At 55.4% G+C, this 115343-nt stretch carries 104 protein-coding genes, 2 tRNA genes, 3 other RNA genes, 1 pseudogene and 1 other annotated feature (2 of these 111 only partly in view); of the genes and pseudogenes, 52 read left to right on the plus strand and 58 right to left on the minus strand.

The features are described from left to right. Positions 1 to 475, minus strand: partial view of a response regulator gene (locus IB212_RS12335; protein ID WP_041909662.1) — the 5' portion only. It extends 230 nt beyond the left edge of the window; only the first 475 of its 705 coding nucleotides appear in the window; its start codon is at positions 473 to 475; the stop codon falls past the left edge of the window. Between the two features lie 271 nt (positions 476 to 746). Between IB212_RS12335 and IB212_RS12340 the strand changes: the two genes are divergently transcribed. The 9 genes from IB212_RS12340 (at position 747) to osmB (ending at position 12477) form a co-directional block, all read left to right on the plus strand. Continuing rightward, complete coding sequence (locus tag IB212_RS12340) at positions 747 to 1133, plus strand: transporter (RefSeq protein ID WP_223239570.1); 387 nt, start codon at positions 747 to 749, stop codon at positions 1131 to 1133. A gap of 136 nt (positions 1134 to 1269) precedes the next feature. Beyond that, positions 1270 to 4365, plus strand: a complete 3096-nt coding sequence (locus tag IB212_RS12345; protein ID WP_041909658.1) for a multidrug efflux RND transporter permease subunit — start codon at positions 1270 to 1272, stop codon at positions 4363 to 4365. Between the two features lie 270 nt (positions 4366 to 4635). Then, a complete protein-coding gene (gene fabI / locus IB212_RS12350; RefSeq protein ID WP_003856831.1) occupies positions 4636 to 5424 on the plus strand; it encodes an enoyl-ACP reductase FabI in 789 nt (262 codons plus the stop codon). A gap of 154 nt (positions 5425 to 5578) precedes the next feature. Then, entirely contained in the window at positions 5579 to 6565 is a 987-nt protein-coding gene (locus tag IB212_RS12355; RefSeq protein ID WP_041909656.1) for an oxidoreductase, read from the plus strand. 88 nt (positions 6566 to 6653) lie between these two features. Then, positions 6654 to 8588 carry an exoribonuclease II gene (locus IB212_RS12360; RefSeq protein WP_041909654.1) on the plus strand — a complete coding sequence of 645 codons (1935 nt, stop codon included), beginning with the start codon at positions 6654 to 6656 and terminating at the stop codon, positions 8586 to 8588. A 320-nt stretch (positions 8589 to 8908) separates the two neighbouring features. Further along, complete coding sequence (gene pdeR / locus IB212_RS12365; RefSeq protein WP_188245576.1) at positions 8909 to 10900, plus strand: cyclic di-GMP phosphodiesterase; 1992 nt, start codon at positions 8909 to 8911, stop codon at positions 10898 to 10900. 118 nt (positions 10901 to 11018) lie between these two features. Next, positions 11019 to 11201 (plus strand): hypothetical protein, encoded by a 183-nt coding sequence (locus tag IB212_RS12370; protein ID WP_041909652.1) that lies wholly within the window; start codon positions 11019 to 11021, stop codon positions 11199 to 11201. A gap of 43 nt (positions 11202 to 11244) precedes the next feature. Continuing rightward, positions 11245 to 11997 carry a DNA-binding transcriptional regulator YciT gene (locus IB212_RS12375; protein WP_041909650.1) on the plus strand — a complete coding sequence of 251 codons (753 nt, stop codon included), beginning with the start codon at positions 11245 to 11247 and terminating at the stop codon, positions 11995 to 11997. A 261-nt stretch (positions 11998 to 12258) separates the two neighbouring features. Further along, positions 12259 to 12477 (plus strand): osmotically-inducible lipoprotein OsmB, encoded by a 219-nt coding sequence (osmB, locus tag IB212_RS12380; RefSeq protein WP_008501216.1) that lies wholly within the window; start codon positions 12259 to 12261, stop codon positions 12475 to 12477. Between the two features lie 104 nt (positions 12478 to 12581). On the opposite strand, the gene yciH is transcribed toward osmB, so the two are convergent. The 5 genes from yciH to pgpB all read right to left on the minus strand — a co-directional run bounded on the left by yciH (position 12582) and on the right by pgpB (position 16231). After that, complete coding sequence (yciH, locus tag IB212_RS12385; RefSeq protein WP_041909648.1) at positions 12582 to 12908, minus strand: stress response translation initiation inhibitor YciH; 327 nt, start codon at positions 12906 to 12908, stop codon at positions 12582 to 12584. Further along, positions 12905 to 13645: an orotidine-5'-phosphate decarboxylase gene (pyrF, locus tag IB212_RS12390; protein ID WP_041909647.1), complete on the minus strand. Its 741-nt coding sequence runs from the start codon at positions 13643 to 13645 to the stop codon at positions 12905 to 12907. The genes yciH and pyrF overlap by 4 nt, the downstream gene beginning before the upstream one ends. A gap of 185 nt (positions 13646 to 13830) precedes the next feature. Then, positions 13831 to 15000, minus strand: coding sequence for a lipopolysaccharide assembly protein LapB (lapB, locus tag IB212_RS12395; RefSeq protein WP_188245575.1), 1170 nt, complete (start codon positions 14998 to 15000; stop codon positions 13831 to 13833). Positions 15001 to 15006: 6 nt separating this feature from the next. Beyond that, positions 15007 to 15315, minus strand: coding sequence for a LapA family protein (locus tag IB212_RS12400; protein WP_028013399.1), 309 nt, complete (start codon positions 15313 to 15315; stop codon positions 15007 to 15009). A 148-nt stretch (positions 15316 to 15463) separates the two neighbouring features. Then, positions 15464 to 16231, minus strand: a complete 768-nt coding sequence (gene pgpB / locus IB212_RS12405; RefSeq protein WP_041909644.1) for a phosphatidylglycerophosphatase B — start codon at positions 16229 to 16231, stop codon at positions 15464 to 15466. Between the two features lie 197 nt (positions 16232 to 16428). Between pgpB and ribA the strand changes: the two genes are divergently transcribed. Further along, positions 16429 to 17019, plus strand: coding sequence for a GTP cyclohydrolase II (gene ribA, locus IB212_RS12410; protein ID WP_041909642.1), 591 nt, complete (start codon positions 16429 to 16431; stop codon positions 17017 to 17019). A 38-nt stretch (positions 17020 to 17057) separates the two neighbouring features. On the opposite strand, the gene acnA is transcribed toward ribA, so the two are convergent. The 6 genes from acnA to topA form a co-directional block, all read right to left on the minus strand. Beyond that, entirely contained in the window at positions 17058 to 19733 is a 2676-nt protein-coding gene (gene acnA, locus IB212_RS12415) for an aconitate hydratase AcnA (RefSeq protein ID WP_041909641.1), read from the minus strand. Positions 19734 to 19895: 162 nt separating this feature from the next. Next, the gene (gene ymiC, locus IB212_RS12420) at positions 19896 to 19994 is read right to left on the minus strand and encodes a small membrane protein YmiC (protein ID WP_032644994.1); all 99 of its coding nucleotides are present in this window, start codon (positions 19992 to 19994) and stop codon (positions 19896 to 19898) included. 137 nt (positions 19995 to 20131) lie between these two features. After that, positions 20132 to 20302 (minus strand): hypothetical protein, encoded by a 171-nt coding sequence (locus IB212_RS12425; RefSeq protein ID WP_032644881.1) that lies wholly within the window; start codon positions 20300 to 20302, stop codon positions 20132 to 20134. Positions 20303 to 20304: 2 nt separating this feature from the next. Further along, entirely contained in the window at positions 20305 to 20445 is a 141-nt protein-coding gene (locus IB212_RS12430; protein ID WP_213743510.1) for a YmiA family putative membrane protein, read from the minus strand. Between the two features lie 338 nt (positions 20446 to 20783). Beyond that, complete coding sequence (gene cysB, locus IB212_RS12435) at positions 20784 to 21758, minus strand: HTH-type transcriptional regulator CysB (RefSeq protein WP_028013403.1); 975 nt, start codon at positions 21756 to 21758, stop codon at positions 20784 to 20786. 187 nt (positions 21759 to 21945) lie between these two features. Next, entirely contained in the window at positions 21946 to 24543 is a 2598-nt protein-coding gene (gene topA, locus IB212_RS12440) for a type I DNA topoisomerase (RefSeq protein ID WP_041909639.1), read from the minus strand. Between the two features lie 399 nt (positions 24544 to 24942). Here topA and IB212_RS12445 point away from each other — a divergent pair, with 399 nt between their 5' ends. Beyond that, positions 24943 to 25194 (plus strand): YciN family protein, encoded by a 252-nt coding sequence (locus tag IB212_RS12445; RefSeq protein ID WP_003856804.1) that lies wholly within the window; start codon positions 24943 to 24945, stop codon positions 25192 to 25194. Between the two features lie 34 nt (positions 25195 to 25228). Here the strand turns inward: IB212_RS12445 and sohB are convergent, their stop codons facing one another. After that, positions 25229 to 26275, minus strand: a complete 1047-nt coding sequence (gene sohB / locus IB212_RS12450; protein ID WP_041909637.1) for a protease SohB — start codon at positions 26273 to 26275, stop codon at positions 25229 to 25231. Between the two features lie 251 nt (positions 26276 to 26526). On the opposite strand from sohB, the gene IB212_RS12455 reads away from it, so the two are divergent. Further along, positions 26527 to 27288 carry a YciK family oxidoreductase gene (locus tag IB212_RS12455; protein WP_028013406.1) on the plus strand — a complete coding sequence of 254 codons (762 nt, stop codon included), beginning with the start codon at positions 26527 to 26529 and terminating at the stop codon, positions 27286 to 27288. Next, complete coding sequence (cobO, locus tag IB212_RS12460; RefSeq protein WP_041909634.1) at positions 27285 to 27875, plus strand: cob(I)yrinic acid a,c-diamide adenosyltransferase; 591 nt, start codon at positions 27285 to 27287, stop codon at positions 27873 to 27875. The genes IB212_RS12455 and cobO overlap by 4 nt, the downstream gene beginning before the upstream one ends. A 35-nt stretch (positions 27876 to 27910) precedes the next feature. Here the strand turns inward: cobO and rluB are convergent, their stop codons facing one another. The 3 genes from rluB to rnm all read right to left on the minus strand — a co-directional run bounded on the left by rluB (position 27911) and on the right by rnm (position 30382). Further along, a complete protein-coding gene (gene rluB / locus IB212_RS12465; RefSeq protein WP_028013408.1) occupies positions 27911 to 28786 on the minus strand; it encodes a 23S rRNA pseudouridine(2605) synthase RluB in 876 nt (291 codons plus the stop codon). Positions 28787 to 28883: 97 nt separating this feature from the next. Further along, positions 28884 to 29504: an L-threonylcarbamoyladenylate synthase gene (locus IB212_RS12470; RefSeq protein WP_003856793.1), complete on the minus strand. Its 621-nt coding sequence runs from the start codon at positions 29502 to 29504 to the stop codon at positions 28884 to 28886. Beyond that, positions 29501 to 30382: an RNase RNM gene (rnm, locus tag IB212_RS12475; protein ID WP_028013409.1), complete on the minus strand. Its 882-nt coding sequence runs from the start codon at positions 30380 to 30382 to the stop codon at positions 29501 to 29503. Before rnm ends, IB212_RS12470 begins: the two co-directional genes overlap by 4 nt. A 139-nt stretch (positions 30383 to 30521) precedes the next feature. Between rnm and trpL the strand changes: the two genes are divergently transcribed. The 7 genes from trpL (at position 30522) to IB212_RS12510 (ending at position 38635) form a co-directional block, all read left to right on the plus strand. Then, a complete protein-coding gene (trpL, locus tag IB212_RS12480; RefSeq protein ID WP_106993556.1) occupies positions 30522 to 30566 on the plus strand; it encodes a trp operon leader peptide in 45 nt (14 codons plus the stop codon). Next, positions 30543 to 30636, plus strand: a sequence feature (Trp leader region). It overlaps the preceding gene by 24 nt. Before the next feature lie 25 nt (positions 30637 to 30661). Further along, positions 30662 to 32224, plus strand: coding sequence for an anthranilate synthase component 1 (locus IB212_RS12485; RefSeq protein WP_041909632.1), 1563 nt, complete (start codon positions 30662 to 30664; stop codon positions 32222 to 32224). Beyond that, positions 32224 to 33819 carry a bifunctional anthranilate synthase glutamate amidotransferase component TrpG/anthranilate phosphoribosyltransferase TrpD gene (gene trpD / locus IB212_RS12490; RefSeq protein WP_028013411.1) on the plus strand — a complete coding sequence of 532 codons (1596 nt, stop codon included), beginning with the start codon at positions 32224 to 32226 and terminating at the stop codon, positions 33817 to 33819. The genes IB212_RS12485 and trpD overlap by 1 nt, the downstream gene beginning before the upstream one ends. A gap of 3 nt (positions 33820 to 33822) precedes the next feature. Beyond that, positions 33823 to 35181: a bifunctional indole-3-glycerol-phosphate synthase TrpC/phosphoribosylanthranilate isomerase TrpF gene (trpCF, locus tag IB212_RS12495; RefSeq protein WP_041909630.1), complete on the plus strand. Its 1359-nt coding sequence runs from the start codon at positions 33823 to 33825 to the stop codon at positions 35179 to 35181. Between the two features lie 10 nt (positions 35182 to 35191). Then, entirely contained in the window at positions 35192 to 36385 is a 1194-nt protein-coding gene (trpB, locus tag IB212_RS12500) for a tryptophan synthase subunit beta (protein ID WP_028013413.1), read from the plus strand. Next, positions 36385 to 37194, plus strand: coding sequence for a tryptophan synthase subunit alpha (gene trpA, locus IB212_RS12505; RefSeq protein WP_041909626.1), 810 nt, complete (start codon positions 36385 to 36387; stop codon positions 37192 to 37194). Before trpB ends, trpA begins: the two co-directional genes overlap by 1 nt. 307 nt (positions 37195 to 37501) lie before the next feature. Continuing rightward, the gene (locus tag IB212_RS12510) at positions 37502 to 38635 is read left to right on the plus strand and encodes an acyltransferase (protein ID WP_041909624.1); all 1134 of its coding nucleotides are present in this window, start codon (positions 37502 to 37504) and stop codon (positions 38633 to 38635) included. Between the two features lie 102 nt (positions 38636 to 38737). Here IB212_RS12510 and IB212_RS12515 read toward each other — a convergent pair whose 3' ends face one another. Then, complete coding sequence (locus IB212_RS12515) at positions 38738 to 38989, minus strand: hypothetical protein (RefSeq protein ID WP_155963350.1); 252 nt, start codon at positions 38987 to 38989, stop codon at positions 38738 to 38740. On the opposite strand from IB212_RS12515, the gene yedE reads away from it, so the two are divergent. From yedE to IB212_RS12530, 3 genes are all read left to right on the plus strand, one after another. Then, positions 38988 to 40199 (plus strand): selenium metabolism membrane protein YedE/FdhT, encoded by a 1212-nt coding sequence (yedE, locus tag IB212_RS12520; protein ID WP_041909622.1) that lies wholly within the window; start codon positions 38988 to 38990, stop codon positions 40197 to 40199. The two genes, IB212_RS12515 and yedE, sit on opposite strands and share 2 nt — an antisense overlap. Continuing rightward, positions 40196 to 40429, plus strand: a complete 234-nt coding sequence (gene yedF, locus IB212_RS12525) for a sulfurtransferase-like selenium metabolism protein YedF (protein ID WP_003856774.1) — start codon at positions 40196 to 40198, stop codon at positions 40427 to 40429. Before yedE ends, yedF begins: the two co-directional genes overlap by 4 nt. Before the next feature lie 126 nt (positions 40430 to 40555). Continuing rightward, positions 40556 to 40894 carry a hypothetical protein gene (locus IB212_RS12530; RefSeq protein WP_071530987.1) on the plus strand — a complete coding sequence of 113 codons (339 nt, stop codon included), beginning with the start codon at positions 40556 to 40558 and terminating at the stop codon, positions 40892 to 40894. Between the two features lie 46 nt (positions 40895 to 40940). Here the strand turns inward: IB212_RS12530 and ompW are convergent, their stop codons facing one another. After that, the gene (ompW, locus tag IB212_RS12535; protein WP_188245574.1) at positions 40941 to 41573 is read right to left on the minus strand and encodes an outer membrane protein OmpW; all 633 of its coding nucleotides are present in this window, start codon (positions 41571 to 41573) and stop codon (positions 40941 to 40943) included. A 281-nt stretch (positions 41574 to 41854) separates the two neighbouring features. Here ompW and IB212_RS12540 point away from each other — a divergent pair, with 281 nt between their 5' ends. The 4 genes from IB212_RS12540 (at position 41855) to yciA (ending at position 44124) form a co-directional block, all read left to right on the plus strand. After that, positions 41855 to 42259, plus strand: coding sequence for a YkgJ family cysteine cluster protein (locus tag IB212_RS12540; protein WP_045630545.1), 405 nt, complete (start codon positions 41855 to 41857; stop codon positions 42257 to 42259). Positions 42260 to 42284: 25 nt separating this feature from the next. Continuing rightward, entirely contained in the window at positions 42285 to 43028 is a 744-nt protein-coding gene (locus IB212_RS12545) for a YciC family protein (RefSeq protein ID WP_045630546.1), read from the plus strand. A gap of 56 nt (positions 43029 to 43084) precedes the next feature. Then, on the plus strand, positions 43085 to 43624 hold the full coding sequence (locus IB212_RS12550) for a septation protein A (protein ID WP_028013419.1): 540 nt from the start codon (positions 43085 to 43087) through the stop codon (positions 43622 to 43624). Between the two features lie 104 nt (positions 43625 to 43728). Further along, complete coding sequence (yciA, locus tag IB212_RS12555; protein ID WP_041909616.1) at positions 43729 to 44124, plus strand: acyl-CoA thioester hydrolase YciA; 396 nt, start codon at positions 43729 to 43731, stop codon at positions 44122 to 44124. A 38-nt stretch (positions 44125 to 44162) separates the two neighbouring features. Here the strand turns inward: yciA and tonB are convergent, their stop codons facing one another. After that, complete coding sequence (gene tonB, locus IB212_RS12560; protein ID WP_188245667.1) at positions 44163 to 44885, minus strand: TonB system transport protein TonB; 723 nt, start codon at positions 44883 to 44885, stop codon at positions 44163 to 44165. A 222-nt stretch (positions 44886 to 45107) separates the two neighbouring features. Between tonB and IB212_RS12565 the strand changes: the two genes are divergently transcribed. After that, the gene (locus IB212_RS12565) at positions 45108 to 45404 is read left to right on the plus strand and encodes a YciI family protein (RefSeq protein ID WP_188245573.1); all 297 of its coding nucleotides are present in this window, start codon (positions 45108 to 45110) and stop codon (positions 45402 to 45404) included. A gap of 34 nt (positions 45405 to 45438) precedes the next feature. Here IB212_RS12565 and leuE read toward each other — a convergent pair whose 3' ends face one another. Both leuE and IB212_RS12575 read right to left on the minus strand, forming a co-directional pair. Further along, positions 45439 to 46074: a leucine efflux protein LeuE gene (leuE, locus tag IB212_RS12570; protein WP_028013423.1), complete on the minus strand. Its 636-nt coding sequence runs from the start codon at positions 46072 to 46074 to the stop codon at positions 45439 to 45441. Between the two features lie 106 nt (positions 46075 to 46180). Beyond that, positions 46181 to 46354, minus strand: a complete 174-nt coding sequence (locus IB212_RS12575; protein ID WP_086379783.1) for a YciY family protein — start codon at positions 46352 to 46354, stop codon at positions 46181 to 46183. A 144-nt stretch (positions 46355 to 46498) separates the two neighbouring features. Between IB212_RS12575 and cls the strand changes: the two genes are divergently transcribed. Both cls and IB212_RS12585 read left to right on the plus strand, forming a co-directional pair. After that, positions 46499 to 47959: a cardiolipin synthase gene (gene cls / locus IB212_RS12580; RefSeq protein ID WP_028013424.1), complete on the plus strand. Its 1461-nt coding sequence runs from the start codon at positions 46499 to 46501 to the stop codon at positions 47957 to 47959. Between the two features lie 33 nt (positions 47960 to 47992). Beyond that, a complete protein-coding gene (locus tag IB212_RS12585; RefSeq protein ID WP_006810881.1) occupies positions 47993 to 48322 on the plus strand; it encodes an HI1450 family dsDNA-mimic protein in 330 nt (109 codons plus the stop codon). 31 nt (positions 48323 to 48353) lie between these two features. Here the strand turns inward: IB212_RS12585 and IB212_RS12590 are convergent, their stop codons facing one another. From IB212_RS12590 to IB212_RS12620, 7 genes are all read right to left on the minus strand, one after another. Beyond that, positions 48354 to 49190 carry an ion transporter gene (locus IB212_RS12590; RefSeq protein WP_041909610.1) on the minus strand — a complete coding sequence of 279 codons (837 nt, stop codon included), beginning with the start codon at positions 49188 to 49190 and terminating at the stop codon, positions 48354 to 48356. 48 nt (positions 49191 to 49238) lie between these two features. Further along, positions 49239 to 50243 (minus strand): murein tripeptide/oligopeptide ABC transporter ATP-binding protein OppF, encoded by a 1005-nt coding sequence (gene oppF / locus IB212_RS12595; protein ID WP_041909608.1) that lies wholly within the window; start codon positions 50241 to 50243, stop codon positions 49239 to 49241. Further along, the gene (locus tag IB212_RS12600; RefSeq protein WP_028013427.1) at positions 50240 to 51253 is read right to left on the minus strand and encodes an ABC transporter ATP-binding protein; all 1014 of its coding nucleotides are present in this window, start codon (positions 51251 to 51253) and stop codon (positions 50240 to 50242) included. The genes oppF and IB212_RS12600 overlap by 4 nt, the downstream gene beginning before the upstream one ends. An 11-nt stretch (positions 51254 to 51264) precedes the next feature. Then, positions 51265 to 52173, minus strand: a complete 909-nt coding sequence (gene oppC / locus IB212_RS12605) for an oligopeptide ABC transporter permease OppC (RefSeq protein ID WP_188245572.1) — start codon at positions 52171 to 52173, stop codon at positions 51265 to 51267. A gap of 14 nt (positions 52174 to 52187) precedes the next feature. After that, positions 52188 to 53108, minus strand: coding sequence for an oligopeptide ABC transporter permease OppB (gene oppB / locus IB212_RS12610; RefSeq protein ID WP_028013429.1), 921 nt, complete (start codon positions 53106 to 53108; stop codon positions 52188 to 52190). Between the two features lie 83 nt (positions 53109 to 53191). Then, positions 53192 to 54823 carry an oligopeptide ABC transporter substrate-binding protein OppA gene (gene oppA, locus IB212_RS12615; RefSeq protein ID WP_028013430.1) on the minus strand — a complete coding sequence of 544 codons (1632 nt, stop codon included), beginning with the start codon at positions 54821 to 54823 and terminating at the stop codon, positions 53192 to 53194. A 771-nt stretch (positions 54824 to 55594) separates the two neighbouring features. After that, complete coding sequence (locus IB212_RS12620) at positions 55595 to 56242, minus strand: YchE family NAAT transporter (protein ID WP_041909604.1); 648 nt, start codon at positions 56240 to 56242, stop codon at positions 55595 to 55597. A gap of 478 nt (positions 56243 to 56720) precedes the next feature. Between IB212_RS12620 and adhE the strand changes: the two genes are divergently transcribed. After that, a complete protein-coding gene (gene adhE, locus IB212_RS12625; protein ID WP_028013432.1) occupies positions 56721 to 59399 on the plus strand; it encodes a bifunctional acetaldehyde-CoA/alcohol dehydrogenase in 2679 nt (892 codons plus the stop codon). A 65-nt stretch (positions 59400 to 59464) separates the two neighbouring features. Here the strand turns inward: adhE and tdk are convergent, their stop codons facing one another. Next, positions 59465 to 60079: a thymidine kinase gene (gene tdk, locus IB212_RS12630; RefSeq protein ID WP_028013433.1), complete on the minus strand. Its 615-nt coding sequence runs from the start codon at positions 60077 to 60079 to the stop codon at positions 59465 to 59467. Positions 60080 to 60627: 548 nt separating this feature from the next. Between tdk and hns the strand changes: the two genes are divergently transcribed. Next, the gene (gene hns / locus IB212_RS12635; protein ID WP_028013434.1) at positions 60628 to 61041 is read left to right on the plus strand and encodes a histone-like nucleoid-structuring protein H-NS; all 414 of its coding nucleotides are present in this window, start codon (positions 60628 to 60630) and stop codon (positions 61039 to 61041) included. Positions 61042 to 61239: 198 nt separating this feature from the next. Here the strand turns inward: hns and galU are convergent, their stop codons facing one another. The 3 genes from galU to rssA form a co-directional block, all read right to left on the minus strand. Beyond that, positions 61240 to 62148, minus strand: coding sequence for a UTP--glucose-1-phosphate uridylyltransferase GalU (gene galU / locus IB212_RS12640; protein WP_028013435.1), 909 nt, complete (start codon positions 62146 to 62148; stop codon positions 61240 to 61242). A gap of 200 nt (positions 62149 to 62348) precedes the next feature. Then, complete coding sequence (rssB, locus tag IB212_RS12645) at positions 62349 to 63362, minus strand: two-component system response regulator RssB (protein WP_028013436.1); 1014 nt, start codon at positions 63360 to 63362, stop codon at positions 62349 to 62351. Positions 63363 to 63452: 90 nt separating this feature from the next. Beyond that, a complete protein-coding gene (gene rssA, locus IB212_RS12650; RefSeq protein ID WP_028013437.1) occupies positions 63453 to 64355 on the minus strand; it encodes a patatin-like phospholipase RssA in 903 nt (300 codons plus the stop codon). Positions 64356 to 64469: 114 nt separating this feature from the next. Between rssA and IB212_RS12655 the strand changes: the two genes are divergently transcribed. From IB212_RS12655 to IB212_RS12685, 7 genes are all read left to right on the plus strand, one after another. Continuing rightward, on the plus strand, positions 64470 to 64928 hold the full coding sequence (locus IB212_RS12655) for a YchJ family protein (protein WP_041909602.1): 459 nt from the start codon (positions 64470 to 64472) through the stop codon (positions 64926 to 64928). A 46-nt stretch (positions 64929 to 64974) separates the two neighbouring features. Next, positions 64975 to 65817 (plus strand): formyltetrahydrofolate deformylase, encoded by an 843-nt coding sequence (purU, locus tag IB212_RS12660; RefSeq protein ID WP_041909600.1) that lies wholly within the window; start codon positions 64975 to 64977, stop codon positions 65815 to 65817. A 158-nt stretch (positions 65818 to 65975) separates the two neighbouring features. Next, positions 65976 to 66060 (plus strand) — tRNA-Tyr (locus IB212_RS12665). A gap of 35 nt (positions 66061 to 66095) precedes the next feature. Further along, positions 66096 to 66180: transfer RNA gene (locus IB212_RS12670), tRNA-Tyr, on the plus strand. Positions 66181 to 66224: 44 nt separating this feature from the next. After that, positions 66225 to 66355: non-coding RNA, RtT sRNA (locus tag IB212_RS12675), on the plus strand. Between the two features lie 44 nt (positions 66356 to 66399). After that, a non-coding RNA gene (locus IB212_RS12680) (RtT sRNA) lies at positions 66400 to 66530 on the plus strand. Between the two features lie 44 nt (positions 66531 to 66574). Then, positions 66575 to 66705: non-coding RNA, RtT sRNA (locus tag IB212_RS12685), on the plus strand. Between the two features lie 84 nt (positions 66706 to 66789). On the opposite strand, the gene IB212_RS12690 is transcribed toward IB212_RS12685, so the two are convergent. After that, complete coding sequence (locus IB212_RS12690; RefSeq protein ID WP_041909598.1) at positions 66790 to 67233, minus strand: Lrp/AsnC family transcriptional regulator; 444 nt, start codon at positions 67231 to 67233, stop codon at positions 66790 to 66792. Between the two features lie 107 nt (positions 67234 to 67340). Between IB212_RS12690 and IB212_RS12695 the strand changes: the two genes are divergently transcribed. Next, positions 67341 to 68237: a DMT family transporter gene (locus IB212_RS12695; protein WP_188246023.1), complete on the plus strand. Its 897-nt coding sequence runs from the start codon at positions 67341 to 67343 to the stop codon at positions 68235 to 68237. Here the strand turns inward: IB212_RS12695 and narI are convergent. From narI to IB212_RS12720, 5 genes are all read right to left on the minus strand, one after another. Beyond that, positions 68234 to 68911: a respiratory nitrate reductase subunit gamma gene (gene narI, locus IB212_RS12700; protein WP_021240339.1), complete on the minus strand. Its 678-nt coding sequence runs from the start codon at positions 68909 to 68911 to the stop codon at positions 68234 to 68236. The genes IB212_RS12695 and narI overlap by 4 nt on opposite strands. Beyond that, positions 68911 to 69621, minus strand: a complete 711-nt coding sequence (gene narJ, locus IB212_RS12705; protein WP_045630577.1) for a nitrate reductase molybdenum cofactor assembly chaperone — start codon at positions 69619 to 69621, stop codon at positions 68911 to 68913. The genes narI and narJ overlap by 1 nt, the downstream gene beginning before the upstream one ends. Further along, positions 69618 to 71153, minus strand: coding sequence for a nitrate reductase subunit beta (narH, locus tag IB212_RS12710; RefSeq protein WP_028013444.1), 1536 nt, complete (start codon positions 71151 to 71153; stop codon positions 69618 to 69620). The genes narJ and narH overlap by 4 nt, the downstream gene beginning before the upstream one ends. Continuing rightward, entirely contained in the window at positions 71150 to 74893 is a 3744-nt protein-coding gene (locus tag IB212_RS12715; protein WP_041909592.1) for a nitrate reductase subunit alpha, read from the minus strand. Before IB212_RS12715 ends, narH begins: the two co-directional genes overlap by 4 nt. A gap of 382 nt (positions 74894 to 75275) precedes the next feature. Further along, the gene (locus tag IB212_RS12720) at positions 75276 to 76673 is read right to left on the minus strand and encodes a NarK family nitrate/nitrite MFS transporter (protein ID WP_047364940.1); all 1398 of its coding nucleotides are present in this window, start codon (positions 76671 to 76673) and stop codon (positions 75276 to 75278) included. Positions 76674 to 76982: 309 nt separating this feature from the next. Here IB212_RS12720 and narX point away from each other — a divergent pair, with 309 nt between their 5' ends. Next, positions 76983 to 78779 (plus strand): nitrate/nitrite two-component system sensor histidine kinase NarX, encoded by a 1797-nt coding sequence (narX, locus tag IB212_RS12725; protein ID WP_188246022.1) that lies wholly within the window; start codon positions 76983 to 76985, stop codon positions 78777 to 78779. Further along, entirely contained in the window at positions 78772 to 79422 is a 651-nt protein-coding gene (narL, locus tag IB212_RS12730; protein ID WP_003856701.1) for a two-component system response regulator NarL, read from the plus strand. The genes narX and narL overlap by 8 nt, the downstream gene beginning before the upstream one ends. Before the next feature lie 3 nt (positions 79423 to 79425). On the opposite strand, the gene IB212_RS12735 is transcribed toward narL, so the two are convergent. The 7 genes from IB212_RS12735 to nasR form a co-directional block, all read right to left on the minus strand. Next, positions 79426 to 80832: a YchO/YchP family invasin gene (locus IB212_RS12735; protein ID WP_041909587.1), complete on the minus strand. Its 1407-nt coding sequence runs from the start codon at positions 80830 to 80832 to the stop codon at positions 79426 to 79428. A 75-nt stretch (positions 80833 to 80907) separates the two neighbouring features. After that, positions 80908 to 83406, minus strand: coding sequence for a nitrate reductase (locus tag IB212_RS12740; RefSeq protein ID WP_041909585.1), 2499 nt, complete (start codon positions 83404 to 83406; stop codon positions 80908 to 80910). Then, on the minus strand, positions 83403 to 87389 hold the full coding sequence (gene nirB / locus IB212_RS12745; RefSeq protein ID WP_188246021.1) for a nitrite reductase large subunit NirB: 3987 nt from the start codon (positions 87387 to 87389) through the stop codon (positions 83403 to 83405). Before nirB ends, IB212_RS12740 begins: the two co-directional genes overlap by 4 nt. A gap of 13 nt (positions 87390 to 87402) precedes the next feature. Further along, positions 87403 to 88191: an ABC transporter ATP-binding protein gene (locus IB212_RS12750; RefSeq protein WP_041909583.1), complete on the minus strand. Its 789-nt coding sequence runs from the start codon at positions 88189 to 88191 to the stop codon at positions 87403 to 87405. A 9-nt stretch (positions 88192 to 88200) separates the two neighbouring features. Next, the gene (gene ntrB / locus IB212_RS12755; RefSeq protein ID WP_028013452.1) at positions 88201 to 89079 is read right to left on the minus strand and encodes a nitrate ABC transporter permease; all 879 of its coding nucleotides are present in this window, start codon (positions 89077 to 89079) and stop codon (positions 88201 to 88203) included. Between the two features lie 2 nt (positions 89080 to 89081). Then, on the minus strand, positions 89082 to 90329 hold the full coding sequence (locus tag IB212_RS12760; protein WP_041909581.1) for a CmpA/NrtA family ABC transporter substrate-binding protein: 1248 nt from the start codon (positions 90327 to 90329) through the stop codon (positions 89082 to 89084). Between the two features lie 227 nt (positions 90330 to 90556). Next, a complete protein-coding gene (nasR, locus tag IB212_RS12765) occupies positions 90557 to 91741 on the minus strand; it encodes a nitrate regulatory protein NasR (RefSeq protein ID WP_041909579.1) in 1185 nt (394 codons plus the stop codon). 73 nt (positions 91742 to 91814) lie between these two features. Here nasR and IB212_RS12770 point away from each other — a divergent pair, with 73 nt between their 5' ends. From IB212_RS12770 to IB212_RS12780, 3 genes are all read left to right on the plus strand, one after another. Beyond that, positions 91815 to 92168 carry a DsrE/DsrF/TusD sulfur relay family protein gene (locus tag IB212_RS12770; RefSeq protein WP_028013455.1) on the plus strand — a complete coding sequence of 118 codons (354 nt, stop codon included), beginning with the start codon at positions 91815 to 91817 and terminating at the stop codon, positions 92166 to 92168. A 106-nt stretch (positions 92169 to 92274) separates the two neighbouring features. After that, complete coding sequence (locus tag IB212_RS12775) at positions 92275 to 94059, plus strand: methyl-accepting chemotaxis protein (RefSeq protein ID WP_041909577.1); 1785 nt, start codon at positions 92275 to 92277, stop codon at positions 94057 to 94059. 194 nt (positions 94060 to 94253) lie between these two features. Then, positions 94254 to 94493, plus strand: coding sequence for a DUF1883 domain-containing protein (locus tag IB212_RS12780; RefSeq protein WP_013096243.1), 240 nt, complete (start codon positions 94254 to 94256; stop codon positions 94491 to 94493). Between the two features lie 29 nt (positions 94494 to 94522). Here the strand turns inward: IB212_RS12780 and IB212_RS12785 are convergent, their stop codons facing one another. Both IB212_RS12785 and chaB read right to left on the minus strand, forming a co-directional pair. Then, entirely contained in the window at positions 94523 to 95218 is a 696-nt protein-coding gene (locus IB212_RS12785) for a gamma-glutamylcyclotransferase (RefSeq protein ID WP_028013457.1), read from the minus strand. A 177-nt stretch (positions 95219 to 95395) separates the two neighbouring features. Further along, a complete protein-coding gene (chaB, locus tag IB212_RS12790; RefSeq protein WP_014884191.1) occupies positions 95396 to 95626 on the minus strand; it encodes a putative cation transport regulator ChaB in 231 nt (76 codons plus the stop codon). A 269-nt stretch (positions 95627 to 95895) separates the two neighbouring features. Here chaB and chaA point away from each other — a divergent pair, with 269 nt between their 5' ends. Beyond that, on the plus strand, positions 95896 to 96996 hold the full coding sequence (gene chaA, locus IB212_RS12795) for a sodium-potassium/proton antiporter ChaA (RefSeq protein ID WP_041909576.1): 1101 nt from the start codon (positions 95896 to 95898) through the stop codon (positions 96994 to 96996). A gap of 74 nt (positions 96997 to 97070) precedes the next feature. Here the strand turns inward: chaA and kdsA are convergent, their stop codons facing one another. From kdsA to hemA, 6 genes and pseudogenes are all read right to left on the minus strand, one after another. Next, on the minus strand, positions 97071 to 97925 hold the full coding sequence (gene kdsA / locus IB212_RS12800; protein ID WP_028013459.1) for a 3-deoxy-8-phosphooctulonate synthase: 855 nt from the start codon (positions 97923 to 97925) through the stop codon (positions 97071 to 97073). A 36-nt stretch (positions 97926 to 97961) separates the two neighbouring features. Further along, positions 97962 to 98771, minus strand: coding sequence for an invasion regulator SirB1 (sirB1, locus tag IB212_RS12805; protein ID WP_028013460.1), 810 nt, complete (start codon positions 98769 to 98771; stop codon positions 97962 to 97964). A gap of 41 nt (positions 98772 to 98812) precedes the next feature. Beyond that, positions 98813 to 98902 (minus strand): annotated as a pseudogene (locus tag IB212_RS12810) (siroheme synthase); the annotation flags it as partial. A 2-nt stretch (positions 98903 to 98904) separates the two neighbouring features. Continuing rightward, a complete protein-coding gene (gene prmC / locus IB212_RS12815; protein ID WP_041909574.1) occupies positions 98905 to 99735 on the minus strand; it encodes a peptide chain release factor N(5)-glutamine methyltransferase in 831 nt (276 codons plus the stop codon). Then, positions 99735 to 100817 carry a peptide chain release factor 1 gene (prfA, locus tag IB212_RS12820; RefSeq protein ID WP_021240360.1) on the minus strand — a complete coding sequence of 361 codons (1083 nt, stop codon included), beginning with the start codon at positions 100815 to 100817 and terminating at the stop codon, positions 99735 to 99737. The genes prmC and prfA overlap by 1 nt, the downstream gene beginning before the upstream one ends. Before the next feature lie 41 nt (positions 100818 to 100858). Beyond that, positions 100859 to 102115, minus strand: coding sequence for a glutamyl-tRNA reductase (gene hemA / locus IB212_RS12825; RefSeq protein ID WP_021240361.1), 1257 nt, complete (start codon positions 102113 to 102115; stop codon positions 100859 to 100861). Between the two features lie 201 nt (positions 102116 to 102316). Here hemA and lolB point away from each other — a divergent pair, with 201 nt between their 5' ends. The 4 genes from lolB to dauA all read left to right on the plus strand — a co-directional run bounded on the left by lolB (position 102317) and on the right by dauA (position 106671). After that, entirely contained in the window at positions 102317 to 102928 is a 612-nt protein-coding gene (lolB, locus tag IB212_RS12830; protein ID WP_041909571.1) for a lipoprotein insertase outer membrane protein LolB, read from the plus strand. Further along, a complete protein-coding gene (gene ispE / locus IB212_RS12835) occupies positions 102925 to 103794 on the plus strand; it encodes a 4-(cytidine 5'-diphospho)-2-C-methyl-D-erythritol kinase (protein WP_041909569.1) in 870 nt (289 codons plus the stop codon). The genes lolB and ispE overlap by 4 nt, the downstream gene beginning before the upstream one ends. 125 nt (positions 103795 to 103919) lie before the next feature. Further along, the gene (gene prs / locus IB212_RS12840) at positions 103920 to 104867 is read left to right on the plus strand and encodes a ribose-phosphate diphosphokinase (protein ID WP_003856663.1); all 948 of its coding nucleotides are present in this window, start codon (positions 103920 to 103922) and stop codon (positions 104865 to 104867) included. A gap of 124 nt (positions 104868 to 104991) precedes the next feature. Continuing rightward, complete coding sequence (dauA, locus tag IB212_RS12845) at positions 104992 to 106671, plus strand: C4-dicarboxylic acid transporter DauA (RefSeq protein ID WP_041909568.1); 1680 nt, start codon at positions 104992 to 104994, stop codon at positions 106669 to 106671. Here the strand turns inward: dauA and IB212_RS12850 are convergent. Together IB212_RS12850 and ychH are read right to left on the minus strand one after the other, a co-directional pair. Continuing rightward, positions 106666 to 107715 (minus strand): MerR family transcriptional regulator, encoded by a 1050-nt coding sequence (locus IB212_RS12850; protein ID WP_041909567.1) that lies wholly within the window; start codon positions 107713 to 107715, stop codon positions 106666 to 106668. The genes dauA and IB212_RS12850 overlap by 6 nt on opposite strands. A 120-nt stretch (positions 107716 to 107835) precedes the next feature. Beyond that, positions 107836 to 108111: a stress-induced protein YchH gene (gene ychH, locus IB212_RS12855; protein WP_028013466.1), complete on the minus strand. Its 276-nt coding sequence runs from the start codon at positions 108109 to 108111 to the stop codon at positions 107836 to 107838. Positions 108112 to 108385: 274 nt separating this feature from the next. Between ychH and pth the strand changes: the two genes are divergently transcribed. Next, positions 108386 to 108970: an aminoacyl-tRNA hydrolase gene (pth, locus tag IB212_RS12860; RefSeq protein ID WP_041909566.1), complete on the plus strand. Its 585-nt coding sequence runs from the start codon at positions 108386 to 108388 to the stop codon at positions 108968 to 108970. A 126-nt stretch (positions 108971 to 109096) separates the two neighbouring features. Then, complete coding sequence (gene ychF, locus IB212_RS12865; protein ID WP_003856650.1) at positions 109097 to 110191, plus strand: redox-regulated ATPase YchF; 1095 nt, start codon at positions 109097 to 109099, stop codon at positions 110189 to 110191. Positions 110192 to 110264: 73 nt separating this feature from the next. On the opposite strand, the gene comJ is transcribed toward ychF, so the two are convergent. The 3 genes from comJ to IB212_RS12880 form a co-directional block, all read right to left on the minus strand. Next, the gene (gene comJ / locus IB212_RS12870) at positions 110265 to 110747 is read right to left on the minus strand and encodes a competence protein ComJ (protein ID WP_041909565.1); all 483 of its coding nucleotides are present in this window, start codon (positions 110745 to 110747) and stop codon (positions 110265 to 110267) included. A 287-nt stretch (positions 110748 to 111034) separates the two neighbouring features. Further along, a complete protein-coding gene (locus IB212_RS12875) occupies positions 111035 to 111400 on the minus strand; it encodes a hypothetical protein (RefSeq protein ID WP_071993716.1) in 366 nt (121 codons plus the stop codon). Between the two features lie 19 nt (positions 111401 to 111419). After that, positions 111420 to 115343, minus strand: partial view of an RHS repeat-associated core domain-containing protein gene (locus IB212_RS12880; RefSeq protein ID WP_041909564.1) — the 3' portion only. Its footprint extends 540 nt past the window's final position; the window shows 3924 of its 4464 coding nt (coding positions 541–4464); its start codon lies off the right edge, out of view; its stop codon occupies positions 111420 to 111422.

Genomic DNA, 115343 nt, shown 5'->3' on the forward strand with positions numbered 1-115343 from the left:
GGGAGACTACCTCTTCGCCCACGGTGACCTCAACGTAGAAATCGTCCGGGTAGACCGTAATAAAAGGCGTCCTGAGAGGCACGGCACCCGCCTGCTGGAGAGCGGGTCTGGTTCTGCGCAGCACGGCTTCAACTCGCGCGACCACTTCAGAAGGATTGAATGGTTTGATGACGTAATCGTCCGCGCCAAGCCTGAGCCCCATCAGCTTATCCACGTCCTGATCGAGTGCGGACACCATAATGACGGGCACAGAACTTTCCTGACGGAGCGTCGTGAGTACGCTCCAGCCATCGCATACGGGCAGATGGATATCCAGCAAGATAAGATCGGGTTTATGGAGCCGATTAAGCGCTATCGCCTGCTCGCCCTGCCGGGCTCTCAGCGTTTTCATCCCAGAACGCTCTAAGTATCTCATCAGTATATCGGCAATTTCGTTTTCATCTTCAACAACAAGGATTAGAGTATTTTTGTTCATTTTATCTCCGCGGGTGAAATCCCTTTGAGCACGCTATCAGATATCTTTAGCACAATAAGACACAGACTCCGGGAAAAAGTGCCGTGGCCGCGAAAATTTCCTGGATTAATTTAAGTGCCCGGCAATTTCTCCATACAGCCTACACATTCAGTCAATAAAGACTCGACAATGTCAGCCCACAATAGTTATTCGGAGTTAAACCGTCTTTCGTTTAACGTGGTAAATACCCCTGTCGCTTAATGGCTTTCTGAATTTGGCTGAGATAATGAACATGGAACTTTCGAAATACTTCTCTCCTAAAAAAATCGGCATATTTTCTCTCTTCCTGCTGCTATCGTGGGGATTACTTTATACCTGGCTGGTATTGATGCATAAAATGGATGAGAAAGTCGCCGCAACGCTACTCTCTTCCCCCATGATCTATGGCTGCATTGCCTTGTCGGTTGTCTCTCTGATAATACAAAACAAAGCAGGCGCGTTCACTGAATTACTTCTCATCGCCTTCTGGCTAATGGTGATTTTTGTTTATCTCATTATTACGTTCACTGTGCTGCTGAACGCTATGCCAGATTTTAACGATTTGGTGTTTTACTATGAGTGTTATTTAATTCTCTTTTTTGGCGGTTCACCGTTGTACCTCATCGTGAGAATGATTTAAACAACCGTGTTGTTTCGCTCCACACTCTCTCCATAAACCGCCCATGTCCGCTAAACAGGCGAGTTGTAGACTCTCCATCACACCATCTTGAACAAAATAACTCACTGAAAGAGTCACGTATCTGGAAGTTAAATTAATGCCTCATTTCTTTATTGAACGTCCCATTTTCGCCTGGGTCGTGGCGCTTTTTATCGTCCTGGCGGGCGCATTGTCTATCCCCCGGCTGCCGGTTGCGCAGTATCCGGCGGTGGCACCGCCTGGGATTATTATTTCTGTCACCTACCCGGGTGCCAGCCCCGATATTATGAATACGTCGGTGGTGTCGTTACTTGAGCGCGAAATATCTGGCGTCGATAATTTGCTTTACTTCGAATCATCCAGTGACACAACCGGTTCTGCGTCTATTACCGTGACGTTTAAGCCCGGCACGGACATCAAGCTGGCGCAGATGGACCTTCAGAACCAGATTAAAATTGTGGAGCCGCGTTTGCCACAGGCGGTCAGGCAAAATGGCATCAACGTCGAGGCGGCCAATTCCGGTTTTTTAATGATGGTGGGGCTGAAGTCCACAACCGGTAAATTTGAGGAAGCCGATTTAAGCGATTACTTTGCCCGGCATGTCAGCGACGAGCTTCGCCGCGTACCTGGAGTAGGGAAAATTCAGCTGTTTGGTGGCGAAAAAGCGCTGCGCATCTGGCTGGACCCGATGAAGCTTCATAGCTACGGACTTTCGGTGAGCGATGTGCTTACCGCCGTTGGCCAGCAAAATGCCCTGGTTTCGCCCGGCAAAACGGGAGATGAACCCGCATCTGAAGGGCAAGGCGTAACCTATCCGATCACCGTGAAGGGGCAACTCACTTCCGTAGAGGCTTTCAGGAATATTACTCTGAAATCAGAGGCATCCGGCGCAAGGCTGAAGCTGTCCGACGTCGCGCGCATTGAGTCCGGCCTGCAAAGCTACGCTTTCGGTATCCGCGAAAATGGCGTTCCCGCAACGGCTGCGGCAGTCCAGCTATCCCCTGGCGCCAATGCGATGAGCACGGCTGCAGGCGTACGCGCACGCATCGACGAACTTTCTCAGGTGTTGCCGGAAGGAATGACGTTTACGGTTCCCTTCGATACCGCGCCTTTTGTGAAGCTCTCCATCATGAAGGTGGTGCAGACATTTGTGGAAGCGATGGTTCTGGTCTTCCTCGTAATGCTGCTGTTTCTGCATAAGATACGCTGTACGCTTATCCCGGCGATTGTTGCCCCCGTCGCACTGCTTGGCACCTTCACGGTGATGCTATTGAGTGGATACTCCATCAATATTCTGACCATGTTCGGCATGGTTCTGGCGATAGGGATTATCGTAGATGACGCTATTGTGGTCGTGGAGAACGTCGAGCGCCTGATGGAAGAAAAACAACTCTCTCCGCGCGACGCGACCCGGGAGGCCATGAATGAAATCACGCCGGCAATTATCGGGATCACGCTGGTGCTTACCGCCGTCTTTATTCCCATGGGTTTCGCCGAAGGATCCGTCGGGATTATTTATCGACAATTTTGTATTTCCATGGCGGTCTCCATACTGTTGTCGGCATTTCTTGCCCTCACGCTTACCCCCGCGCTATGCGCTACGCTACTTAAGCCTCACAGCGCAGCAAAGCACATTGGTGGCAGGTTCGCGGCAGGGTTTAACGCCCGCTTTCATACCCTCACGACGTGGTACGAATCCGGGCTGGGCGCCGTGCTGAGACGCACCGGGCGTATGCTACTGTTGTACGTCGCGCTATGTGCTGCGCTATGTTTGGGGCTTTCTTCGCTGCCCTCGTCCTTTCTTCCGGATGAAGATCAGGGCTATTTTATGTCCTCAATTCAGCTGCCTTCCGATGCCACAATGCAGCGCACCCTGAGAGTGGTTAAAAAATTTGAAGAGGAAATTGCGGCCCGGCCGGATATTGAAAGCAACATTATGATTCTGGGATTTGGGTTTTCAGGCTCGGGACCGAATTCGGCCATGGCCTTCACCACGCTGAAGGACTGGAAAGATCGGCAGGGTACGACCGCACAGAATGAAGCCGACCATATACAGGCCAGCATGGCTAACGTCTCTGATGCCGTCACGATGAGCCTTCTCCCGCCGGCCATTTCGGATATGGGCACCTCCTCGGGCTTCACCTGGTACGTGCAGGACAGGGCGGGACTGGGCTACGAGGCGTTAAAGAGAGCGGCCGATGCGCTGGTTATGAAAGCTAATCAACGTCCTGAACTGAGTGACGTGTATATAGACGGTCTGCCGGAAGGAACAAGCCTGGCCCTTCAGATTGACCGGGAAAAAGCGGAAGCGCTGGGCGTCTCATTTGATGAAATCAACCAGACGCTCTCGGTCACCATGGGGTCGAACTACGTTAATGACTACACGAACAAGGGCCGTGTTCAGCAGGTCATTATTCAGGCCGACGCCCCTTACCGCATGCAGCCTGAGCAGATCCTGAAATTATCGGTAAAAAACCGTATGGGGCAGATGGTGCCAGTATCTACGTTTGCGACGCTTTCCTGGAACGTTGCGCCGCAGCAGTTGACGCGTTATCAGGGATATTCTGCTATCCGCATTACCGGCAGTGCGGCCCCGGGCAAATCCAGCGGCACTGCAATGAAGGCCATGGAGACGTTGTCACGGGATTTACCGCAGGGGATGGCCGGCGAGTGGTCCGGGAGCTCATTGCAGGAGAGAAAATCCGAATCTCAGCTCCCGGGTCTGATCGTTCTGTCGATACTGGTCGTGTTCATGGTGCTCGCCGCCCTGTATGAGAGCTGGTCAATTCCCTTTGCGGTCATGCTGGTCGTTCCCCTGGGGCTTATCGGTGCGGTGGTTGCCGTCTCCGTTGCGGGAATGACGAATGATGTTTTCTTTAAGGTCGGTCTTATCACCCTGATAGGCCTGTCCGCCAAGAACGCCATTCTGATTGTCGAGTTTGCAAGGCAGCTCCACCGGGAAGGACAACCCCTGCTGGCGGCCACAATACAGGCCGCAATCCAGCGTCTGCGTCCTATTCTGATGACATCGTTAGCCTTTACGTTAGGCGTGGTGCCATTAATGCTGGCGCGTGGCGCGAGTGACAGCACGCAGCACGCTATCGGCACCGGGGTGTTTGGCGGCATGATCAGCGGCACGCTTCTCGCGATCTTTTTCGTCCCGGTATTCTTTATTGTCGTTGCGCGTTTCGTTGAAAACGCCAGGAAAGTGTGAATACCGCTGATGGATCGCGGAACCTTGCTGGTTGGATGAGGCGAAGCTGCTGCCGGGTGATATACTGGACGAATGCTGAAATTTTGAGCCCCCGCCAGCCCGCGCCTCACCTTTTGGGGCATTCCTCTTCGGAGATCGACGAGAAATATCGTGACACAAGGGGCCGTGAGTGGGCTATAATTTCGAGCTAATTTCGAATGATTTTGAAATACTGCCTGTAACGCTATGAATTACAAGGCAAAATAAGCAATGAATATAAGGATTAAAGCTATGGGTTTTCTTTCCGGTAAGCGCATTCTGGTGACTGGCGTTGCCAGCAAACTGTCCATCGCATACGGCATCGCACAGGCAATGCATCGCGAAGGCGCTGAGCTGGCGTTCACCTACCAGAACGACAAGCTGAAAGGCCGTGTTGAAGAGTTTGCCGCGCAGCTGGGTTCCAGCATTGTTCTGGAATGTGACGTTGCACAAGACGAAAGCATCGACGGCATGTTTGCTGAACTGGCAAAAGCATGGCCGAAATTCGACGGTTTCGTTCACTCCATCGGCTTCGCTCCTGGCGACCAGCTGGACGGCGACTACGTGAACGCGGTAACCCGTGATGGCTTTAAAATCGCGCACGACATCAGCTCCTACAGCTTCGTTGCAATGGCGAAATCTTGCCGCGCAATGCTGAACCCGGGCGCAGCGCTGCTGACCCTGTCCTACCTGGGCGCAGAGCGTGCTATCCCTAACTACAACGTTATGGGCCTGGCGAAAGCATCTCTGGAAGCCAACGTCCGCTACATGGCGAACGCAATGGGTCCAGAAGGCGTGCGCGTTAACGCCATCTCTGCTGGCCCTATCCGCACCCTGGCGGCGTCCGGCATCAAAGATTTCCGTAAAATGCTGGCACACTGCGAAGCGGTTACCCCGATTCGTCGTACCGTTACCATTGAAGATGTGGGTAACTCTGCTGCATTCCTGTGCTCTGACCTTTCCGCAGGTATCTCCGGCGAAGTGGTTCACGTTGACGGCGGCTTCAACATCGCTGCAATGAACGAGCTGGAAATTAAATAAGCTGTGGCTCTCTTCCCGCACGGGAAGAGAGCTTTCCCCCTCCGCACTCCTCTTCGTTATTCCGTTCTGCTATTTGTTATCACCTAACAATATTTTTCCCTTTATCTGCCTTACGCCAGGATATTGATCGCCATTTTGAGATCAAGGAACGCCCATGGAACAACGCCGTTTTTCCGGCAAAGGCCACTGGTATCACGAAACCCAGTCTAACCACGCGCAGCCGGATGTGCTGCCCCTGGTGCCCGAAGCCGCTAACGTCGACGATCGTTTTTTGCTCGATTTAGCCCTGCCAGATGAGATTGTCGCCGCCTGTACCGGCTGGCTTGCTCCTGCCAGATCCTTATGTCACCAGCTGTTCCCGCTCTCACTTCCCGTAAACCGCCTGCGAACGCTTAGCGCCTACGATCGGTTAAGTACCGCGCTGACGGTGGCGCAGGCCTGCGGCGTTCAGCGGCTGTGCAACCACTACGCCGCCCTCCTCGCCCCGCTGCCGGGCCCTGACTCCTCCCGCGAAAGTAACCGACGGCTGGCGGAAATCACGCAGTACGCCCGCCAGCTCGCCAGCTCACCTGACGTCATTGATGATAAGGCGCGAAACCAGCTTGATGAGGTAGGTCTGTCTATCTATGACGTTGTGGTGATTAACCAGATAATCGGCTTTATCGGTTTTCAGGCGCGCGTGGTCGCCGTCTTTCAGGCGCTGCTCGGCCATCCCGTCCGCTGGCTGCCGGGCCATCATATCCAGCCGCACACCCTGCCAACGTCCTCCGACGCGTGGATCTCGCTTCTGCCAGTGGTCGAGCTTCGCTATGCCAGTGCGCATCAGCTTGAGTCCCTCTCCCGCTGGCAGGCAGAGCCCACGCTTGAGGCGCTGACGCCGGTCCTGTGCCATGAACCGACCTTGCTCGACCTGATGGGGGAGATCCTGATAAACAGCCGGGAAACGATTTCGCTGCCTCCTCCGGCGCTTTCGGCAGCAGCCGAATTGCTGACACGCTCGCCGGACCGCTTCAGCGCCGCACAATTTACCCCGCTCACGGAAGAAGGACTTACTGCCGTTCAGGCGATCAACCTGCTCAGCCAATGCGCGCTGGAGGGCTGGATCAATCGACTAAAAGTCGCGTCCGGCAAAGCGGAATAACCACACTCTTTCCCCAAAGAGCGCTTGCTGTAGCAGTGAGAATCGCGTAAAACTGTCAGCCGCTCAATGGCTACGAAAATAGAACATTATGTTTCAGGACAACCCGCTGCTAGCGCAGCTTAAACAGCAACTGCATTCCCAGACGCCGCGTGCAGAAGGGGTCGTGAAAGCCACGGAAAAGGGCTTTGGCTTCCTTGAAGTTGACGCGCAGAAAAGCTACTTCATTCCGCCACCGCAGATGAAGAAAGTGATGCATGGCGATCGCGTCATGGCCGTCATCCATACCGAGAAGGAACGTGAATCCGCCGAGCCGGAAGAACTGATCGAGCCGTTCCTGACTCGCTTTGTGGGCAAAGTGCAGAGAAAGGACGATCGTCTTTCTGTCGTGCCGGATCACCCCCTGCTGAAAGATGCCATTCCCTGCCGCGCCGCCCGCGGCGTTGAGCATGATTTTAAAGAAGGTGACTGGGCCGTGGCAGAAATGCGCCGTCATCCTCTGAAAGGCGACCGCGGTTTCTATGCTGAACTGACCCAGTTCATCACCTTTGGCGACGACCATTTCGTCCCGTGGTGGGTCACGCTGGCGCGCCATAATCTTGAAAAAGAAGCGCCGAACGGCGTGGCAACTGAGATGCAGGACGAAGGCCTGGCGCGCCGCGATCTTACCGCGCTGGAGTTTGTCACCATCGACAGCGCCAGCACAGAAGATATGGACGATGCGCTCTACGCTGAAGAGAGCGCCGATGGCAAACTTCATTTGACCGTCGCCATTGCCGATCCAACCGCCTGGATTGTGGAAGGCAGCAAGCTGGACGAAACGGCGAAAATCCGCGCGTTCACCAACTACCTGCCGGGCTTTAACATCCCGATGCTGCCGCGCGAACTGTCTGACGACCTCTGCTCGCTGCGCCCAAATGAGGTGCGCCCGGTTCTCGCCTGCCGCATGACCATTGCCGCAGATGGCACGATTGAAGACGATATCGAATTCTTTGCCGCCACCATCGAATCCAAAGCCAAGCTGGCCTATGACAATGTCTCCGACTGGCTGGAAAACACCGGCAGCTGGAAACCTGAATCAGATGCTATCGCAGCACAGATTCGTCTGCTGCACCGCATCTGCCTGAACCGCAGCGAGTGGCGTAAGACTCACGCCCTGGTCTTCAAGGATCGTCCGGATTATCGTTTTGTTCTCGGTGAAAAAGGCGAAGTGCTGGATATCGTGGCCGAGCCGCGACGCATTGCTAACCGCATCGTCGAAGAAGCGATGATTTCCGCCAACATCTGTGCCGCGCGCGTACTGCGCGACAGGCTGGGCTTCGGTATTTACAACGTTCATACCGGATTCGATCCGGCCAATACCGAAGCGCTCGCGGCCCTGCTGAAGAATCACGATGTGCATGTTGATCCGGAAGAAGTGCTGACACTGCCGGGCTTCTGCAAGCTTCGCCGCGAGCTGGACGCTCAGCCGTCTGGTTTCCTGGATAGCCGTATTCGCCGCTTCCAGTCCTTCGCGGAAATCAGCACCGAGCCAGGCCCGCACTTTGGCCTCGGTCTGGAAGCCTACGCCACCTGGACCTCCCCGATCCGTAAGTATGGCGATATGGTTAACCACCGCCTGCTGAAAGCGATTATTAAGGGCGAAACCATTGCCCGTCCTCAGGACGACACGACCCTACAGATGGCCGAGCGTCGCCGTCTGAACCGCATGGCGGAACGTGACGTTGGAGACTGGCTATACGCGCGCTTCCTGCAGGATAAAGCCGGTACCGATACCCGCTTCGCGGCAGAAATTATTGATATCAGCCGCGGGGGAATGCGCGTACGTCTGGTGGATAACGGTGCGGTCGCCTTTATCCCTGCCCCGTTCCTGCACGCCGTTCGTGACGAACTGGTCTGCAGTCAGGAAAGCGGCACCGTGCAAATTAAAGGCGAGACGGTTTACAAAGTCACTGACGTGATTGATGTAACTATCGCTGAAGTTCGCATGGAAACCCGCAGTATTATTGCGCGCCCTGTCGCCTGATAACCTGCTCAATTGTCGGTCATTTCCGTTCAGAAAGGCCGACAATTTTCTCCCTGTCTTTCCCCCCGCAAAAGCATCATTTTTCTTACTTTTTCCGCCCCAGCCCGCCCAAAATAGCCATAATTATCTACAGTTAAAGAGTGCTGCACTGTTCGGGCATGTGGGTTTTATACGCTCAGCATTTTTATCTGCCTGATGCGTTTTATTATAAAAAAGCTGCGAAAAACAATGCCTTCACTGCGGCTTTGCCGCTATTTTCAACGGAAAAGTCGACGACTAATGAATAATTTGTTCGCTAATGCGTCGCGGCGGGAGAAATCATGATCGACGAACTTGAGCAAAATTTGCTGTTTCGTTACATGGGTACTCACAGCCCGTGGTGGCGATTGTCGGCTGACAGCAACGCTCTGCACCTTGCCACCAGCGAAAATGCTGACGTGACTCAGGAGATCGTACTGGATGATGAACAGGCCGCACAGATCCGTCAGCTAACGGTGATGACCACCAGCATTTCCCTGAACCTCTCTCTTTACGGCGAGCAAGTTCCCGTCCATCTTGTCGGACGCAAAATCACCCGAAACGAGTGGGCCGGAACGGCTTCCGCCTGGAACGATACGCCCTCCGTGGCACGCGATCTGGCTCAGGGACTCTCCTTTGCGGAACAGGTTGTTTCTGAAGCGAATTCCGTCATTGTCATTCTCGATCAAAACGGCAATATTCAGCGCTTTAACCGCCTGAGCGAAGAGTATACCGGTCTGAAAGAACATGAAGTCATTGGTCAAAACGTGTTTGAACTGTTCATGAGCCGCAGCGAAGCGGCAGCCTCGAAGCGCAACATTGCGGGTTTCTTTCGCAACGGCAGCTCCTACGAAGTCGAACGCTGGATTAAAACGCGAAAAGGGCAACGCTTGTTTCTGTTCAGAAATAAATTCGTTCACAGCGGCAGCGGTAAAAATGAAATTTTCCTTATCTGCTCCGGGACCGACATTACCGAAGAACGGCGGGCACAGGAGCGCCTGCGCGTGCTGGCCAATACCGATACCATCACCGGCCTGCCCAACCGCAATGCGATCCATGAGCTGATTTCAGACGCCATCAATAGCCGCGGCGACACGCAGGTTGGCGTGGTGTACCTCGACCTCGATAACTTCAAAAAGGTTAACGATGCCTACGGGCATATGTTCGGCGATCAGCTCCTGCAGGCGGTTGCACTTGCCCTTCTGAGTTGTCTGGATGAGGGGCAGGTTTTAGCGCGGCTCGGCGGCGATGAGTTTATCGTTATGGCCACCAATACCTCTCAGGGCTCGCTGGAAGCGATGGCGTCGCGTATTCTGACCCGCCTGCGCCAGCCGTTCAGAATCGGTCTCATTGAGGTTTACACCGGTTGCTCCCTGGGGATCGCCCTCGCGCCGCAGCATGGGAACGATCGGGAAAGCGTGATTCGCAATGCCGACATCGCCATGTACACCGCCAAGGAGAATGGCCGTGGCAAATTCTGCGTCTTCTCCCCCGAGATGAACCAGCGCGTGTTTGAGTACCTGTGGCTGGACACCAACCTGCGTAAAGCGCTGGATAACGATCAGCTCCTGATCCACTACCAGCCGAAAATGACCTGGCGCGGCGAAGTCAGAAGCCTTGAAGCGCTGGTCCGCTGGCAGTCGCCCGAGCGCGGGCTGATCCCCCCTCTGGAATTTATCTCTTATGCCGAGGAGTCCGGTTTGATTGTGCCGCTGGGTCGCTGGGTGATGCTTGATGTGGTTCGCCAGGTGGCAAAATGGCGTGACAAGGGAATTAACCTGCGCGTGGCCGTGAACGTCTCTGCACGTCAGTTGGCCGACCAGACGATTTTCAGCGAGCTAAAGCAGGCGCTTAAGGATCTGCATTTTGAGTACTGCCCTATCGACGTTGAGTTAACCGAAAGCTGTCTTATCGAAAACGAAGAGCTGGCGCTCTCGGTGATCCAGCAATTCAGTCGGCTCGGGGCACAAATTCATCTGGACGATTTCGGTACCGGCTACTCCTCCCTTTCCCAGCTGGCGCGTTTTCCTATTGATGCCATTAAACTCGATCAGGCTTTTGTCAGAGATATTCACAAGCACTCTGTCTCCCAGTCTCTGGTACGCGCCATTGTCGCAGTGGCGCAGGCGTTAAACCTGCAGGTGATTGCCGAAGGGGTGGAGAACGCAAAAGAAGATGCCTTTCTGACCAAAAACGGCGTCAACGAACGGCAGGGTTTTCTTTTCGCTAAGCCGATGCCCGCTGCCGCATTCGAGCGCTGGCTAAAACGATATCAAGCGCGACAACAACGTTAACGTCATACAGAGGTTCACTTTCGTATAGGTAATTTCGTTATGGCGTTTTTTCCCTTCTCTTTTGAACCTATTTTCTGCATCATTGAAATTATTAACTTTTCGCTCCTGGGGAGAGATGATGTCTACTATTGATCCACAAGCTGTAGCACAACGTATTGATACCGTGCTGGATATCCTGGTGGCGGGTGATTATCACTCTGCGATCCGTAATCTCGAGATCCTGAAGTCTGAACTTCTCGCTCAGGATGGCGCTGACAATGCCCCCGAAAACCGACAGCCTAAAGCGCCGTGGGAAGTCTAATCCCACTGTCTCAGACCTCGTTTCGCTTTATTAATTGGATGCTATGAATTCCCGACAACAACTCATTTTGCAGATGGTCATCGATCAGGGGCGCGTAAGCGTCGTTGAGCTGGCTAAAACCACCGGCGTTTCAGAAGTGACCATCCGTCAGGATCTTAATCTGCTGGAAAAACAGAGCTACCTGCGCCGTGCGCATGGCTATGCCGTGCCGCTGGACAGCGACGACGTTGAGACGCGCATGATGAATAACTACGCGCTTAAACGAGAACTGGCAGAATTTGCCGCATCGCTGGTAAACCCTGGCGAGACGGTCTTTATTGAAAACGGCAGCAGCAACGCTCTTCTGGCACGTACGCTTGCCGAACAAAAAGACGTTACCATCATCACCGTCAGCAGCTATATCGCCCATTTGCTCAAAGAGACGCGCTGTGAGGTGATTTTGCTGGGCGGCATTTACCAGAAAAAAAGTGAGAGCATGGTAGGCCCGCTAACCCGGCAGTATGTCCAGCAGGTTCATTTCAGTAAGGCGTTTATCGGTATTGACGGCTGGCAGCCGGAGACAGGCTTCACCGGCCGGGATATGATGCGATCTGACGTTGTGAATGCCGTTCTGGAAAAAGAGTGTGAAGCCATTGTGCTCACCGACAGCTCTAAATTTGGTGCCGTCCATCCTTACACCATGGGTCCAGCCTCACGCTTTAGCCGCGTAATTACCGACGAAAGGTTAAGCGACGAACATCGTAATAAACTGGAAGATGACGGTCTCATTGTCGATATTATTAAAACGCCCGCCTGAGTCCATTTGCGCCCGTATTCCGGGCGCATAGGCCCCCTTCGTCTGAGAGGATTCCTATCCATCCTTTAAGAGTTTTTACCTGTTTAACCTGCCGTAAAGTCGTAAAATTAATGTTAGCGATATAACAGGAAGTGACTATCACCTGCGTGATTACGTAACGCCTGCGCGACCAGCTTTCACGGAAAAAAGAATTGAGTATTCATTTTGACTATACTTAATGTGTACATCTTTCCGTGAATCGATAATTCAGGAGAAAGTATTATGACCTTAACCAGCAAAAAATTAGCCGCCGCTGTTCTGGCAATCACTGTAGCAATGTCCCTGAGCGCGTGCTCTAACTGGTCTAAACGTGACCGTAACACCGCAATTGGCGCCGGTGCTGGTGCGCTCGGTGGTGCAGTATTAACGGATGGTAGTACGCTGGGTACATTAGGCGGCGCTGCTGTCGGTGGTATTATCGGTCACCAGGTTGGCAAATAATTATTCTATCAGCCTTCCCGTTAAGGCGATTTAGCATCGCATTTCAGGTCTGACTAACGCACGTATATAACACGAGCCACGGCATTTGCCGTGGCTTATTTATTTTAGCCGCCTGCCAGTTTAACTTTCATGCCTTTGGCTTCAAGGAGCGATTTAATTAAATCGCGTTTATCACCCTGAATTTCGATAATGCCGTCCTTCACGGAGCCGCCGCAGCCACATTTTTTCTTCAACTCTGCTGCCAGCTTGTTCAGCTCCGCATCATCCAGATCAATCCCGGAGATCAGGCAGACCCCCTTTCCTTTTCGCCCGCTGGTCTGACGCTGGATACGAACAATACCGTCACCTTTCGGACGTTCTGCTTTCGTTTTCGGTTCGTCTATGCGCCCGCTTTCCGTCGAGTAGACCAGCCGACTGTTGGAATCAGTCATTGCGCCCCCTTTTTCAGTGATGCGTTGATAGCCTTAAGCGTCTCTGCCGGGTTCGCAGACTGCGTCACCGGCCGGCCGATAACCATGTAGTCAACGCCTGCTGCCAACGCTTGCTCAGGCGTCATAATGCGTCGCTGATCGCCCACGTCGCTGCCAGCAGGACGAATGCCTGGCGTGACCAGTTTAAAATCTTTGCCCAACTCTGACTTAAAGCGTACCGCTTCCTGCGCGGAGCAAACGACGCCATCGAGACCACAGCTCTGCGTCAGACGCGCGAGACGTTCGGCGTGCCCGGCAGGTGACAACGTCACGCCAAGTTCGCGCAAGTCGCTGTCATCCATGCTGGTCAGCACGGTAACCGCAATCAGTAATGGCGCATCGTTGCCGAACGGTAGGAGTGCTTCGCGAGCGGCTGTCATCATTCTCGCCCCGCCCGACGCGTGGACGTTGACCATCCATACACCCAGTTCCGCAGCGGCGGCAACCGCGTGCGCCGTGGTGTTCGGGATATCATGGAATTTGAGATCGAGGAAAACGTCAAAGCCGCGCTGTTGCAGATCGCGAACGATTTGCGGTCCAAACAGCGTGAACATCTCTTTGCCGACCTTCAGGCGGCAATCGCGAGGGTCAATGCCGTCGACAAAGGCCAGCGCTGCGTCACGCTTATTGTAATCAAGCGCAACAACAACAGGAGAATCCGTAATAACGCGGGAAGTGGAGGAAGTAACAGACGTCATGACCAGCCCTTTTCGTCTATGGGCGCGCAGCGGCGCGGAACAGATAAACGGCCTGCATTCTACCTGCCGTCGCCGCAAATTGACAGAATCCATTTATGCCCCTGCCAGGCCAGCAAGCCGCACGGTGTTGAGAAAGCGGTAAAAGCCATCAGTATGTTGTAACTAAAATGAAGGCTTTTAAAAAATTACTGCCCATCCAGGCCGCGAATTGGCTTGATAGTGGACCAGGCCCGGCAGGATGGGCAGTGCCAGTAGAGCGTATACGCGGTAAAACCACACTTCTGACAACGGTAGCGCGGTTTGCTGCGCACCTGCTCGCCAACCATGTCGCGCAGCACCATCAGACTCTCTTTCGCGCGCCCTTCTTCCGCATCGTTCAGATGGTAGTCCATCAGCTTGTGGAATACGCGCATCGTGGGATGACGCTGCAGCTGACGGGTAATATAAACTTGTGCGGTGTCGCTCCCCTCATACTGCTCAACCACGTCAGAGAGCATCAGCTCAGCGGTCGCGCCGGTATTCTCTTCCACGCAACGGCGCAGAAATGCCACCCACTCTTCCTGCTTGTCCAGCTGCTGATAGCAGGTTTGCAGCATTTCAAGCGTTTCGCTGACCAGCTCTTTGTCCTGGTCAATCACCCGCATCAGGCTTTCAACGGCTTTAGCGTAGTCGCCGCAGGCCATAAAAACGCGCCCCATCATGATAGAGATACGCGCGCTATTGCGGTCTGCGGCGGCGCCTTTCTTGAGCAACGCCATGGCTTTATCCATGTCGTCGTTGCCCATCTGCTGAAGGGCAAGCTCGCAGTAGAAATGCGCAATTTCAACGCGCTGCTTGTCTTTGCCCAGCTTCACCAGACGCTCGGCCGTATCAATGGCTTTCTGCCAGTCGCTGGTGGCCTGGTAAATCTGCAGTAACTGCTGCAACGCGCCGATACGGAAATCCGTTTCATCCACCAGCTGTGTGAACATATCTTCAGCGCGATCGTACAACCCCGCGGCCATATAGTCTCGGCCCAGTTGTTGTACCGCCAGGAGACGTTGTTCGTAGGTCAGGGAGGCGCTTTCCATCAAGGTCTGGTGGATACGGATAGCGCGGTCAACCTCGCCGCGCGAGCGGAACAGGTTACCGAGAGTGAGGTGGGCTTCGACGGTCCCCGTATCCTCTTTCAGCATATCGAGGAACAGGTCTACCGCTTTGTCCTGCTGATTGCTCAGGAGGAAGTTCACCCCCGCAACGTAGTCGCGGGAGAGTCGGTTAGCCTCATCCTGTTTCGTTTGTTGCGCACTTCTGCGGCCCATATACCAGCCATAGGCTGCGGCTACAGGCAAAAGCAGAAACAACAACTCCAGCATAGTCGATTATTCCTTCACGACCGGCACACCTGAACTTTCCGGCATGTCGGACGCAGGCGCAATGTGCTGTTCAAGTCGTTTAATTTTACGTTCAGCGCGCGCAAGAGAAACACGAACTTTCAACCAGAAAAGACCGCAAACCAGCCAGCCGATGGCAAAGCCTGCAGCAAATAAGACCGCCAGCAGGCTGGAGACCCGATACTCACCCTGCGCCAGCAGATAGTTAAACGTCACCTGTTGATCGTTTTGTGCACCCAATGTGACTGAAATGACAAAAATCGCCAATACCAGTAAGAAAATGAGTAAATATTTCACATTACTTCCCGTTATGTGGTTCAAGCGAATAAAGTGTGTTCAACTCACCGCAATCAGCCTTATAAACTACCATTTTAGCGACGGGCGCGAAACGGAAAAAGTAACGCGCACGTCATGGATTTATGGGCAAAATGCACAATATCAACCGTCAGGCGTCGCTTTGCTCCCTTTCGGCGATCTCTTCTTTCTCTTCAGGTGGCGGCGTGAGCGGGCCGCAGAACCGTTCTGCAAGCCAGGTTGCCAGCGTCACCAGCATCCAGGAGATCAGCGTAGCGACCACCAGATCCCGCGGCCAGTGCATTCCCAGCAGCAAGCGGCTGCCCATCACCCCTGTCGCCCAAACCAGTAAAATCGCGATGGTCATAGTGCGACGTCGAGGCCAAAGCAGCCCAACGCCCAGCAACGCCCAGCTGGCTGCAAACATCGTATGGCCGGAAGGAAACGCGAATCCCGTCTCTTTTTGCCAGTGCTTACGCAGGAACTTTGGAATATCTTCCTGTTCTGAAAGCTGTTCTTTCACCAGCGCGCCGCGATCTTTACGCTTTAAATTGTAGAACTCTTCCACCGGAACATGGTGCGCTTTTTCCAGCCAGACGACAAAAGGTCTTGGCTCCTGAACGTGATCCTTCACCCAGGACTTCACGCCCTGTCCAATAACGATCGCGCCACCGAGGATAGCAAAGAGCATCAACGCCGCGCGCAGTCGAAAGCGCAGGCACCACAAGAACCAGCCGCAGAGGAAAACGTGGGTAATAATTCCCCACGGCTGCGTGACCGTCTCCGTTACCCAGTATAACGTTTTCAGCCACGTGGCATTCTGCCCCGGCTGCCACATCCAGCCGGAGACCCACACGGCCAAAGGCATAATCAGTAAAATGGCCGCGCCTGCTGCCGTACGTCTGGCGATTGAAAGCATGTCTTCTCCTTTTTCGCTAAGCCTCACAATCATAACTGAAATTCATTCGATGGGTGGATATGTCGGATCGTGCGTTTAACGTTCATATAGCATGGCGCCCATTAGGCGAACGTGCTGAGCTTGTGGCAAAATGGACAAATACAGAAAGCAAAACAGGCGCAAGGCACGAAACGTGTCAGCCTACTCTGGAGAATCACATGCAGCTTAAACGTGTGGCAGAAGCCAAACTGCCAACCCCATGGGGCGATTTCCTGATGGTGGGGTTTGAAGAACTGGCAACCGGACAGGATCATGTCGCGCTGGTCTACGGCGACATTTCAGGGCAGACGCCGGTGCTGTCCCGCGTCCATTCGGAGTGTCTGACCGGCGACGCGTTGTTCAGCCTGCGCTGTGATTGCGGTTTCCAGCTCGAAGCTGCCCTTACCCATATTGCCGAAGAAGGCCGCGGCGTGCTGCTCTATCACCGTCAGGAAGGTCGTAACATTGGTCTGCTGAATAAAATCCGCGCTTACGCGCTGCAGGACCAGGGCTACGATACGGTGGAAGCCAACCATCAGCTCGGTTTTGCCGCCGATGAACGTGATTTCACCCTCTGCGCCGATATGTTCAAGCTGCTGGGCGTGGACGAGGTTCGCCTGCTGACCAATAATCCCAAAAAGGTGGAAATCCTCACCGAAGCCGGGATCAACATCGTCGAGCGCGTACCGCTGATTGTCGGCCGCAACCCGAAAAATGCCTACTATCTTGATACAAAGGCGGCAAAAATGGGCCATCTTCTGAAAGAGTGAAAGTAAAAAGCCCGGCACAGATGCCGGGCTTTTTTTTATCAATCCAGCATTTTACGAATCACATAATGTAAAATGCCGTCGTTCTGGTAGTAGGTCAGTTCGGTTGCCGTATCAATACGACACCGGCATTCCAGTACCTCGCTTTTCCCGTCTGCTCGCGTAAGCTTCACCGGCACCGTTTTGCCCGGCTGCAGGTTTTTCAGGCCGCTAATATCAATCTGCTCTTCACCCGTCAGGCCCAGCGTTTTGCGCGTGACGCCCTGCGGGAACTCAAGCGGGAGGATCCCCATGCCAATCAGGTTCGAGCGGTGAATACGTTCAAACGACTCGGCGATGACCACGCGAACGCCAAGCAGTCGCGGACCTTTCGCCGCCCAGTCACGACTGGAGCCGGAACCGTACTCTTTCCCGGCGATCACCGCCAGCGGCGTACCTTCCTGCTGATATTTGACGGCTGCGTCATAAATCGACACGACTTCCGTCCCCGGAAGATGGCGCGTCATCCCCCCTTCCACGCCCGGAACCATTTCGTTACGAATGCGGATGTTGGCAAACGTCCCGCGCATCATCACTTCATGGTTACCGCGGCGCGATCCGTAGGAGTTAAAATCGCGGCGCTCCACGCCCCTGCTCTGCAGATAACGGCCCGCCGGGCTGTCGGCTTTGATGCTCCCCGCCGGAGAGATATGGTCAGTGGTGACGGAATCCCCCAGCATCGCCAGTATGCGCGCCCCGTGAATATCCTGAAGCGGTGCAGGCTCGGCCAGCATTTCATCAAAGAACGGCGACAGGCGGATATAGGTGGAATCGTCCTGCCAGTCATAGGTGTCCGAGCCCACAACGTTGATGGCTTTCCATTCCGGCGTGCCTTCAAACACTTCCGCATACTCTTTGCGGAACATCTCGGTGGAGACCTTTTCAACGGCCATCGCAATTTCACGTGAGGACGGCCAGATATCTTTCAGATAGACCGGCTCATTCTTGCGGTCGTGACCAATAGGATCGGTAGCCAGGTTGATATTCATGTTCCCGGCGAGCGCGTAGGCCACCACCAGCGGCGGCGAAGCGAGCCAGTTGGTTTTCACCAGCGGATGAATACGTCCTTCAAAGTTACGGTTACCGGAAAGGACTGCGCCAACCGTCAGATCGCCCTGCTTGATCGCCGTTTCAATAGGTTCAGGCAGCGGGCCGGAGTTACCGATGCAGGTGGTACAGCCATAGCCCACGAGGTTAAAGCCCAGCTCATCAAGATACGGCGTTAGCCTGGCCTGCGCCAGGTAATCCGAGACCACTTTGGAGCCCGGTGCCAGAGAGGCTTTGACCCAGGGCTGTGGTTTCAGCCCCAGCTCAACCGCTTTTTTAGCAAGCAGGCCGGCAGCCATTAATACGCTGGGGTTTGAGGTGTTGGTGCAGGAGGTAATGGCTGCTATAACAACCGCGCCGTCCGGGAGCTGATACTGATGTCCGTTCAGAACATAGTCGATTGGGCGATGGTCCTTCTTCGCCACGTTAACTTCCAGCTCATTGCTTGCGGCAAACGCTTTTGGCACGTCGCTTAACGCTACGCGATCCTGCGGACGCTTCGGACCGGCGAGGCTCGCCTCAACGCTTCCCATGTCAAGCGCAAGCGTGCTGGTAAATACCGGCTCATCCCCCGGATTGCGCCACATGCCCTGCGCTTTGGTATACGCCTCCACCAGCGCCACCTGCTCTTCGCTGCGTCCGCTCAGGCGCATGTACTCCAGGGTGACGTCATCAATGGGGAAAAATCCGCAGGTTGCACCATATTCTGGCGCCATGTTGGCGATGGTCGCGCGGTCAGCCAGCGGCAGCGAATCCAGCCCGTCACCGTAAAATTCAACAAATTTTCCCACCACACCATGCTTACGCAGCATCTGGGTTACGGTGAGCACCAGATCGGTGGCGGTAATGCCTTCAGACAGCTTCCCGGTGAGCTTAAAGCCCACAACATCAGGGATAAGCATGGAGACCGGCTGACCGAGCATGGCGGCTTCCGCTTCGATACCGCCGACACCCCAGCCCAGCACGCCGAGGCCGTTAATCATGGTGGTGTGGGAATCTGTACCCACCAGCGTGTCCGGATAAGCCACCCACTCTTTGTCCTGCAATTCACTCCAGACGGCTTTACCGAGATATTCAAGGTTAACCTGGTGACAAATACCGGTGCCGGGTGGAACCACGCTAAAGCGGCTGAACGCCTGCTGACCCCACTTCAGGAAGACGTAACGCTCGTGATTTCGCTCCATCTCGAGACGCACGTTCTCGCCAAAGGCATCGTCATCACCGAAGTGGTCAACGGTTACGGAGTGGTCAATTACGAGGTCGACGGGTGAAAGCGGGTTCACTTTAGCCGTATCGCCGCCGAGGCGTTTAACCGCCTCACGCATGGCGGCGAGATCCACCACGGCAGGAACGCCGGTGAAGTCCTGCATCAGGACCCTTGCCGGGCGGTAGGCAATTTCTCTGTCGGCATGGGCATTCTTAAGCCACCCTGCCAGCGCCTGAATATCGTCGAGGGTAACGGAGTCACCGTCCTGCCAGCGCAATAGATTTTCCAGCAAAACTTTCAAGGACTTGGGTAAACGCGAAATGTCCCCAAGCGTTCTGGCAGCCAGCGGCAGGCTATAGTAGTGCCAGGTTTTATTTTCTGCCTGTAACGTGTCCTTACTGGCTTCGCGTAGGGTTAACGACATAAGCTCCTCCTTAATTACAGAGATGTCCTGACAATCATCAGGGCCGTAATTAAAGATAACACAAAGATGTCGTAACGTTTTGATAACAACCCAAATTGATAAATTTAGGAATGGTCCAGAGGAGGATAAAACAAAAACCCCGCCGCAGCGAGGTTTTGTGATTTAGTGGACGGCCAGCCAGATGAGCTGACTCCAGAACAGAATCGACAGGGTAAAAACGCCGATCCATGACCAGTATTTTTGAGACATCATGTTATTCATCATAGGGACACCAGGCATTATTTATTAAACATTCCGAGGCAGGTCCTCGTGCTATATTGCTGATGTGTATTTATTAAAGAGTACAAAGGCGCATAGTCATTATTCAGACTAACTGCATCATTACGCAATAAACTAAATTATTGTTTTTTGGGTTCGTCTTCCGCGAACACATCAATAAAAGCCTGCTGCTGCGGCGTCAGTTTCCAGGATGCTGGCACTGCTGTTGCAGGCGCTTTGCGTCCCTTGTGAACAGTGTCATGATGCTGACACATCCGCTTTGCCGTTTCTGTACGTACCGTCACTGCCATATTCAACCCCAATATTTCCAGGCCAGGAGAGCAACCATCACCCAGAACAGGGCGGAAACGAGAAAGACCGCCAGCCAGGCTTTACGCTTGAGCGCAGGATCCCTTTGCGGTTCTTCACTTCCTGAAGGCATTGCTAACCTCATACAATCGATATCGCTTATCATTTAGGACCAAACAATTGGTACAATTAATCATCTGTTGAGATAAATCCTAAAGAAACTTTAGCCGAAAAGCCAGTGAATTTACGCATCAAGAGGCATGAAATATTCAATCTTTTGACCAGAAATAAATATTTGAAAAGAAAAATTTGCGTAGCCGTTAATTAGTTTCTATTTTTGTCGCCAATTCACGACATTAAAACCACACAAATTAAAAGGATAATGACAATATATGGCAGGGGAAGTGCAGATGATGATAATTCTAATTTAGCTTTAAGCCGATATTTCGGTATCTTTCCCTCAGGGAAAGATACCGGGTGTGATTATTTTTCGGGGAGTTTGATATCTTTAAACATCTCTTCGATATCTTCATTTGATCGTAATGCCACGGCGGTATCCACCACGTCACGCGTTAAATGCGGTGCAAAGCGCTGAATAAAATCATACATATAGCTTCGCAGGAAGGTACTGCGGCGGAAGCCAATTTTTGTCGTGCTGTGGCTGAAAATATCATGCGCATCAAGACGCACCAGGTCAGGGTCTGACACCGGGTCGACCGCCATGCTGGCGATCACCCCTACCCCCAGGCCAAGCCGTACATAGGTCTTTATAACGTCGGCGTCGGTGGCGGTAAAGACAATCCGCGGCGTTAACCCGGCCCGGTTGAAGGCGGTATCAAGCTCAGATCGTCCGGTGAAGCCAAACGTGTAAGTGACCAGAGGATATTGCGCCAGCTCTTCGATTGACACCGACCCTTTGCCCGCCAGCGGATGATCCGGGGTCACCACAATGGAGCGGTTCCAGTGATAGCACGGCAGCATGACCAGATCGTCATAGAGATGGAGCGCTTCCGTCGCGATGGCAAAATCTGCATTGCCCTTCGACACCGCCTCCGCAATTTGCGTCGGCGACCCCTGGTGCATATGCAGGGAGACGCGCGGATAACGCTCGATAAAGCCCTTGATAACGCCCGGTAGCGCATAGCGCGCCTGGGTGTGCGTCGTGGCAATATACAGCGAGCCTTTATCCGGCCAGGTATGTTCCCCCGCCACAGACTTAATCGCATCGACTTTGGAAAGGACTTCCCGCGCAATACGGATAATTTCCTGCCCCGCTGGCGTTACCTGGGTAAGGTGCTTACCACTGCGGGCGAAAATCTGAATACCTAATTCATCCTCGAGCATGCGAACCTGCTTGCTGATGCCCGGTTGCGAGGTATATAGCCCCTCGGCGGTGGAAGAGACATTAAGGTTGTGATTCACCACCTCAACGATATAACGAAGCTGCTGTAATTTCATGCCAGACCATCCGATTTAGCGCACACGGTCAATCGCTTAAGACGATTTGATAATAAAAAAAGGGTTAACTATAACCACTATATCACTTATAGCCTGACTGTATAGTACGGAACAAAAAATAATAATAAGGTAATAAAAAAGGGCCGGAAGTCCGGCCCTTTCACGGGTAAGCTACGGTTAAGAAATATTATTTCTTGCCTTCAACCCATTTGCCATCGACAAAGAAGGCGGACCATCCGGTCGCTTTACCCTCTTTCTCTGCCGCAACGTACTGCTGCTTCGTTTTACGGCTAAAACGGACCACCGTCTTATTGCCTTCAGGATCCTGCTGTGGCGCATCGGCCAGATAACGCAGCTTCTCAGGCAGACGATCGCGGAAGCGATGCAGCTCTTCCACCAGCGGGGCGCGCGTTTCACGCGATTTCGGGAAGGTGTTGGCGGCCAGGAAGACACCTGCGGCACCATCACGCAGCACGAAGTACGCGTCGGATTTTTCACACGGCAATTCTGGCAGCGGAACCGGATCTTCCTTCGGCGGAGCAACCTCACCATTGCGCAGAATCTTGCGCGTGTTCTTACACTCGTCGTTGGTGCAGGCCATGTACTTACCGAAACGCCCCATTTTCAGGTGCATCTCAGAACCACACTTCTCGCACTCCACAATCGGACCGTCATAGCCTTTAATGCGGAACTCACCCTCTTCGATCTCATACCCGTCGCACGTTGGGTTGTTACCACACACGTGCAGCTTACGTTTAGGATCGATCAGATAGCTGTCCATCGCCGTGCCGCATTTTTTGCAGCGGCGTTTCGCGCGCAGGGCGTTAGTTTCCGCATCATCACCTTCCAGTACGTTGAGAACTTCGTTCTCCGGCACCAGGTTGATGGTTGTTTTGCAGCGCTCTTTTGGTGGCAGCGCATAGCCTGAACAGCCAAGGAACACGCCCGTTGTCGCAGTACGGATCCCCATCTTACGGCCGCAGGTCGGGCAGTCGATGCTGGTCAGAACCATCTGGTTAGGCAGCATGCCGCCCTCTTCAGGATCTTTCTCCGCTTTCTCAAGCTGGTTGGTAAAGTCGCTGAAGAAGCTATCGAGAACCTTCTTCCACTCCGCCTTGTGACTGGCCACTTCGTCGAGGCTGTCTTCCATCTGCGCGGTGAAGTCGTAGTTCATCAATTCGCGGAAGTTAGCTTCCAGACGGTCAGTGACAATCTCACCCATTTTTTCGGCATAGAAACGGCGGTTCTCTACGCGAACGTAACCGCGGTCCTGAATGGTCGAGATGATTGACGCGTAGGTTGACGGACGACCAATCCCGCGTTTTTCCAGCTCTTTAACCAACGACGCTTCACTAAAGCGAGCAGGCGGCTTGGTGAAGTGCTGGGCCGGAACCAGGTCGACAAGCGACAACTCGTCACCTTTGTTTACCGCAGGCAGCGTACGGTCTTCATCACCTTTACGCAGCGCAGGCATCACTTTCGTCCAGCCGTCGAAACGCAGAATACGACCGCGTGCCTTGAGGCGGAAGTCGCCCGCGCCAACGGTCAGCGTAGTGGAATCATATTTCGCTGGCGTCATCTGACACGCGACAAACTGACGCCAGATCAGCTGATACAGCTTCTGGGCGTCGGCTTCCATATCCTTCAGCGACTCGGCTAAAACAGAGACATCAGAGGGACGAATCGCTTCGTGCGCTTCCTGAGAATTCTCTTTGCTGGCGAACTGGTTGGCGCTTTCCGGCAGGTATTTTTTACCGAAGTTGTCGCTGATGTAGCCGCGCACCATGTTCACCGCGTCCTGGCTCAGGTTGGTGGAGTCAGTACGCATGTAGGTGATGTAACCCGCTTCATACAAGCGCTGGGCCATCATCATGGTTTTCTTCACGCCGTAACCCAGACGGGTGCTCGCCGCCTGTTGCAGTGTGGACGTGATAAACGGCGCGCCAGGCTTGCTGCTGGTCGGCTTATCTTCGCGTTCCAGTACCTGATAGCGCGCTTTTTCCAGCAGCGCCACGGCGGCCATGGTCTGATCGCGGTTTTCAGGACGGAAAGGCTTATCGTTGTGATGGCTTACCTGCAGCGGCAGCGCATCACCGCCCGGGGTGGTGACATTGGCGTCAACTTCCCAGAACTCTTCCGGCACGAAGGCTTTAATTTCGCGTTCACGCTCAACGACAAGACGCACGGCTACAGACTGCACGCGTCCTGCAGACAGGCCGCGGGCAATCTTTTTCCACAGCAGGGGAGAAACCATGTAGCCCACAACGCGGTCCATAAAGCGACGCGCCTGCTGGGCGTTCACACGGTCGATATTCAGCTCGCCCGGCTTCTCAAACGCCTGACGAATCGCATTCTTTGTAATTTCGTTAAACACTACGCGGCTGTAGCGTTTGTCATCCCCGCCGATCACTTCCCGCAGGTGCCACGCAATGGCTTCCCCTTCGCGGTCAAGGTCGGTTGCGAGATAGATGTGGTCTGCTTTTTCAGCAAGCTGCTTCAGCTCGTTAACGACTTTTTCTTTCCCGGGCAGCACTTCATATTGTGCATCCCAGTTGTGCCATGGGTTAACACCCATGCGGTTGACAAGCGCGCTACGTTCATCCTTTTTAGGCTTTTTAGCCCCTTTGGTGGAGGTAGAGTCTGCGCTCTTTTTGCTGGCTGAGCCACTGGTCGGCAAATCGCGGATGTGACCAACGCTGGACTTAACCACGTAGTCATTACCCAGATACTTATTGATCGTTTTGGCTTTTGCCGGGGACTCAACGATGACGAGAGCTTTACCCATATTCACCTTTACCTAATTTAATTCTTCCAGGAATACGCCGCACGTTGATTTCCCTTCCGCTGACGACGAGCCAATGATATTGCGACTGCGTCAGGGGATATCAACCCCTATGTCTTACCGAACGTCAGAATGGCGACATCCAGGTCATTGAGTTTTCGGGTATTTTTCTCACATCTCGTATAATTCGTGACGAATTCCCGGTCGAATGTCAAGCAATTCTGTTGCCAGAATGACGAAAGCGCACACTCTACCTGATAAAATTCGTTACGCAACTTTATTAGCATGCAAAAGCAAATCCCGCCAACCTGCCCTCTGCATCTTATCCCCTCACATTACAGGGAAAATTTGCCCCCAAAGCGCCCCCGGCGTAGACTATTGTCACTGTTTAAGGAGTGGATTATGCAGAATACGACCCAACCCATTGACCGAGCCTCTCTGCTTATCGAAGCAAACAAGCTTATTCGTGACCATGAAGATACGCTGGCAGGCATTGAAGCCACCGGCGTTGAGCAACGTAATGGCGTGCTGGTTTTCAGCGGCGAATACTTCCTTGACGAGCAGGGGTTACCGACCCCGAAAAGCACTGCCGTGTTTAATATGTTTAAATACCTGGCGCATACGCTTTCAGAGAAATATCACCTGGTCGACTAATGCAAAACGCGAGGCATATGCCTCGCGTTTTTGTTTACAGCAGCGGTTTTTGTCCGCGCTGTAGCCAGCGAAGCAGCAGGCGGTCCGCGCTTTCCGCCGCACTGTTGGTAAAGCGGTCCATCAGCCGTTTGCGCTGTGTAAAGCGCACGCCTACCAGTTCCCGACCTTCCATCAGGTTGAGCAGCAGGTCATCACTGGTACCCACTTCATCCACCAGCCCTTTTTCCTGCGCCTGGATGCCGTACCAGTGCTCACCGGTCGCCACCTGTTCAATATCCAGCGTTGGGCGCATGCGATGTACGAAGTCTTTAAAGAGATGGTGAGTTTCATTCAGATCTTCACGGAATTTTTGGCGCCCCTCTTCCGTGTTTTCCCCCAGCAGCGTCAGGGTGCGTTTGTACTGACCCGCCGTGTGAAGTTCGATATCAATCTCTTTATTTTTCAGGAAGCGGTTAAAGTTAGGGATCTGTGCGACCACGCCAATGGAACCTATGATGGAAAACGGCGCCGCAACGATTTTGTCCGCCACGCAGGCCATCATATAGCCGCCGCTCGCCGCGACTTTATCTACCGCCACGGTAAGTGGGATCTGCTTCTCGCGCAGACGCTGCAGCTGTGAAGCGGCCAGCCCGTAACCGTGTACCACCCCGCCCGGGCTCTCAAGACGCACCACCACCTGATCCTGCGGCGTTGCCACGGCCAGAACCGCAGTCACCTCTTCGCGCAGCGAAGCGACTTCATGCGCATCCATGCTGCCTTTAAAATCGAGCACATAGACGCGGGGTTTTGCGTCGCCCTGCGGCGTCGCGAGCTTTGCCTTCGCCTTCGCGGCTTTGGCTTCCTGCTTGTGTTTTTTCTTCTGGGCTTTCAGCCACAGCTTCTGCTGATGGCTATCGAGCAGCGAGAGGGACATCTCTTCCTGCATCTCTTTATACTGCTCGCTCAGGCGGGTGATGCGTAACTCCCCACGCTGACGCTTGCGCTGCGTCAGGTTGACAATCAGAACGGCAACCACGGCAATGGCAATCACCACCGTCGCGATTTTGGCCAAAAACAACCCATATTGAGAAAGTAATTCCACGCGTTCCACCTTGATTTAACCACGAATCTTTCACGGCAGTGTACAACAGCCCTGCCCCTGCGTCTCGCCCGTGACATTACCTCTGCGAGCCGTCTTCAGGAATCCCCGCGCTGCGGTTTAAATATTTGCAAATTGTTAATTTTGCAGCAATGCGTCCTGTAGACTGATTGAATTCTCACGCTAATTCGGGCATAAAGCCGAAAAGTCATTATGAAGGCGTGATTGAGACACCGTGCGCCTGAGGAGTCACCGTGCATTATCAACCGCAAAAAAACCTGCTGCAGAACCGAATCATTCTTGTCACCGGCGCCAGCGATGGTATTGGTCGCGAAGCGGCCCTGACGTACGCTGAATATGGCGCAAGCGTAATTCTGATTGGGCGTAACGAAGAAAAGCTCAAAGGGGTCGCTCAGGAAATTGAGGCCGCAGGCGGGACACCTGCCCCCTGGTACACGCTCGATTTGCTGACCTGCACCCCAGCGCTCTGCCAGGAGCTTGCTCACCGTATCAGTACCCACTACCCACGTCTTGACGGCGTACTGCACAACGCCGGTTTGTTAGGCGAAGTGCGTCCAATGGATGAACAGGATCCTGAAATCTGGCAGCAGGTGATGCAGGTTAACGTTAACGGTACTTTTTTCCTCACGCAGGCCTTGCTTCCTTTATTACTCAAATCCGAGTCTGGATCTCTGGTCTTCACCTCTTCCAGCGTAGGCCGCGAGGGACGTGCAAACTGGGGGGCTTATGCTGTCTCAAAATTCGCGACCGAGGGCATGATGCAGGTGCTGGCGGATGAGTATCAGAGCCGCCATCTGCGCGTAAACTGCATTAATCCGGGGGGTACGCGCACCAGCATGCGCGCCAGCGCGTTCCCGACGGAAGATCCGCTGAAGCTGAAAACCCCGGCAGACATTATGCCGCTCTATCTCTGGCTGATGGGCGACGACAGCCGCCGCAAAACCGGAATGACCTTTGATGCCCAGCCGGGCCGCAAACCGGGAATTTCGCAATGAGTGAAGAACGTCATCAGCAGCGACAGCAGCGTCTGAAGGAACAGGTTGACGCGCGCGTCGCGGCAGCTCAGGAGGAGCGTGGGATCGTCATCGTTTTTACCGGCAATGGTAAAGGCAAAACTACTGCCGCGTTTGGCACCGCTACGCGCGCCGTCGGCCACGGGCAAAAAGTGGGGGTCATCCAGTTTATCAAAGGGGAATGGCCCAACGGTGAGCGTAATTTGCTTGAACCTCACGGCGTTGAGTTTCAGGTGATGGCGACCGGGTTTACGTGGGATACGCAGAACCGGGAAACCGATACCGCAGCCTGTCTGGCCGTCTGGGAGCACGCTAAAAGAATGCTGGCCGATCCCTCGCTGAATATGGTGCTACTGGATGAGATCACCTATATGGTCGCCTACGACTACCTGCCGCTGGAGGAGGTGCTGGATGCACTGAAGAGCCGCCCTGCGCACCAGACGGTTATCGTTACAGGTCGTGGGTGTCATCGTGAGATTATGGAGCTGGCAGATACCGTCAGCGAGCTGCGTCCGGTCAAGCATGCGTTTGATGCAGGCATCAAAGCACAAATTGGCATTGATTACTAAAGAAAAAGCCCGGTGAGTTCACCGGGCTTTTTCAATTAACCGTTGTTATTCCGGCTGCCAGAGCGACGATTGCTGTTCACCTGGCTGTGGCGTTTCACCGCACGACGGATCTGATTCGCCTTCATACGACGACGATCTTTCTCCACCGCCACTTTAGAGGTGGTTTCCGGCGTCAGGCCAACCAGCTCGCGCAGGTAGTTAGTCTGGGTAAGATCCAGCTCGGTATAACCACCGCGCGGCAGACCTTTCGGCAGCAGAATGTCGCCGTAGCGAACGCGGATCAGGCGGCTAACCTGCACGCCTACCGCTTCCCACAGACGACGCACCTCGCGGTTACGGCCTTCGGTCAGGGTCACGTTGTACCACTGGTTAATCCCTTCACCACCGGTAAATTTGATGGTTTTGAACGCCGCAGGGCCGTCTTCCAGCTGCACGCCACGCGACAGATCGCGCAGTTTATTTTCATCGACCTGGCCGAAGACGCGAACGGCGTATTCACGCTCAACTTCACGGCTTGGGTGCATGAGACGGTTTGCCAGTTCACCATCGGTGGTGAACAGCAGCAGACCGCAGGTGTTCACGTCCAGACGCCCCACCGCAATCCAGCGGGCGCCGCGCAGTTTTGGCAGACGGTCAAACACCGTTGGACGACCTTCCGGGTCGTTGCGCGTACACAGCTCGCCTTCCGGCTTGTAATACGCCAGCACGCGGCAGATCTGTTCCGCGGACTCTTTCACGGAGATAAGATGACCGTCAATGCGGATCTTGAGCCCCGGTACGATTTCTACGCGGTCACCCAGCGTGGCGATTTTACCGTCCACACTCACGCGGCCCGCTTCTATAATGGCTTCGATTTCACGGCGTGAGCCGTGGCCGGCACGCGCCAGCACTTTCTGTAACTTCTCGCTCATTGAGCTTCCTCAGGTGTCGCCTTCACAGGCGTCGAATCAGGTCAAAAGCAGAGCCGAGCCCTGCTTTGATGGCCGCGTAGTATATCTGCTTACACCTTTACAAGAAAGGCTTAACATCACCCACGCCTTCACGAATCACTTCAGGCGCGTCTTCGGTCAGATCCACAACGGTAGTCGGCTGCTGGCCGAGATAACCTCCGTGAATAATCAGCTCCACCACCTTCTCCAGACGATCTTTTATCTCCTCCGGATCGGACTCGGTAAACTCGCTTCCCGGCAGCATCAGCGAGGTGGAGAGCATCGGCTCGCCGAGGGTTTCCAGCAGCGCCTGGGCAATCGGGTTCGACGGCACGCGCATGCCGATAGTCTTACGCTTTTCCTGCAGCAGGCGACGCGGCACCTCCTTCGTCCCTTTCAGAATGAAGGTGTAGTTACCCGGCGTGTTGTTCTTGATCAGGCGAAACGCCACGTTGTCGACATACGCATAGGTCGACAGCTCAGAGAGATCGCGGCACATCAGGGTAAAGTTATGGCCGTCCGGCAGCTGACGAATACGGCAAATGCGTTCCATCGCTCCTTTATCTTCAATTTTACAGCCCAGCGCGTAGCCGGAATCGGTCGGGTAGACTATCACGCCGCCTTTGCGGACGATCTCCACGGCTTGGTTAATCAGACGTGGCTGCGGGTTGTCCGGATGGATATAGAAAAACTGACTCATACTTCCCTCTCTTCAATTTGCTGCGGCTGCTCCCAGAGCTGCCAGACCGGCTCAACGCCAGCGGGTAGCCAGAGCTTGCGTCCCAGCTCGATCCACGCGCAGGGCTGGTGGAAATCAGAGCCCTGTGACCCTAGCAGGCCAAACTGGCGGGCGTAAGTCGCGAGCTGCGCGCGCTCGTTGGGCGCCTGCTGACACTGGGCGACTTCCATCGCCTCGCCACCGCATTCGGCAAAGTGCGCCAGCAGCCGTTTCAGCCATTTAGCAGAAAGATTATACCGTCCCGGATGGGCCAGCACGGCCTTACCGCCAGAATGATGAATGACATCAATAGCTTGTTTTATTGTACACCACTGTGGCGGAACGTATCCGGTTTTCCCGCGCGCCAGATACTTTTTAAAGACATCCGCCATGGTCGTCGCTTTGCCCGCTTCAACCAGAAAGCGGGCGAAATGACCGCGGGTGACCGCCCCGCCGTTCGCCAGCTTTTGCGCACCTTCCAGCGCGCCCGGAATATGCGCCTTCTCCAGGCGCTCGCCGATCATCTCCGCGCGCTGGTTGCGGCGCGTTTTTTGTTCTTGCAAAAAGGCAAGAAGTGCCGGATGTTCTATATCAATGTTCAGGCCAACGATATGAATCTCATGGTTTTCCCAGACGGTCGAGATCTCGACGCCGGGCACCAGATTCAGCGCCAGCCCGCTGCGGGCAATCTCGGCGCGCGCTGCCGGAATGGCGTCGGTGGTATCGTGATCGGTTATCGCCAGCGTGCCGACACGCATTTCAACCGCGCGATGAACCAGGGCTTCGGGTGTCAGCAGGCCATCAGAGGCCTGAGTATGGCTATGTAAATCATAAATAATCGCGTAGGTAGTATCGCTCAAAGCACTTCCCATAACAGGTTGGAGACATCCGAAAACGCCATGATACCGACTTAACGTGAAATTCTGAAATCAAGGGTTGACAATACGCCATCGAACCAGTTAACTAGTACGCAAGTTCACACGAGAAAGGTATCTGAAAATGACAGCACATTTCACTCTGCACGGTTGGTGGCGCACTTCCTGATCTTCGGGCAGTGTCACGCGTCTGCGAAATGCAAACAGATACCCGCCCGCTACCCAGCGGGCTTTTTTTTGAACTGAATAAATGAGAATCACAACATGCAAACAGCCAAACCTCATCTCGAACTCTTGACCTGCGAGGCGGTCTATCGCCACAACCCGACCGCGCTGTTTCATCAGGTGTGCGGTGCGCGTCCGGCGACGCTGCTGCTGGAGTCTGCGGATATCGACAGCAAGGACGATCTGAAAAGCCTGCTGCTGGTCGACAGCGCGCTGCGCATTACCGCGTTAGGTGACACCGTCACCATTAAGGCGCTCTCTGATAATGGCGCATCGCTGCTGCCGCTGCTGGATGCGGCTCTGCCCGCGGGCATCGACAATGAACGTCACCCGGACCTGCGAATTCTTCATTTCCCGCCAGTAAGCCAGCTGCTGGACGAAGACGCGCGCCTCTGCTCGCTGTCCGTGTTCGATGCCTTCCGCCTGCTGCAAAATCTTATCACCGTGCCGGAAGATGAGCGCGAAGCAATGTTCTTCGGCGGGCTGTTTGCTTACGACCTGGTCGCCGGTTTTGAAGATTTGCCGGAAACCGAGCAGGGCAACCGCTGTCCGGACTACTGTTTCTACCTGGCCGAAACCCTGCTGGTGATCGACCATCAGAAAAAATATACCCGCATCCAGGCAAGCCTGTTCACGCCGTCTGCGTCTGAGAAAAACCGCCTTGAGCATCGCATCGCTCAGCTCCAGCAGCAGATGACGGAAGCGCCGCCTGCACTGCCGGTACAGCACGTGGAAAAAATGACATGCGACGTTAACCAGACCGACGATCAATACGGGGCCGTGGTTCGCCAGATGCAAAAGGCTATTCGCGCCGGGGAGATTTTCCAGGTTGTGCCGTCCCGCCGTTTCTCGCTGCCCTGCCCGTCACCGCTGGCGGCTTACGACGTGCTGAAGAAGAGCAACCCGAGCCCATATATGTTTTTTATGCAGGACAATGATTTCACGCTGTTCGGCGCCTCGCCGGAAAGCTCGCTGAAGTACGACGCCACCAGCCGCCAGATTGAGATCTACCCGATTGCGGGCACCCGTCCGCGTGGCCGTCGTGCCGATGGCTCGCTGGATCGCGATCTGGACAGCCGCATCGAACTGGAAATGCGAACCGACCACAAGGAGCTCTCCGAACACCTGATGCTGGTTGACCTGGCGCGTAACGACCTGGCGCGCATTTGCACCCCGGGCAGCCGCTACGTGGCAGACCTGACCAAAGTTGACCGTTACTCCTTCGTGATGCACCTGGTCTCCCGCGTGGTGGGTGAACTGCGCAGCGACCTCGACGTGCTGCACGCCTACCGCGCCTGCATGAATATGGGCACCCTGAGCGGCGCGCCGAAGGTGCGCGCCATGCAGCTTATCGCCGAAGCGGAAGGACGTCGGCGCGGGAGCTACGGCGGCGCGGTAGGTTACTTCACCGCACACGGCGACCTTGATACCTGCATCGTGATCCGCTCCGCCTACGTCGAAGACGGTATTGCCACCGTTCAGGCCGGCGCCGGGATTGTTCTTGACTCTGTTCCGCAGTCTGAAGCTGACGAAACCCGCAGTAAAGCACGCGCGGTATTGCGCGCCATCGCTACCGCACACCACGCACAGGAGATTTTCTGATGGCTGACATTCTGCTGCTCGATAATATCGACTCCTTTACCTATAACCTGGCAGATCAGCTGCGTGCGAATGGTCACAACGTCGTTATCTACCGCAACCACGTTCCGGCTCAGACCCTGATTGACCGTCTGGCGACCATGCAAAACCCGGTGCTGATGCTCTCCCCGGGGCCGGGCGCGCCGAGCGAAGCGGGCTGTATGCCCGAACTGCTGACCCGCATGCGCGGCAAGCTGCCGATTATCGGTATCTGCCTTGGTCACCAGGCAATCGTGGAAGCCTACGGCGGTTACGTCGGCCAGGCGGGCGAGATCCTGCACGGTAAAGCCTCCAGCATTGAACATGACGGCCAGGCAATGTTTGCCGGGCTGCCGAATCCGCTCCCGGTCGCGCGCTATCATTCGCTGGTCGGCAGCAACATTCCGGCCGGGCTGACCATTAACGCCTCGTTTGAAGGGATGGTGATGGCGGTACGCCACGATGCGGATCGCGTCTGCGGGATGCAGTTCCACCCGGAATCTATTTTGACCTCCAATGGCGCCCGCCTGCTGGAGCAGACCCTTGACTGGGCGTTGCAGAAGCTGGAGCAGACCAACACCCTGCAGCCGATTCTGGAAAAACTGTATCAGGCCCAGACCCTGAGCCAACAGGAGAGCCACCAGCTTTTTTCCGCCGTGGTGCGCGGCGAGCTGAAGCCTGAGCAGTTGGCGGCGGCGCTGGTGAGCATGAAAGTGCGCGGCGAAAGCCCGCAGGAGATCGCCGGTGCGGCCACCGCGCTGCTGGAAAATGCCGCTCCGTTCCCGCGCCCGGACTATCAGTTTGCGGATATCGTCGGGACCGGTGGCGACGGCAGCAACAGCATCAATATTTCGACCGCCAGTGCCTTTGTCGCCGCAGCGTGTGGACTGAAAGTGGCAAAACACGGTAACCGCAGCGTCTCCAGCCGTTCAGGCTCGTCCGATCTGCTGGCCGCGTTTGGCATCAATCTGGAGATGAATGCCGAGCGTTCGCGTGAAGCGCTGGACGATTTGGGCGTTTGCTTCCTGTTTGCGCCGAAATATCACACCGGTTTCCGCCACGCGATGCCGGTTCGCCAGCAGCTTAAAACCCGCACGCTGTTTAACGTGCTCGGCCCGCTGATCAACCCGGCCCATCCGCCGCTGGCATTAATTGGTGTTTACAGCCCTGAGCTGGTCCTGCCGATTGCCGAGACGCTGCGCGTGCTGGGTTACAAACGCGCCGCCGTGGTGCACAGCGGTGGAATGGATGAAGTTTCGCTGCATGCGCCGACGCTGGTGGCCGAGCTTAACGATGGTGAAGTACTCAGCTATCAGCTTGAGGCGTCTGATTTCGGCTTAACGCCGTACCATCAGGAAGCGCTGGCAGGCGGTACGCCGGAAGAAAACCGTGACATTCTGACGCGCTTACTACAAGGTAAAGGTGAGGCCGCTCATGAGGCCGCCGTGGCTGCCAACGTCGCCATGCTGATGCGTTTGCACGGTGAGGAAGACCTGAAGGCCAATGCTCAAAAAGTTCTGGATGTACTGCGCTCCGGTGCAGCTTACGATCGCGTTACCGCACTTGCGGCAAGAGGGTAAAGAATGCAGACCGTTTTAGCGAAAATCGTTGCCGATAAGGCCATCTGGGTGGAAGCACGCAAAGCAGAGCAGCCGCTTGCCAGTTTCCAGAATGACGTCGTCCCAAGCAGCCGTCGTTTCTATGACGCCCTGCAGGGTGCACGTACCGCCTTTATTCTGGAGTGCAAAAAGGCCTCTCCCTCAAAAGGCGTTATTCGTGACGATTTCGACCCGGCGCGTATCGCCGGTATTTATAAGCATCATGCGTCGGCAATCTCCGTGCTGACGGATGAGAAATATTTCCAGGGCAGCTTCGATTTTCTGCCGATCGTCAGCGGCATCGCACCGCAGCCGATCCTGTGCAAAGACTTTATTATCGACCCGTATCAGATCTGGCTGGCGCGTTTCTACCAGGCCGATGCCTGCCTGCTCATGCTCTCGGTACTTGATGACGAACAGTATCGCCAGCTTGCTGCCGTGGCGCACAGCCTGAAAATGGGCGTGCTGACCGAAGTGAGTAACGAAGAAGAGCTTGAGCGCGCCATCGCGCTGGAAGCCAAAGTGGTCGGCATCAACAACCGCGATCTTCGCGACTTGTCGATTGACCTGAACCGCACCCGCCAGCTGGCGCCGCGTCTGGGTGCGGGCGTCACGGTGATCAGCGAGTCCGGCATTAACAGCTACGCCCAGGTGCGCGAGCTGAGCCACTTCGCCAACGGTTTCCTGATTGGCTCCGCCATGATGGAACATGACGACCTCAATGCGGCGGTGCGTCGCGTGCTGCTGGGTGAAAACAAAGTCTGCGGCCTGACCCGCGAACAGGATGCGCTGGCCGCGTATGAGGCAGGAGCAATATATGGCGGTTTAATCTTCGTCGACACCTCTCCTCGAGCAGTCAATGAGGAACAGGCCCGTAAGGTAATCGCGGCGGCCCCGCTGAGCTATGTTGGCGTGTTCCGCAATGCGGATGTCGCAGACGTTGTGGCAAAAGCCGACGCGTTATCCCTGAGTGCCGTTCAGCTCCATGGCGATGAAGATCAGGCGTATATCAATGCCCTGCGAGACGCGCTTGCACCGCAGGTTCAAATCTGGAAAGCACAAAGCGTGGGCACCACCCTGCCCGCACGTAATCTTCACCACGTTGACAAATACGTGCTCGACAACGGCCAGGGCGGCACCGGACAACGTTTTGACTGGTCGCTGCTGAACGGCGAAAAGCTGGACAACGTCCTGCTGGCGGGCGGACTAAGCCCGGATAACTGTGTGGAAGCCGCGAAAACCGGCTGCGCAGGCCTCGATTTCAATTCAGGCGTAGAGTCGCAACCGGGTATCAAAGATGCCAGCAAGCTGGCCTCGGTGTTTAAAACTCTGCGTGCATATTAAGGAAGAGAAGATGACGACATTACTTAACCCGTATTTTGGTGAATTCGGCGGGATGTACGTTCCGCAAATCCTGATGCCCGCGCTGCGCCAGCTGGAAGAAGCGTTCGTGAGCGCGCAGAAAGATCCGGCGTTTCAGGCGGAGTTTACCGACCTGCTGAAAAACTACGCCGGGCGTCCAACCGCGCTGACCAAATGCCGCAACCTGACCGAAGGCACCAAAACCACGCTGTATCTTAAGCGTGAAGATCTACTGCACGGCGGCGCGCATAAAACTAACCAGGTGCTGGGCCAGGCGCTGCTCGCGAAGCGTATGGGTAAAACCGAAATCATCGCCGAAACCGGCGCGGGCCAGCACGGCGTGGCTTCTGCGCTCGCCAGCGCCCTGCTCGGCCTGAAGTGCCGCATCTATATGGGTGCTAAAGACGTTGAGCGTCAGTCGCCGAACGTGTTCCGTATGCGCCTGATGGGTGCGGAAGTGATCCCGGTGCACAGCGGTTCTGCGACGCTGAAAGATGCCTGTAACGAAGCGCTGCGCGACTGGTCCGGCAGCTACGAAACCGCGCACTATATGCTCGGCACCGCGGCAGGTCCTCACCCGTTCCCGACCATCGTGCGCGAATTCCAGCGCATGATCGGTGAAGAGACCAAAGCGCAGATCCTTGAAAAAGAGGGTCGCCTGCCGGATGCAGTCATTGCCTGCGTCGGCGGCGGGTCTAACGCCATCGGCATGTTTGCCGATTTTATCGACGAAACCCGCGTAGGGCTGATTGGCGTCGAGCCTGCCGGTCATGGGATTGAAACTGGCGAGCACGGCGCGCCGCTGAAGCATGGCCGCGTGGGGATCTACTTCGGCATGAAAGCCCCGATGATGCAGACCGATGAAGGGCAGATTGAAGAGTCTTACTCAATTTCTGCCGGACTGGACTTCCCGTCCGTTGGGCCACAGCACGCGTTCCTGAACAGCACGGGGCGCGCGGACTATGTCTCCATTACCGATGACGAAGCGCTGGAAGCCTTCAAAACGCTGTGCCGCAGCGAAGGGATCATCCCGGCGCTGGAGTCTTCTCACGCGCTGGCGCACGCGCTGAAAATGATGAAAGAGAACCCGGAAAAAGAGCAACTGCTGGTGGTGAACCTTTCCGGTCGCGGTGACAAAGATATCTTCACCGTTCACGATATTTTGAAAGCACGAGGGGAAATCTGATGGAACGCTACGATAACGTATTTGCAGAACTGAAATCCCGCCAGGAAGGCGCGTTCGTCCCCTTCGTTACCCTTGGCGACCCGGGCCCTGAGCAGTCTCTGAAGATTATCGACGCCCTGATTGAAGCCGGCGCCGACGCGCTGGAGCTGGGTATTCCGTTCTCCGATCCGCTGGCGGATGGCCCGACCATCCAGAACGCCACCCTGCGCGCCTTTGCGGCAGGCGTGACCCCAACCCAGTGCTTTGAAATGCTGGCGGCGATCCGCCAGAAGCACCCAACCATTCCAATTGGCCTGCTGATGTACGCCAACCTGGTGTTCAACCGTGGTGTTGATGAGTTCTATGCCGAATGCGCGCGCGTGGGTGTCGACTCGGTCCTGGTAGCAGACGTGCCCGTGGAAGAGTCCGCGCCGTTCCGCCAGGCTGCGATGCGTCACAATGTCGCCCCTATTTTCATCTGCCCGCCTAACGCCGATGATGAACTGCTGCGCCAGATAGCCTCTTACGGGCGCGGGTATACCTATCTGCTTTCGCGCGCGGGCGTGACTGGCGCCGAGAATAAAGCTGCACTGCCGCTGCATCATCTGGTGGAAAAGCTGGCCGAGTACCATGCCGCGCCTCCGCTGCAGGGCTTTGGGATTTCATCTCCCGACCAGGTCACGGCGGCGATTGACGCGAAGGCGGCGGGCGCCATCTCCGGCTCCGCGATTGTGAAGATCATCGAGAAGAACGTGGACAAGCCCGAGCAGATGCTGGCCGAGCTGAAGGCGTTTGTGACTGCCATGAAGGCGGCGACGCGTAAAGCCTGACCCCTCCACCGTCTGGCATCCCTGCCAGACGGTTGCCCTCTTTTTTACACTTCCTTTTGTTTTACAGCGTTCCACTCCAATGAAATAAACGGAACATAAATACTGAATTGCACTTATCAACAGATTAGCGAGAAAAAAGCTGACGACATAGCGTCATGCGGTGCCGCGGGGTATAGAAATCAACCAATTTTCAAGGGATTAAATGTGATACATCATCTCGACGATAATAAGAAGCAATGCTAGAATGGCATCGAGGTCAGGTAAAGCCTTCCAATTATATCTATACAAATATCCGTAAGGTTTGAAGATGGATTTATACTTTTCGATTTACTTAGTTTTCACATGCTTAGCCTTGGCAATTGTGATTTTTAGCCTACCGCTATTCAAATTTATAGATGAAGATACTGAACCGACAAGGTCAAACAGTATAGATGGTATGAGATACGTCCTTGCCTCATTTGTCATATTTCATCATATGGATTGTGCTTATACATTTATTAAAAAAGGCAATTGGGCTCCGACATCAGACTTGTTGCTCTATTTTGGGCGATACGGGGTTGCTTTATTTTTTATGATTACAGCTTTTTTGTTTTGGGGGAAAATCAGAAAAGCAAATGAAGTGGATTGGATTGAATTATATAAAAAACGCCTTTACAGAATTGCACCGCTATCCGTATTTTGCTCCATAGCAGCTCTATCTTTACTTTTCTTATTAACCGAACGAAATGAATTTTCTCTTAGTGTAATAAACAACGCGCTTTCCTGGTTTGATTTGGGACTCTGGAATGACAAACCGCCGGTCACTACTTTCCAGTATCCTTTTATGGCTCTGGCTGGGGTGACGTGGACACTGCGCTGGGAATGGATTTTCTATTTCTCTCTTCCGTTGTTATATATGTTCAAAAAATGGTCCTTTGAATTAACCATTTTTCTTTTTGCCTTCTCCGTATATTTTCTTCCAGGCTTTACGAACGATTCATCTTTGTGGTCTTATTTTTTCATCGGAATGTTATGCCGGGAAATCAAAGACAGAATAGTCATAACAAAAAAACTGGCCAATGCTGCTTTGATTTGCACGATTCTTATAACCCTGTTAGCGCAACCAACACTTTACGGTCCTTCTGAGAAACTATTCCTCTGCGCGATATTCTTTTCAGTAGTTTCAGGCGCGAATCTTTTTGGTTTTTTAATTACCAAAGCAGCCATTCGTCTCGGTGCAATAAGCTACAGTTTATATTTGACGCAAGGGTTGATTTTATTCCCTTTAATCCTTCACTTCAAAACAAACAATGAACCAGAGTTAAATGTTCATACTTTTGTGATCTTAGTCTTATGCTACGCGGCAATATGCTTTCTATCTTCCATTACTTACCACTTTATTGAAAGACCTTTCATAAAGAAAATGAGCATTAGTAGCATAAAGAAAGTATACGAGAAATAATCATCTCCGGCGCGCAGGCGCCGGAGATTAAAGTCATTATTATATGATTCATTGGTTTTATTTTTATGATATACCATAGCAGGTGTTTCTAACCCCTGAGATTTAAGCCCCCCTCTCAGGCGTTAGACTCACTTTGTTACACCACGCCATCCAACGGTTATCTTCTGGAGCAAGCTTGAAAGTAAATGTTGAGAATATACGGTTTACAGTGAGTTGCAAGTTTCGATGACGGAGGTCATAAAAGGTGTAAGTAATTGGAAAATCTCTGTTGAGAACTTTTAGATATTTAGAAAAAGATATATATTCCAGTCCGCTTAATTCACTTACACCTTCTGAGTTCAGAGGCTTATTCATGTCATGGCAATCCTTCAAACAGACTTACCTGGTTAAGTTCTGGTCACCTGTTCCGGCCGTCATCGCGGCAGGCATTCTCTCTACTTATTATTTCGGCATTACCGGCACCTTCTGGGCCGTCACCGGTGAATTCACCCGCTGGGGTGGGCAACTGCTGCAGCTCGCAGGCGTACACACCGAAGAGTGGGGATACTTCAAACTCATTCACCTGGACGGTACCCCGCTTACCCGTATCGACGGGATGATGATCGTCGGCATGTTCGGCGGCTGCTTCGCTGCGGCGCTGTGGGCAAACAACGTTAAGCTGCGCATGCCCAAAAGCCGCGTTCGCATCATGCAGGCGGTAGTCGGGGGTATGATTGCCGGGTTTGGCGCCCGCCTGGCGATGGGCTGTAATCTGGCCGCGTTCTTTACGGGGATTCCGCAGTTCTCCCTTCATGCCTGGTTTTTTGCCGTGGCCACGGCGATTGGCTCTTACTTCGGAGCAAAATTCACCCTTCTGCCGCTGTTCCGCATTCCGGTGAAAATGACAAAAGTCAGCGCGGCGTCCCCGCTAACCCAAAAACCGGAGCAGGCAAAGCGCCGTTTCCGCCTCGGAATGCTGGTCTTTTTCGCCATGGTGGCATGGGCGCTCTGCACCGCCCTGAACCAGCCTAAGCTCGGTCTGGCGATGCTGTTTGGCGTGGGTTTTGGTCTGCTCATTGAACGCGCGCAGATCTGCTTCACCTCCGCGTTTCGCGATATGTGGATCACCGGACGCACGATGATGGCGAAGGCGATTATCGCCGGGATGGCGGTCAGCGCCATCGGCATCTTCAGCTATGTTCAACTGGGCGTCGAACCGAAAATCATGTGGGCCGGTCCTAACGCGGTCATTGGCGGCCTGCTGTTCGGCTTCGGGATCGTGCTGGCTGGCGGATGTGAAACCGGCTGGATGTATCGCGCCGTCGAAGGCCAGGTGCACTACTGGTGGGTGGGGCTGGGTAATGTGATTGGCTCGACGATCCTGGCGTACTACTGGGATGACGTGTCACCCGTCCTGGCCACCCGCTGGGATAAGGTTAATCTGCTGAATACCTTCGGACCTCTCGGCGGCCTGCTCGTCACCTACGCCCTGCTGTTGGTCGCTTTTTTACTGGTCGTCGCACAGGAGAGACGTTTCTTCCGCCGTGCGAGCGTTAAAACAGATACGCAGGAGAATGCAGCATGAAAGAGATCGTGCCTGATTATCGTCTGGATATGGTTGGCGAGCCCTGTCCCTATCCGGCGGTGGCTACGCTTGAAGCGCTGCCGCAGCTTAAGAAAGGTGAAATTCTGGAGGTGGTCAGCGACTGCCCGCAGTCCATCAACAACATACCGCTGGATGCGAAAAACCACGGTTATACGGTGCTGGATATCCAGCAGGATGGTCCAACCATTCGCTATCTGATTCAAAAATGATCGCTAAGGGCCTCGTCAGGGGCCTTTATCGTATTGAATTATAAGACATCTTGATCCACGACAAAAACGTTATTTATGACTTAAGTAAAATCTCATTTCCCTTTTGAAGGAGGTTTTCGCGGTTTGATGTATTTACGAGCTTTACTGGTCTTCGCCTTATTGATTCCCTTCCACGCGCTGTCCCTGAATTTCTCTTCTACTTTCCTGCGTCTTAATTGTCCGCAAAGAGGACTTGTCGAGGTTATTCTGCACGTTTATGACCACACTCAGGAACGGTGGCGCGGCCATTTTGAAACCGGTGCGGGGCATAAACGTGCGGGTGATACCGAAATGATCCCGTTTGCCAACGGCGATATTCTCTTCCATTCCGTATCCAGCGACGCTTTCAGCTATTTATATGATGGGGAAACGATCCTGAGGCACTGCGTAAAGCTCGATGAGCGGCCGGTTTATCCGTCGTTTTGACGTGAGCAAAGCAAACTGGCCACCCTGTGGCCAGTTTGACGGGGGATCAGAAACGATAACCCGCAGAGAACATAAACACCCACGGATCCAGGCGAGTGCTGATACTTTGCTGCTGACCGCCCGCCTTGAAGCGTACGTCCGTATCAATATCCATATACCAGACCGAGGCGTTGATCAGCCAGTCGCGGTTAATCAGATAGTCCAGACCAACCTGCCCAGCCATACCCCACGAGTCTTTCAGGCTGAGATCGGAGAGTCCTGCTTCTTTGCCGGTATCGTTGAATTTCTCATCGAAGAAGGTGGTGTAGTTCACACCCGCGCCAATATATGGACGCACCTTGCTGCTGGCATCGCCAAAGTACCATTGCGCCATCAGCGTTGGCGGTAAATGGTGAACCGTGGCGATATCACCGGTCGTACCAAGACCGACACGGTGACGGAACGGTGTTGCCGCCAGAAGCTCAACCCCAACGTTATCCGTCGCCATCCAGGTGAATGTTAAACCTAACTGGGTGTTGTTACTGACGTTAAAACCGCCCATACCCAGCACGTTATCCGATCCTTCAGTTGGGCGAACCGTAGCCGAACCGGCACGAATAAAGAATTCGCCTGCTTCATGCGCATACGCGCCGCCAGAGAGACTGCTTAATACAAGGGCTGCCACCGCTAATTTTTTCATATCCGCTCCATCGTTGTGGTTTTAATCGCGGATGAGAATATACTCACAAAAGAGTAATAAGTGATCTGCCACAGATCACATTAAAACCAGTAAGTTAACATTCATTGATCTGGGTTAATTTTTTGTGGTGCTTTGAAAAGCAATAAGTTGTTTCTATGTCAATTTTTGGCATTTCACAGTTACAAAATTTTCTCTTTTCCCCCTCTTGCTCTTCCTCTGTCGGCTGGATAATTTATCGCTCTCACAAGTTGATTTGATGCGTTCTTTTTTGCAGGTGTGCCATGAGTGAAGTTAACCCGTGCATGACGTGCGGAGCCTGTTGTGCGTATTTTCGAGTCTCTTTCTACTGGGCTGAAGCCAGCGATGGCGGCGGTACCGTTCCGGTTCATCTTACTGAGCCGTTAACCCCCTTTCTACGCTGCATGAGCGGCACCAATCAAAAGCAGGCCCGCTGTGTCGCGCTGCAGGGTGAGCCCGGGGTTTCGACCCGGTGCGCAATCTATGAGGATCGCCCCAGCCCGTGCCGGGAATTTGCCATGTCGGGGGAAGATGGGCAGGTCAACGAAGCCTGTAATCGCGCCCGCGCGCGCTTTGGATTACCGCCGCTTTACAAAGATATGCTTTTCCATACAAGCCTTGATGCTGCCACAGCAGGTTCATCCGGTGTACAATTGCCGGCTAATTAACACCTGCAATACGCAAGGAGAGTGCATGTCTATCACGGCGAAGTCTGTCTACCGTGACACGGGAAATTTTTTCCGCAATCAGTTCATTACCTTTTTACTGATCGCGTTGCTTTGTGCCTTTATCACTGTGGTGCTGGGTCATGCGTTCTCACCGAGTGAAGAACAGATTGCCAGCCTGAGCCAGGGCGACCATCTTGCAGGAAGCGTTGGGCTATTTGAACTGGTGCAAAACATGACGCCTGAGCAGCAACAAATTCTGCTCCGGGCGTCTGCCGCATCCACGTTTTCTGGCCTGATTGGTAACGCCATTCTGGCGGGCGGCGTTTTGCTGATGATCCAACTGGTGTCGGCGGGCCACCGGGTCAGCGCCTTGCGGGCGATTGGTGCCAGCGCGCCGGTCTTACCTAAGCTGTTTATTCTGATCTTTTTAACCACCATGCTGGTGCAGATGGGAATTATGCTGGTTGTGGTGCCGGGCGTGTTACTGGCTATTGTGCTCGCTTTTGCCCCAGTAATGGTCGTTCAGGATAAAATGGGAATTTTTACCGCGATGCGCAGCAGCATCCGACTCGCATGGGCTAATATGCGTCTGGTGGCTCCCGCAGTCATTGCCTGGCTGCTGGCAAAAACGCTCCTGCTCCTGTTTGCTCCGAATTTTGCGGTATTAACCCCGAACGTTGGCGCGGTGGTCGCGAATACACTGAGCAACCTGATTTCAGCGGTGCTGCTTGTCTATCTGTTCCGCCTGTATATGTTAATTCGTCAGTAACCCTGATGCCGGGTGCATTACAGGGTCCGGCTCAACAAAGAAGATGGAATCACAGAATGAAGCAGTTTCTTGATTTTTTACCGCTGGTGGTCTTTTTCGCGTTTTACAAACTGTATGACATTTATGCTGCCACCACGGCGCTGATTATTGCGACAGCGGTTGTGCTGATCTACAGCTGGGTGCGCTACCGTAAAGTTGAAAAAATGGCGCTGGTAACGTTCGTCCTTGTCGCCGTATTCGGTGGGCTAACCCTCTTCTTCCACAATGATGAATTTATCAAGTGGAAAGTGACGGTGATCTACGCGCTGTTTGCGGGTGCGCTGCTCATCAGCCAGTGGGTGATGAAAAAGCCGCTGATCCAGCGCATGCTCGGCAAAGAGCTGACGCTGCCTCAGGAGGTCTGGTCGCGCCTGAATATCGCCTGGGCGGTGTTCTTTATCCTTTGCGGTCTTGCCAATATCTATATCGCTTTCTGGCTGCCACAGAATATCTGGGTCAACTTTAAGGTCTTCGGCCTGACGGCCCTGACGCTGATATTCACCCTGCTAAGCGGCATTTATATCTATCGCCACATGCCGCAGGACGACAAGCACTGATTGCTGACTGACCAGAACGTGTTCGACAGGCGTTCTGGTCTATTCTCTCCGCTGTGAAATCATAGTAGCATCCCGCCTGAAGTCTTCCGTTATGAGTTAAAACAATGACAACAAATAACGCCCCTCAGGGCGAACTGGTTTTACGCACACTGGCAATGCCCGCTGACACCAATGCCAATGGCGATATTTTTGGCGGCTGGCTGATGTCGCAGATGGATATGGGCGGCGCAATTCTGGCAAAAGAGATTGCTCACGGACGCGTGGTGACCGTGCGGGTGGATGGAATGACCTTCCTGCGTCCGGTTGCGGTAGGTGATGTGGTTTGCTGTTACGCCCGCTGCGTAAAGCGCGGCAATACATCCATCTCCATCAATATTGAAGTCTGGGTGAAGAAAGTCTCTTCTGAACCGATTGGACAGCGCTATAAAGCAACTGAAGCGCTGTTTATTTATGTCGCTGTCGATAGCGACGGTAAACCTCGTCAGCTTCCGCCAGCCTGAGTGGCAGGCAAAGAAAAGCCTCCTTTCGGAGGCTTTTCTTATTCCATCTGCGCCCCGCCATTCAGGCGGAAAACAATGTTCACGATCAGTCCGCTTCCCGGTTTACCGGGTTCGTAGCGCCATCTGCGCATCGCCGACTTCACTTCACGCTCAAACATATTTGAAGGTTGCGCAGACAAGATTTCCACGTTATCCACGCGGCCATCCGCAGTGACGTCAAATTTCACCCGTACGCGACCTTCAATACGCAAGGCCTGAGCTCGCGCCGGATACTGAGGCTGATTACGGCTCAACGCACGTGGGCCCGCTGGTGCGGCAACCGTCGGCTTCGCCGCCGGTGCGCTGTTATTCATGACCGGACGCGAAGGCGCTGCATTCTCGACCGTCTGGGTCGCGCGCGGTTCAACCGGGCGTTCTTCACGTTTCGGACGCTCCTCGACCTTCTTCACCGGTTTTGGCTTCGGCTTAGGTTTTGGCTTCGGTTCAGGTTTGTGGATCACCACCGGTGCCTCCTTCGGTGGCTCCGGTACAGGCTCGGGTTCCGGTTCAGGCTCAGCAACCGGCTGTGGCGGTGGTGGCGCAACCTGCGGCGGTTCGAGATCCGCTGGCGAGACCATGGTTACCGAGATCGGCTGGGCGGGTGCGGGCATTTCAATAACCTGATGAACCGAGGTGTAGAGCAAACCCGCCACGACGGCACCGTGAATCACGACGGACAACAGCGTCGGCCAGGGAAAGCGGCGAGGTAAATCAAGGGTCATCGAAGTCATAATCATCAACGTTAAAAAACCGGACCCTGATTTTAAATGCAAATAGCAATCATATTCAATAAGACACTTTGTTCTGGCGCAATTTAAGCGCAGGAGTGGTCAAAAAAAGGACATCCAGGTCGGGGTATTAACGTTGTTTTTATCTTTACATTGCAGTCAATTGCCCTTTCACATAACGTAACTGACACTTTACAACGCTTAAGGAGCTTCACCGTGCTTTACGTGATTTACTCTGAAGATGTCGCTGATTCCCTCGAAAAACGTCTCTCTGTTCGCCCTGCCCATCTGGCTCGCCTGCAGCTGCTCCAGGACGAAGCCCGTTTGCTGACCGCGGGTCCAATGCCTGCTGTTGACAGCAATGACCCGGGAGCCGCCGGTTTTTCTGGCTCCACGGTTATTGCTGAGTTTGAGTCTCTTGAAGCGGCGCAGGCCTGGGCTGACGCAGACCCATACGTTGCGGCGGGTGTGTATGCAAAAGTGACGGTGCGACCGTATAAGAAAGTCTTCTGATGTAAAAAGGCTCCCGCAGGAGCCTTTCTTCACATCAATGTAGTGACGCTAACCGCGCCGCAAACCCGACAAACAGCAGCCCTATCAGCCCGTTCCCCAGCTTTGCCAGTTTCTTTTTGGTTTTCAGATAACGCGTAACAAACGCCCCAGAGAAGATCAGGAAGCTCATGTACATAAAGCTAATCAGCTCAAGCGTGGTAGCGAGGATCAGGAAAGAAGTCCCGGTATTTTGCGCATTCACGTCGATAAACTGCACAAAGAACGAAACGTAGAACAGAATCGCTTTTGGATTGGTCAGGCTCAGGACGAGGGAGCGTTTCATGATCGTGCTGGCAGGCTCGGTTCCACTCTCTTGAGCGTTATTCTGACGTGTGATCACCGACCAGAGCATTTTTCCGCCCAACCACAGCAGATAGAAAGCCCCGAGATAGCGCACGATATTAAAGAGTACGGGGGTCGTCTGGATCAATGCCGCAACACCCGCCCAGGCCAGGAACATCAATACCGCATCACCAATAAACACACCGGTCGCGGCAAGATACCCTTTTTTCACACCGTGACCGATCCCCGTTTTCAGCACAAACAGGGTGTTTGGCCCGGGAACCAGCACGATAAAAAATGCGCCAACAACATACGTCCAGAAATTCAGTACACCAAACTCCGCAAACACCTCTCCCTCCTTTTGCTAAAAATAACCGGAATATCGCCGCAATAACGATATTCGCAAAATAAGACACAATATAATCAGCGGGCACCTTGCGGTGCCCTCATGGGTTTCAGATATCCTGGACTGCGAACAGCAACGCATTGCGGTGCCGGGTCAATCCACATTTTCTGATGGCGTGGATACGCATATTGCGGCGGGATTGTGCTTCCAGCCAACGAGCCTTGCGACGACTCACCTGTCGCAACATACGCCAGCGCCCTACTTCTGTTCTACTGCGCTTCATGTCTACAACTCTTTCTCAAACAGAGCCGCCATTATAAACCCAACCCGACAGCAAACCAGCGCTTTTACCTGGCGTTTTTATTTGCCAGATGAATCCTGATGCGTACACTCATAACAATACGCTTTCAAAAGGATTTTTTTATCTATGACAACCTTCTACACCGTGGTGAGTTGGCTGGTCATTCTGGGATACTGGCTGTTAATCGCGGGTGTGACGTTACGCATCCTGATGAAGCGCAGAGCCGTACCCTCTGCCATGGCCTGGCTTCTGATCATTTATATCCTCCCACTGGTGGGAATTATTGCCTATCTCTCTTTCGGTGAGCTTCATCTGGGTAAACGCCGTGCCGAGCGGGCGCGCGCAATGTGGCCTTCCACCGCGAAGTGGCTTAACGATCTCAAAGCCTGTAAGCATATCTTTGCCGAGGAGAACAGCAGCGTCGCCTCCTCGCTGTTTAAGCTCTGCGAGCGCCGCCAGGGGATTGGCGGCGTTAAGGGCAATCAGCTCCAGCTTCTGACGTCGTCTGATGATGTCATGCAGGCGTTAATCCGCGATATTCAGCTGGCTCGCCATAATATTGAGATGGTGTTTTATATCTGGCAGCCCGGCGGCATGGCTGACCAGGTCGCTGAATCCCTGATGGCGGCCGCACGCAGGGGGATCCACTGCCGTCTGATGCTGGACTCCGCGGGCAGCGTGGCATTTTTCCGTAGCCCCTGGGCGGGCATGATGCGTAACGCCGGTATCGAGGTGGTTGAGGCGCTGAAGGTGAATCTCCTGCGCGTGTTTCTGCGCCGGATGGACCTTCGCCAGCACCGTAAAATGGTCATGATCGATAACTATATTGCCTACACCGGCAGTATGAACATGGTTGACCCGCGCTTCTTTAAACAGGACTCCGGCGTCGGGCAATGGGTGGATCTGATGGCGCGAATGGAGGGACCGATTGCCACCTCGATGGGGATCGTTTACTCCTGCGACTGGGAGATAGAGACCGGCAAGCGTATCCTGCCGCCACCGCCGGATGGCAATATTATGCCGTTTGAAGAGGCCAGCGGTCATACAATTCATACTATCGCCTCCGGACCAGGCTTCCCGGAGGACTTGATTCACCAGGCGCTGCTGACGGCAACCTACTCCGCGCGTGAATATCTGATCATGACGACGCCCTACTTTGTCCCCAGCGATGATCTGCTGCACGCGATTTGTACCGCAGCGCAGCGCGGCGTCGATGTCAGTATCATTCTGCCACGCAAAAATGACTCTCTTCTGGTGGGCTGGGCCAGCCGTGCCTTCTTTAGCGAACTGCTTGCCGCCGGGGTGAAAATTTACCAGTTTGAAGGCGGTCTCCTGCACACCAAGAGCGTGCTGGTCGACGGCGAATTAAGCCTGGTGGGCACGGTTAACCTTGATATGCGCAGCCTGTGGCTAAACTTTGAAATCACCCTGGTGATTGATGACGCCGGCTTTGGCGGTGACCTGGCGGCGGTTCAGGATGACTATATCTCCCGCTCGCGGCTGCTGGATGCCAGGCTGTGGGTAAAACGTCCGTTATGGCAGCGAATAGCTGAACGACTGTTTTACTTCTTTAGTCCGTTGCTGTAAAACGTGCCCAACGATGTTAAACAGGTAGTCATCATGGAAATGGATCTGAACAATCGCCTGACCGAAGACGAAACGCTCGAGCAGGCCTATGACATTTTTCTCGAACTGGCGGTTGATAACCTCGATCCCGCAGACGTGATCCTCTTTAATCTGCAGTTCGAAGAGCGCGGCGGTGCCGAATTGTTCGACCCTTCAGAGGACTGGGCCGAACATGTAGATTTCGACCTGAACCCTGACTTCTTTGCCGAAGTGGTTATTGGGCTGGCTGATGAAGACGGCGGTGAAATTAACGACATTTTTGCGCGCGTCCTGCTGTGTCGTGAGAAAGACCACAAGCTGTGCCACATACTCTGGCGCGAATAATAAAAAAGGCTGCGATAGCAGCCTTTTTTATTTAATCCGGTAACGCGCTTCCGCAGCGGTTGCAAAACCGCGCGCTGTGTTCATGATCGACCTGGAGGCAGTTCGGACATTTGCGCCGCTGTTTATGGTTCTGAAACGCGCTGCTCATGTGCGTGGTAATAAGCCCCGTCGGAATGGCAATTACCGAATACCCAATCAGAATCAGCACGGATGCCACAATACGTCCCAGCGGCGTATGGGGCGTGATATCGCCATACCCCACGGTCGTAACGGTCACTATCGCCCAGTAGACGGAAGCGTTGAGCGTCGTGAAGCCATATTTCGGCCCTTCGATCAAATACATCAGCGCGCCAAAAACAATCATCACGATGGCAATAAAGGAATAGAACAGAATAAGCTGATGGCGTGCGCTGACGATCGCGCTCCAGAATACGCGCAGCGACGGCATAAAGCGCAGTAACTTCAGAATACGCAAGACCCGAATAACGCGCATCGCTCGCCAGGCGAAAACATAGTTGAGGCTGATCTCCGGCCACAGCCACATCACATAGAGCGGCAGGATCGTCGCTAAATCAATAAAGCCCCAGAAGCTAAAGACGTACTTTGCCGGGTTGGGCCAGCAAACAACACGCAGAATATACTCAGCGGTAAAGACCAGGGTAATAATAAGTTCCAGCCAGACAAACGCATGCCATTCCTCAAATGTCAGGTGATATTGCGTACCCACACCCGATTCAATAAAGATGACCACTACGCTCAATAGCGCAAACAGCGCACACAGACCTTCAAAACGGCGTCCCGATACCGTTTCAGGATCGAATAAAAGATGATAGAGCCGCCGACGGGCTGAAGTGAATAAACGCGACACGGTAACCTCGCAAGAAAATAAGGGCTGACATCATGTCAGCCCTTGCGATTATAGCGGGTCTACTTTCAGGCAGGAAACCGCATGTCGGAAACTGCCCTCCAGCACCGGTCGCGTTTTCGCGCATTCCGGCCCGGCCATCGGGCATCGCGTGCGGAAAACGCAGCCCGACGGCGGATTGATCGGCGAAGGCAATTCCCCTTCCAGAAGCTGAATCGTTTTATTCTTTTCCAGATCCGGATCGGGGATCGGCACCGCCGACATCAGCGCTTTGGTATAAGGGTGCAGCGGGTTATGGTACACCTCGTCATAGGTTCCCAGTTCCACGGCATGGCCCAGGTACATCACCAGCACGCGGTCGGAGATGTGTTTTACCACCGCCAGGTCGTGCGCAATGAAGATCAGCGACAGCCCCATTTCGCGCTGCAATTTCTGAAGCAGGTTAACCACCTGCGCTTGAATCGACACGTCCAGCGCGGAGACCGGCTCATCACAGATAATCAGTTTCGGCTCAAGGATAAGCGCACGCGCAATGCCAATACGCTGACACTGGCCGCCTGAAAATTCATGCGGGTAACGGTTAATGAGGTTAGGCAACAGCCCGACTTTGAGCATCATCGCCTTCACGCGATCGCGGACTTCCTGACGCGGCATCTTTGGATGATAGGTGCGCAGCGGTTCGGCGATAATCTCACCGATGGTCATACGCGGGTTTAATGACGCCAGCGGATCCTGGAAAATCATCTGGATATCGCTGCGCACGTCGCGCCACTCGTCAGGCTTCATGCCCAGCAGATCTTTACCCAGCCAGGCCACTTTGCCGCCGGTGGCTTTCACCAGACCGATAATTGCACGCGCAAAGGTGGATTTACCGCAGCCGGATTCGCCCACCACGCCCAGGGTTTCCCCCTCATACAGACGCAAGGTGACGCCATCTACCGCTTTCAGGGTCTTCGGCGGCTGCCAGAACCACTGCTTGCCGTCTTTGATGTCGAAATGCACCTTGAGGTCGGCGATTTCGAGCAGCACGTTGCGTTTTTCATCTACTGCGTTCATACCAGCTCCTCCTGCGGCTTAAAGCAGGCGCGCAGACGGCCTGGGGCAAATTCTTCCAGCGGCGGCGCGCTGTTACAGATTTCCATCGCGTGCGGGCAGCGCGGCTGGAACGGACAGCCTTTCGGCAGTCGCAGCAGGTTTGGCGGGTTGCCCGGAATGGTGAGCAGGGATTCCCCCTCCGCATCAAGACGCGGTACCGCGTTCAGCAGGCCAATCGAGTACGGATGGGCTGGCTGATAGAACACGTCGCGCGCTTTGCCGTATTCCATGGTGCGCCCGGCGTACATCACCAGCACTTTGTCACAGATACCGGCAACCACGCCCAGATCGTGGGTGATCATGATAATCGCCGTGTTGAACTCACGCTTAAGCTCGTTCAGCAGGGTCATGATTTGCGCCTGCACGGTGACGTCCAGCGCGGTAGTCGGTTCATCGGCAATCAGCAGTTTTGGCCGGCACAGCAGCGCCATGGCAATCATCACGCGCTGACGCATACCGCCAGAGAACTCGTGCGGGAACATGCGCATGCGCTTGCGCGCTTCCGGCATTTTTACCGCATCCAGCATTTTAACGGATTCCTCAAAAGCTTCCGCTTTGCCCAAACCTTTGTGCAGCATCAGGACTTCCATCAGCTGCTCACCGACGCGCATATACGGGTTCAGGGAGGTCATCGGATCCTGGAAAATCATTGAGATCTGTTCGGCGCGAAGCTTGTTCAGCTCGAGCTCCGGCAGGTTAAGAATTTCGCGACCGTTGAATTTCGCCGAACCGCCAATCACGCCGTTAGCGGCCAGCAGGCCCATTAACGCAAATGCCGTCTGGGATTTCCCGGAGCCGGATTCACCCACGATCCCCAGCGTTTCCCCTTTGCTCAGGTTAAAGTTGAGATCGTTGACCGCAGTAACATCGCCGTCCGGGGTTTTAAAGGTCACGCGGAGGTCTTTAACATCCAGCAGAAGATTGCTCTGCTGCTGCGCCTGTGGCGCGGTGGCCGTTTCAATAATTGTCATGACGGCGCTCCTTAACGGTCTTTCGGGTCGAGGGCATCACGCAGGCCATCGCCGATAAAGTTAAAACAAAACAGGGTAACGACCAGGAAACCCGCCGGATAAAGCAGCAGCCACGGTGAAACTTCCATCGAGTTTGCGCCGTCGCTCAGCAGCGCACCCCAGCTGCTCAGTGGCTCCTGCGTGCCCAGCCCCAGGAAGCTGAGGAAGGATTCAAACAGAATCATGCTTGGCACCAGCAGTGAGGCATAGACCACCACCACGCCCAGCACGTTAGGCACGATATGACGAACCACGATATTACTGGTTGATACCCCCCCTACCTGCGCCGCTTCGATAAACTCTTTGCGTTTGAGGCTCAGCGTCTGGCCGCGCACGATACGCGCCATATCCAGCCAGGAAACCATCCCGATGGCCACGAAGATCAACAGGATGTTCTGGCCGAAGAAGGTCACCAGCAAAATCACGAAGAACATAAACGGGAAGGAGTTCAGGATTTCCAGGAGACGCATCATCACCGAGTCTACTTTGCCGCCAAGGTAGCCGAAAAGCGCGCCGTAAAGCGTCCCCACGATCACCGCCACCAGCGCGGCGGCGATACCGACCATCAGAGAAATACGGCCACCAATCGCCACGCGCACCAGCAAATCACGGCCGGATGAATCGGTACCGAAATAGTGGCCGGACTCCATATCAGGCGAACTGGACATCATGCCCCAGTCCGTATCGAAATAGGTAAATTGCGACAGCATCGGCGCCAGGGTGACAAACAGCGCGATGATCACCAGCACAACCAGGCTGGCGACCGCCGCACGGTTATGCATAAAGCGACGGCGCGCGTCCTGCCAGAGGCTACGACCTTCTACTTCCAGTTTTTCACTGAAGTTTTCCAGCGCCTCGCTGTTTTTCTTACTCAACATCATGGCGTGCTCCAGCGTTAGTAACGAATTTTCGGGTCGATAACGGCATACAGCACATCGACAACGGCGTTAAAGAGAATGGTCAGTGCGCCCACGAGGATCGTGAGGCTCAGAACGAGCGAGTAGTCACGGTTAAGCGCCCCGTTTACGAACAGTTGACCAATACCCGGCAGGCCGTAAATTGTTTCGATAACCATTGAACCCGTAATGATGCCGACGAATGCCGGTCCCATATAGGAAAGCACAGGCAGCAGCGCCGGCTTAAGCGCGTGGCGGAAGATGATCCGGCGCATCGGCAGCCCTTTCGCGCGCGCGGTGCGGATGAAGTTTGAGTGCAGCACTTCGATCATTGAACCACGGGTAATACGCGCGATACTGGCGATGTAGGCCAGCGATAATGCCACCATCGGCAAAATCATGAACTTCAATGCCCCGCCGTTCCAGCCGCCCCCGGGCAGCCATTTCAGCGTGATGGCAAATATCATCACCAGCAATGGCGCGACAACGAAGCTGGGTATGACTACCCCGGTCATTGCCACCCCCATTACGGCATAATCCCATTTGGTATTTTGTCTGAGCGCGGCGATAACGCCTGCGGTGACTCCGAGAACGACGGCCAGAATGAATGCTGCAGCACCCAGTTTTGCCGAGACCGGGAAGCTGGAGGCCACCAGATCGTTAACGGAATAGTCTTTATATTTAAATGACGGTCCAAAATCACCGTGCGCCAGCTGCTTCAGATAGTTGAAGTATTGGGTGGTGATGGGATCGTTTAAGTGATACTTCGCTTCGATGTTGGCCATGACTTCTGGCGGCAACGTACGTTCACCGGTAAATGGACTTCCCGGCGCGAGACGCATCATAAAAAAGGAAATCGTAATTAGAATAAATAACGTTGGTATCGCTTCTAAACAGCGACGCAGGATAAATTTCAACATTGCCCGTACCTTCTGGCGTGTGCCTGATGAATGTTACAAAGTAGACACAGTGGGGCAAGCCAGGCTCGCCCCACGTATTGCCATTAATGCTTGATAATATAAAGATTCTTAACGGAAATATTATCCAACGGGTCTTTACCGGTATAACCCCCTACCCATGGTTTCACCAGACGGGCGTTAACGTAGTAGTAAACCGGTACAATTGCAGAGTCTTTATCGAGCTGTTCTTCTGATTTCGCGTACAGCTCTGCACGCTGCGCATCGTCAGACACTTTCAGGGTTTCAGCGATGATCTTGTCAAACGCCGGGCTCTTATAGTGCGCCGTGTTGTTTGAACTGTCGCTGAGCATAGTGTTCAGGAATGATGTCGGTTCGTTATAGTCCGCACACCAGCCCGCACGCGCCACGTCGAAGGTCCCCTGATGACGCGTATCGAGGAAGGTTTTCCACTCCTGGTTTTCCAGCTTAACGTTCACGCCCAGGTTTTTCTTCCAGATAGACGCGACGGCAATCGCCAGTTTTTTATGCAGATCTGAGGTGTTATACAGCAGGTTGAACGTCAGCGGCTTGTCTGCGGTGTATCCTGCTTCAGCCAGCAGTTTTTTCGCTTCTTCGTTACGTTTTTCTTGCGACCATTTGAACCACTCAGGCTCAACCAGTTTCATCCCATCGGTATACGGAGGCGTGTAGCTGTACGCCGGCAGATCGCCCTGGTTTTTCACTTTGTTCACGATGATATCGCGATCCAGTGCCAGCTTCAGCGCAGTACGAACGCGCACGTCGGTGAACGGTGCTTTCTGGTTGTTGATTTCGTAATAATAGGTGCACAGATATGGATCGACGTGAACTTCTTTCGGGATCTCTTTCTTCAGCTTCTGGAACAGTTCAATCGGCATGTTGTTATAGGTCATGTCGATTTCACCGCTGCGGTAGCGGTTAACGTCGGTCACTTCGGAAGAGATTGGCAGGTAGGTGACCTGATTAATCACGGTCTTCGCGTTATCCCAGTACTGCGGGTTACGCTCCAGCACCATACGTTCGTTGACCACCCAGTCTTTCAGCTTATAGGCGCCGTTGGTCACGATATTGGCAGGCTGCGTCCATTTTTCACCAAATTTTTCCACGGCGGATTTTGGTACCGGCGAGACGGATGGGTGAACCAGCAGCTTATAGAAGTACGGAACAGGTTCGCTCAACGTCACTTCAAAGGTATTAGCATCGATCGCCTTCACGCCCAGGTCGGTGACCGGCTTTTTACCGGCGATAATGTCATCGATATTGGCGATGTGGCCATACTGCAGATAGCTCGCATACGGAGAGGCGGTATTTGGATTCGCCAGGCGCTGCCAGCTATATACGAAATCTTCGGCGGTAACCGGTGTACCGTCGGACCATTTGGCATCTTTACGCAGATGGAAGGTCCAGACTTTGAAATCTTTATTTTCCCACTTTTCTGCCACACCCGGTGCCGGGTGGCCGTCTACGTCAGTCACCAGCAGACCTTCGAACAGGTCGCGGTTAACGTTTGACTCAGGAACGCCTTCAATTTTATGCGGATCGAGAGACTGAACTTCCGCACCGTTGTTACGCACCAGCGTCTGTTTTTCCGCCAGTTGAACACCTGCAGGAACGTCCGCAGCCATTGCAGCGTTTCCCGCGATTAGCGCAGTTAAAATCCCCGCCGCTACCAGATTTTTTTTTGTGATGATGGACATTGTGTTGGTACTCCACTCATTATAATTACTGGCTTTCGCCAGCTGTCTAATCCCCTGTTGGGGCCTGTACAGCGCAGGAGTTTTTTTTTGCTGCTGTCAGGTTCTTTTTTTACTGCTTGCTATCACCGACTTTTTTATTACTGACCGCTCGTATGGCCGTCTTGCGTCGATTCTTGCCAGGCCTCCCCTGTTTGAGACCTGTGCTGGATATCTGAGAAGAGGATTATATGAAAATAATTCTCATCTACTTGTTTTAGGCTGCAAAATAGTAGGCCGGAAAGTATCAAATGGCGTAAACACGCGCCAATACATTTTGCAAATTTGTTAAGCAATTCTCTTTTACGGCCCAGGCCGTATCGTCCTGCCCAGCCCTTCCATACGTTGAGCACCCTAAAAAATACTTAAAATTCAAACCAATATGGAAGATTTTCCCTTCTGGCGCGTCGCTGCATTATCATCGCGTAGTTTTGTACGAAAATTTAACAATTGATTATTATTTAGCACATTCATCTAACGAAATGTTGAAATTACTAATATCATTTCGGTTATCCCGCAGCAAGCCCAAGACTATCGTGTGAGTAAAATAACAGTGTGTTCGAAGATTTTCTGTGCAGGCAGGCTTGAGATGAATTCATAACCCTATGAAATATATGAGATGAACATTATTAGTAGAATTTATTATGACAGGTAAGCTTTTCAACTTTATTTATATGATTTGCTGATATTGATACAAAAAAACGGCGCCGAAGCGCCGTTCTTTCGTATGAAATATCAATGTAACAAGCCGGGGAAAATGCTTTTAATACCCGTGACAATGAATTCGATCCCGAGTGCCATTAACAGCAGCCCCATGATACGCGTAATAACGTTGATGCCGGTCTGCCCCAGCAGGCGTACCAGCAACGGCGCCATGCGGAAGACGCCCCAGCAACAGAGCGCGAAAACGGCAATCGCGACAGAAAAACCAATTAAATGCATGAGGCTATGGTAACGCGTGCCCCAAACAATGGTTGAACTGATGGCACCCGGCCCGGCCATGAGGGGCAATGCCAGCGGAACCACGCCGATACTTTCGCGGATGGCGGTTTCTGACTTTTCCTGCTTGTTCTGCTTATCCTCACCCAGCTTACCGCTGATCATAGACATGGCAATGGTCACCACCAGGATCCCACCCGCAATGCGGAAGGAGTCAATCGAGATGCCAAAGAGCTGGAGAATGGCATCACCCAGGAAAAGCGAGGTGAGCAAAATGATTGCCACAGACAGGTTAGCGGTAAGATTGGTTTTGTTCCGGGCCGCCGCCGTCTGGTAACTGGTCATACTAATGAAGACAGGAATGATCCCCACCGGGTTGACCAGGGCAAACAGACCAATAAAAAATTTGAAATACGTTGGAAAATCAAAGAGCGTTTGGATCACGTTTTGCTCCGCTTTTGCGCATGCCCGGGACAGTTACATTGTTAGGAAAAATCGCGCTGAAGATACGCTTTTTATTAGCATACTTCACCAGAAATCTGTGCCAAAACGTTAGCATTTCAGAATGTTAAACATATGTTGAGACAATGATATCGTCACTTCCAATAGTTACTTAATTAATTAACAGTGGAAATATATCCATTAAATAACCCTGCTGAAAGGTATCAGCTTGGTGGAAAATTGACGCAGATCATGATTTCCGTACTCAGAAGTGAGTAATCTTGATTACGCCCCCAGGGAGGTCACCTGACAAAAAGGGATGATGCTAAGGTAAGGCTCTTTTAGTAAATTAGTGTACTGGAGCATAAAGTAACCCTTTGTTTTACTTTATGTAACGCAAGTCGTATTGGCACTGTCTATACTGTCTGACGTATCGAGCGCTGGTTTACTAAAAGAGTTTAAACATTATCAGGAGAGCATTATGGCTGTTACTAATATCGCTGAACTGAACGCCCTCGTCGAGCGCGTAAAAAAAGCCCAGCGTGAATATGCCAATTTCACCCAAGAACAGGTTGATAAAATCTTCCGCGCGGCCGCTCTGGCTGCTGCAGATGCTCGAATCCCTCTCGCTAAAATGGCCGTTGCCGAATCTGGCATGGGTATCGTTGAAGATAAAGTGATCAAAAACCACTTTGCTTCTGAGTATATCTACAACGCCTATAAAGATGAGAAAACCTGTGGCGTTCTGTCTGAAGACGACACCTTCGGGACGATCACCATCGCCGAACCTATCGGCATCATTTGCGGTATTGTTCCAACGACTAACCCTACTTCAACAGCTATCTTCAAATCGCTGATCAGCCTGAAGACCCGTAACGCAATCATCTTCTCTCCACATCCACGTGCGAAAGACGCAACAAATAAAGCAGCAGACATTGTTCTGCAGGCAGCAATTGCTGCGGGCGCACCAAAAGATCTGATTGGCTGGATCGACCAACCTTCTGTTGAACTGTCTAACGCGCTGATGCATCACCCGGACATTAACCTGATTCTGGCGACCGGTGGTCCTGGTATGGTTAAAGCAGCATACAGCTCCGGTAAACCAGCAATCGGTGTAGGCGCAGGTAACACCCCCGTTGTTATCGATGAAACCGCTGACATCAAACGTGCTGTTGCGTCTGTGCTGATGTCTAAAACCTTCGATAACGGCGTTATCTGTGCATCTGAACAGTCTGTAGTTGTTGTTGATTCCGTGTACGACGCAGTACGCGAGCGTTTCGCCAGCCACGGCGGCTACCTGCTGCAGGGCAAAGAGCTGAAAGCGGTTCAGGACATTATCCTGAAAAATGGCGCGCTGAACGCTGCTATCGTAGGTCAGCCAGCCTATAAAATCGCTGAACTCGCAGGCTTTACCGTTCCGGCGACCACCAAGATCCTGATCGGTGAAGTTAAAGTTGTCGACGAAAGCGAGCCGTTTGCTCACGAAAAACTGTCTCCTACGCTTGCTATGTACCGTGCGAAAGATTTCGAAGACGCGGTAGAAAAAGCCGAGAAGCTGGTTGCTATGGGCGGTATCGGTCATACCTCATGTCTGTACACCGACCAGGATAACCAGCCAGAGCGTGTCGCCCACTTCGGTCAGATGATGAAAACTGCCCGTATCCTGATTAACACCCCTGCTTCTCAGGGTGGTATCGGTGACCTGTATAACTTCAAACTCGCACCTTCCCTGACTCTGGGTTGTGGTTCCTGGGGTGGTAACTCCATCTCTGAAAACGTTGGTCCAAAACACCTGATCAACAAGAAAACCGTTGCTAAGCGAGCTGAAAACATGTTGTGGCACAAACTTCCGAAATCTATCTACTTCCGCCGTGGCTCTCTGCCAATCGCGCTGGATGAAGTGATTACTGATGGCCACAAACGTGCGCTCATCGTGACTGACCGTTTCCTGTTCAACAACGGCTACGCTGACCAGATCACCTCTGTGCTGAAAGCGGCTGGCGTCGAAACTGAAGTGTTCTTCGAAGTTGAAGCTGACCCAACCCTGAGCGTTGTACGCAAGGGTGCTGAACTGGCGAACTCCTTCAAACCAGATGTGATTATCGCACTGGGTGGTGGCTCCCCAATGGACGCCGCGAAAATCATGTGGGTTATGTACGAACATCCGGAAACCCACTTCGAAGAGCTGGCGCTGCGCTTTATGGACATCCGTAAACGTATCTACAAGTTCCCGAAAATGGGCGTGAAAGCGAAAATGATCGCCGTCACCACTACTTCCGGTACCGGCTCAGAAGTGACGCCATTCGCGGTAGTAACAGATGACGCAACAGGTCAGAAATACCCGCTGGCTGACTACGCGCTGACGCCAGATATGGCTATCGTTGATGCCAACCTGGTAATGGAAATGCCGAAGTCTCTGTGTGCGTTCGGTGGTCTGGATGCCGTGACTCACGCGCTGGAAGCCTACGTTTCTGTACTGGCGTCTGAGTTCTCTGACGGTCAGGCTCTGCAGGCTCTGAAACTGCTGAAAGAAAACCTGCCAGCGTCCTACAACGAAGGTTCTAAAAACCCTGTAGCACGTGAACGTGTCCACAGTGCAGCAACCATCGCCGGTATCGCGTTTGCGAACGCCTTCCTGGGTGTTTGCCACTCTATGGCGCACAAGCTGGGTTCACAGTTCCACATTCCTCACGGTCTGGCGAACGCCCTGTTGATCAGCAACGTTATCCGCTATAACGCCAACGACAACCCAACCAAGCAGACTGCGTTCAGCCAGTATGACCGTCCGCAAGCGCGCCGTCGTTATGCTGAAATCGCTGACCACCTTGGTCTGAGCGCACCGGGCGACCGTACTGCTGCGAAGATTGAGAAACTGCTGGCATGGCTGGAAAGCCTGAAAGCTGAACTGGGTATTCCTAAATCTATCCGTGAAGCAGGCGTTCAGGAAGCTGACTTCCTCGCTCACGTAGACAAGCTGTCTGAAGATGCCTTCGATGACCAGTGTACTGGTGCTAACCCGCGCTACCCACTGATCTCCGAGCTGAAACAGATTCTGCTGGATACCTACTACGGTCGTGAGTTCAAAGAAGGTGACGTTGCTGCTGTGAAAACAGAAGCTCCGGTCATTAAAGCTGACAAGAAAGCGAAGAAAAGCGCTTAACTGACAGCCTCAGGAAAAAACCCGCCTGTATGGCGGGTTTTTTTATGTCTGAATAACGGCGGATATTATTTTCTGTTGTCGTGCTGGATCGCCGTCAGCGAGCCTACGGACAACGCTTCCTTATAATGCTTACGACAGACCGACACATAGCGTTCATTGCCACCAATCACCACCTGCTCACCGTCCGCATAAGGTTTTCCAGCCTGGTCGAGACGAAGCACCATGCTGGCCTTGCGTCCGCAGAAACAGATAGTTTTTAGTTCAACCAGCTTATCTGACCAGGCAAGCAAATACTGGCTTCCGGCAAACAACTCCCCGCGGAAGTCCGTACGCAGCCCGTAGCACAGAACGGGGATATCGAGCTCATCAACCACTTCAGAGAGCGCGTGCACCTGTTCACGTGTCAGGAACTGGCTCTCATCAACCAGCACGCAGTGAATGGGCTCTGACGCATGCGCAGCGCGGATATCCTCCAGCAGGTCAGTTTGCGGGTTAAACAGCCTGGCTGGCGAAGAGAGGCCGATTCTGGAACTCACCTTCCCTGCACCGAAGCGATCGTCGATTTCAGCGGTATAAACAACGGTACGCATTCCTCGTTCCTGGTAATTGTATGAGGATTGCAGCAGTGCGGTGGATTTCCCGGCATTCATTGCCGAATAGTAGAAATAAAGTTGTGCCATTGGCCGTAAAACCCTAATCAATGTGTAATATTCCCGATGATTCATTGTACCATATTTTGTCTGGTCATCAGCGACACGCCGCACAAACGATGCCGTGCTGAAAGGTGTAAAACGCCGTCTTTTCGCAAAAATAATCCGCTAAAACAGAGAGTAATGACGGTCATGCTGGTGAATTGGTTATATGGTTAACCAAACATAACACTTCTTTTTATAGTGGAATCTGCGTTCATTAAAATTCACTATTTATTAACTATTCCTGCCTTAACACCGTCGCCTGGAACTAATACAAAAGGCTGATATTTATCCGCCGAAACTATAATTCCTGCGGCAAATGTCACAAAAAAAAGATGCAAGCGGCGGGGTTAAGCAGGTTATCGTGATAACAAGCGAGACTGCCAAAGAGGAAATTTAAGTTAGCGTAATTAATAATAGCGGCTTTATTTAGTATTTTTTGAATTCCTTACATTCCTGGCTATTGCACATCTGAATTTATGGCTCTATTATTAGGTCAACAAACCACCCCCCATTATAAGTTTGAGATTACTACAATGAGCGAAGCACTTAAAATTCTGAACAACATCCGTACTCTTCGTGCGCAGGCAAGAGAATGTACCCTTGAAACGCTCGAAGAAATGCTGGAAAAATTAGAAGTTGTAGTTAATGAACGTCGCGAAGAAGAAAGCGCTGCTGCAGCTGAAATCGAAGAGCGTACGCGTAAACTGCAACAATATCGTGAAATGCTGATTGCTGATGGTATCGATCCAAATGAATTGCTGAACAGCATTGCTGCTGCAAAAACCGGTACCAAAGCAAAACGCGCTGCCCGTCCTGCTAAATATAGCTATGTTGATGAGAACGGCGAAACTAAAACCTGGACCGGCCAGGGCCGTACTCCTGCTGTAATCAAGAAAGCTATGGATGAGCAAGGTAAACAGCTGGATGACTTCCTGATCAAGGATTAATCAAGCCGAATTCAGAAAAATCCCGCCTCTGGTGGGATTTTTTTTGCCCGCAATTTATCACTAACATCCACTTACACTCCGTCATAAAGCGTTATTTGGCTATTTAGTTTCGCTTACAAACAGGCTGGTCATGGCGTTTTATGGGCATAAAAAAACCGGTGGGCAGCGCCACACCGGTTTCATAGATTTACGCCTGGATTATTTCTTAATACCCATACTCTCTTTGAGCCAGCCTTTAAATTCTTCACCCAGCGTATTATGGCGAATGCCGTATTCAACGAACGCCTGCATATAACCGAGCTTATTACCGCAGTCATGGCTCTTACCTTTCATGTGGTAAGCCTCAACGGTCTCTTTCTCGATCAGCATATCAATGGCATCCGTCAGCTGGATTTCATCCCCTGCTCCTGGAGGCGTTTTCGCCAGCAGTGGCCAGATTTCAGCACTCAGGACATAGCGACCCACCACTGCCAGATTAGACGGCGCTACGTCGGCTTTAGGCTTCTCTACGACACCAACCATTGGCACGCTTTCGCCTGGCTCAAGGTTCACGCCCTTGCAGTCAACCACACCGTAAGCGGTCACGTCTTCAACTGGCTCAACCATGATCTGGCTGCAGCCCGTTTCGTCGAAGCGGTGGATCATCTCAGCCAGGTTGTCCTGGGAGAGATCGGATTCGTATTCATCCAGAATCACGTCAGGCAGAATAACCGCGACGGGCTCATCACCCACAACCGGGTGTGCACACATAACCGCGTGGCCCAGACCTTTAGCCAGCCCCTGACGAACCTGCATAATGGTGACGTGCGGAGGGCAAATAGACTGAACTTCTTCTAACAGCTGACGCTTAACGCGTTTTTCCAGCATGGCTTCGAGTTCAAAACTTGTATCGAAGTGGTTTTCGATAGAGTTTTTAGATGAATGCGTAACCAGCACAATTTCAGTAATGCCGGCCGCGATACACTCATTAACGACATACTGGATTAATGGCTTATCAACCAGAGGCAGCATCTCTTTAGGGATCGCCTTAGTTGCTGGTAACATCCTGGTCCCCAATCCCGCTACCGGGATGACGGCCTTTCTGACTTTCGAATTTAGGGCAGCCATTCAAATTCTCCTGAGCTGTTCAAGTTTTGAACTTTTATGCAATAAATAACGCGTTGAGTATATCAGCCTCGCCCCGCAGTCCGGGTCTGAAAAGAACGCGTTGCCGATGAATTAGGACAAATACGCATGAATCTGGGCAGCGATAGTAGCACTCCCGAGAAAACACAGGTAAAGCAATCTTAAAATTAAGATCCAATTGCTTATTCCGTGGACAACATTAAGCGAAGCCTTCCCCCGGCACCCCAAATTTGGCACTGCCAGGAAGAACAGCGATGGCTAATTTGATTTAGATACGCCGTTCCCAGTGTTCCAAGCGGCACCCCGTTACTCACCTGAATATGGTGTTCCCCGGTATTCAGTGACGCGTTGAGACCTGCAGAAACGAGGATAAGATTCTTTAAACCGCTATGGTAATAACCAACCAGCAGCGGGAACTGTCCGGGTAAATTGGCCTGACGAAAAAGCTGGTTTACCTGTTTGAGTAAACTGCCTAACTCAGGGAGCCGTTGTCCCTGATGTGATAACTGTTCCTGCAATAATCCATTAAAGAGTGCGCGAAGTAACAATGCAGCTAATACGCCATTATCCCCTGCACGGGTTACGTCCAGAGAATAAAATGCGAGGTCGGAATCAGACAGAGGTGCAATATCCAGCACCAGCCCAGGCTGATCGGCCGCCACCAGCTGGCGATAGTTTACGCGGCAGTGGGAAATAGTTTGCTGAACGGGAGGCTGAAGTTCTTGCAACAATTTCGCCGCCGCTGGCGGATTACTCACCAGCGCGTCCCAGTCCTGAAAAAGGCGTTCCTCTTCCTCAACGCGGGAATTAAACATATTTGGATAAAGGCACGCTAATACCGTCTCACGTAACCGGTTCAGATCTTTGACGGGTTTCAGCAAAATATCCTGAACGCCAAGACGTAATGCTTTGGCAATATCCGCCATATTTTCTGTCGCGGAGATCACCAGAATGGGCATCTGGTCACCCTCGTTGCGCAGATGTTCAACCAGTTTCAGCCCATTCATTCGCGGCATCGCGATGTCGCAAATCATCAGATCGGGCGTAATACCGGTCATTTTTTCCAGCGCGTCGACACCATCTTCAGCCAGTAAAGTGTTTGCTCCCAGCGAGGATAACCACGAATCCAGTAGCGATCGGAAAACGGGCTCGTCTTCAACAATCAAAATGTGTTTTCCGGCCAATGGCTGCGTCATGGTTCCTCCCCTGGCTGACAGTTACTAAATAGTGGCATGCTATCGGCACTATCGCCTGTCAGATTTTGCTGAAGTAGTCAAAAAAGGTGCTTAACGTGCTGTTCGCACAAACGGCAGCAACTCGTCTATTTTCTTTTCGACGGCTAGCGAGCCCGCTGCGATGGCGGCCTCAGCCCGATGGAAATCAAGGGTAGAGATTTGCGGACAGTAAGGCTGAATAAGAATATCCGGAGGATCGCCAGCCATACGGTTACGTTTAAGGCGATTCTCAAGAACCTGAATTGAGGTGGTCATGATCTCCATGGCCGTCGGTGCGGCAACCGAGCGTCGTGCGGCCAGGCGACCAATTCTTCCGCGCAGGCGTTCATGCCAGGCAAGCTTTTCAACGTCGGCATCTTCGCTCTGCAGATTGACCGGCATAAGGTCTTGCTGCATCAGATGAGCGTCGTGCTGCAAATCAACGGCGATGACGATGTCCGCCCCCATGGCGCGCGTCAGAGAGATGGGAACCGGGTTCACGACGCCACCATCGACAAGCCAGTAACCGTTATGGGGCACGGGCGCCATAAGCCCAGGAATACTGCATGAAGCACGCACCGCAAGGTGAATATCCCCTTCGGTCAGCCAGAGTTCACGGCCTGTGCTGAGATTGGTTGCGACGGCGCCGAAAGGCATCCGGCAGTCAGTAAAGTCTTCGAGAGGCATCACCCGGCGGAACTGGTTAAAGACGCGTTCGCCGCGCAACAGCCCACCGCGCTGCCAGGAGAGATCCATCAGACGCAGCACGTCCCAATAGCTGAAGGAGCGCACCCAGGTTTCGAGATCCGGAAGCTTGCCGCACGCGTAGGCGGAGCCGACAAGCGATCCGATTGAACATCCTGCTACGATATCAACGTCAACGCCCATCTTGTTTAAGGCATTAATCACGCCGATATGAGACCATCCCCGGGCTGCACCTGATCCCAGCGCCAGTCCAATTTTAACCTTTCTCATTAGCCCTGTTTGACTTCCCCTGGATTCCTGACATAGCGTCAACGCAACTGCTCAGTTAACATAGTGCTACCCGAGGCGTTTTACGCCCTTATTTTTTGTTCCAGGAAGAGAATCGTGTCTCAACTCTGCCCCTGTGGTAGCGCTCTGGAGTATAGCCTATGTTGCCAGCGATATCTTTCTGGCAATCAGGTTGCACCGGATCCGTCACACCTCATGCGTTCACGGTATACTGCTTTTGTGATCAAAGACGCAGACTACCTGATAAAAACCTGGCACCCGTCCTGCCACGCCGCCGATTTCCGACAGGAGATCGAAGCCGGGTTCGCCAACACCCACTGGCTTGGGCTTACCGTGTTTGAATCTTCACCCGGTAGCCACCACGACGAAGGCTTTGTCAGCTTTGTTGCCCGTTTTACCGAGAACGCCAGGCCTGGCGCCATTATCGAGCGTTCCCGGTTCTTAAAGGAAAGCGGGCAGTGGTATTATATTGACGGTACGCGTCCACAGTTTGGTCGTAACGATACCTGCCCTTGTGGTTCAGGAAAAAAATTCAAAAAGTGTTGCGGGCAGTAACGCCTGACAACCCAGACTTCGCAAATACAAACAGGATTTCCCGGCGATGCAATCATTACAACGTAAAGTTCTGCGCACTATCTGTCCCGATCAAAAAGGGCTGATCGCACGAATTACCAATATTTGCTACAAGCATGAACTGAATATCGTGCAGAACAACGAGTTCGTTGACCACCGTACCGGCCGCTTCTTCATGCGTACCGAACTGGAAGGCATTTTCAACGACACCACCCTGCTGGCCGATCTGGACAGCGCGCTGCCGGACGGTTCCGTGCGTGAGCTGAATCCTGCGGGCCGTCGTCGCATTGTGATTCTGGTGACGAAAGAAGCTCACTGCCTGGGCGATCTGTTGATGAAGGCCAATTACGGTGGCCTGGACGTAGAAATTGCCGCTGTTATTGGCAACCACGAAACTCTGCGCACGCTGGTTGAGCGTTTTGATATTCCGTTTGAGCTGGTGAGCCATGAAGGCCATACCCGTGAAGAGCACGACAACCTAATGGCTGCTGCCATTGAAGTGCATAACCCGGACTACGTGGTGCTGGCGAAATATATGCGCGTGCTGACGCCTTCCTTCGTCGCCCGCTTCCCGAACAAGATTATCAACATTCACCACTCGTTCCTGCCGGCCTTTATTGGCGCGCGGCCTTATCACCAGGCGTACGAGCGCGGCGTGAAGATCATCGGCGCAACCGCGCACTACGTGAATGACAATCTGGACGAAGGTCCAATCATCATGCAGGACGTGATTCACGTGGATCACACCTACACCGCAGAAGATATGATGCGCGCCGGACGTGACGTTGAGAAGAACGTGTTGAGTCGTGCCCTGTATCAGGTGCTGGCGCAGCGTGTCTTTGTCTACGGTAACAGAACCATCATTCTTTAATCTTTCGGAAAATGAATTGATTAGCTTTGCGCCTTTACGGATAAAAAGCAGGCAAACAGCTTCTTTTCCCTAAAGGAATGCTTTACAGGGGCGTCTCATTTGATATGATGCGCCCCGCTTCCAGCAGGAAGCAGGCCAGTAAAAAAGCATTACCCCGTGGTGGGGTTCCCGAGCGGCCAAAGGGAGCAGACTGTAAATCTGCCGTCATCGACTTCGAAGGTTCGAATCCTTCCCCCACCACCATCTCTCAGCACGACCTCAAAATTTGAATTACCCCTGGTGGGGTTCCCGAGCGGCCAAAGGGAGCAGACTGTAAATCTGCCGTCATCGACTTCGAAGGTTCGAATCCTTCCCCCACCACCATCACTTTCAAATGACACTTAACATTCTGCTCGCACCGTGCATCATGTATTTCCGCAAGGGGAAGGATGAGAAGCTTCGACTAAGGTTCGATTCGAGCGCAGCGAGAAAGCGTTGCCGCAGGCAACGACCCGAAGGGCGAGGCGCAACGCGCCGAGTAATCCTTCCCCCACCACCATCACTTTCAAATGACACTTAACATTCTGCTCGCACCGTGCATCATGTATTTCCGCAAGGGGAAGGATGAGAAGCTTCGACTAAGGTTCGATTCGAGCGCAGCGAGAAAGCGTTGCCGCAGGCAACGACCCGAAGGGCGAGGCGCAACGCGCCGAGTAATCCTTCCCCCACCACCATCACTTTCAAATGACACTTAACATTCTGCTCGCACCGTGCATCATGTATTTCCGCAAGGGGAAGGATGAGAAGCTTCGACTAAGGTTCGATTCGAGCGCAGCGAGAAAGCGTTGCCGCAGGCAACGACCCGAAGGGCGAGGCGCAACGCGCCGAGTAATCCTTCCCCCACCACCATCACTTCAAAAAACCCGAACAAAATCGAACCGAGTCCGCCTTCGTAGGCCGGGTAAGGCGCAGCCGCCACCCGACGACAGACGACTACATTGGCGGCAAACGACGCTTCACCGGCGAACTTTTCACAATCGACGTATTACATTGGGCATGCTCCGCCAGCCCGTCCAGCAGCGCATCCAGTTGTTCTATCGATCGCACCACCAGCCTAATCACAAAGCAGTCTTCCCCGGTCACCTTGTCGCTCTCAATACACTCCGGCATCGCCTGTATGTATTTATCCACCTTATGCAACAGCCCCGGCAAAGGCCGCACCCGTACCAGCGCCTGCAGCGTATACCCCAGCGCCGCGAGATTCACACGTGCGCCATACCCCTGAATCACACCGCGCTCTTCCAGCCGCTTCAGACGCTCTGCCGTGCTGGGTGAGGTCAGGCCAATGCGGCCGCTGAGCACCTTCAACGACATGCGCGCATCCTCAACCAGGCAGGCTAAAATTTGCCGATCGATATCATCAATAAGGTATTCCACTCGTTTCACCTAATTTAAAAATGCAGTTAACACCTTCAACCTTATCTCATCCCTGTAAAACCCAACAGCGATTTCCGACAATAGCGTTATTAATCAGGAGGTGAATAATGCGTGATTTACATAAAGGCGTCTGGCAGATGAGTCTGGCGATGTTAATTTCCGGCTCTATCGGCGCGTTTGTTTTGCTCAGCGGTCTGCCGGTGACGGAAGTGGTGTTCTGGCGCTGCCTTATTGGGGCAATAGCGCTTTTCATTTTTATCCGGGTAAGTCAAAAGCCCTTTAGCCCCCTCACCCGCACCACGCTGCTGCTGGCGATTCTCGGCGGTGTGGCATTAGTGGTGAACTGGCTGCTGCTCTTCGCAGCCTATGAGCGGATCTCTATTGGTCTTTCGACCGTGGTCTATAACACCCAGCCGTTTATGCTGGTCCTGATGGGGATGTTTTTAGGCGAGCGCGTCAGCGTGGTGAAATGGGGCTGGCTGTTCCTCGCCTTCGGCGGCGTGGTGATACTGCTCTCCAGCGAGCTGACCGGCACCCACGACACTAAATGGCTGGCGGGTATTGGTCTGGCAATGGCCGCGGCCTTCTTCTACGCGCTGACGGCAATCATTGCGCGCAAACTGAAAACAATCGCACCGCAGCATATTGCCTTTATTCAGGTGCTGACGGGCGTCGTGATGCTTCTGCCGTTTGCCAGCCGGCCGTCATTTTCCGGTGATTTTCCCTGGCCGATCCTGCTGACGCTCGGCATCGTCCATACCGGCATTATGTATCAGCTGCTCTACAGCGCGATTCAGAAGCTACCTACCCCCATTACCGGCTCCCTGTCGTTTATCTATCCGGTGGTGGCGATCGTTGTCGATAACCTGGTGTTCGGACACTCGCTGAACCTGACGCAGCTGGCGGGCGGCGCGTTGATCCTGTTTGCTGCAGCGGGCAACAACCTGGGCTGGGGCGAAAAAAAACCCCGCGAATGCGGGGTTGGTGTCAAGACGCTGAATTAGCGACGGGCACGCACAATCTGGTATTTGCGCGTCAGGTACTCCACCGGCGCGCTCCAGATGTGCACCAGACGGGAGAACGGGAACAGCACAAACAGCGTCATCCCCAGCACAAGGTGAACGCGGAAGATAAACGCCACGCCGTCCAGGTGCTCAGACGCTCCGCCGTGGAAGGTCACGACGGACTGCGCCCACCCCACCAGCTTCATCATTTCACTGCCGTCCATATGCTGCGCAGAGAATGGAATAGTCAGCAGACCCAGCGCACACTGCACCATCAGCAGGGAGAGGATCAGGATGTCCGCTGCAGTGGTGGTTGCACGCACGCGCGGGCTGAACAGACGACGTTTCAGCAGCAGCAGGCCACCCACCAGGGTCATCACACCGCAGGCACCACCGGCGATCATCGCCATCTTCTGCTTCACTTCAATCGGCAGCCACGCTTCGTACATCCAGTGCGGCGTCAGCATCCCAAGGAAGTGACCGGCAAAAATCCCCAAAATACCGATGTGGAACAGGTTAGACGCGACGTGCATCCCTTTGCGGTCCAGCATCTGGCTGGAGGCAGCACGCCAGGTGTACTGGCCGTAGTCATAGCGCAGCCAGCTTCCCACCAGGAACACGGTGCCCGCGATATACGGGTAAATGTCAAAGAAGAACATATTCAGGAAGTGCATTAGTGCCGTCCTCCGTTAGAGATATTCAAATATTGCGGGGCAACCGCGCCGGCAAAACGACGCTGGTGAGCGGAGATTTCAGACTCGCCGCAGTTCTGGTCAGCAAAGAATTTCACCTGCTCTTCTTCCCAGACCGCATCCAGCGCTTGCGGGGTATCGTCCCGGGCTTCATCCGCGATTTTCTCCGCCACTTTTTCACTGTCTACAGAGGCGTTCGCCAGCTTCACCAGCAGATCGAACAGTACGGCATAGCGGCTCTCACGCTGCTGTAGACGCGCGCCGAGCAGCGCAAGAATCGGGGCGATATCCTGCAGACCGCCCAGCGCCTCTTCTTTCGGCAGCTGCGCCAGATACTCCAGGTACAGCGGCAGGTGGTCCGGCAGCTCGCGGCTGTCGAGCTGCAGGCCGTGCTGCTCGTACTGAGCCATCAGGTCCACCATCGCCTGACCGCGGTCGCGGGATTCCCCGTGAACGTGTTCAAACAGCAGTAGCGACGTCGCGCGCCCGCGGTCAAACAGCTGGCTGTAGTCCGCCTGCGCGTCGAGCAGATCGCGTGCCAGCAGATCGCGGAGGAAAACGCCAAGCCGCTGGGCATCCTCTTTATCCAGGTTTTCAGATGACGCGAGTGCATCAAAGAGTTCCTGTTGATGCTGCGCAAGCGCAGCATCCGGGTACTCGAGCAGACGCGAAACAATGATGAGTTCAATCATTGGTGCGGCTCCGTTTTGCTGGTCACATCCATGGCGTCGATGCGGCGGCTGTTGAACAGGTTGAATTTACTGTCTGACCCGTGGCAACCGTCGCCAAAGGTAAAGCCACACCCGCTTTTCTCCGGGAAGGCCTCGCGGGCCAGCTCGCGGTGGCTGCTTGGCACCACGAAACGATCTTCGTAGTTAGCGATTGCCAGATAGCGGTACATCTCCTGCGCCTGCGCTTCGGTCAGGCCGACCTCTTCCAGCGCGCGGGTATCGTTCACGCCGTCAACGGTTTCCGCACGTTTGAAGTGGCGCATCGCCAGCATACGTTTCAGCGCCAGCAGTACCGGCTGGGTATCACCGGCGGTCAGCAGGTTGGCCAGGTACTGAACCGGGATACGCAGGCTTTCCACGTCAGGCAGAATGCCGTTGCTGCCCAGCTCGCCCGCGTCAGCCGCAGACTGAATCGGAGACAGCGGCGGCACGTACCAGACCATCGGCAGGGTGCGGTATTCCGGGTGCAGCGGCAGGGCCAGCTTCCAGTCCATCGCCATTTTGTACACCGGAGACTGCTGCGCGGCGTCGATGACGCTCTGCGGAATGCCGTCTTTCAGCGCCTGCTCAATCACCTTCGGATCGTTCGGATCGAGGAATACGTCCAGTTGACGCTGATAGAGATCTTTCTCATTCTCGGTGCTTGCGGCATTCTCAATCGCGTCCGCGTCGTACAGCAGCACGCCGAGGTAACGAATACGACCTACGCAGCTCTCGGAGCAGACGGTCGGCATACCGGCTTCAATACGCGGGTAGCAGAAGATGCACTTCTCTGACTTACCGCTCTTCCAGTTGAAGTAGATTTTTTTGTACGGGCAGCCGGTGATGCACATGCGCCAGCCGCGGCACTTGTCCTGGTCGATCAGCACGATGCCGTCTTCTTCACGCTTGTAGATGGCACCGCTCGGGCAGGTCGCGACGCACGCCGGGTTCAGGCAGTGTTCGCACAGGCGCGGCAGATACATCATGAAGGTGTTTTCGAACTGGCCGTACATCGCCTTCTGCATGTTCTCGAAGTTCTGGTCTTTGGCGCGCTTTTCGAACTCGCCGCCCAGAATTTCTTCCCAGTTTGGACCGCTGGTAATTTTGTCCATGCGCTGACCAGTGATCAGCGAGCGAGGGCGGGCGATCGGCTGGTGTTTGCTTTCCGGCGCGTTGTGCAGGTTCTGGTAGTCGTAATCAAACGGCTCGTAATAGTCCTCAATGCCCGGCAGGTGCGGGTTAGCGAAGATTTTACCCAGCAACATTGCGCGGTTACCCATGCGCGGCTGCAGCTTGCCGTTGATTTTGCGGATCCAGCCGCCCTTCCACTTCTCCTGGTTTTCCCAGTCGGTCGGGAAGCCGGTGCCCGGCTTACTTTCCACGTTGTTGAACCAGGCGTACTCCATACCTTCGCGGCTGGTCCAGACGTTTTTACAGGTCACTGAACAGGTGTGGCAGCCGATGCACTTATCCAGATTCAGCACCATGCCGACTTGTGAACGAATTTTCATTTTACGCTCTCCTGTACCTGGTCATTACCTTCGCCGTCTAACCAGTTAATATTCTTCATCTTACGTACCACCACGAACTCATCGCGGTTCGATCCTACGGTGCCGTAGTAGTTAAAGCCGTAGGCCAGCTGCGCATAGCCACCGATCATGTGGGTCGGCTTCGGCGTAATACGGGTCACGGAGTTGTGAATACCGCCGCGCTGCTCGGTGATCTCTGAACCCGGCAGGTTCACGATACGTTCCTGCGCGTGGTACATCATGGTCATCCCGGCCGGTACGCGCTGGCTCACCACCGCACGCGCCGTCAGGGCGCCGTTGCTGTTGAACACTTCAATCCAGTCGTTATCTTCGATACCTAAGTCTTTGGCGTCCGCTTCGCTCATCCAGACAATCGGACCACCGCGCGACAGGGTCAGCATCAGCAGGTTGTCGCTGTAGGTGGAGTGGATACCCCACTTCTGGTGCGGCGTCAGGAAGTTCAGCGCCTTCTCAGGGTTACCGTTCGATTTCGCGCCCATAACTGCGGTTACGGAGCGGGTGTCGATTGGCGGACGGTACACCAGCAGGCTTTCACCGAAGTCGCGCATCCACTGGTGGTCCTGATACAGTGACTGACGACCGGAAAGCGTGCGCCATGGGATCAGCTCGTGAACGTTGGTATAACCAGCGTTATAGGACACATGCTCATCTTCCAGACCAGACCAGGTCGGGCTGGAGATAATCTTGCGCGGCTGGGCCTGGATATCGCGGAAGCGGATTTTCTCTTCCTCTTTATTCTTCGCCAGATGCGTGTGGTCGCGACCGGTAAATTCACTCAGGGCCGCCCACGCTTTCACCGCCACGTGGCCGTTGGTTTCCGGTGCCAGGGTCAGGATCATCTCCGCCGCATCAATTGCCGTGTTGAGCATTGGCTGGCCTTTGGCCGGGCCGTCTGCTTTGGTGTAATTGAGCTTGCGCAGCAGGTCCATTTCGCTCTGGGTGTTCCAGGCGATGCCTTTGCCGCCGTTACCGATTTTCTCCATCAGCGGGCCGATGGAGGTAAAGCGCTCGTAGGTTGCCGGGTAATCACGTTCAACCGGAATGATGTGCGGCGCGGTCACGCCCGGGATCAGGTCGCATTCGCCTTTTTTCCAGTCCTTCACGTCAAGCGGCTGCGCCAGTTCGGCAGCGGAGTCGTGCTGGATTGGCAGCGTCACCACGTCGGTCTCTTTGCCCAGGTGACCTACGCAGACTTCGGAGAATTTCTTCGCGATGTCTTTGTAGATATCCCAGTCGCTTTTCGATTCCCACGCCGGGTCAACGGCGGCAGACAGCGGATGAATAAACGGATGCATGTCCGAGGTATTCATGTCGTCTTTTTCGTACCAGGTGGCGGTTGGCAGCACGATATCGGAGTACAGGCAGGTGCTGGACAGACGGAAGTCCAGCGTCACCACCAGATCCAGCTTGCCGTCCAGACCGTTGTCTTTCCACTCCACTTCTTCTGGCTTCACGCCGCCCTGCTTGCCGAGGTCTTTACCCTGAATACCGTTCTCGGTGCCCAGCAGGTATTTCAGCATGTACTCGTGACCTTTACCGGACGAGCCCAGCAGGTTGGAACGCCAGATGAACAGGTTGCGCGGATGGTTTTTGCCGTTCTCAGGCTGTTCTGCCGCGAAGCGGATGGAGCCTTCCTTCAGGGATTTGACGGTGTAATCCACCGGTGACATGCCCGCTTGCTTCGCCTCTTGTGCAATGCGCAGCGGGTTAGTGCCCAGCTGCGGCGCAGACGGCAGCCAGCCCATGCGTTCAGCGCGCACGTTGAAATCAATCAGGTGGCCGCTGTAGCGGGATTTATCCGCCATCGGCGACAGCAGTTCCTGCGCAGTAACCGTCTCGTAGCGCCACTGGCTGGAGTGGTTATAGAAGTAGGAGGTGCTGTTCATGTGACGTGCCGGACGCTGCCAGTCAAGGGCAAACGCCAGCGGCTGCCAGCCGGTCTGCGGACGCAGTTTTTCCTGGCCCACGTAGTGCGCCCAGCCGCCGCCGCTCTGACCGACGCAGCCGCAGAAGATCAGCATGTTGATCAGGCCGCGATAGTTCATATCGAGGTGATACCAGTGGTTCAGACCGGCACCCACGATGATCATCGAGCGACCGTGGGTCTTGTCGGCGTTTTCAGCAAACTCGCGGGCGATACGAACGATCTGCGCGCGCGGTACGCCGGTGATCTGCTCCGCCCAGGCCGGGGTGTAGGCCTTCACGTCGTCATAGCTGGTTGCGCAGTTTTCGTCGTTCAGACCGCGCTCCAGGCCGTAGTTCGCCATGGTCAGGTCATAGACGGTGGTGACCAGCGCGGTAGAACCGTCGGCCAGCTGCAGGCGTTTAACCGGCAGCTTGTGCATCAGCACGTTTTTCAGTTCAACCTTGTTGAAGTGCTCGGAACCTTCACCGCCAAAGTACGGGAAGCCAACCTCGGCGATCTCGTCCTGGCTGCCCAACATGCTGAGGCGCAGCTCCGTCTCTTCACCGGTGGTGCTGTTGCGCTGCTCAAGGTTCCACTTGCCCTTCTCGCCCCAGCGGAAGCCGATAGAGCCGTTTGGCGCCACCAGCTCGCCGTTGCTGTTATAGGCAACGGTTTTCCACTCAGGGTTGTTTTCCTGGCCCAGCGCGTCCACCAGATCGGCGGCGCGCAGCGTGCGGCCCGCGGCATAGTAGCCCTCACGCTCTTCCAGCATCACCAGCATCGGCATGTCGGTGTAGCGACGCACGTAGTCGGTGAAATACTGGCTCGGTTTGTCGAGGTGGAATTCGCGCAGCATGACGTGGCCCATCGCCATCGCCATCGCGGCATCGGTACCCTGTTTCGGTGCCAGCCACAGGTCGCACAGCTTGGCGATTTCCGCGTAGTCCGGGGTGACCGCAACGGTTTTGGTCCCTTTGTAGCGGACTTCGGTAAAGAAGTGCGCGTCCGGGGTACGGGTCTGCGGCACGTTAGAGCCCCAGGCGATAATGTAACTGGAGTTGTACCAGTCGGCGGATTCCGGCACGTCGGTCTGCTCACCCCAGGTCTGCGGAGAGGCAGGCGGCAGGTCACAATACCAGTCGTAGAAGCTCAGGCAGGTCCCGCCGATAAGCGACAGGTAGCGCGCGCCGGAAGCGTAAGAGACCATCGACATCGCCGGGATTGGCGAGAAGCCCGCCACGCGGTCAGGACCGTAGGTTTTTACGGTATAGACGTTGGAGGCGGCAATCAGCTCGTTCACCTCTTTCCAGGAAGAACGAACGAAACCGCCGCGACCGCGCGCCTGCTTGAAGCTTTTCGCTTTGTCGGCATCTTCAATGATAGAGGCCCACGCATCTACCGGGTCGCTGTGCTGCACTTTCGCTTCACGCCACATTTTCATCAGGCGTTTGCGCATCAGCGGATATTTCAGACGGTTGGCGCTGTAGAGATACCAGGAGTAGCTGGCCCCGCGCGGGCAGCCGCGCGGTTCATGGTTCGGCATATCCGGACGGGTGCGCGGATAGTCGGTCTGCTGCATTTCCCATGTCACCAGACCGTTTTTAACGAAAATCTTCCAGCTACATGAGCCAGTGCAGTTTACGCCGTGGGTAGAACGGACGACTTTGTCATGCTGCCAGCGCTGGCGGTAACCGTCTTCCCAGTCCCGGTTGGTATCCAGAACCTGGCCGTGCCCATCGGCAAAAGTTTCACCCTTCTGTTTGAAGTAGCGAAACCGGTCCAAAAATTTGCTCATCGGGTATCTCCTGTATGGAGCCTGTGGCTCTCTAAATCGACATTGCTGATTTGCAGCGAAGGTAACGCCCTGAAAGAGGGGGAGAATTGATAACGATCAAGACGAAGAGGGACTGTAAAAGGAGGGGTTAGACCAAATACCACCAAAGCGGTATACTTTTAAAACGAATAAATAAATGATTTATAAAGATATTTATTATTCGTCGTACAATAACCCCGGCAAAATTTAACATCTCAGGTATTAAGGGGTAGACATACCTGCAAAGCGATGGCGATCACAGTGTTACCTGCAGATGACTGCGGTAAAAGCTTTCAGTATGTTGTAACTATTATTCGGTCGAAAAAAAACGCGGCCCGAAGGCCGCGTTAACGGATAATCACACTTACTTATTTTTCTTGGTATTACGGCCATATACCAGCCAGGTAATCACGACGCAGGCGATATAGAAGACGAGGAAGACTTTCATGGCGCCAGCCGGAGATCCGGTCAGGTCAAGCGAGATGCCGAACGCTTTCGGAATAAAGAAGCCGCCAATTGCGCCAATAGCCGAGATAAAGCCCAGGGCCGCAGCCGTATCCGTCGCCGCTTCACGCATGGCCTGCTCTTCGCTTCCGCCCTGCGCTTTCACGCGATCCATCGTCAGCTTGCGGAAGATAACGGAGATCATCTGGAAGGTAGAAGCACTCCCCAACCCGGCCGTCAGGAACAGCACCATAAACACGCCGAAGAAGGCAAAGAAGTTACCGCCCTGCCCGTCAGAAGGCAGCGTCAGGAACAGCAGCGCGCAGAAGACTGCCATCACAATAAAGTTCACCAGCGTAACGCGAGTCCCGCCCAGACGGTCGGAGATCATGCCGCCCAGCGAACGCGCCAGTGCGCCAATGAACGGACCGAAGAAGGCGAATTGCAGGATCTGCACGTCCGGGAACTGGGTTTTCGACAGCATAGCAAAGCCCGCTGAGAAGCCGATAAACGAACCGAAGGTAGCCAGATACAGCAGCGCCATCACCCAGAGGTGTCCACGCTTCAGCACCGGAAGCTGCTCGCTCAGGGATGCTTTCGACGCGCTCAGATCGTTCATAAAGAACCACGCAGCCAGGGTGAAGACCACCAGGAACGGAACCCAAATCCAGGCCGCGTTCTGCAGGTAGAGGGAAGAACCATCCGCCTGCTCAACGCCGCCGCCACCGAAGGCGGCAAAAATAGAAACAGAGATCGCCAGCGGCGCAATCAGCTGCATCACGCTTACGCCCATGTTGCCCAGACCGCCGTTAATACCCAGCGCGCCGCCCTGCTTCGCTTTCGGGAAGAAGAAGCTGATGTTCGCCATGCTGGAGGCGAAGTTAGCGCCGGCGAAACCGCACAGCAGGGAGATAATCACGAACACGCTGAACGGCGTGGAGGTATCCTGCACCGCGAAGCCTAGCCACACGCAAGGGACGATCATGATGCCAGTACTGAACGCCGTCCAGCGACGGCCACCGAATACCGGGACCATAAACGCGTAAGGGACACGCAGCAGCGCGCCAGACAGCGACGGCAATGCGGTAAGCATAAACAGCTGATCGGTCGTGAACGTAAACCCTACTTTCGGCAGGTTTACCGCGACCGCGCTAAACAACATCCATACGCAAAACGCTAAAAGCAGACACGGAACGGAAATCCACAGATTCCGGCTTGCTACACGATGGCCGCGCTGTTGCCAGAACGCCGGATCCTCTGGACGCCAGTCTGTAATAACGGCACCATTTTCCCTTTCGGGAGCGGATGAGTGACTCATAGACACCTCTGATTCTCGAATGATGCTGCAAACATTAGGGTTTTAGGGCGGCGGTAAGTTGATATAAATCAAAGGAAAAGTGCGGGGATTTGCGGCGCAAAAAAAGGGGTTATCCTTAGTGAGTAGGATAATTCGGTAAAAAAGACGTGGTTTTTCACTGCACTGAAGGTTCCTTGCTACCACCGCTTCTTCACCTATACTCCGTTGGCAATTTAGGGGTAATCCTTTATTGGTATGGGTATACTCCAGGGTATGCACCAGAATAGCGCCATTCCTGCAAGCAGGCCACGTCAGGAGCCCGGCAACTCTATGTTAAAAAGATGTTTATCACCGCTGACTCTCGTCAATCAGCTAGCCCTGATTGTTTTGCTGTCTACCGCCCTTGGCGTGGCCGGCATGGCGATTTCCGGCTGGCTGGTACAAGGGGTACAGGGTAATGCACATGCCATCAACGAGGCAGGTTCTCTACGCATGCAGAGTTATCGTCTGCTGGCGTCGGTCCCCCTGACGCAGGACGATCGGCGCTTAATTGATGAAATGGAGCGCACGGCCTTCAGCCCCGAACTGGAAAACGCCGCCATCCGCGCCGGCCAGCAGTCCCAGCTTAAAGCCCTGCAGGGCTACTGGCACACCCAGCTGGAACCCGGTCTGAAACAGGCGCGCAGCACCGAAACCGTTGCGCAGGACGTAGCGGGTTTCGTCTCCCGCATTGACGCGCTGGTCTCCTCTTTCGACCAAACCACCGAATTACGCATCGACCGGGTGGTAATGGTACACCGTGCCATGGCGCTGTTTATGGGCCTGCTGCTGATCTTCACCATTATCTGGCTCCGGGCGCGGCTGCTGAATCCCTGGAAACAGCTGCTGGCGATGGCGCGCGCCGTAACGAACAGAGATTTTACCCAGCGCACGCACATCAGCGGCCGCAACGAGATGGCCATGCTCGGCCAGGCGCTGAACACCATGTCGGCGGAGCTCTCCGAAAGCTACGCGGTGCTGGAGCAGCGCGTACAGGAAAAAACCGCCGGGCTGGAGCAGAAAAATGAGATCCTCTCCTTCCTGTGGCAAGCCAACCGTCGGCTGCACATGCAAGTGCCGCTATGTGAACGCCTTTCGCCGGTGCTGAACGGCCTGCAAAATCTGACCCTGCTGCATGACCTGGAGCTGCGGGTTTACGATGTGGAAGATGAAGATAATCATCAGGAGTTTACCTGTCAGTCCGACATGTCCTGCGATGATAAAGGCTGCCACCTGTGCCCACGCGGCCTGCCGCTGCAGGCTTCTGGCGGCACTACCCTTAAGTGGCGGCTGACGGACAGCCACACCCAGTACGGTATTCTGCTGGCCACCCTGCCAGCCGGACGCCATCTGAGCCACGACCAGCAGCAGCTGGTGGACACCCTGGTTGAACAGCTAACGGCCACGCTGGCGCTCGACAGGCACCAGGAAAAACAGCAGCAGCTGATCGTCATGGAAGAGCGCGCGACCATCGCGCGCGAGCTCCACGACTCTATCGCCCAGTCGCTCTCCTGTATGAAAATGCAGGTGAGCTGCCTGCAGATGCAGGACGCGGAAATGCCGGAAAGCAACAAACAGCTGCTGAGCCAGATCCGCAACGAGCTGAACACCTCCTGGGTACAGCTGCGCGAGCTGCTGACCACCTTCCGCCTGCAGCTGACCGAGCCGGGGCTGCGCCCGGCGCTGGAATCCAGCTGCCAGGAATTTAGCGCCCGGCTTGGCTTCCCGGTGAAGCTGGATTACCAGCTGCCGCCGCGGTTTGTCCCTTCCCATCAGGCGATTCATCTGCTGCAGATCGCCCGCGAAGCGCTGAGCAACGTGCTCAAACACGCTGAAGCGACAGCGGTTACGGTTACCGTCAGCCAGCACGCTAATCAGGTCAGGCTGACGGTTCATGACAACGGTCGCGGCGTGCCGGAAAATGCCGAACGCACTAACCACTATGGTTTAATTATTATGCGAGACCGCGCCCAAAGCCTGCGCGGTGATTGCCAGGTTCGACGGAGAGAGACGGGTGGCACGGAAGTTGTGGTCACCTTTATTCCCGAAAAACCGCTTACAACTGCTCAAGGAGAAACCCATGACTAATCAGGAACCGGCATCCATCCTGTTGATCGACGACCATCCGATGCTGCGTACTGGCGTAAAACAGCTGGTCAGCATGGCACCCGACATTACCGTGGTGGGCGAAGCCAGCAACGGTGAACAGGGGATTGAGCTGGCCGAATCCCTCGATCCGGATCTGATCCTGCTCGATCTCAACATGCCCGGCATGAACGGTCTGGAAACCCTCGACAAGTTGCGCGAGAAATCCCTTTCCGGTCGCGTGGTGGTCTTTAGCGTCTCCAACCACGAAGAGGATGTGGTCACGGCGCTGAAGCGCGGCGCGGATGGCTATCTGCTGAAGGATATGGAGCCGGAAGACCTGCTCAAGGCGCTGCAGCAGGCCGCCGCAGGCGAGATGGTGCTGAGCGAGGCCCTGACGCCGGTGCTGGCCGCCAGCCTGCGGGCGAACCGCGCCACCTCTGACCGCGACGTCAGCCAGTTAACGCCGCGCGAACGCGATATTCTGAAGCTGATTGCCCAGGGCCTGCCGAACAAAATGATTGCCCGCCGCCTGGATATCACCGAAAGCACGGTTAAAGTGCACGTGAAGCATATGCTCAAGAAAATGAAGCTAAAATCCCGCGTTGAAGCCGCGGTGTGGGTCCATCAGGAACGTATTTTTTAAGCATTACTCATCCGGCAGCAGCTTCCAGCGCGGGTCGTCGTCAGGTAATGCGACCAGCGGCTGCACCACAGCGAGCGTGATCTCATTGGATGAGACGCGCTGGCCCTTCGCATCTTCCACCACCGCCGAGAGATGCCAGCGGTTTGTCGCCCCTTCAGCGTCATTCCAGGCAGGCATGATCACGCTCCAGCCGTCGGTGCTGTCACTTTTCCCCGGGGACGTCAGGCTCAATGCCTGGGTATCACCCTGCCAGTGGATCTGACGAATTCCGTGAGTGCTGCGAACCTGCAGCTTCAGCATGACGGTTTCGCCCCCTTTGAGATCCCACGGCGGGGTTGCCAGCCAGACGGAGAGCGTTTTACGCTGGCGGAACTCCATCACCGGCAGGCTGTTACGCTCCGGCGAGTCATACCGGCTTCCGCGCAGGGATCGCGTGGCCGCGACCTCTCCGGCGGAGAGCTGCTTAACCAGCGGCACGCCGAAGCGATAGTTGAGCTTCAGCCCGAGGTTATTCTGGCTCTCTCCGCTTTCGCCCTGCTTATGCCCGGCGGTCAGCGTCACCAGCGGCACGGGGGTATAGTTAAGCCCGAGATTGACCGCCACCGGGTTGTGATACCCGGTTCCGCTGTTGAAGAGGTCAACGTTGTCGCCAAAATATTGCTCAAAGCTGACGCTGGTGTTCAGGTGATGAAACCACGGCAGCCAGGCTTTGGCGGTCACGTCATATCCCCGCGCCATGCGCTGCTCCTGGACGTCAGAGCTGTCGCGCCAGCCGGCAAAAGGCTGATAATAGTTAGCCGACAGGCGCAGATTTTCTCCCCATACCTCCGCACCCAGCCCGGCACGCTGCAGGTTCTCATCCAGCAGGTTGTCGTAAAAGGTGTTGTAGCCCAGCAGCCATTTTCCTGCCACCCAGCGCTGGCCGATTCCGGCGTTACTGACCAGGCCATCCGTCTGCTGCGTCAGGCCGAGCTGGCTCCAGCTCAGGTAACGGTTGTTATCGTTCCAGGGGATAAACCAGCTCCCGCTGCTGCCGTTGAATTTCCCGTCGTTATCCACCAGCAAATTGACGCTGGCATTCCCCCAGGGCGACAGCCAGGATTCAATCTGCTGGTTCACCTCGCCGCTCACCGCGTCGCGCACCTGACCAAAGGCAAACTGCCGCGCCTGCTCGCCCGTAGTCAGGCCGTTGTCGGTCATACTGGCTTCACCAAAGGCTTTCGCCATTTCGGCGAGATGCTTTTCCCCCTCCCCGGTGGGGGCTGCCATACCGAGATCGGGGAGATTATCCCCGTTATTATCAAAGGGATTTTGTGCCTGCTGGATAAAGGAATTCGACGCACCGTGAACGGCTCCGGCAGTAACAAGGGAGAGTAAAACCAGCGTTCGGAAAGGGGGAGAAACAGTCATCAATGTCGTAAGAATTACCCGGTGCTTACGTAAGAACACCAAGTACCTTAACGTGATTTCTCCCTCTTTGCAGCTTTACGGGGAATTTTCCGGAATTTCCTGAAACATTGTTTTGAGCTCAGGCACGCACGAACCGCAGTTCGTGCCGCACCGTAGCGTCGCCCCCAGCGCGGTAACGGAACCGCAGCCTCCGGCAATCGCCTCCCGTATCGCGTTTTCTCCAACGCTGAAACAGCTGCAGATGATGCGCCCCGGATCTGTAACCTTCCCCACGCCCTGCCCGTTCAGCAGCGCATGGCGCTCAGCGGGTGTCGAGGGCGGTGACTGAAAAGCGGCTTCTATCACCGGGTGCGCCAGATCGGGCAAGGCGGTGCCTTCCCAGAAACCCAGCATCAGATGGCCGTTATGCCAGGCCAGCACGCTGCTGCGTTCCCCGGTTTGCGCAACCTGCAGCTGCCAGCCCCGGCCGCTGGCATAGTCCATGACCCACGACAGCAGCGGCTTATCACCCGCTATCGTCATTCGCGAGGCTTTACGCCACCAGTGAACCGAAGAGGGGATTTCCGGCCATTCCCGGGCATAGAGCTCCCCCTGCCAGGCGGGCTGCCAGGGCATGATTCTGACGGCGGTTTGCTTACTCTCCGGCTGCCCGGAAGCCGGATCGATGCGCCCTTCCACCAGCGCGTTAACCTTTCCCTGGCGGGCAAACTCAGCGTTCCAGTGCATCGGGGCAAACGCTTCGCCTTCCCGTATTCCGTCGCTGATTCGTACTCTGGCCACCATCACGCCGCGCGGCGAGCCGATCCGCGCCAGCTGGCCGTCGCACAGTGAAAACCGAATGGCGTCTGCGGCGCAGACCTCAACAAACGGCTCCGCGATATGCTGCATCAGCCGGGGCACGTATCCCGTACGGGTCATGGTGTGCCACTGGTCGCGGATACGGCCAGTGTTGAGGATCGCCGGGTATAGCGCGGTAGCCGTCGCGCCGTGCGGCAGCGGATCGACAGGCACTACGTTTCGGCGCGATAAATTCCCCTTCGGCCACTGGTACGGCTCAAGCGTCTCCCACGCTTCACGGGTTAACCCCGCCAGTTCCTGAAGGTTCAACGCCCGCGCGCCGTCATTTTCAAACGCCGTCAGCGCCGCATGTTCGCAAAAAATCTCCTGCGGATGTTGCCAGGCAAAGGCCTCGCCGTAGCCCAGCCGTTTTGCAATCTGAGCCACGATCCACCAGTCCGGCTTCGCCTCACCCGGCGCGGGCAGAAACGCGCGCTGGCGCGAAATGCGCCGCTCGGAATTGGTCACCGTGCCGTCCTTCTCCCCCCAGCCCAGCGCCGGAAAACGGATATGGGCGAACCGGCTGGTGTCGGTATCTTTCATCACCTCAGAGACAATCACCAGCGGACAGGCCGCCAGCGCCTGACACACCGCGTGGCTGTCCGGCAGCGATACGGCAGGATTGGTGCCCATGATCCACACCGCCTTCACCTCGCCGCGGGCGATGGCGTCAAACAGTTCCACCGCCATCAGCCCCGGCGTCTGCGCCAGCCGTTCCGTTCCCCAGAAACGCGCCACCCGCGAAAGATCGTCCGGCTCGAAGCTCATATGCGCCGCCAGCTGGTTCGCCAGCCCGCCCACTTCCCGGCCGCCCATGGCGTTTGGCTGTCCGGTCAGCGAAAACGGGCCGCAGCCCGGACGGTTGAACTTCCCGCTGGCAAGATGCACGTTAATGATGGCGCTGCACTTGTCGCTGCCGCTGGAGGACTGGTTGATCCCCATGGTGTAGAGCGTTATCGCGCGAGGCGCGGTAACAAACCAGTCGTAAAAGGTACCAATATCCTCTGCCGGAAGGTCGCAAAACGCCGCCACGCGGGCAATCGGCCACTCATCGGTGCCCTGGATCAGATTGAGCAATCCCACAAACAGCCCGGCGTCGCTGCCGGGTTTAAGCGCCAGATGCAGGTCGGCAATATCGCAGGTAGCGGTTTTACGCGGGTCAATCACCACCACCTTCATCTGCGGGTTGTTGTGCTTTGCCTGCACCAGACGCTGATAGAGCACCGGATGCGTCCAGGCCGCGTTCGAGCCGGCCAGCACCACCAGATCGCTGTTTTCCACATCCTCGTAGCTGCACGGCACCACGTCTTCGCCGAAGGCGCGCCTGTAGCCCACCACCGCCGAGGACATGCAGAGCCGGGAGTTGGTATCGATGTTCGCCGCGCCGATAAACCCTTTCATCAGCTTGTTGGCGGCATAGTAGTCCTCGGTTAACAGCTGGCCGGAGGCGTAAAACGCCACCGCCCGTGGCCCCCATGTGTCGATGATCTCCCGCAGTCGCTCGCCCGCGGCGTTCAGCGCCTGCGACCAGTCCACCTCAAGTCCATCGACAACGGGGTACAGCAATCGCCCCTGCAAGCCCGTCGTCTCCCCCAGGGCCGATCCTTTCACGCACAGGCGGCCAAAGTTTGCAGGGTGGGTGTCGTCCCCCCGAACGCTGACCGCTCCATCCTCCACGCTGGCGATCACGCCGCAGCCGACCCCGCAGTAGGGGCACGTTGTCCTGGTTTCCGTCATGAGGCCTCCGCGCGCATCACCAGCTCTTCGTTGCCGACCCACACCACGCCATTTTCAATTTTGACCGGCCAGGCGCGCACTGCGGGTTCGCCGTTCTCCACCTGACAGCCGTCGCGCAGGCGAATGCGCTGCTTGTAGAGCGGAGAAATAACGACCGGTTCGCCCGCCGCATCGCCGAGGATGCCGCGTGACAGCACATTCGCACTGCTGCCCGGCTCCAGGTCGTCCAGGGCATAAACAGTTTGACCAAAGCGGAACAGCGCGATCGGTTTACGGCCAAGACGCGCGCCAATGCCCGCCTGCTCCGGGATATCGTCAATGCCGCAGATTTCCTGCCAGCGCTTGCGTTCGTCCGATGGCGCGACGTTCACCGCGGTGCGGAACAGCGCCAGGCGGTCAGGATCGTTGAGCGTGGTTTGCCATTCGCACTGGTACGTCTCGACTACCCGGGCCATCTCCTGCTCCAGCTCGTGGGCGATGCCGAGACTGTCGTTGAGGATCACCTCACGCAGATAGTCGAGGCCGCCCTCCAGGTTGTCCATCCAGGTGCTGGTGCGCTGCAGACGATCCGCCGTGCGGATGTAGAACATCAGGAAACGGTCGACGGTGCGGATCAGCGTTTCGTCATCCAGATCGCTCGCGAAGAGATCCGCATGGCGAGGCTTCATCCCGCCGTTGCCGCACAGATAGAGGTTCCAGCCTTTGTCCGTGGCAATCACCCCCACGTCCTTGCTCTGCGCCTCCGCGCACTCGCGGGTGCAGCCGGAAACGGCCATTTTGATTTTGTGCGGGGCGCGCAGGCCCTTGTAGCGGTGCTCCAGCCTGACCGCGAGACCAGTGGAATCCTGCACGCCGTAGCGGCACCAGGTCGACCCGACGCAGGATTTCACCGTGCGCAGGGATTTCCCGTAAGCGTGCCCGGTTTCAAACCCGGCCTCCACCAGCGCCTGCCAGATCTCAGGCAGCTGTTCCAGGGTGGCGCCAAACAGGTCGATACGCTGCCCGCCGGTGATTTTGCTGTACAGACCGTAGCGTTTCGCAATCTGGCCGATGGCGATCAGCCCGTCGGCGGTCACTTCTCCTGCGGGCATGCGCGGCACGATGGAATACGTCCCGTCCTTCTGAATATTGGCGAAGTAGCGGTCGTTGGTGTCCTGCAATGGCAGATGCGCCGGCTTCAGCAGGTATTCGTTCCAGCAGGAGGCCAGCACTGACCCCACCAGCGGCTTACATATTTCGCACCCGTGCCCCTGACCGTAGCGGCTGATGAGCTGGTCAAAGGTGCGGATATGGTTGACGCGCACCAGATGGTAAATCTCCTGGCGCGAGTACGGGAAGTGTTCGCAGATGTCCTTTTTCACCTCCACGCCCTGCTCGGCAAGCTGGAACTCCATCACCTGCTTCACCAGCGCGCTGCAGCCCCCGCAGCCGGTCGCCGCTTTGGTGCACTGCTTAACGGCGCCGATATCCGCTGCGCCCGCGCTCACCGCCCGGCAGATATCGCCTTTGCTGACGTTATGACACGAACAGATCTGCGCGCTTTCCGGCAGCGCCGCCACGCCCAGCGCTTTTGGCGCGCTGCCTGACAATGCGGGTAGTATCAGCGTTTCCGGCTCTTTCGGCAGGCTTATGCCGTTAAGCATCATCTGCACCAGCGTGGCGTATTCGCTGGCATCGCCCACCAGCACGCCGCCGAGCAGCGTTTTTCCGTCGTGGCTGACCACGATTTTCTTGTAGATTTGCTGCGGGCCGTGCGTCCACTGGTAGCTTAGCGCCCCCGGCGTGCGCCCGTGAGCATCGCCAAACGACGCCACGTCCACGCCGAGCAGCTTGAGCTTAGTGCTCATATCTGCCCCGGTGAAGGTTTTATCTTCGCCCGCGAGCGCGGCAGCGGCCACGCGCGCCATCTGGTAGCCCGGCGCCACCAGGCCAAAGATTTTCCCCTCCCACAGGGCGCATTCACCGATGGCAAACACGTTCGAATCGGAGGTCCGGCAGGCGTCATCAATGCAGATCCCGCCGCGCTCGCCGACAGCCAGCCCGCTGCTGCGCGCCAGCGCGTCCTGAGGACGAATACCGGCAGAGAAGACTACCATGTCCGTTTCCAGCTGTTCACCGTCGGCGAAGCGCAGCACCAGCCCGTCGTCCGTCGCAGCAATTTCCGTGGTGGCTTTACTGGTGTGAACGCCAACGCCCAGCGCCTCGATTTTCCTGCGCAGCATCGCCGCACCGTCATTATCAAGCTGCACCGCCATCAGATTGGGCGCAAACTCCACCACGTGCGTTTCCAGCCCGAGTTGCTTGAGGGCATTCGCCGCCTCCAGCCCGAGCAGGCCGCCGCCAATCACCACGCCACGACGCGAGCCCGCCGCGCGGGCCGCTATGTTGTCCAGGTCGTCAAGGGTGCGGTAGACAAAGCAGCCCGGCAGATCGTTGCCCGGTACCGGCGGTACGAACGGGTATGAGCCGGTCGCCAGCACCAGCTTGTCCCAGTGGGTCTCATGCCCGCTGGCGGTACGCACCACGCGCGCGTCGCGATCGATAGCGACGATCTGCTGCGAGAGGCGCAGCTCAATGCCGTTATCGGCAAAGAACTCCCCCTCCACCAGCGAGAGCGACGCCGCGCTTCGGCCGCCAAAGTATTCCGACAGATGCACGCGGTCATAGGCGGCATAGCGCTCCTCACCAAAGACAACGATCTGATACTGCTGATGCAGATTGCGGTTAACGCAGTCTTCGAGAAAATGATGGCCGACCATACCGTGCCCAACCACCACCAGAGTAGGTTTTGTCATAGCGTTCTGTCCTGCAACCTGCGGTTGCGTAGTGAAACGATCGAACAGCCAGTCCGCGCGTGCGGGCGCAGCCGTTGCCAGTAAATCGGTAAATGTTGCCGCGCTGCGGCAGTCGCCCATCAGCAGCACGCCAGCCAGCGCACCCTGATGGATCAGTAACCGACGATAGTGACGGGTTAGCGGATCCCAGGAACTCCAGACCACATCATCCTCTTGCACCGCCGTGCGCCCGAGACTGAACAGCTCCACGCCGGTCACCTTGAGGCGCACGCCGTTGTCGGTGAGGGCAAACGGCGCGGCTGTGTCACCCGCCAGCCGCGCGGCGAGAATATCCGCCTGCGTCATACAGGGGGCGACCAGGCCAAAGGTCTGGCCGTCAATTTCGCAGCACTCGCCAATGGCGTAGATACTTGGTACGGAGGTCCGCATCTGGCTATCCACCACGATGCCGCGCGCGCAGCGAACACCGCTGGCCTGCGCCAGTGCGACGTTGGGCTGCACGCCTGTCGCCAGCACCACGCGCGCGGCGGCGACGCGGCGTCCGTTGAGCAGCGTCACGCTATTCCCTTTAATCCCCGCGATGCCGGAGGCGAGTTCAGAGCGCACGCCCCGCGCCGCCAGCGCCTCTTCAAGCAGTACGCCCGCCTGCTGGTCCAGCTGCTGCTCCATCAGCCACGGGCCGCGATGAACGAGCGTGACGTTGTCACCTGAACGAGCCAGCGCTGCCGCCGTCTCTACGCCGAGCACGCCGCCCCCCAGCACCACCGCCGGACCGGCGATCGCCTGAATGGCGCGGGTATTCTCCAGGGTACGGAACGTGAAAACGTGCGGCGCATCGCCCCCAGGAATCGGCGGCACAAACGGCGTTGACCCGGTGGCAAATACCAGCGCATCCCAGCCCAGCGTGCGGGCGGTGGTTTGCACTTCCCGCGCGTCCACGTTCACGGCGAGTGCCTTTTCGCCCCGCAGCACCGTCACGCCGCGCTCCTGGTACCAGTGGTCATCCTGAAGGCAGATGCCCGCAGCCGTTTTTTCACCCCCCAGCACCGGCGAAAGCTGGATGCGGTTATAGGCATGCTCCGGCTCGTCACCGATGACGGTGATAGCGAACCGACCGGAAGCTCGCCCGGTGAGCGAAGCAATCAGCCGGGTTGCCGCCATGCCATTCCCGATAATGACCAGTCGCATCAACGCCCCCTCGTTACGCCGCTTTCGGCTGTTTTTCGTAGAGGAAATGGAGGATCTGCTGGCGCATGTGGTGATAGCGGCTGTCGTCCGCCAGCTGCACCCGGTTGCGCGGGCGCGGCAGGTCAACGCGCAGGATCTCCCCGACGTTGGCCGCCGGGCCGTTGGTCATCATCAGCACGCGATCGGAGAGCAGTACCGCCTCGTCCACGTCGTGGGTAATGAGCACGATGGTGGTGTTCAGCGCCTGCTGGATCTGCATCACCGAGTCCTGCAGATGGGCGCGCGTCAGCGCATCCAGCGCGCCGAACGGCTCATCCATCAGCAATACTTTCGGCTTCATCGCCAGCGCGCGGGCAATCCCGACGCGCTGCTTCATGCCGCCGGAGATCTCCCCCGGACGCTTGTGCAGCGCGTGTCCCATCTGCACGCGGTCGAGGTTGTGCTCGATCCACTCTTTGCGCTCGGCCTTGCTCATGGTGTGACGGAACACCTGATCCACCGCCAGCGCCACGTTGTCGAAGCAGGTCAGCCACGGCAGCAGCGAATGGTTCTGGAACACCACCGCGCGCTCGGGCCCCGGCCCGGCGATTTCGCGGTTGTCGCAAATCAGCCCGCCTTCCGTCGGCAGCGCGATCCCGGCGATAAGGTTAAGCAGCGTCGACTTGCCGCAGCCGGAGTGGCCTATAAGGCTCACGGTTTCGCCCTCGTGGATATCAAAAGAGACGTTCTGCAGCGCCAGAAACTCGCCGCTGGCGGTGGAAAAACGCTGGCTCACGGCCTGGACCTGAATTAATGGTTTCATGTTCGCTCCTTATTTTTCCTGCCAGCTAAAGCGACGGGCGATAAGCATCAGCCCCTGCTCCAGCAGCAACCCGACCACGCCGATGATGACGATGGCGATCAGAATGTTTTCGACGTTGAGGTTGTTCCACTCGTTCCAGATCCAGAAGCCGATACCCAGCCCCCCGGTGAGCATCTCGGCGGCGACAATCACCAGCCAGGCGATGCCGATGGAGAGGCGCACCCCGGTCAGTACAGCGGGTAGCACAGCCGGGAAGAGTATGCGGCGCATGATCGTCCACTCGGAAAGCTGCAATACGCGGGCGACGTTGAGGTAGTCCTGCGGAATACGGCGCACGCCTTCGGCGGTGTTGATCACCATCGGCCAGATAGAGCAGATGAAAATGGTCCAGCTCGACGCGGGCTCCGCTTTCTGGAACAGCAGCAGGCCGATGGGCAGCCAGGCCAGCGGGCTGACCGGGCGCAGAAGCGCAATCAGCGGATTGAACATGCGCGAGAAAAAGGTGAAGCGGCCAATCAAAAAGCCCAGCGGAATACCCGCCAGCGCTGCCAGGCCAAAGCCGATGGCGACGCGCTGCAGTGAAGCAAGCACGTTCCAGCCAATGCCCATATCGTTAGGCCCGTCGCGATAAAACGGGTCGGCAAACAGGGTAATGGCGGAATCAAGCGTGCTGAGCGGCGTCGGGAAGCCTTTGCTGTTTATCGCCGCCAGTTGCCAGAGCACCACCAGCAGCCCGAGGCCGAGCAGCGCCGGGATAACGCGCTGGAAAAAGTCGTTCATCCGGCGTGCTAACGCGGGCGGGCGGCGGCGAACCTGTACCGGAGGCAGGACAATCACTTCCCCGCTCTCTGGCGTCTCTTGTGGTTTCGTGTTTTGCAGATGCGGCATAATCAGGCCCCTTTACGGTGAATAGCGAAACGGCTGGCGTACCCTTCCGGATCGGTGCCGTTCCAGACGGTGCCGTCCATCAGCGTGCTGCTGCGGTACGGTGATGACGGCGTGGACATACCGCCGACGGCGGTGGCGGCATCCTGCCAGACCGCGGTCTGGTTGATGCGCTGCGCGATGCCCGCGTAGTCCGGCGCGGCTTTGAGCAAGCCCCAGCGGTAGAACTGGGTTAAGAACCACATGCCGTCGGAGAGATACGGGTAGCTCACAGCCCCCTCGTTGAAGAAGCGGATCGGGTGCGCGTCCTGCCAGCGCTGGCCCAGGCCGTTGTCGTACTCGCCGAGCATGCGCCCGGTGAGATACTGTTCTTTGCAGTTGAGCCACGCCCGGCGGGAGAGGATTTGCGCGGTTTCGCGTTTGTTTTCCGGGAACGCCTCGATCCAGCGCGCGGCCTCCAGCACCGCACTCACCAGCGCCCGGGCGGTGTGCGGGTTTTTCTCCACCCAGTCGCGGCGCGTACCGAGGATCTTTTCCGGATGATCGGCCCAGATGGACTGCGACGTGGCGGCGGTAAAGCCGATACGGTCGTTAATCGCCCGCGCGTTCCACGGCTCGCCGACGCAGAAGCCCACCATGTTGCCGATGCGCATGTTCATCACCATCTGCGGCGGCGGCACCACCACCGTGCGCACGTCGTCAAAGGGGTTAATGCCCGCGCTGGCCAGCCAGTAGTAAAGCCACATGGCATGCGTCCCGGTCGGGAAGGTGTGCGCGAAGGTGTAGGTTCCCGGCGCCTGCTGCCCGATCAGCGTTTTCAGCCCGTCGAGATCGCGAACGCCCTTCTCCGCCAGATCGCTTGAAAGCGTGATGGCCTGGCCGTTCTGATTGAGCGTCATCAGGTTCGCCATCTGCTGCGGCTTGCCGGCGATGCCGAGCTCCAGCCCGTACAGCAGACCGTAAAGAATGTGTGCAGCGTCCAGTTCTCCCGCCACCAGCTTGTCGCGCACCGCCGCCCAGCTCGCCTCTTTGGTGGGAACGATGGTGATACCGTATTTTTTATCAAAGCCTTTTAACGCTGCGATAACCACCGGCGCGCAGTCGGTCAGCGGGATAAACCCGACGCGCACCGTCTCCTGTTCCGGTTTATCTGAGCCAGCCGCCCAGGCAGCCTGCATAACACCCGGTAACAGCGCTGCGCCACTTGCCAGCATGCTGGCCTGCAAAAATCGCCGTCTCGACAAATCCCCCATAACCGCTCCCGAAAAAAAGCCAAAAAAAAGCGCCCGCCGTGCCGAAGCACCGCTGGACGCCTTTATCCCGATGACTGATGCACCGCCGTTGGCGCACCGTCAAAAATGGTTAATTAAATAATGCAAAGCCAGTGCCAGGTTTAAAGACCCTCTTTCAGGGCCGAAAACCGGGTTTTGCCCGCGTTCGCGCACCTCAATCAGGCATAAAATGCCCGCTGATTGTGCAGCTACTCCTTTGGTGTTACCTGCCAGACGCTCTTCACCGTAAGCAGCGCGCGGGCGATATCGACCATGCGCTGGTTCTTGTCCATCGCCATTTTGCGCAGCGTCGTCCACGCCTGTTCTTCACTCATGTTCTGGTGGGTCATCAGCACGCTTTTGGCTTTATCAATGGTTTTGCGCTCCTCAAGCGTATCGCGCAGCGACGCGAGCTGGCGGGAAAGCTGCTCTATCTCTCGTGCCTGCTGGCGAACCAGGGTCAGCAGCGGTTTATCCGGGTAGTGCGCCAGCGGATCGTCCTGTTCATCCCCGGGAAGCGGGTATGCCTCGTCGCGCTGAATACGCTCATCCACCGCGACCATCAGATCGGCGATGATCGTCTCCTCCAGCGCGCGCAGATGCTCCAGCCGCGCCGTTTGCAGCGCAAACCAGGCGAGTGCGGTATGGCCATTGTCTGCGGCAGGCTGTCGGGTACAGGCCACGCGCCGGAGCTGCTCCGTCTCACGATCGGGCTGACAATTAAGGGAGAACGAAGTCTGCACGTCGGCCTGGCTGTGGGAGAGAAAGATCTCAAAGCAGGCCTGCTGCCCGTCAATGCGGTCAACCAGCCGCTGGCGGGTCACATCATCGAAAAAGCCCTGCGTGAAGCCAATCGCCCCCAGGGCCCGCTCTTGTCCCGCCAGCTCTTTCCCCTGCATCAGGCTATATAGCGCGACGAAACGGCCCGCGATTTGCGGGTCGTCAATGCTGTCATTAAGCTGCGGTACGATACTAAGCAGGTGGCGCAGCATGCGGGAGTAGTGCTCCATTGCCTGCGGAGCCGTCAGCGTTTGCCGATTTACACCGTCGCGCAGCGCGGGAAGCGTCTCCAGCGTGAGCAGCGCATTGCCGATACGTTCGCAAACGGCGCTTCCCGGAAAGGCGGACTGTTTTCCAAGAATCTCGTTCACTGCAGCAAGGTTTTCGTCCACCAGCGCCCGGCTGGCTTTGCATTCAGGCGCATAGAGCTTACCCTGTGAGCAGAGCCAGACGTTAGATGCGCCGCGCTCGCACTGGAGCATATGCACCAGCTGGCTAATGCCGCGCACCAGCACGTTCAGCTGCGCCAGCCTGCTGAGCTGCTCCCGGCGCATCCGCCTTGCGCGCTGGAGCCATTCGGTTGCACCTGGCGAAATGCCGGCCATTAATGTCATGCTTACTCTCCCGGACAGCGAAACTCCGGGGAAATTAAGCAATATTCGTGCCTTTATAAGAACAGGAGTCAACATGCAGAAGATTGTGATCGTCGCCAACGGTGCGGCCTACGGCAGCGAATCCCTTTTCAACAGCCTGCGCCTGGCGATCGCGCTACGCGAAAAAGAGAGCGACCTGGTATTGCGGATATTTTTAATGTCCGACGCCGTCACCGCCGGGCTGAAGGGTCAAAAACCAGCGGAAGGCTACAACATTCAGCAGATGCTGGAGATCCTGACCGCGCAGGACGTGCCGGTAAAACTCTGTAAGACCTGCACCGACGGGCGCGGCATTACCGGGCTGCCGCTGATCGAGGGCGTAGAAATCGGTACGCTGGTTGAACTGGCCGAATGGACGCTGACCGCGGATAAAGTATTAACTTTTTAATAATAAACCCGTAAAAATATTATTTTCTTATGGACGCGGTTTCAGCATCAAGTTTACCTGCGGGGTTGCCGATAGGCATGGAAACAACACAGCAGGTATTTCACTTATGTTCAGATCCATTCGCGCACGCATTATCGCCGCGACGACAGGCTGCCTCGTCGTCGCCCTTCTTCTCAATACCGTAATTAACTTCCAGGTCACGCGCCAGGATAACCAGCAGTCCCAGCGCGATATTCTGACCAGCACCAGCGCCAGCCACAACATGGCGATTGCCGACTGGGTCAAAAGCAAAATGACGGTGATTACCTCCGCGCAGAGCATCGCGCTGGCTGACGATCCGGTTCCGGCGTTTAAGCAGCTTGCCCAGGCGGGGGGGTTCACCAACGTTTACGTGGGCTACGCCAGCAAGACGGCGAAATTCTCCGACCCGACAGGCGTCCCGGCGGATTATGACCCCACCGTTCGTCCCTGGTATCAACAGGTGGTGAGCACGGACGGCCCGGTGGTAACGGCCCCCTACGTTGATGCCGGGACCGGGAAGCTGGTGGTCACGTTTGCCGTGCCGGTGAAGGAGAATGGCGCTCTGAAAGCGGTGGTGGCGGGCGATGTCGCCATGGATAGCGTGGTGGCGAACGTGCGCGGGATCCACCCCACGCCGGCCAGCAGCGGGTTGCTTCTGAACAGCGACGGCACGGTGATTGCCGCCAACGAGCCGGCCCTGACGCTGAAGCCGTTTGCCGAGACGATCAAAGGCATCGACCTTGCGGCGCTGAAGAGCGGTAACCCGGTCGACGGAACGCTGAATGACGAGGAAAAAACCTTTATCGCCTCAGCCGTGCCGGGCACGAACTGGCTCCTGGTCGTCGCCCTCGACAGCAGCGATGCCACCTCCGGCATGCATTCCCTGCTGAAAGCGTCGGCGATTTCGCTGGTGATCCTCGCACTCCTGAGCGGCGCCATTGTTCACGTCCTGATTGCCCGCCTGCTGAAGCGCCTGTCCGACATTCGCGACGCGATGCACAACATTGCCAACGGCACTAACGATCTGTCCCAGCGCCTGCCGGACAGCGGCGATGACGAAGTGGCGCAAATTGCGCAGGCGTTTAACGCCTTCAGCGATAAGCTCTCGGTGGTAATGGTTCAGCTCCGCGACGCCAGCGCCTCGGTGAAAAACGCCGCGCAGGAGATTGCGGCAGGTAACCAGGATCTCTCCGGACGTACCGAGCAGGCGGCATCCAGCCTTCGCGAAACCGCCAGCGCCGTGGAAGAGATCACCGCCTCCGTCACCCAGTCGAATGAATCGGCAGCAGAAGCCAACGATCAGGCCAGCAAGGCCTCTGCGGCCGCAGCGCGCGGCGGTGAAGTGGTTTCGCAGGCCATCAGCACCATGCAGTCCATCGAAGTGGCGTCCGCTAAGATTGGCGATATCACCAGCGTAATCGACGGCATCGCCTTTCAGACCAACATTCTGGCGCTGAACGCCTCCGTCGAGGCGGCGCGTGCCGGTGAGCAGGGCCGCGGGTTCGCCGTGGTTGCCGGTGAAGTGCGGAACCTCGCCAGCCGCAGCGCCCAGGCGGCGAAAGAGATCAAATCGCTTATCGACTCCACCACCGACAGCGTGGCCACCGGCTCGCGCTACGTGCATCTGGCCGGGGAAAGCATGGATGAGATCCGCTCCAGCATCGGCAGCGTCTCCGGCATCATGCGCGAGATCTCGATTGCCACCAGCGAGCAGATGAAAGGCATTCATGAGATTAACCACGCGGTGACCCATCTCGACAGAATGGTGCAGCAGAATGCCGAGCTGGTGGTGCAGTCCGCCGCGGCCGCCAGCGCATTGCAAAGCCAGGCGGGCGACCTTGCTGAAACCGCCGGCCATTTCCGCATTTAATTTTCTTCAGGCGCGCGTTAAACAGGGTAAACGCGCGTCAGCTGAAAGGTTTCAGGGATTTTGTCATTTTTGTTTAATCGTTATGCCATTTTTTGATCAAAATCAGCATCCCTTGCTCCCCGCTTTGGTGTTATGCAATGAGTATTTTGTGAACAACATCACGCTCGGGATGGGCAAAATCGACGGGGTAGAAAATGGCACTGGTGAAAACAAGTTTGAAACTGTTTGGCGGGGATACGGTGGTGGTGCGTTGCTCAGAGCGCTGTCGTATTCATCTGATGAGTGCGAAAGCACAGAAACAATCCCAGGCGGATATTCTGACCGTGCAGGATGACAAGGCGTGGCTTACCGTGCCGTATACCGGCACGTGGGATGTGCTGATCGACAGCCACAGCCAGTCGCTGGAGCATTCGGTCAGCTACGTGGCAGCGTAATTTAAACGCCCGGCTCGCCGGGCGTATTCTCAGGCAAAACCCGGTCGCAGCGTGCTGTTGAGCGGGTTCCCTTCCAGCAGCGCCTTCACTTTCACCACCAGCTCATTCAGACAATCGTCCTGCATGCCGAGGCGGGTCAGCTCCTGATCGAGGGAGAAGAGATATTGCGCGTTGGTGCCAAGCGGCCCGCTGGCGGCGGCGATTAACGGGGCAATTACCTGCGTGCGGGTGTCCGCTTCATACAGCGGGTGGCGCGGATCCATAATAAACACCAGCGCGTTAACGGTGCGCCCGTCGTCGAGCTCCAGCTTGCACCAGCTCGGCATATAGCAGCCGGTGATCATCTCGCGCTTCCAGAGCAGCGTCAGCTCCTCTTCGAGCGTGGCATCCGGAAGGCGATACGCGACGCCCGTGGTGCGTCCGCCCTCTTTTAGTGCAAGCATGCGCCCTGGCTGACAGGCGCTGCCGCGTCCGGCCGTCAGGCGCAGGCAAAATGCGCGATGCCAGCCGGGCAGCGTGCCGGTTGCAGATTCAACAAATTCGAGAGCCGGGTTCCACATCAGTGAACCGTAGCCAAAAATCCATACCGGGCCATCATCCGGGCGGCAGGCAAGCGTAGCAGCGAGCGATGCCGCACGTTGTTCAGCTGACCAGAGAAGCGATTCCTCAATAGCACCAAATGCCGTCTTACAATCTGCCTTCATTAAGAAATCACGCGTTAACACTTTACACCTCCGCCACTGCATGCTTCCTTGCGACATCTGTAATTCGCCTTCCCGGCATTCTGTGCTGGTCATTTTGCCAGCAGTCAAATTACGATAAGCAATTAGCGGACCAGTTGCAATACAACGGAAGTTCAACCGCCTGAAAAGTCAAAATGAAGGCAGCGAATAATTTCACGGCTATTTCTTTTTATGCCATTTATCATCGTCTCCTTTCTCATAGTCATGTTTTACTGCGGCCCAGGCGACCTTGTGTGCCGTCTCTTCCCGGCTGGCATCATCCCGCCGATCGTCTTTATCTTTGTACTGATCCCAGGCGCTGTTAAACGCTTCTTTGTAGATATCCTGCGCGTGTTCGGGCAGGACGTTTTTCACGTTATCGGGTAATTCGCGTTTCGTTTTATATGGCATCACTAACCTCTCTTTTGCCTAAAGAGTTAAGTGTGGACGACGATACGCCGGTGTGCCAGCCGGTCATAAACAATGAGCGAATGAATTCCATAATTCATTGTTATTAAATATATATTTAAAAGAAATATCTTATTATAGGCATTAAACAAGAAAACCATAACAAAGGGTAAAATTAAGTAAAAAATAAAGGTTATTTAACAGATTTCTGTTAATTTATTGCCCTTAAAATCTATCTATAATTACAAGCACCTGCATTGATGGAGAAGCACATGACAGCAACACACGAGGCGGTAAAGACCCGCCACAAGGAGACGTCTCTCATTTTCCCGGTTCTGGCACTGGCTGTGCTGCTCTTCTGGGGAAGCAGTCAGTCACTGCCAGTGGTGGTTGGTATCAATATTCTTGCCCTGGTGGGCATTTTAACCAGCGCGTTTAGCGTCGTTCGCCATGCGGACGTATTAGCCCACCGCCTGGGCGAGCCTTACGGCTCTTTAATTCTCAGCCTTTCCGTCGTTATTCTCGAAGTCAGCCTGATTTCCGCGTTGATGGCAACCGGCGATGCCGCCCCGACCCTGATGCGCGATACGCTTTACTCCATCATTATGATTGTGACGGGCGGCCTGGTAGGCTTCTCTCTGTTACTGGGCGGACGCAAATTTGCGACCCAGTACATGAATCTTTTCGGCATTAAACAGTACCTGATCGCCCTATTCCCGCTGGCCATCATCGTACTGGTCTTCCCGATGGCGCTGCCGGGTGCAAATTTCTCCACCGGCCAGTCGCTGCTGGTCGCGCTGATTTCCGCCGCCATGTACGGCGTATTCCTGCTCATTCAGACCAAAACGCACCAGAGCCTGTTTGTGTATGAGCATGAAGACGACAGCGACGACGATGACCCGCACCACGGCAAGCCGTCGGCCCACAGCAGCGCGTGGCACACGGTTTGGCTGATCGTGCATCTGATTGCGGTGATTGCCGTCACCAAGATGAACGCCAACCCGCTGGAGACGCTGTTAACCGAGCTGAACGCGCCGGTGGCCTTTACCGGTTTCCTGGTGGCGCTGCTGATCCTGTCCCCTGAGGGTTTAGGTGCGCTGAAGGCGGTGCTGAACAATCAGGTGCAGCGTGCGATGAATCTGTTCTTCGGCTCCGTGCTGGCGACCATTTCACTCACCGTGCCGGTGGTGACGCTGATTGCCTTTATGACCGGTAATGAGCTGCAGTTTGCGCTGGGCGCGCCGGAGATGATTGTGATGGTGGCCTCGCTGCTGCTGTGCCAGATTTCATTCTCCACTGGCCGCACCAATGTCCTGAACGGCGCGGCGCATATGGCGCTGTTTGTAGCGTATTTGATGACGATCTTTGCGTAGTCTTTTTGCCCAGCGGCGCTTCGCTTACCCGGCAATATGTCCCATAAAAAAACCCGCCGAAGCGGGTTTTTTTATTAGTTGCTGGTATCCAGCTCGTCGAAGCTTTTCACCAGATCGTCAATCGCTTTGATCTGCTTCAGGAACGGCTCCAGCTTATCCAGAGGCAGCGCGGATGGGCCATCGCATTTCGCGTTAGCCGGATCCGGGTGCGCTTCAATGAACAGACCTGCCAGGCCGGTCGCCATACCGGCGCGCGCCAGCTCGGTCACCTGAGCACGACGGCCGCCAGAGGCTGCACCAAACGGGTCGCGGCACTGCAGCGCGTGGGTCACGTCAAAGATCACCGGCGACTGGTTAGAAACGTTCTTCATCACGCTGAAGCCCAGCATGTCCACAACCAGGTTGTCGTAACCGAAGTTAGCGCCACGGTCGCACAGAATAATCTTGTCGTTACCGCCTTCGATAAACTTATCGACGATGTTACCCATCTGGCCAGGACTCACGAACTGCGGTTTTTTCACGTTGATCACGGCACCGGTTTTCGCCATCGCGGCAACCAGGTCGGTCTGACGCGCCAGGAACGCCGGAAGCTGGATTACGTCTACCACGTCTGCCACAGGCTGCGCCTGCCAGGACTCATGCACGTCGGTGATCACTTTCACGCCAAACGTCTGCTTCAGCTCCTGGAAAATTTTCATCCCCTCTTCCAGGCCAGGGCCACGGTAAGAGTTGATGGAGGAGCGGTTGGCTTTGTCAAAAGAGGCTTTAAACACGTACGGAATGCCCAGCTTCTGGGTCACGGTCACGTAGTGCTCGCAGATACGCATGGCGAGATCGCGGGATTCCAGCACGTTCATACCGCCAAACAGCACGAACGGCAGGTCGTTTGCTACCTTGATATCACCAATGCTAACCACTTTTTGTTTCATAGGATCGCCTTATTCAGGTGTGAATCGGAATTAAGATTAATGCAGTGTAATTTGTTTGTGCGAGATCGCGTTGATCTGCGCGCGAATCATTTCGCTAATCGGATCTTCCGGGCACTGCTCGACGAAATAGCTCAGATCGTTCAGCGCCACGTGCTCGCAGTCGAGCTGGGCATAGATAAGCCCGCGGTCGCGAATTTCGTAAGGATCTTCCGGATTAAACTGCAACAGCACTTCACTGGCACGCAAGGCCAGCTCCATCTGACGCTCTTCCATCAGCGCTGACTTCAGCGTATCCAGCAGCTTGCGAATGACTTCGGCGTTGTCGGCTTCGTCGAGATCTTCGTTAAAGAGCTCGGCCACCGGGCTGATGTTGCCTTTCAGCCAGACGTCCAGCGTATGCTCGTCCAGCGTGTCGCCGTTAAACGGATTAATGAGCCACATCTCACCGTCCAGCCACTCCGCACGCAGGATCATCTGCGTCGGGAAAATGACCGGCACCAGCGGAATATCCAGGCGGTGCGCAACCCACAGCAAAATAGAGCCCAGCGCAACGGCGCTGCCCTGACGATTTTTTAAGACCTGGTCCAGCCATAATGCGTCAGACAGGCGATACACGCCACGCGTGTCGCAGAAACCCCATTCGCCGTAGAAAAGCTCCAGAAGCTTCTCTAATTGCCAGTCCTGCGGGCGCGCCTGATTGATCTCTTCACGCGCCAGGCTGACCAGATTCTCCAGCTCATCGTAAACGTACTGCGACGTAAAATCGTCGCGTATCATCTCCGAAATCAGGATCATACCATCGCAAAGCGGCACTTTATTAAATTCGAAATCGGCTAAGGACCTCATGACTTACCCCAGTAACGACTGAGCGAACAATGACGCTCAGGCGCGATAAAACTCAAAACGATGTAGATGATAACGCCAAACTGCCTTTCAGTCAGCCTTACGCCTTTATCAGTAAATGGCAGATACCCGGCACTCAAGACCACTGCCCCAGCGTCAGGCGTTCGTTGCCGCCGTAGTCGCGGCAGGTTTCGACAGCGGCGTAGCCTGCCTGGGTAAACAGTGCCCGCACGGATTCTCCCTGCGTCCAGCCATGCTCCACAAGCAGCCAGCCGCCGGGAAGCAAATGCTCCCGTGACGTTGTCACAATGTGATCAAGATCGGCTAATCCCGCGTTGGCGGCCACAAGCGCCGTCAGCGGTTCGAAGCGAACATCTCCCTGCGCAAGGTGCGGATCATGTTCGTCAATGTAAGGAGGATTGCTGACAATCATCGCAAATGAGCGGTTCTCCAGCGCGGCAAACCAGCTGCTTTGCAGCACCGTTACGTTGCTGAGCCTGAGACGTTCCACATTACGCAGCGCCAGCGCCACCGCGTCGGACATCACATCCACTGCCGTTACATCGCAGTCAGGCCGCTCGCTGGCCAGCGCCAGCGCGATAGCACCGGTGCCAGTACCGAGATCGAGAATGCGGCAGGCCGCTGCGGGTAAACGTGCCAGCGCCTGCTCAACCAGACACTCGGTATCCGGACGCGGGATCAGCGTCGCCGCCGATACGTAAAGCGGTAGCGACCAGAATTCGCGCTCACCGACAAGGTGGGCCACCGGCTCGCCGTTTTTACGGCGGGCAAGCAGCGCGGCGAGCCGTGCTTCCTGCTCTGCGGTCAGCTCAGTTTCGCCGAATGCCAGCAGGTACGTGCGGGCTTTACCCGTCACATGCTCAAGCAGAATTTCGGCATCGCGCTTCGGGCTTTCGCTTTTGCAAAGCTCAGCGGCCGCCTCGCGTAACCAGCGCTGAAAATCCATTATTCCTGCTCGGACAGCGCCGCCAACTGGTCGGCCTGGTATTCCTGCACGATAGGCTCAATCAGCATATCCAGCTTGCCTTCCATCACTTCATCCAGACGATACAGCGTCAGGTTAATGCGGTGGTCGGTCACGCGCCCCTGAGGAAAGTTGTAGGTGCGGTTACGGTCACTGCGATCGCCGCTGCCCAGCAGGTTACGACGCGTAGAGGCTTCCGCCTGCTGACGCTTCGCCATTTCCGCCGCGTGGATGCGCGCGCCCAGCACGGACAACGCTTTGGCTTTGTTTTTGTGCTGCGAACGTTCGTCCTGACACTCCACCACGATGCCGGTCGGCAGGTGGGTAATACGGATGGCGGAGTCGGTGGTGTTAACGTGCTGACCGCCCGCCCCGGAGGAGCGGAAGGTGTCGATGCGCAGGTCCGCCGGGTTGATGTCCGGCAGTTCCGCTTCCGGCAGCTCCGGCATCACCGCCACCGTACAGGCGGAGGTATGAATACGGCCCTGAGATTCGGTGGCCGGAACGCGCTGCACGCGGTGACCGCCGGATTCAAACTTCAGACGTCCGTACACGCCGTCGCCGCTGATCTTGGCGATAACCTCTTTGTAGCCGCCATGTTCGCCTTCGTTGGCGCTCATGATCTCCACGCGCCAGCGGCGCGATTCGGCGTAGCGGCTGTACATGCGGAACAGATCCCCGGCAAAGAGCGCCGCTTCGTCACCGCCGGTACCGGCGCGCACTTCGACAAACGCGTTACGTTCATCGTCCGGATCTTTCGGCAGGAGCAGCACCTGAAGCTGCTGCTCCATCTCTTCGGAACGCGCTTTTGCATCCTGCAGCTCTTCCTGCGCCATCTCGCGCATCTCAGGATCGTCGAGCATCATCTGCGCGGTTTCAATATCTTCCTGAACCTGTCGCCAGTCGGTAAAGCATTTTGATACATCACTCAACTGCGCATATTCACGCGAAAGCGCGCGAAAACGTTCCTGGTCTGCGATAGTCCCGGCATCGCCGAGCAGCGCCTGTACTTCTTCATGGCGCTCGTGCAGAGCTTCCAGTTTAGCGACGATAGAAGGCTTCATAGGCGTAAGTGCACCTTGTCTTAGAAAATGGGTATAGGGCGCTATTCCAGCCCGAGGCTGTTGCGCAGAATAGTCAGGCGTTCATCATCCCCGTCACGGGCAGCCTGTTGAAGAGATTTGGTTGGCGCATGGATCAGGCGGTTGGTCAGCTTCCACGCCAGATCCTGCATAATCGCCTGCGCGTCGCCGCCCTGTTCCAGGGCCGCTAACGCTTTGGCAGTCAGGTCATCACGCACCTGCTCCGCCTGTCCGCGATACTCGCGGATGGTCTCGCTGACGCTTTGCGCGCGCAGCCAGGCCATAAATTCGCTGGTTTCCTGCTCAACAATGGTTTCCGCCTGCACCGCCGCCGCTTTACGCTGGGCAAGGTTGTGCGAAATAATGCTTTGCAGGTCATCCACGCTGTAAAGATAGGCGTTAGCCAGCTTGCCAACCTCTGGCTCAACATCGCGCGGAACGGCGATATCCACCAGCAGCATTGGCTGATTACGGCGGGATTTCAGCGCACGTTCCACCATCCCTTTACCGATGATCGGCAGCGGGCTGGCGGTAGAGCTGATAATAATGTCCGCCTCTTTCAGACGTTCATCAATATCGCTCAGCGCAACCACCTCGGCACCCACTTCGTCCGCCAGCACCTGCGCGCGTTCGCGGGTGCGGTTCGCGATAATCATCTTTTTCACTTTATGCTCGCGCAGATGGCGCGCCACAAGCTCGATGGTTTCGCCCGCGCCTACCAGCATCACGGTGACGGTCGACAGGGATTCAAAGATTTGCCGTGCAAGGGTACAGGCCGCGAAAGCAACAGAAACCGCACTGGCACCAATGTCGGTTTCGGTTCGCACACGCTTCGCCACCGAGAAGGATTTCTGGAACATACGCTCCAGCTCGCTGGCCTTGAGATGCCCTTTCTGGGAATCTGCGAAGGCTTTTTTTACCTGGCCGAGGATCTGCGGCTCGCCCAGCACCAGCGAATCCAGACCGCTGGCGACGCGCATCAGATGGCTGACCGCATCGTTATCCTGATGCCAGTACAGGCTGTTGCGCAGCTCGTCTTCATTGAGATTGTGGTAGTCACATAGCCAGCGGATCAGCGCGTCGTGCAGGTTATCCTGCTCTTCCACGCTCAAATACAACTCGGTACGGTTGCACGTCGAAAGCACCACGCCACCCTGCACCATCGGCTGTGCAAGCAGGCTGTCCAGCGCCAGGTCAAGCGTATCCGGCGAAAACGTAACGCGTTCTCGCAGCGAAACCGGGGCCGTTTTGTGGTTGATGCCGAGTGCTAATAGGGTCATGTTGAGCGGGAGTAGTACCAGCGTTAATAAGGTTAGCAGGACGCATCATACAGGATGCGCGAGATCAATAAAAGAGACCGCCTCCTTTCGGAGTAATAGGTTACTCAACGCTTTGAGATAATTTGAACGTAGACGGTAGCACTGCGGGGCGCTAGCATTAACAGTTATAACTGCAACGTATCTCAAGGATTTGTCCTCATTATGACCCGACTGATTCGCCTGCTGCCGCTGGCAGCACTGGTTCTGACCGCCTGTACTGTCACCCAACCAAAAGGCCCGGGCAAAAGCCCTGATTCACCGCAGTGGCGTCAGCACGAGCAGGACGTCCTTAATTTGAAGCAGTACCAGACGCGCGGCGCCTTCGCGTATCTCTCTGACGAACAAAAGGTTTATGCCCGCTTCTTCTGGCAGCAAACGGGGCAGGACAACTATCGCCTGCTGCTGCTGAACCCGCTTGGCAGCACCGAGCTGGAGCTTATCGCCAAACCGGGCGAAGCGCAGATCACCGATAACAAAGGCCAGCACTATACGGCGACCGATGCCGAAGAGATGATTGGCAAGCTGACCGGGATGCCAATTCCACTGAACAGCCTGCGCCAGTGGATCCTCGGCCTGCCGGGCGAAGCGACCGACTATACGCTTGACGATCAATACCGTCTTAGCCAGGTCAACTACACCCAGAACGGCAAAACCTGGAAAGTGGTGTACAGCGCCTATGACAGCAAGAGTAAACCTTCGCTGCCATCAAACATGGAGCTGACCCAGGGCAGCCAGCGCATCAAGCTGAAAATGGACAACTGGATCGTTAAATGATGACCCACTGGCCTTCTCCGGCAAAACTGAACCTGTTTTTATACATCACCGGCCAGCGTGCTGACGGCTATCACACTCTGCAGACGCTGTTTCAGTTTATTGACTATGGCGACACGATTGCCATCGAGCCGCGTCAGGATGGACAGATTTGCCTGCTGACGCCGGTCGACGGCGTGGCGCATGAGGACAACCTGATCGTCCGCGCCGCGCGCCTGCTGATGAAAGCCGCCGCGGAATCGGGCCGTCTGCCGGCGGGAAGCGGTGCAGATATCCGCATTGAGAAGCGTCTGCCGATGGGTGGCGGTCTCGGCGGGGGCTCATCCAACGCCGCCACCGTGCTGGTTGCGCTGAACCACCTCTGGGGCTGCGGGCTGTCGCAGGACGAACTGGCAGGCCTGGGCTTAACGCTGGGCGCAGATGTCCCTGTGTTTGTTCGCGGCCACGCGGCCTTTGCCGAGGGCGTGGGTGAGATCCTCTCCCCGGTCAACCCGCCGGAGAAATGGTATCTGGTTGCCCACCCCGGCGTGAGCATTCCGACCCCGGTCATCTTTAAAGATCCTGACCTGAAAAGAAATACCCCGGTACGGTCAATAGAAACGTTATTAAATTGTGAATTCAGCAACGATTGCGAGGATATCGCAAGAAAACGTTTTCGCGAGGTTGATGCGGTGCTTTCCTGGCTGTTAGAATACGCGCCGTCGCGCCTGACCGGTACAGGGGCCTGTGTCTTTGCTGAATTTGACACCGAATCCGCCGCCCGTCAGGTGCTTGAGCAAGCGCCGGATTGGCTGCATGGTTTTGTAGCGCGCGGGATGAACACCTCCCCCCTACAGCAGGCCATTCTGGCGCAGACTGAGTTTCGGTGACAACGTCACCCTGTTCCAGACGTTGCATCGCGCTCTTTAATACACCGCCTGGATAGCCTTCGCTTAGGCCCCGCAGTTTGCGGCGAACGCTATCCACCACTGGACGCATGCCTGAGGTTCTTCTCGTGCCTGATATGAAGCTTTTTGCTGGTAACGCCACCCCGGAACTAGCACAACGTATTGCCAACCGCCTGTACACTTCCCTCGGCGACGCCGCCGTAGGTCGCTTTAGCGACGGCGAAGTCAGCGTACAAATCAACGAAAATGTACGCGGTGGTGATATTTTCATCATCCAGTCCACCTGTGCTCCAACAAACGACAACCTGATGGAACTGGTTGTTATGGTCGACGCCCTGCGTCGCGCTTCCGCAGGCCGTATCACTGCTGTTATCCCTTACTTTGGTTATGCCCGCCAGGACCGTCGCGTCCGTTCCGCGCGTGTGCCCATCACCGCAAAAGTTGTCGCTGACTTCCTGTCCAGCGTCGGCGTTGACCGCGTACTGACCGTTGACCTGCACGCAGAGCAGATCCAGGGCTTCTTCGACGTCCCGGTTGATAACGTATTCGGCAGCCCAATCCTGCTGGAAGACATGCTGCAGCTGAACCTGGACAACCCAATTGTGGTTTCTCCGGACATCGGCGGCGTGGTACGTGCCCGTGCTATCGCTAAGCTGCTGAACGATACCGACATGGCGATCATCGACAAGCGTCGTCCGCGCGCTAACGTTTCTCAGGTGATGCACATCATCGGTGACGTGGCTGGCCGCGACTGCGTGCTGGTTGACGACATGATCGATACCGGCGGTACGCTGTGTAAAGCCGCTGAAGCGCTGAAAGAGCGCGGTGCCAAGCGCGTGTTCGCTTACGCGACCCACCCGATCTTCTCCGGTAATGCCGTGAACAACCTGCGCAACTCCGTCATTGACGAAGTTGTGGTATGCGATACCATCCCACTGAGCGACGAGATCAAGGCACTGCCAAACGTGCGTACCCTGACCCTGTCCGGGATGCTGGCCGAAGCGATTCGTCGTATCAGCAACGAAGAATCCATTTCTGCAATGTTCGAACACTAATCGAACACGGCCAAAAAACCCGCTGCGGCGGGTTTTTTTGTCTCTGGGTTTTATTTGTATGATTAATGCCTCCTTCACCTGCCATTCACATGACAGATGATGCGCACACGGATGATAGATAATTGTGAAAAACGTAGCCTCCTCACATGTTCTGCCCTTTCGCGCCCTCATCGACGCCTGCTGGAAAGAGAAGTACACCTCGTCACGCTTTATCCGTGACCTGATTGCCGGGATCACCGTCGGGATTATTGCCATCCCGCTGGCGATGGCGCTGGCGATTGGCAGCGGCGTTGCGCCACAGTACGGTCTGTATACCTCGGCCGTTGCCGGGATTGTTATTGCCCTGACGGGCGGCTCGCGCTTCAGCGTCTCCGGCCCGACCGCCGCCTTTGTGGTGATCCTCTACCCGGTTTCACAACAGTTTGGTCTGGCAGGCCTGCTGGTTGCCACCCTGATGTCCGGCGTCTTTTTGATTCTGTTCGGTCTGGCCCGTTTTGGTCGCCTGATTGAATACATTCCCCTTTCCGTGACGCTGGGGTTCACCTCGGGGATTGGGATCACCATCGGAACCATGCAGATTAAGGATTTCCTCGGTCTGCAAATGACCCACGTCCCGGAGCACTATTTACAGAAAGTGGGCGCGCTGTTTATGGCGCTGCCGACTGCGAACCTCGGCGACGCCGCCATCGGAATAGTCACCCTGGGGACGCTGATCGTCTGGCCTCGCCTCGGTATTCGCCTGCCGGGCCATCTGCCCGCCCTGCTGCTGGGCTGCGCGGTGATGGCTATCGTCAATATGTTCGGCGGTCATGTCGCGACTATCGGCTCGCAGTTCCACTATGTTCTGGCGGACGGTTCGCAGGGTAACGGCATTCCGCAGCTGCTGCCGCAGCTGGTGCTACCGTGGGATATGCCTGGTTCGAGCTTCACCCTGAGCTGGGATTCCCTTCGCGCCCTGCTGCCCGCCGCGTTCTCTATGGCGATGCTGGGAGCGATTGAATCCCTGCTGTGCGCCGTGGTGCTCGACGGCATGACCGGCACCAAGCACAAAGCCAACAGCGAACTGGTCGGTCAGGGCTTAGGCAACCTCATCGCACCATTCTTTGGCGGTATTACCGCCACGGCAGCCATCGCCCGTTCTGCGGCAAACGTGCGCGCAGGTGCGACCTCCCCCGTTTCAGCGGTTATCCACTCCCTGCTGGTGATTCTGGCGCTGCTGATCCTTGCCCCGCTGCTCTCCTGGCTGCCGCTTTCCGCCATGGCCGCCCTGCTGCTGATGGTGGCCTGGAACATGAGCGAGGCGCATAAGGTGGTGAACCTGCTGCGTCGCGCGCCGAAAGACGACATCATCGTGATGCTGATCTGCATGTCGCTGACCGTGCTGTTCGATATGGTTATCGCCATCAGCGTCGGGATCGTGCTTGCGTCCCTGCTATTTATGCGCCGCATCGCGCAGATGACGCGCCTCACGCCGGTTAACGTGGAGGTGCCTGAAGATGTGCTGGTGCTGCGCGTGATTGGCCCGCTATTCTTTGCCGCGGCGGAAGGATTGTTCAGCGATCTGGAGTCCCGCATCGCGGGGAAACGGGTTGTGGTGCTGAAGTGGGATGCCGTCCCGGTTCTGGATGCCGGTGGTCTGGATGCCTTCCAGCGCTTTGTTGCACGTCTGCCGGAAGGCTGCGAGCTGCGGGTCAGCAACCTGGAATTCCAGCCCCTGCGCACCATGGCGCGTGCGGGCGTGCAGCCGATCCCTGGCCGCCTTGCCTTTTATCCTAACCGTGAAGCCGCGTTAGCGGATCTATGAGTTACCTGATGCAGAGAAACGTCTCTGCATCATCACCCCGATCGCCTGCTGGAGCCATGCAAGCACGGCAGGCGTCATCCAGGTTCCTTTCATCAGATGCGGCTCCTGCTGCATAGCCGTACGAAACTTTTGCTGGGTCTCGGGGTTGGTGCCTGCGTAGGACTGGAACAATGCCAGCCAGTTTTCAGCCAGCTTTTGCGCCTCCTTCGAGTCAGGAGCGATATTGTCCCGCTGCGCCTGATGCAGTTTCGCCACCAGCGGCGGCCACTCCATCATGCGGTCAAAATAATGTGCCCGGGTAAAGGCCATCTCTTCGGCAGTGAGATACTTCTCCCATATCCTGAGCTTAGATTCCGCAAACGCCCGCGTGATGTAATCTGTCATCTCCGGGGTGATGCCGGTCTGCGCCTGCATCTGTGGCTCTACGCTGTGCATCTCGTTCAGCCGGGTGAGAAACTCCGGCTTGCCCGCCGTGTCCTGTTCAAGACGTTCCATCCAGCGGGTCGCCAGATCCATCGCCCGCGTGTCAGTAACGGGTATATCCTGTTCCAGCAGCGCGTTAGCCTCTGCCACCAGCCCTGACCAGATAGCCGCCAGCGCATCCTTCTGTACCGCAAACGGCAACTGCTGTAACTCTTCTTTGCTAAACCAGCGATCGTACATATTCATTAACTCCAGAGTCTGTAGCCAGGACTCCAGATCCGGCGTCGCATCGTCGGTAAGCCCGGTACGCAGCTCCACCAGCCGGTCGCGCAGCGTGTGTATGCTGCGCAGCTGTTTATCCAGCAGCGTGATTTGCGCATCGAGTAGCTCGGTCAACGACAGCGACTCCTTTTCCAGAAAATCCCTGATTTCAGCAAGTTCCAGCCCCGCTTTTGCCAGCGCCTGGATCATGTGCAGACGCTGGACGTCCGCCAGGTTGTAAAGCCGGTAACCTGCCGCGCTTCTGGCAGAAGGCAGCAACAGCCCTGTTTGCTCGTAGTGATGCAATGTCCGCACGGTGATACCGGCTCGTTTCGCCAGCTCACCCACCTGAATCAACATAACTGCTCCTTTTTACTTTGCCAGTGCCACCACTCTGGAGCCTTACGTTACGTGAGGGTCAATATGCTATGCAAAAAAAACGACTCCGGATGGAGTCGTTTCGATGTTCTTAATCAGGCACTAGCTGTGCTTATGCTGGTCACGACGACAGCGTTTGTCGTAGTGGCGCACCCACCAGTATTTATCGCAGACTTCCTCATGTCCGCTTACGCGCGCCCCGGCGAGCCACAATACTGCACCGAGGAAGATGCTCAATACCGCGCCATGCGCGAAGTATTGTGGGAGATCAAGCTGCGGCAGTTGGTTTAAAATGGAATAACCTACGCCGACTACCATCACGAACAGTCCCAACCCCATTAGCACGTTACCGAGCATCGAAGCGTTTTTGCGTTTCATATGTCACCTCCGGAACTTTGGGTTGTCAGGGGAAAAGCCCCTAATCCTTGTGTGTAAAGTATAGACAACGCCCCTTTTATGAGTTGCGTGAATGATCACAATTACGGATAACGCACAAACAAAAGTTTACAAATAAGGCGTTGAACAGCTTGAAATTCTAATTGTTCAGATGAGTAATTATTCGAATTTCGCCGGGATAACCGCAGAATTTTGTCAAGCGGCGCGCCAGACAGTAAACTACGCGCCAGATCTGGAACCCATTAGGAATTGAATCGTGACGATTAAACTGATTGTCGGCCTCGCCAACCCGGGCGCGGAGTATGCGGCCACCCGCCACAACGCCGGAGCCTGGTACGTCGATCTGCTGGCCGAACGGTTACGTGCTCCCCTGCGTGAAGAACCTAAATTCTTCGGCTACACCTCACGTATCAACCTTGCAGGCGCGGATGTTCGCCTGCTGGTGCCGACCACCTTTATGAACCTGAGCGGTAAAGCGGTGGCGGCGATGGCAACGTTTTATCGCATCAACCCGGATGAAATTCTGGTGGCTCACGATGAGCTGGATCTCCCGCCTGGCGTAGCAAAATTCAAGCTGGGCGGCGGACACGGCGGTCACAACGGTCTTAAAGACATCATCAGCAAGTTGGGCAATAACCCGAATTTCCACCGTTTGCGCGTGGGAATCGGCCATCCGGGCGATAAAAACAAAGTTATCGGTTTCGTGCTCGGTAAACCCCCGGTTTCCGAACAAAAACTGATTGACGAGGCGGTAGACGAAGCGGCACGCTGCACTGAAATCTGGCTGCAAGACGGCTTAACCAAAGCGACAAATCGCTTACACGCTTTCAAAGCGCAATAATCCGCCCGATACGGCTTTTTTACCGCGCGTCATGCGGGTTACGTGTATAATAGGCGTAGTTATTTACTTTTCATCAATCGGTTATCGTTAACGGATTGATTATCAAGATATTAAGGTGATTTAGAAATGGGATTCAAATGCGGTATCGTCGGTCTGCCAAACGTGGGCAAATCCACCCTGTTTAACGCGCTTACCAAAGCGGGTATCGAAGCGGCGAACTTCCCGTTCTGTACCATCGAACCGAACACCGGCGTGGTGCCAATGCCGGACCCGCGTCTGGACCAGCTTGCGGAAATCGTGAAGCCGCAGCGCATTCTGCCAACCACCATGGAGTTCGTGGACATCGCGGGCCTGGTGAAGGGTGCCTCCAAAGGCGAAGGTTTGGGTAACCAGTTCCTGACCAACATCCGTGAAACTGAAGCGATCGGCCACGTTGTGCGCTGCTTCGAGAACGACAACATCATCCACGTTAATAACAAAGTGGATCCGGCTGACGATATCGACGTCATCAACACCGAGCTGGCGCTCTCTGACCTCGACACCTGCGAACGCGCCATTCACCGCGTGCAGAAGAAAGCGAAAGGCGGCGATAAGGATGCGAAAGCGGAACTGGCTGCGCTGGAAAAATGCCTGCCACAGCTGGAAAATGCCGGCATGCTGCGCGCGCTGAAAAACCTGACTGACGAAGACAAAGCGGCGATCAAATACCTGAGCTTCCTGACCCTGAAGCCAACCATGTACATCGCCAACGTTAACGAAGACGGTTTTGAGAACAACCCGTACCTGGACAAAGTCCGTGAAATCGCCGCGGCGGAAGGTTCTGTGGTTGTGGCGGTTTGCGCAGCCGTTGAGTCCGATATCGCCGAGCTGGACGACGCCGACCGTGAAGAGTTCATGGCCGAACTGGGTCTGGAAGAGCCGGGCCTGAACCGCGTGATCCGCGCAGGCTATGAGCTGCTGAACCTGCAGACCTACTTCACCGCTGGCGTTAAAGAAGTGCGTGCGTGGACGATTCCTGTGGGTGCGACTGCGCCTCAGGCGGCCGGTAAGATCCACACCGACTTCGAGAAGGGCTTTATTCGTGCGCAGACTATCGCGTTTGAAGACTTCATTACCTATAAGGGTGAGCAAGGAGCGAAAGAAGCAGGCAAGATGCGTGCGGAAGGGAAAGATTACATCGTTAAAGATGGCGACGTGATGAACTTCTTGTTTAACGTTTGATTTGTTTTGAATGAAAAAAATCCACGCCAAAGCGTGGATTTTTTTCGAGATAAATTTCCCTGATAGTATTAATTTAAAAAATACCTTCTTTGAGAGGATGATCTTTTATTCCTCCCCAAGGGTCATCTAGCAAAAACTTAGCAGCAATAGCTTCTTTTGCCGGTACAAGAGTGAAATTATAGTAAATTTCATCTCCTTCACAAATCTCATAAAAGAGTGAATAAACTTTTTCGTTCACATCTATATTTAAATCGAATTTCTCAGTTGCAGAAGCGATTTGCAGCTTATCTTTATCCGTAATGAAAAATGGCACAACAATACAGCGCTGAGCATTTTCATCCATTTTGAAAGCATTATCTTTCTTGATATTGACGTTTGCTCCAAACGCGTCCTCTGGTAATGGATCGAATATAACATAATCCTTGTGGAGAACAGCACCTTGAGAAACATTGCCTTTTCCGCACTGACTCAGTTTTTCGTCATAATCTCGGGATCGTATCACTATTTGACTATGCGAAATCAGCAGATCAACTATTTGTAGTTTTTTATCATTCATTACACTACCTCGACTTTTATTATCGTTCTAACTGGAAGTTCTGATAAAAGTTTACCAATACTTGAACCTGTACTACAGTTACTGCCCTTCGCTATCCGTCATTCGCTCCGACGTGCCGTTGGGCAAACAGTGGAATCAGAAGATCTCCGTCGCTTCAAGGCTGACAATACGGGGCAGCAAACTTTATTATTTGGATAGCTATGGCTAAGAATATGATGAGCCTCATATTTAGTGTTATGATTGTATTAAGCCACAAAAGCCTTACTTTAAAATGGCTTTATCAGATTCTAATAAGATGGCGCCATTCTTGTTATCACTTTTTTATCCAAGTCTAAAGAATAATGCCAATCATACCAACCATTTATTTTTTCCGAAAAGGAGCAGACAATCAAAACCTCTTTTTTATCGTTTAATGTCAAATAAGAAAAAGACGCACCTTCTGGAGGCGTAAATGTTGAAAGCAAAGTCCCATCAATATTTAAAACAGTTAATAACATCGGTAAGGGTAATGGTTTACTCAATACAAAAATGATTTTTCTCTTTTCATCTATCATTGCCAGATCTAAATCATCTATACCGATAGTGACTTTGTGTGTATTATATATCCAATGCAATTCATTTTTTTCTTTATTACAGATAAAATTATTAATCATGTTAATCTCATTTCATAAATTAGGGCTTGAGCAACGACTCGTCAATAACTTCCAAATAATTCATGCGTTCTGCAGGTGGCACAGCCATTTCGACTTGTGAACCGCCACCAGGCAGATATACATTCGCACCTTTATCAACTTGAGGTCCAACCGCACCAATTTTAACTGGTAATGGTTTCTTAACTTCATAAGTTATTACTCTATCAATATCCGGTTTCCATTCCATCTTCACAGCGAGCTCATTTCTAACATATGAAGCATTAGGAATATCGTCAAATGTAGCAAACCCTCCAGGTCTCGTCGCTGGCTGGCCTGGAGATACGGCCATTTTTACTCGAGTCCCTGGGACTAATGTTGCATCTAAAGGAGGCTCATTTAATGGCCAAGGCGATTGTTCATTAACTAATTTTTTATAAGCAGAAGCCGCTTCAGTTGATGATTTGAAACGACCTTTATGCTGCCGCTGAAAATCATTCCAAGTATTAGTTCGCCCACATCGTAAGCCTAATGGATCTGCCCACCCCAGCGCATTCGGCGCATACTGGTAAAGGTTTATCCCCCCCGCCAGCCCTATCGGGTCCTGCTGCGTAAACCTTCCGCAATCCGGGTCATAATACCGGAACAGATTGTAGTGCAGCCCTGTCTCACGGTCCAGGTATTGCCCCTGCATACGCAGGTTCTGAGAATATCCTGATACTTGCGTCTCGCTTTCCCGCAGCAGCTTGCCCCAGGCGCTGTTGACCCCTTCCCAGCGCACCTGCCCTTCGCTATCCGTCATCCGCTCCGGCGTGCCGTTGGGCTGGCAGTGGAACCAGAAGATCTCCAGGTCATCAGCGCCGTCAATACGCGCCAGCGGATCGTAGCTGTCCTGATCGCTGTAGACGTAGGTCAGCGGTACATCCCCGTGAACTTCCTGCAGCAGGCGGAACCCTTCCCAGACAAACCGCGTGGTGACCGGTTTACCGGTTGGCTGGCCGCCCAGCATCTGGCGGCGCGTTTTGCTGATGCGTCGCCCGAGCGGATCGTAGCGGAAGCTGACCTGCGTCTGCGGCCTGTTGCGGTCCCGCGGCTGGCTGATGACTTCCGTCAGGCGGTGTTCGCCATCGTAACGGTAGTACCAGCGGGTCTGGCCGTTATCTTTCTCCACGGTGCGTCCGTGGACGTCATAGCGCCAGCGAATGCCGTTCAGTTGCGTCAGGCGGTTATGCGTGACCTTCTCAGCAGAGTCTTCGAGGGGGTTACCCGCCGCATCCCAGCGCCACTGCTCCTGGCCGGGCAGCGTGCCGTCCTGAACGAGCAGACGCCCGGCGCTGTCGTACTGCCAGCGGTACCAGCTGAACGGGTTATCGTCCCGCTCTTCCCTCACCAGGTTATTGCGATAGTCGTAATCCCAGCGGCGGGACCAGCGGCGCGGCGACGGGCGCTGGGCATTGCCGGTAAAGACGTCCCTGCGATGCAGTCGGCCAAGACGATCGTATTCGCTGCGGGTGGTCAGCAGCCCCTGGGTGCGGCTTGTTTCGCGGTGGAGTTCGTCACGGGTAAAGTCGGAGACCGACAACTTGTCAAGGGCGATGCTGAGCAGATGTCCGCTGCCGTAGTAGAACTGTTTCAGCTCGCGGCCATCGGGCAGCGTGACGGAAGTGCGGTTGCCCAGCGCATCATATCCCCACGCCAGCTCACCATGCTCGCTCGCTTCGCGCGTAACGCGCCCGAGCGCGTCATACTCAAACACAAGCTCCTGCTCTGCCTCGGTGGTCCACGCGTCGGCTGAAAGCGCCGGATGCAGCCCAATGCGGCTTAACAGCCCGGACGGCGTGTAGTGGTAGCGGGTCTGCCCTTCTGGCGTGGTGCGGGCGACCAGCTGGCCGCTCGCGCTCCAGGCGAAGGCGTGGGTGATGGCCTCCGGATGGCCGGCGGCATACGTGCGCGCTATCGTGCGTCCGCAGGCGTCATAGCGATACTGCGAGGCCACGCCATCAAGCCCTACCTCTTCCAGCAGCAGCGAGTCAGCGCCCCAGCGGAACTGGTACGCTTCGCCGTTTTCGTTTTCCAGGGCAATCAGACGCCCGCGGCTGTCCCAGCGGCGACGGACCTCTTCACCCTGCGTATTACGGGTGGCGGTTAAGCGCCCCGCCTCATCGTATCTGAACTCACTTTCTTTCCCGTCGGCGCCCGCGTGCCTCACCGGCAGGCCACGTTCGTTCCATTTAAGCGACTCAGTCCAGCCTTCCGGGCGATCGAGCTGCACCGGGCGCCCTGCGGCGTCGTAGCGGTAGCGCGTCTCTTCACCGTCGGCGCTAATCTCTGCCACCAGCCAGCCCAGCGGGTGATAGCGATAGCGGGTAATACGCCCGGAACAGTCCGTCGAACGCACAACCTGCCCGGCCTCGTTGTACTCCTGGTAGCGGCTGTTTCCGGCGGCATCGACCTCTTCAACGACCTGGCCGAACTCGTCCCGGCGCAGCTGCGTCGTCTGCCCCAGCGGATCCAGCACGCGCTTCAGCCCGTGGTGTTCGTCGTACCAGAAGCGGGTGGCGCTGCCGTCGGCTTCGATAATGGCCGAGGGAAGCGCGCGGTGCTCCAGCCAGGTGGTGGTGCGGGTATTGCCGTCGGCGTCGGTCTCCTGAACCCGGTTGCCCATTTCGTCGTAGACGAAGGTGACGGCATTGCCGAGCGGATCGATACGGCGCGTCAGAAGCTCGTTATCGTCCCACTCGTAGCGCCAGTTTTCACCGCGCTCGTCGACGTAGCGCACAATCAGATTCTGTGCGTTCCAGTAGTGGCGTCGCGTCTGGCCGTCGTAGTGCTCGACGGTCGTCAGCCCCGCGTCTAAATCGTAGCTAAAGCGGCAGCCATCGCCGGTGCTGGTGCGGTTTTCCACCACGCGCCAGTGGTCGAATTTTTGCCAGCGGTATTCGCTCTCCAGCCCCCCCGGCAAGCGGTGCCAGACCATCAGGCCGTGGTCGTTGTAACGGTATTCACGCGTCACCACGCCGGAGGCATCCGTCGCGCTCGCCAGCTGGCCGCGCGCATCGTAGCCCCACTGCATCAGCGGCCAGGTTTGGTTGCCGTCGAAATGGCTGGCTGCGGTAACCCGCTGCGGGAAACGTTCATCCTCATAGCGCAGGGTGACGTCGATAGCCCGCGGCTCGTCGTGAAGACCAACCAGCCTGCCGTGCTCGTCCCACGCCGTCAGCAGCGCGTTGCCGTATTCGTCGCTGAGGGAGGCCAGACGCAGGATAGAAGGATTCGCGCGGGTCGGTTTGTACAGACGCCACACCGCGCCGTCATCGTCGGCAATCGCCACGTCGCCGCTCTCATTGCGGCGGATAATGATGCCTTCGCTGATGCTGTAAAACGCCTGGTCGACAGGCGGCAGTTCAAAGCTCAGCTCGCGCCCGGTTTCATCGAACCAGGTCGCATTGTTATCTTCCAGCGTCAGATAGCTGTCAAAGGTTGTAGCCCAGCCCAGACCGAACAGCCCTTCGCGGGTGGTCAGGCTGTTATAGCTGCGCTGCCAGCGCAACGGAAAGCGCCCCGGCAGCGAGAAATCGAGCTCGTCGTCGTCATTCAGCACCTTCACGCCGGTGGCGGCGTGAACCGGGTGCGAGGAGCCAAACACGGCATTCACCGCCATATCCGCCAGCATCCCACCGCCTGCCGCCGCCAGCGCGCAGGGCATGTTTTTCAGGATCTTGCCCGGACGCCCGCGCAGCAGGGAGAGCGCAATCATCCCCAGCGCCAGACCCGGCGTTTTACCGCTTTTGATATCGCGGACCGTGAGCGTGTCCCCGCCGATGATCACGTTAGGAGAGACATCGTCGGAAACGGTGCCTTCGCAGGTGGTGCGATCTTTCGCTCGCACCGCAGGCTGGCCGTTGATGAAGACGCTTTTGGAGCCTTCCGCCAGATACTGCGGCCCGGAGTGTTTTTCACACGCCAC

This window comes from Enterobacter sp. E12, assembly GCF_014596715.2.
GTDB classification, from domain to species: domain Bacteria; phylum Pseudomonadota; class Gammaproteobacteria; order Enterobacterales; family Enterobacteriaceae; genus Enterobacter; species Enterobacter bugandensis.

Excerpts from the sequence above, each read along its gene's own strand:
- IB212_RS12340 (WP_223239570.1), top strand. The coding sequence starts at position 747 with ATGGAACTTTCGAAATACTTCTCTCCTAAAAAAATCGGCATATTTTCT.
- IB212_RS12345 (WP_041909658.1), top strand. The coding sequence starts at position 1,270 with ATGCCTCATTTCTTTATTGAACGTCCCATTTTCGCCTGGGTCGTGGCG.
- fabI (WP_003856831.1), top strand. The coding sequence starts at position 4,636 with ATGGGTTTTCTTTCCGGTAAGCGCATTCTGGTGACTGGCGTTGCCAGC.
- IB212_RS12355 (WP_041909656.1), top strand. The coding sequence starts at position 5,579 with ATGGAACAACGCCGTTTTTCCGGCAAAGGCCACTGGTATCACGAAACC.
- IB212_RS12360 (WP_041909654.1), top strand. The coding sequence starts at position 6,654 with ATGTTTCAGGACAACCCGCTGCTAGCGCAGCTTAAACAGCAACTGCAT.
- pdeR (WP_188245576.1), top strand. The coding sequence starts at position 8,909 with ATGATCGACGAACTTGAGCAAAATTTGCTGTTTCGTTACATGGGTACT.
- IB212_RS12370 (WP_041909652.1), top strand. The coding sequence starts at position 11,019 with ATGTCTACTATTGATCCACAAGCTGTAGCACAACGTATTGATACCGTG.
- IB212_RS12375 (WP_041909650.1), top strand. The coding sequence starts at position 11,245 with ATGAATTCCCGACAACAACTCATTTTGCAGATGGTCATCGATCAGGGG.
- osmB (WP_008501216.1), top strand. The coding sequence starts at position 12,259 with ATGACCTTAACCAGCAAAAAATTAGCCGCCGCTGTTCTGGCAATCACT.
- yciH (WP_041909648.1), bottom strand. The coding sequence starts at position 12,908 with ATGACTGATTCCAACAGTCGGCTGGTCTACTCGACGGAAAGCGGGCGC.
- pyrF (WP_041909647.1), bottom strand. The coding sequence starts at position 13,645 with ATGACGTCTGTTACTTCCTCCACTTCCCGCGTTATTACGGATTCTCCT.
- lapB (WP_188245575.1), bottom strand. The coding sequence starts at position 15,000 with ATGCTGGAGTTGTTGTTTCTGCTTTTGCCTGTAGCCGCAGCCTATGGC.
- pgpB (WP_041909644.1), bottom strand. The coding sequence starts at position 16,231 with ATGCTTTCAATCGCCAGACGTACGGCAGCAGGCGCGGCCATTTTACTG.
- ribA (WP_041909642.1), top strand. The coding sequence starts at position 16,429 with ATGCAGCTTAAACGTGTGGCAGAAGCCAAACTGCCAACCCCATGGGGC.
- acnA (WP_041909641.1), bottom strand. The coding sequence starts at position 19,733 with ATGTCGTTAACCCTACGCGAAGCCAGTAAGGACACGTTACAGGCAGAA.
- ymiC (WP_032644994.1), bottom strand. The coding sequence starts at position 19,994 with ATGAATAACATGATGTCTCAAAAATACTGGTCATGGATCGGCGTTTTT.
- IB212_RS12425 (WP_032644881.1), bottom strand. The coding sequence starts at position 20,302 with ATGGCAGTGACGGTACGTACAGAAACGGCAAAGCGGATGTGTCAGCAT.
- IB212_RS12430 (WP_213743510.1), bottom strand. The coding sequence starts at position 20,445 with ATGAGGTTAGCAATGCCTTCAGGAAGTGAAGAACCGCAAAGGGATCCT.
- cysB (WP_028013403.1), bottom strand. The coding sequence starts at position 21,758 with ATGAAATTACAGCAGCTTCGTTATATCGTTGAGGTGGTGAATCACAAC.
- topA (WP_041909639.1), bottom strand. The coding sequence starts at position 24,543 with ATGGGTAAAGCTCTCGTCATCGTTGAGTCCCCGGCAAAAGCCAAAACG.
- IB212_RS12445 (WP_003856804.1), top strand. The coding sequence starts at position 24,943 with ATGCAGAATACGACCCAACCCATTGACCGAGCCTCTCTGCTTATCGAA.
- cobO (WP_041909634.1), top strand. The coding sequence starts at position 27,285 with ATGAGTGAAGAACGTCATCAGCAGCGACAGCAGCGTCTGAAGGAACAG.
- rluB (WP_028013408.1), bottom strand. The coding sequence starts at position 28,786 with ATGAGCGAGAAGTTACAGAAAGTGCTGGCGCGTGCCGGCCACGGCTCA.
- IB212_RS12470 (WP_003856793.1), bottom strand. The coding sequence starts at position 29,504 with ATGAGTCAGTTTTTCTATATCCATCCGGACAACCCGCAGCCACGTCTG.
- IB212_RS12485 (WP_041909632.1), top strand. The coding sequence starts at position 30,662 with ATGCAAACAGCCAAACCTCATCTCGAACTCTTGACCTGCGAGGCGGTC.
- trpD (WP_028013411.1), top strand. The coding sequence starts at position 32,224 with ATGGCTGACATTCTGCTGCTCGATAATATCGACTCCTTTACCTATAAC.
- trpCF (WP_041909630.1), top strand. The coding sequence starts at position 33,823 with ATGCAGACCGTTTTAGCGAAAATCGTTGCCGATAAGGCCATCTGGGTG.
- trpB (WP_028013413.1), top strand. The coding sequence starts at position 35,192 with ATGACGACATTACTTAACCCGTATTTTGGTGAATTCGGCGGGATGTAC.
- trpA (WP_041909626.1), top strand. The coding sequence starts at position 36,385 with ATGGAACGCTACGATAACGTATTTGCAGAACTGAAATCCCGCCAGGAA.
- IB212_RS12510 (WP_041909624.1), top strand. The coding sequence starts at position 37,502 with ATGGATTTATACTTTTCGATTTACTTAGTTTTCACATGCTTAGCCTTG.
- yedE (WP_041909622.1), top strand. The coding sequence starts at position 38,988 with ATGTCATGGCAATCCTTCAAACAGACTTACCTGGTTAAGTTCTGGTCA.
- IB212_RS12515 (WP_155963350.1), bottom strand. The coding sequence starts at position 38,989 with ATGAATAAGCCTCTGAACTCAGAAGGTGTAAGTGAATTAAGCGGACTG.
- yedF (WP_003856774.1), top strand. The coding sequence starts at position 40,196 with ATGAAAGAGATCGTGCCTGATTATCGTCTGGATATGGTTGGCGAGCCC.
- IB212_RS12530 (WP_071530987.1), top strand. The coding sequence starts at position 40,556 with ATGTATTTACGAGCTTTACTGGTCTTCGCCTTATTGATTCCCTTCCAC.
- ompW (WP_188245574.1), bottom strand. The coding sequence starts at position 41,573 with ATGAAAAAATTAGCGGTGGCAGCCCTTGTATTAAGCAGTCTCTCTGGC.
- IB212_RS12540 (WP_045630545.1), top strand. The coding sequence starts at position 41,855 with ATGAGTGAAGTTAACCCGTGCATGACGTGCGGAGCCTGTTGTGCGTAT.
- IB212_RS12545 (WP_045630546.1), top strand. The coding sequence starts at position 42,285 with ATGTCTATCACGGCGAAGTCTGTCTACCGTGACACGGGAAATTTTTTC.
- IB212_RS12550 (WP_028013419.1), top strand. The coding sequence starts at position 43,085 with ATGAAGCAGTTTCTTGATTTTTTACCGCTGGTGGTCTTTTTCGCGTTT.
- yciA (WP_041909616.1), top strand. The coding sequence starts at position 43,729 with ATGACAACAAATAACGCCCCTCAGGGCGAACTGGTTTTACGCACACTG.
- tonB (WP_188245667.1), bottom strand. The coding sequence starts at position 44,885 with ATGACCCTTGATTTACCTCGCCGCTTTCCCTGGCCGACGCTGTTGTCC.
- IB212_RS12575 (WP_086379783.1), bottom strand. The coding sequence starts at position 46,354 with ATGAAGCGCAGTAGAACAGAAGTAGGGCGCTGGCGTATGTTGCGACAG.
- cls (WP_028013424.1), top strand. The coding sequence starts at position 46,499 with ATGACAACCTTCTACACCGTGGTGAGTTGGCTGGTCATTCTGGGATAC.
- IB212_RS12585 (WP_006810881.1), top strand. The coding sequence starts at position 47,993 with ATGGAAATGGATCTGAACAATCGCCTGACCGAAGACGAAACGCTCGAG.
- oppF (WP_041909608.1), bottom strand. The coding sequence starts at position 50,243 with ATGAACGCAGTAGATGAAAAACGCAACGTGCTGCTCGAAATCGCCGAC.
- IB212_RS12600 (WP_028013427.1), bottom strand. The coding sequence starts at position 51,253 with ATGACAATTATTGAAACGGCCACCGCGCCACAGGCGCAGCAGCAGAGC.
- oppC (WP_188245572.1), bottom strand. The coding sequence starts at position 52,173 with ATGATGTTGAGTAAGAAAAACAGCGAGGCGCTGGAAAACTTCAGTGAA.
- oppB (WP_028013429.1), bottom strand. The coding sequence starts at position 53,108 with ATGTTGAAATTTATCCTGCGTCGCTGTTTAGAAGCGATACCAACGTTA.
- oppA (WP_028013430.1), bottom strand. The coding sequence starts at position 54,823 with ATGTCCATCATCACAAAAAAAAATCTGGTAGCGGCGGGGATTTTAACT.
- adhE (WP_028013432.1), top strand. The coding sequence starts at position 56,721 with ATGGCTGTTACTAATATCGCTGAACTGAACGCCCTCGTCGAGCGCGTA.
- tdk (WP_028013433.1), bottom strand. The coding sequence starts at position 60,079 with ATGGCACAACTTTATTTCTACTATTCGGCAATGAATGCCGGGAAATCC.
- hns (WP_028013434.1), top strand. The coding sequence starts at position 60,628 with ATGAGCGAAGCACTTAAAATTCTGAACAACATCCGTACTCTTCGTGCG.
- galU (WP_028013435.1), bottom strand. The coding sequence starts at position 62,148 with ATGGCTGCCCTAAATTCGAAAGTCAGAAAGGCCGTCATCCCGGTAGCG.
- rssB (WP_028013436.1), bottom strand. The coding sequence starts at position 63,362 with ATGACGCAGCCATTGGCCGGAAAACACATTTTGATTGTTGAAGACGAG.
- rssA (WP_028013437.1), bottom strand. The coding sequence starts at position 64,355 with ATGAGAAAGGTTAAAATTGGACTGGCGCTGGGATCAGGTGCAGCCCGG.
- purU (WP_041909600.1), top strand. The coding sequence starts at position 64,975 with ATGCAATCATTACAACGTAAAGTTCTGCGCACTATCTGTCCCGATCAA.
- IB212_RS12695 (WP_188246023.1), top strand. The coding sequence starts at position 67,341 with ATGCGTGATTTACATAAAGGCGTCTGGCAGATGAGTCTGGCGATGTTA.
- narI (WP_021240339.1), bottom strand. The coding sequence starts at position 68,911 with ATGCACTTCCTGAATATGTTCTTCTTTGACATTTACCCGTATATCGCG.
- narJ (WP_045630577.1), bottom strand. The coding sequence starts at position 69,621 with ATGATTGAACTCATCATTGTTTCGCGTCTGCTCGAGTACCCGGATGCT.
- narH (WP_028013444.1), bottom strand. The coding sequence starts at position 71,153 with ATGAAAATTCGTTCACAAGTCGGCATGGTGCTGAATCTGGATAAGTGC.
- IB212_RS12715 (WP_041909592.1), bottom strand. The coding sequence starts at position 74,893 with ATGAGCAAATTTTTGGACCGGTTTCGCTACTTCAAACAGAAGGGTGAA.
- IB212_RS12720 (WP_047364940.1), bottom strand. The coding sequence starts at position 76,673 with ATGAGTCACTCATCCGCTCCCGAAAGGGAAAATGGTGCCGTTATTACA.
- narX (WP_188246022.1), top strand. The coding sequence starts at position 76,983 with ATGTTAAAAAGATGTTTATCACCGCTGACTCTCGTCAATCAGCTAGCC.
- narL (WP_003856701.1), top strand. The coding sequence starts at position 78,772 with ATGACTAATCAGGAACCGGCATCCATCCTGTTGATCGACGACCATCCG.
- IB212_RS12735 (WP_041909587.1), bottom strand. The coding sequence starts at position 80,832 with ATGACTGTTTCTCCCCCTTTCCGAACGCTGGTTTTACTCTCCCTTGTT.
- IB212_RS12740 (WP_041909585.1), bottom strand. The coding sequence starts at position 83,406 with ATGACGGAAACCAGGACAACGTGCCCCTACTGCGGGGTCGGCTGCGGC.
- nirB (WP_188246021.1), bottom strand. The coding sequence starts at position 87,389 with ATGCGACTGGTCATTATCGGGAATGGCATGGCGGCAACCCGGCTGATT.
- IB212_RS12750 (WP_041909583.1), bottom strand. The coding sequence starts at position 88,191 with ATGAAACCATTAATTCAGGTCCAGGCCGTGAGCCAGCGTTTTTCCACC.
- ntrB (WP_028013452.1), bottom strand. The coding sequence starts at position 89,079 with ATGCCGCATCTGCAAAACACGAAACCACAAGAGACGCCAGAGAGCGGG.
- IB212_RS12760 (WP_041909581.1), bottom strand. The coding sequence starts at position 90,329 with ATGGGGGATTTGTCGAGACGGCGATTTTTGCAGGCCAGCATGCTGGCA.
- nasR (WP_041909579.1), bottom strand. The coding sequence starts at position 91,741 with ATGACATTAATGGCCGGCATTTCGCCAGGTGCAACCGAATGGCTCCAG.
- IB212_RS12770 (WP_028013455.1), top strand. The coding sequence starts at position 91,815 with ATGCAGAAGATTGTGATCGTCGCCAACGGTGCGGCCTACGGCAGCGAA.
- IB212_RS12775 (WP_041909577.1), top strand. The coding sequence starts at position 92,275 with ATGTTCAGATCCATTCGCGCACGCATTATCGCCGCGACGACAGGCTGC.
- IB212_RS12780 (WP_013096243.1), top strand. The coding sequence starts at position 94,254 with ATGGCACTGGTGAAAACAAGTTTGAAACTGTTTGGCGGGGATACGGTG.
- chaB (WP_014884191.1), bottom strand. The coding sequence starts at position 95,626 with ATGCCATATAAAACGAAACGCGAATTACCCGATAACGTGAAAAACGTC.
- chaA (WP_041909576.1), top strand. The coding sequence starts at position 95,896 with ATGACAGCAACACACGAGGCGGTAAAGACCCGCCACAAGGAGACGTCT.
- kdsA (WP_028013459.1), bottom strand. The coding sequence starts at position 97,925 with ATGAAACAAAAAGTGGTTAGCATTGGTGATATCAAGGTAGCAAACGAC.
- sirB1 (WP_028013460.1), bottom strand. The coding sequence starts at position 98,771 with ATGAGGTCCTTAGCCGATTTCGAATTTAATAAAGTGCCGCTTTGCGAT.
- prmC (WP_041909574.1), bottom strand. The coding sequence starts at position 99,735 with ATGGATTTTCAGCGCTGGTTACGCGAGGCGGCCGCTGAGCTTTGCAAA.
- prfA (WP_021240360.1), bottom strand. The coding sequence starts at position 100,817 with ATGAAGCCTTCTATCGTCGCTAAACTGGAAGCTCTGCACGAGCGCCAT.
- hemA (WP_021240361.1), bottom strand. The coding sequence starts at position 102,115 with ATGACCCTATTAGCACTCGGCATCAACCACAAAACGGCCCCGGTTTCG.
- lolB (WP_041909571.1), top strand. The coding sequence starts at position 102,317 with ATGACCCGACTGATTCGCCTGCTGCCGCTGGCAGCACTGGTTCTGACC.
- ispE (WP_041909569.1), top strand. The coding sequence starts at position 102,925 with ATGATGACCCACTGGCCTTCTCCGGCAAAACTGAACCTGTTTTTATAC.
- IB212_RS12850 (WP_041909567.1), bottom strand. The coding sequence starts at position 107,715 with ATGTTGATTCAGGTGGGTGAGCTGGCGAAACGAGCCGGTATCACCGTG.
- ychH (WP_028013466.1), bottom strand. The coding sequence starts at position 108,111 with ATGAAACGCAAAAACGCTTCGATGCTCGGTAACGTGCTAATGGGGTTG.
- ychF (WP_003856650.1), top strand. The coding sequence starts at position 109,097 with ATGGGATTCAAATGCGGTATCGTCGGTCTGCCAAACGTGGGCAAATCC.
- comJ (WP_041909565.1), bottom strand. The coding sequence starts at position 110,747 with ATGAATGATAAAAAACTACAAATAGTTGATCTGCTGATTTCGCATAGT.
- IB212_RS12875 (WP_071993716.1), bottom strand. The coding sequence starts at position 111,400 with ATGATTAATAATTTTATCTGTAATAAAGAAAAAAATGAATTGCATTGG.